134 protein-coding genes, 1 tRNA gene, 12 pseudogenes and 2 riboswitches (2 of these 149 running past the window's edge) are annotated in these 111,612 nt (G+C 41.9%); of the genes and pseudogenes, 100 read left to right on the forward strand and 47 right to left on the reverse strand.

Features of this window, described 5'->3' with window-relative positions; all coding sequences use genetic code 11:
• The 5 genes from oppD to spx all read left to right on the forward strand — a co-directional run.
• Positions 1–999, forward strand: the 3' portion of a protein-coding gene (gene oppD, locus Q3W56_RS04320) for an oligopeptide ABC transporter ATP-binding protein OppD (RefSeq protein WP_302894620.1). The gene continues 78 nt to the left of window position 1, outside the view; the window shows 999 of its 1,077 coding nt (coding positions 79–1,077); its start codon lies off the left edge, out of view; it ends in the stop codon at positions 997–999.
• A gap of 1 nt (position 1,000) precedes the next feature.
• A complete protein-coding gene (gene oppF / locus Q3W56_RS04325) occupies positions 1,001–1,918 on the forward strand; it encodes an oligopeptide ABC transporter ATP-binding protein OppF (protein ID WP_302894621.1) in 918 nt (305 codons plus the stop codon).
• Between the two features lie 1,084 nt (positions 1,919–3,002).
• Positions 3,003–4,214 carry an MFS transporter gene (locus Q3W56_RS04330; RefSeq protein ID WP_302894774.1) on the forward strand — a complete coding sequence of 404 codons (1,212 nt, stop codon included), beginning with the start codon at positions 3,003–3,005 and terminating at the stop codon, positions 4,212–4,214.
• A gap of 176 nt (positions 4,215–4,390) precedes the next feature.
• The gene (locus Q3W56_RS04335) at positions 4,391–4,969 is read left to right on the forward strand and encodes a GNAT family N-acetyltransferase (protein WP_302894622.1); all 579 of its coding nucleotides are present in this window, start codon (positions 4,391–4,393) and stop codon (positions 4,967–4,969) included.
• A gap of 180 nt (positions 4,970–5,149) precedes the next feature.
• Entirely contained in the window at positions 5,150–5,545 is a 396-nt protein-coding gene (gene spx, locus Q3W56_RS04340; RefSeq protein WP_003239281.1) for a transcriptional regulator Spx, read from the forward strand.
• A 42-nt stretch (positions 5,546–5,587) separates the two neighbouring features.
• On the opposite strand, the gene Q3W56_RS04345 is transcribed toward spx, so the two are convergent.
• Entirely contained in the window at positions 5,588–6,244 is a 657-nt protein-coding gene (locus tag Q3W56_RS04345; protein ID WP_019713973.1) for a TerC family protein, read from the reverse strand.
• 185 nt (positions 6,245–6,429) lie between these two features.
• On the opposite strand from Q3W56_RS04345, the pseudogene Q3W56_RS04350 reads away from it, so the two are divergent.
• Positions 6,430–6,556 (forward strand): annotated as a pseudogene (locus Q3W56_RS04350) (hypothetical protein).
• Complete coding sequence (mecA, locus tag Q3W56_RS04355; RefSeq protein WP_014113374.1) at positions 6,523–7,179, forward strand: adaptor protein MecA; 657 nt, start codon at positions 6,523–6,525, stop codon at positions 7,177–7,179. Before Q3W56_RS04350 ends, mecA begins: the two are co-directional and overlap by 34 nt.
• Here mecA and Q3W56_RS04360 read toward each other — a convergent pair.
• Positions 7,174–7,294, reverse strand: a pseudogene (locus tag Q3W56_RS04360) (hypothetical protein). The gene mecA and the pseudogene Q3W56_RS04360 overlap by 6 nt on opposite strands.
• A gap of 43 nt (positions 7,295–7,337) precedes the next feature.
• Between Q3W56_RS04360 and Q3W56_RS04365 the strand changes: the two are divergent.
• Together Q3W56_RS04365 and pepF are read left to right on the forward strand one after the other, a co-directional pair.
• Positions 7,338–8,483: a competence protein CoiA family protein gene (locus Q3W56_RS04365; protein ID WP_302894623.1), complete on the forward strand. Its 1,146-nt coding sequence runs from the start codon at positions 7,338–7,340 to the stop codon at positions 8,481–8,483.
• Between the two features lie 229 nt (positions 8,484–8,712).
• A complete protein-coding gene (gene pepF / locus Q3W56_RS04370; RefSeq protein ID WP_302894775.1) occupies positions 8,713–10,542 on the forward strand; it encodes an oligoendopeptidase F in 1,830 nt (609 codons plus the stop codon).
• 36 nt (positions 10,543–10,578) lie between these two features.
• Here pepF and Q3W56_RS04375 read toward each other — a convergent pair whose 3' ends face one another.
• The 5 genes from Q3W56_RS04375 to Q3W56_RS04395 all read right to left on the reverse strand — a co-directional run bounded on the left by Q3W56_RS04375 (position 10,579) and on the right by Q3W56_RS04395 (position 13,930).
• Positions 10,579–10,746 carry a hypothetical protein gene (locus Q3W56_RS04375; RefSeq protein ID WP_302894624.1) on the reverse strand — a complete coding sequence of 56 codons (168 nt, stop codon included), beginning with the start codon at positions 10,744–10,746 and terminating at the stop codon, positions 10,579–10,581.
• 313 nt (positions 10,747–11,059) lie between these two features.
• Positions 11,060–11,959 carry a protease adaptor protein SpxH gene (spxH, locus tag Q3W56_RS04380; RefSeq protein ID WP_019713978.1) on the reverse strand — a complete coding sequence of 300 codons (900 nt, stop codon included), beginning with the start codon at positions 11,957–11,959 and terminating at the stop codon, positions 11,060–11,062.
• Complete coding sequence (locus Q3W56_RS04385) at positions 11,956–12,351, reverse strand: globin domain-containing protein (protein WP_268398683.1); 396 nt, start codon at positions 12,349–12,351, stop codon at positions 11,956–11,958. Before Q3W56_RS04385 ends, spxH begins: the two co-directional genes overlap by 4 nt.
• 254 nt (positions 12,352–12,605) lie before the next feature.
• Positions 12,606–13,343 carry a bifunctional muramidase/murein lytic transglycosylase gene (locus Q3W56_RS04390; protein ID WP_302894625.1) on the reverse strand — a complete coding sequence of 246 codons (738 nt, stop codon included), beginning with the start codon at positions 13,341–13,343 and terminating at the stop codon, positions 12,606–12,608.
• Positions 13,344–13,357: 14 nt separating this feature from the next.
• Complete coding sequence (locus tag Q3W56_RS04395; RefSeq protein ID WP_019713981.1) at positions 13,358–13,930, reverse strand: CYTH domain-containing protein; 573 nt, start codon at positions 13,928–13,930, stop codon at positions 13,358–13,360.
• Between the two features lie 123 nt (positions 13,931–14,053).
• Between Q3W56_RS04395 and Q3W56_RS04400 the strand changes: the two genes are divergently transcribed.
• The 4 genes from Q3W56_RS04400 to Q3W56_RS04415 are packed head-to-tail and all read left to right on the forward strand — an operon-like array spanning position 14,054 to position 16,816.
• Entirely contained in the window at positions 14,054–14,416 is a 363-nt protein-coding gene (locus Q3W56_RS04400; RefSeq protein ID WP_302894626.1) for a UPF0738 family protein, read from the forward strand.
• Positions 14,417–14,447: 31 nt separating this feature from the next.
• A complete protein-coding gene (yjbM, locus tag Q3W56_RS04405; protein WP_064813377.1) occupies positions 14,448–15,083 on the forward strand; it encodes a GTP diphosphokinase in 636 nt (211 codons plus the stop codon).
• Positions 15,084–15,101: 18 nt separating this feature from the next.
• Complete coding sequence (locus Q3W56_RS04410) at positions 15,102–15,902, forward strand: NAD kinase (RefSeq protein ID WP_003224622.1); 801 nt, start codon at positions 15,102–15,104, stop codon at positions 15,900–15,902.
• 14 nt (positions 15,903–15,916) lie between these two features.
• A complete protein-coding gene (locus tag Q3W56_RS04415) occupies positions 15,917–16,816 on the forward strand; it encodes an RluA family pseudouridine synthase (protein ID WP_302894627.1) in 900 nt (299 codons plus the stop codon).
• 12 nt (positions 16,817–16,828) lie between these two features.
• Here the strand turns inward: Q3W56_RS04415 and prpE are convergent, their stop codons facing one another.
• Positions 16,829–17,563 (reverse strand): bis(5'-nucleosyl)-tetraphosphatase PrpE, encoded by a 735-nt coding sequence (gene prpE / locus Q3W56_RS04420; RefSeq protein WP_302894628.1) that lies wholly within the window; start codon positions 17,561–17,563, stop codon positions 16,829–16,831.
• 233 nt (positions 17,564–17,796) lie between these two features.
• Here prpE and Q3W56_RS04425 point away from each other — a divergent pair, with 233 nt between their 5' ends.
• The 10 genes from Q3W56_RS04425 to Q3W56_RS04475 all read left to right on the forward strand — a co-directional run bounded on the left by Q3W56_RS04425 (position 17,797) and on the right by Q3W56_RS04475 (position 26,958).
• Positions 17,797–19,641, forward strand: coding sequence for a monovalent cation:proton antiporter family protein (locus Q3W56_RS04425; protein ID WP_302894629.1), 1,845 nt, complete (start codon positions 17,797–17,799; stop codon positions 19,639–19,641).
• Positions 19,642–19,702: 61 nt separating this feature from the next.
• Positions 19,703–19,811, forward strand: a riboswitch (TPP riboswitch).
• A gap of 81 nt (positions 19,812–19,892) precedes the next feature.
• Entirely contained in the window at positions 19,893–20,600 is a 708-nt protein-coding gene (gene tenA / locus Q3W56_RS04430; protein WP_019713986.1) for a thiaminase II, read from the forward strand.
• Positions 20,578–21,195: a thiazole tautomerase TenI gene (gene tenI, locus Q3W56_RS04435; protein WP_019714538.1), complete on the forward strand. Its 618-nt coding sequence runs from the start codon at positions 20,578–20,580 to the stop codon at positions 21,193–21,195. The genes tenA and tenI overlap by 23 nt, the downstream gene beginning before the upstream one ends.
• Entirely contained in the window at positions 21,179–22,288 is a 1,110-nt protein-coding gene (thiO, locus tag Q3W56_RS04440) for a glycine oxidase ThiO (RefSeq protein WP_302894630.1), read from the forward strand. Before tenI ends, thiO begins: the two co-directional genes overlap by 17 nt.
• A complete protein-coding gene (thiS, locus tag Q3W56_RS04445) occupies positions 22,288–22,488 on the forward strand; it encodes a sulfur carrier protein ThiS (protein ID WP_080010299.1) in 201 nt (66 codons plus the stop codon). Before thiO ends, thiS begins: the two co-directional genes overlap by 1 nt.
• Positions 22,485–23,255, forward strand: coding sequence for a thiazole synthase (thiG, locus tag Q3W56_RS04450; protein WP_166853616.1), 771 nt, complete (start codon positions 22,485–22,487; stop codon positions 23,253–23,255). The genes thiS and thiG overlap by 4 nt, the downstream gene beginning before the upstream one ends.
• Positions 23,252–24,265 (forward strand): thiazole biosynthesis adenylyltransferase ThiF, encoded by a 1,014-nt coding sequence (gene thiF / locus Q3W56_RS04455; protein ID WP_302894631.1) that lies wholly within the window; start codon positions 23,252–23,254, stop codon positions 24,263–24,265. The genes thiG and thiF overlap by 4 nt, the downstream gene beginning before the upstream one ends.
• Positions 24,266–24,280: 15 nt before the next feature.
• Entirely contained in the window at positions 24,281–25,096 is an 816-nt protein-coding gene (gene thiD, locus Q3W56_RS04460) for a bifunctional hydroxymethylpyrimidine kinase/phosphomethylpyrimidine kinase (protein ID WP_302894632.1), read from the forward strand.
• Between the two features lie 135 nt (positions 25,097–25,231).
• Positions 25,232–26,008 (forward strand): enoyl-ACP reductase FabI, encoded by a 777-nt coding sequence (gene fabI, locus Q3W56_RS04465; protein ID WP_019713992.1) that lies wholly within the window; start codon positions 25,232–25,234, stop codon positions 26,006–26,008.
• Between the two features lie 104 nt (positions 26,009–26,112).
• The gene (locus tag Q3W56_RS04475; RefSeq protein WP_483298518.1) at positions 26,113–26,958 is read left to right on the forward strand and encodes a CotO family spore coat protein; all 846 of its coding nucleotides are present in this window, start codon (positions 26,113–26,115) and stop codon (positions 26,956–26,958) included.
• A gap of 293 nt (positions 26,959–27,251) precedes the next feature.
• Here Q3W56_RS04475 and Q3W56_RS04480 read toward each other — a convergent pair whose 3' ends face one another.
• The 5 genes from Q3W56_RS04480 to Q3W56_RS04500 all read right to left on the reverse strand — a co-directional run bounded on the left by Q3W56_RS04480 (position 27,252) and on the right by Q3W56_RS04500 (position 33,147).
• A complete protein-coding gene (locus tag Q3W56_RS04480; protein ID WP_302894633.1) occupies positions 27,252–28,052 on the reverse strand; it encodes a hypothetical protein in 801 nt (266 codons plus the stop codon).
• On the reverse strand, positions 28,045–31,722 hold the full coding sequence (locus Q3W56_RS04485) for a multicopper oxidase domain-containing protein (protein ID WP_302894634.1): 3,678 nt from the start codon (positions 31,720–31,722) through the stop codon (positions 28,045–28,047). Before Q3W56_RS04485 ends, Q3W56_RS04480 begins: the two co-directional genes overlap by 8 nt.
• Positions 31,723–31,754: 32 nt before the next feature.
• Positions 31,755–32,042: a hypothetical protein gene (locus Q3W56_RS04490; protein WP_302894635.1), complete on the reverse strand. Its 288-nt coding sequence runs from the start codon at positions 32,040–32,042 to the stop codon at positions 31,755–31,757.
• A 21-nt stretch (positions 32,043–32,063) separates the two neighbouring features.
• Complete coding sequence (locus tag Q3W56_RS04495; RefSeq protein WP_302894636.1) at positions 32,064–32,546, reverse strand: hypothetical protein; 483 nt, start codon at positions 32,544–32,546, stop codon at positions 32,064–32,066.
• Between the two features lie 265 nt (positions 32,547–32,811).
• Entirely contained in the window at positions 32,812–33,147 is a 336-nt protein-coding gene (locus Q3W56_RS04500) for a hypothetical protein (protein WP_302894637.1), read from the reverse strand.
• A 471-nt stretch (positions 33,148–33,618) separates the two neighbouring features.
• Here Q3W56_RS04500 and Q3W56_RS04505 point away from each other — a divergent pair, with 471 nt between their 5' ends.
• Both Q3W56_RS04505 and Q3W56_RS04510 read left to right on the forward strand, forming a co-directional pair.
• Positions 33,619–33,753 (forward strand): hypothetical protein, encoded by a 135-nt coding sequence (locus Q3W56_RS04505; RefSeq protein ID WP_302894638.1) that lies wholly within the window; start codon positions 33,619–33,621, stop codon positions 33,751–33,753.
• 115 nt (positions 33,754–33,868) lie between these two features.
• Positions 33,869–34,285, forward strand: coding sequence for a hypothetical protein (locus tag Q3W56_RS04510; protein ID WP_302894639.1), 417 nt, complete (start codon positions 33,869–33,871; stop codon positions 34,283–34,285).
• 355 nt (positions 34,286–34,640) lie between these two features.
• Here the strand turns inward: Q3W56_RS04510 and Q3W56_RS04515 are convergent, their stop codons facing one another.
• The 5 genes from Q3W56_RS04515 to Q3W56_RS04535 form a co-directional block, all read right to left on the reverse strand.
• Positions 34,641–35,084, reverse strand: a complete 444-nt coding sequence (locus Q3W56_RS04515) for a CotY/CotZ family spore coat protein (protein ID WP_302894640.1) — start codon at positions 35,082–35,084, stop codon at positions 34,641–34,643.
• Between the two features lie 163 nt (positions 35,085–35,247).
• A complete protein-coding gene (locus Q3W56_RS04520) occupies positions 35,248–35,709 on the reverse strand; it encodes a CotY/CotZ family spore coat protein (protein WP_302894641.1) in 462 nt (153 codons plus the stop codon).
• 148 nt (positions 35,710–35,857) lie between these two features.
• On the reverse strand, positions 35,858–36,349 hold the full coding sequence (locus tag Q3W56_RS04525) for a spore coat protein (RefSeq protein ID WP_302894642.1): 492 nt from the start codon (positions 36,347–36,349) through the stop codon (positions 35,858–35,860).
• Between the two features lie 87 nt (positions 36,350–36,436).
• Positions 36,437–36,760: a spore coat protein gene (locus Q3W56_RS04530; RefSeq protein WP_302894643.1), complete on the reverse strand. Its 324-nt coding sequence runs from the start codon at positions 36,758–36,760 to the stop codon at positions 36,437–36,439.
• 40 nt (positions 36,761–36,800) lie between these two features.
• Positions 36,801–37,196, reverse strand: coding sequence for a spore coat protein (locus Q3W56_RS04535; protein WP_302894644.1), 396 nt, complete (start codon positions 37,194–37,196; stop codon positions 36,801–36,803).
• Between the two features lie 146 nt (positions 37,197–37,342).
• Between Q3W56_RS04535 and Q3W56_RS04540 the strand changes: the two genes are divergently transcribed.
• The 4 genes from Q3W56_RS04540 to spoVIF all read left to right on the forward strand — a co-directional run bounded on the left by Q3W56_RS04540 (position 37,343) and on the right by spoVIF (position 38,798).
• On the forward strand, positions 37,343–37,699 hold the full coding sequence (locus Q3W56_RS04540; protein ID WP_302894645.1) for a DUF1360 domain-containing protein: 357 nt from the start codon (positions 37,343–37,345) through the stop codon (positions 37,697–37,699).
• Positions 37,700–37,979: 280 nt separating this feature from the next.
• A complete protein-coding gene (locus Q3W56_RS04545; protein ID WP_302894646.1) occupies positions 37,980–38,186 on the forward strand; it encodes a hypothetical protein in 207 nt (68 codons plus the stop codon).
• An 81-nt stretch (positions 38,187–38,267) separates the two neighbouring features.
• A complete protein-coding gene (locus Q3W56_RS04550; protein ID WP_019714008.1) occupies positions 38,268–38,420 on the forward strand; it encodes a YjcZ family sporulation protein in 153 nt (50 codons plus the stop codon).
• Between the two features lie 123 nt (positions 38,421–38,543).
• A complete protein-coding gene (spoVIF, locus tag Q3W56_RS04555) occupies positions 38,544–38,798 on the forward strand; it encodes a sporulation-specific transcription regulator SpoVIF (RefSeq protein ID WP_019714009.1) in 255 nt (84 codons plus the stop codon).
• Between the two features lie 74 nt (positions 38,799–38,872).
• On the opposite strand, the gene Q3W56_RS04560 is transcribed toward spoVIF, so the two are convergent.
• Positions 38,873–41,152 (reverse strand): ATP-dependent helicase, encoded by a 2,280-nt coding sequence (locus tag Q3W56_RS04560; RefSeq protein WP_302894647.1) that lies wholly within the window; start codon positions 41,150–41,152, stop codon positions 38,873–38,875.
• 119 nt (positions 41,153–41,271) lie between these two features.
• Here Q3W56_RS04560 and Q3W56_RS04565 point away from each other — a divergent pair, with 119 nt between their 5' ends.
• Entirely contained in the window at positions 41,272–41,526 is a 255-nt protein-coding gene (locus Q3W56_RS04565) for a hypothetical protein (RefSeq protein ID WP_029317022.1), read from the forward strand.
• A gap of 75 nt (positions 41,527–41,601) precedes the next feature.
• Here Q3W56_RS04565 and Q3W56_RS04570 read toward each other — a convergent pair whose 3' ends face one another.
• From Q3W56_RS04570 to Q3W56_RS04580, 3 genes are read right to left on the reverse strand one after another with little or no spacing between them, the layout of a single operon-like run.
• Positions 41,602–42,024 (reverse strand): GNAT family N-acetyltransferase, encoded by a 423-nt coding sequence (locus Q3W56_RS04570; RefSeq protein ID WP_302894648.1) that lies wholly within the window; start codon positions 42,022–42,024, stop codon positions 41,602–41,604.
• Between the two features lie 3 nt (positions 42,025–42,027).
• Entirely contained in the window at positions 42,028–42,543 is a 516-nt protein-coding gene (locus tag Q3W56_RS04575) for a YjcG family protein (RefSeq protein ID WP_302894649.1), read from the reverse strand.
• Positions 42,544–42,579: 36 nt separating this feature from the next.
• Positions 42,580–43,302 (reverse strand): esterase family protein, encoded by a 723-nt coding sequence (locus Q3W56_RS04580; protein WP_302894650.1) that lies wholly within the window; start codon positions 43,300–43,302, stop codon positions 42,580–42,582.
• Positions 43,303–43,469: 167 nt separating this feature from the next.
• Positions 43,470–43,592, forward strand: a riboswitch (SAM riboswitch).
• Between the two features lie 67 nt (positions 43,593–43,659).
• Between Q3W56_RS04580 and metI the strand changes: the two genes are divergently transcribed.
• On the forward strand, positions 43,660–44,781 hold the full coding sequence (gene metI, locus Q3W56_RS04585; protein ID WP_302894777.1) for a cystathionine gamma-synthase/O-acetylhomoserine thiolyase: 1,122 nt from the start codon (positions 43,660–43,662) through the stop codon (positions 44,779–44,781).
• Positions 44,774–45,946, forward strand: coding sequence for a cystathionine beta-lyase (gene metC / locus Q3W56_RS04590; protein ID WP_302894651.1), 1,173 nt, complete (start codon positions 44,774–44,776; stop codon positions 45,944–45,946). The genes metI and metC overlap by 8 nt, the downstream gene beginning before the upstream one ends.
• 27 nt (positions 45,947–45,973) lie before the next feature.
• Here the strand turns inward: metC and Q3W56_RS04595 are convergent, their stop codons facing one another.
• Complete coding sequence (locus Q3W56_RS04595) at positions 45,974–46,519, reverse strand: GNAT family N-acetyltransferase (protein WP_302894652.1); 546 nt, start codon at positions 46,517–46,519, stop codon at positions 45,974–45,976.
• Between the two features lie 70 nt (positions 46,520–46,589).
• Positions 46,590–47,780: a DUF819 family protein gene (locus Q3W56_RS04600; protein WP_302894653.1), complete on the reverse strand. Its 1,191-nt coding sequence runs from the start codon at positions 47,778–47,780 to the stop codon at positions 46,590–46,592.
• 172 nt (positions 47,781–47,952) lie between these two features.
• Here Q3W56_RS04600 and Q3W56_RS04605 point away from each other — a divergent pair.
• Positions 47,953–48,025: transfer RNA gene (locus tag Q3W56_RS04605), tRNA-Val, on the forward strand.
• A 127-nt stretch (positions 48,026–48,152) separates the two neighbouring features.
• On the opposite strand, the gene Q3W56_RS04610 is transcribed toward Q3W56_RS04605, so the two are convergent.
• The 4 genes from Q3W56_RS04610 to Q3W56_RS04625 form a co-directional block, all read right to left on the reverse strand.
• Positions 48,153–49,382, reverse strand: coding sequence for a tyrosine-type recombinase/integrase (locus Q3W56_RS04610; protein WP_302894654.1), 1,230 nt, complete (start codon positions 49,380–49,382; stop codon positions 48,153–48,155).
• A gap of 20 nt (positions 49,383–49,402) precedes the next feature.
• Positions 49,403–49,906, reverse strand: a complete 504-nt coding sequence (locus Q3W56_RS04615) for an ImmA/IrrE family metallo-endopeptidase (protein ID WP_302894655.1) — start codon at positions 49,904–49,906, stop codon at positions 49,403–49,405.
• Positions 49,907–49,975: 69 nt separating this feature from the next.
• The gene (locus Q3W56_RS04620) at positions 49,976–50,560 is read right to left on the reverse strand and encodes an SHOCT domain-containing protein (RefSeq protein ID WP_032725422.1); all 585 of its coding nucleotides are present in this window, start codon (positions 50,558–50,560) and stop codon (positions 49,976–49,978) included.
• 301 nt (positions 50,561–50,861) lie between these two features.
• Positions 50,862–51,239, reverse strand: coding sequence for a helix-turn-helix domain-containing protein (locus tag Q3W56_RS04625; RefSeq protein ID WP_032725423.1), 378 nt, complete (start codon positions 51,237–51,239; stop codon positions 50,862–50,864).
• A gap of 165 nt (positions 51,240–51,404) precedes the next feature.
• Between Q3W56_RS04625 and Q3W56_RS04630 the strand changes: the two genes are divergently transcribed.
• The 48 genes and pseudogenes from Q3W56_RS04630 to Q3W56_RS04865 all read left to right on the forward strand — a co-directional run bounded on the left by Q3W56_RS04630 (position 51,405) and on the right by Q3W56_RS04865 (position 84,633).
• Positions 51,405–51,632, forward strand: a complete 228-nt coding sequence (locus Q3W56_RS04630) for a helix-turn-helix transcriptional regulator (protein ID WP_032725424.1) — start codon at positions 51,405–51,407, stop codon at positions 51,630–51,632.
• Between the two features lie 11 nt (positions 51,633–51,643).
• Positions 51,644–51,835, forward strand: coding sequence for a helix-turn-helix domain-containing protein (locus Q3W56_RS04635; RefSeq protein WP_302894656.1), 192 nt, complete (start codon positions 51,644–51,646; stop codon positions 51,833–51,835).
• Between the two features lies 1 nt (position 51,836).
• Positions 51,837–52,565, forward strand: coding sequence for a Rha family transcriptional regulator (locus Q3W56_RS04640; protein ID WP_302894657.1), 729 nt, complete (start codon positions 51,837–51,839; stop codon positions 52,563–52,565).
• Between the two features lie 56 nt (positions 52,566–52,621).
• Positions 52,622–53,191 (forward strand): helix-turn-helix domain-containing protein, encoded by a 570-nt coding sequence (locus Q3W56_RS04645; RefSeq protein WP_302894658.1) that lies wholly within the window; start codon positions 52,622–52,624, stop codon positions 53,189–53,191.
• A complete protein-coding gene (locus Q3W56_RS04650) occupies positions 53,188–53,445 on the forward strand; it encodes a YqaH family protein (protein ID WP_302894659.1) in 258 nt (85 codons plus the stop codon). Before Q3W56_RS04645 ends, Q3W56_RS04650 begins: the two co-directional genes overlap by 4 nt.
• Positions 53,446–53,728: 283 nt before the next feature.
• Entirely contained in the window at positions 53,729–54,433 is a 705-nt protein-coding gene (locus tag Q3W56_RS04655) for a DnaD domain protein (protein ID WP_368045750.1), read from the forward strand.
• Positions 54,318–55,169, forward strand: coding sequence for an ATP-binding protein (locus tag Q3W56_RS04660; RefSeq protein ID WP_302894661.1), 852 nt, complete (start codon positions 54,318–54,320; stop codon positions 55,167–55,169). The genes Q3W56_RS04655 and Q3W56_RS04660 overlap by 116 nt, the downstream gene beginning before the upstream one ends.
• Positions 55,162–55,305, forward strand: a complete 144-nt coding sequence (locus Q3W56_RS04665) for a hypothetical protein (RefSeq protein ID WP_302894662.1) — start codon at positions 55,162–55,164, stop codon at positions 55,303–55,305. Before Q3W56_RS04660 ends, Q3W56_RS04665 begins: the two co-directional genes overlap by 8 nt.
• A 93-nt stretch (positions 55,306–55,398) precedes the next feature.
• Complete coding sequence (locus Q3W56_RS04670) at positions 55,399–55,797, forward strand: YopX family protein (protein ID WP_302894663.1); 399 nt, start codon at positions 55,399–55,401, stop codon at positions 55,795–55,797.
• Complete coding sequence (locus Q3W56_RS04675; RefSeq protein WP_302894664.1) at positions 55,784–56,242, forward strand: DUF1064 domain-containing protein; 459 nt, start codon at positions 55,784–55,786, stop codon at positions 56,240–56,242. Before Q3W56_RS04670 ends, Q3W56_RS04675 begins: the two co-directional genes overlap by 14 nt.
• A gap of 119 nt (positions 56,243–56,361) precedes the next feature.
• A complete protein-coding gene (locus Q3W56_RS04680) occupies positions 56,362–56,556 on the forward strand; it encodes a hypothetical protein (RefSeq protein WP_302894665.1) in 195 nt (64 codons plus the stop codon).
• 55 nt (positions 56,557–56,611) lie between these two features.
• Entirely contained in the window at positions 56,612–56,818 is a 207-nt protein-coding gene (locus tag Q3W56_RS04685; RefSeq protein WP_302894666.1) for an XtrA/YqaO family protein, read from the forward strand.
• Positions 56,819–56,850: 32 nt separating this feature from the next.
• On the forward strand, positions 56,851–57,135 hold the full coding sequence (locus tag Q3W56_RS04690) for a hypothetical protein (protein WP_302894667.1): 285 nt from the start codon (positions 56,851–56,853) through the stop codon (positions 57,133–57,135).
• The gene (locus Q3W56_RS04695) at positions 57,132–57,380 is read left to right on the forward strand and encodes a hypothetical protein (RefSeq protein WP_010330964.1); all 249 of its coding nucleotides are present in this window, start codon (positions 57,132–57,134) and stop codon (positions 57,378–57,380) included. Before Q3W56_RS04690 ends, Q3W56_RS04695 begins: the two co-directional genes overlap by 4 nt.
• Before the next feature lie 11 nt (positions 57,381–57,391).
• Positions 57,392–57,805, forward strand: a complete 414-nt coding sequence (locus tag Q3W56_RS04700; RefSeq protein WP_302894668.1) for a hypothetical protein — start codon at positions 57,392–57,394, stop codon at positions 57,803–57,805.
• Between the two features lie 244 nt (positions 57,806–58,049).
• The gene (locus Q3W56_RS04705) at positions 58,050–58,379 is read left to right on the forward strand and encodes a YopX family protein (RefSeq protein ID WP_302894669.1); all 330 of its coding nucleotides are present in this window, start codon (positions 58,050–58,052) and stop codon (positions 58,377–58,379) included.
• A 192-nt stretch (positions 58,380–58,571) separates the two neighbouring features.
• Positions 58,572–58,703 carry a hypothetical protein gene (locus Q3W56_RS04710; protein ID WP_302894778.1) on the forward strand — a complete coding sequence of 44 codons (132 nt, stop codon included), beginning with the start codon at positions 58,572–58,574 and terminating at the stop codon, positions 58,701–58,703.
• A 15-nt stretch (positions 58,704–58,718) separates the two neighbouring features.
• Positions 58,719–58,909 (forward strand): annotated as a pseudogene (locus Q3W56_RS04715) (hypothetical protein).
• Positions 58,910–58,924: 15 nt separating this feature from the next.
• Positions 58,925–59,440, forward strand: a complete 516-nt coding sequence (locus Q3W56_RS04720; RefSeq protein WP_302894670.1) for a sigma-70 family RNA polymerase sigma factor — start codon at positions 58,925–58,927, stop codon at positions 59,438–59,440.
• Between the two features lie 102 nt (positions 59,441–59,542).
• Entirely contained in the window at positions 59,543–59,680 is a 138-nt protein-coding gene (locus Q3W56_RS04725) for a hypothetical protein (protein WP_302894671.1), read from the forward strand.
• Positions 59,681–59,978: 298 nt separating this feature from the next.
• Positions 59,979–60,191: a helix-turn-helix domain-containing protein gene (locus Q3W56_RS04730; RefSeq protein ID WP_024713902.1), complete on the forward strand. Its 213-nt coding sequence runs from the start codon at positions 59,979–59,981 to the stop codon at positions 60,189–60,191.
• A gap of 243 nt (positions 60,192–60,434) precedes the next feature.
• Complete coding sequence (locus Q3W56_RS04735) at positions 60,435–61,295, forward strand: hypothetical protein (RefSeq protein ID WP_103803583.1); 861 nt, start codon at positions 60,435–60,437, stop codon at positions 61,293–61,295.
• Positions 61,296–61,377: 82 nt separating this feature from the next.
• Positions 61,378–61,560: a hypothetical protein gene (locus Q3W56_RS04740; RefSeq protein WP_302894672.1), complete on the forward strand. Its 183-nt coding sequence runs from the start codon at positions 61,378–61,380 to the stop codon at positions 61,558–61,560.
• Positions 61,561–61,857: 297 nt separating this feature from the next.
• Positions 61,858–62,223, forward strand: coding sequence for an HNH endonuclease (locus Q3W56_RS04745; protein ID WP_302894673.1), 366 nt, complete (start codon positions 61,858–61,860; stop codon positions 62,221–62,223).
• Positions 62,224–62,451: 228 nt separating this feature from the next.
• Positions 62,452–62,967, forward strand: coding sequence for a phage terminase small subunit P27 family (locus Q3W56_RS04750; RefSeq protein ID WP_032725452.1), 516 nt, complete (start codon positions 62,452–62,454; stop codon positions 62,965–62,967).
• Entirely contained in the window at positions 62,964–64,673 is a 1,710-nt protein-coding gene (locus Q3W56_RS04755) for a terminase large subunit (protein WP_302894674.1), read from the forward strand. The genes Q3W56_RS04750 and Q3W56_RS04755 overlap by 4 nt, the downstream gene beginning before the upstream one ends.
• A gap of 12 nt (positions 64,674–64,685) precedes the next feature.
• On the forward strand, positions 64,686–64,877 hold the full coding sequence (locus Q3W56_RS04760) for a DUF1056 family protein (protein ID WP_041337954.1): 192 nt from the start codon (positions 64,686–64,688) through the stop codon (positions 64,875–64,877).
• Complete coding sequence (locus tag Q3W56_RS04765) at positions 64,878–66,185, forward strand: phage portal protein (protein WP_268330517.1); 1,308 nt, start codon at positions 64,878–64,880, stop codon at positions 66,183–66,185.
• Positions 66,133–66,870, forward strand: a complete 738-nt coding sequence (locus Q3W56_RS04770) for a head maturation protease, ClpP-related (RefSeq protein ID WP_302894675.1) — start codon at positions 66,133–66,135, stop codon at positions 66,868–66,870. Before Q3W56_RS04765 ends, Q3W56_RS04770 begins: the two co-directional genes overlap by 53 nt.
• A 38-nt stretch (positions 66,871–66,908) precedes the next feature.
• Positions 66,909–68,195, forward strand: a complete 1,287-nt coding sequence (locus Q3W56_RS04775; protein WP_302894676.1) for a phage major capsid protein — start codon at positions 66,909–66,911, stop codon at positions 68,193–68,195.
• 26 nt (positions 68,196–68,221) lie between these two features.
• Positions 68,222–68,680, forward strand: coding sequence for a collagen-like protein (locus Q3W56_RS04780; protein ID WP_302894677.1), 459 nt, complete (start codon positions 68,222–68,224; stop codon positions 68,678–68,680).
• Positions 68,681–68,697: 17 nt separating this feature from the next.
• Positions 68,698–68,997 (forward strand): head-tail connector protein, encoded by a 300-nt coding sequence (locus Q3W56_RS04785; protein WP_302894678.1) that lies wholly within the window; start codon positions 68,698–68,700, stop codon positions 68,995–68,997.
• Positions 68,990–69,304, forward strand: a complete 315-nt coding sequence (locus tag Q3W56_RS04790; protein ID WP_302894679.1) for a phage head closure protein — start codon at positions 68,990–68,992, stop codon at positions 69,302–69,304. The genes Q3W56_RS04785 and Q3W56_RS04790 overlap by 8 nt, the downstream gene beginning before the upstream one ends.
• Positions 69,304–69,702: an HK97-gp10 family putative phage morphogenesis protein gene (locus Q3W56_RS04795; protein ID WP_302894680.1), complete on the forward strand. Its 399-nt coding sequence runs from the start codon at positions 69,304–69,306 to the stop codon at positions 69,700–69,702. The genes Q3W56_RS04790 and Q3W56_RS04795 overlap by 1 nt, the downstream gene beginning before the upstream one ends.
• Complete coding sequence (gp17, locus tag Q3W56_RS04800) at positions 69,699–70,091, forward strand: tail completion protein gp17 (protein ID WP_302894681.1); 393 nt, start codon at positions 69,699–69,701, stop codon at positions 70,089–70,091. Before Q3W56_RS04795 ends, gp17 begins: the two co-directional genes overlap by 4 nt.
• A gap of 14 nt (positions 70,092–70,105) precedes the next feature.
• Positions 70,106–70,717: a major tail protein gene (locus Q3W56_RS04805; protein WP_077670784.1), complete on the forward strand. Its 612-nt coding sequence runs from the start codon at positions 70,106–70,108 to the stop codon at positions 70,715–70,717.
• Between the two features lie 66 nt (positions 70,718–70,783).
• Positions 70,784–71,161, forward strand: coding sequence for a phage tail assembly chaperone G (gpG, locus tag Q3W56_RS04810; RefSeq protein ID WP_302894682.1), 378 nt, complete (start codon positions 70,784–70,786; stop codon positions 71,159–71,161).
• A gap of 201 nt (positions 71,162–71,362) precedes the next feature.
• The gene (locus Q3W56_RS04815; protein ID WP_302894683.1) at positions 71,363–75,850 is read left to right on the forward strand and encodes a phage tail tape measure protein; all 4,488 of its coding nucleotides are present in this window, start codon (positions 71,363–71,365) and stop codon (positions 75,848–75,850) included.
• The gene (locus Q3W56_RS04820; protein ID WP_302894684.1) at positions 75,844–76,683 is read left to right on the forward strand and encodes a phage tail family protein; all 840 of its coding nucleotides are present in this window, start codon (positions 75,844–75,846) and stop codon (positions 76,681–76,683) included. The genes Q3W56_RS04815 and Q3W56_RS04820 overlap by 7 nt, the downstream gene beginning before the upstream one ends.
• Positions 76,684–76,697: 14 nt before the next feature.
• The gene (locus Q3W56_RS04825; RefSeq protein ID WP_302894685.1) at positions 76,698–78,401 is read left to right on the forward strand and encodes a phage tail spike protein; all 1,704 of its coding nucleotides are present in this window, start codon (positions 76,698–76,700) and stop codon (positions 78,399–78,401) included.
• Positions 78,402–78,451: 50 nt separating this feature from the next.
• The gene (locus Q3W56_RS04830; RefSeq protein ID WP_302894686.1) at positions 78,452–80,350 is read left to right on the forward strand and encodes a phage baseplate protein; all 1,899 of its coding nucleotides are present in this window, start codon (positions 78,452–78,454) and stop codon (positions 80,348–80,350) included.
• A 13-nt stretch (positions 80,351–80,363) separates the two neighbouring features.
• Positions 80,364–80,672 carry a hypothetical protein gene (locus tag Q3W56_RS04835; protein WP_302894687.1) on the forward strand — a complete coding sequence of 103 codons (309 nt, stop codon included), beginning with the start codon at positions 80,364–80,366 and terminating at the stop codon, positions 80,670–80,672.
• Positions 80,669–80,842 (forward strand): hypothetical protein, encoded by a 174-nt coding sequence (locus Q3W56_RS04840; protein WP_164906782.1) that lies wholly within the window; start codon positions 80,669–80,671, stop codon positions 80,840–80,842. The genes Q3W56_RS04835 and Q3W56_RS04840 overlap by 4 nt, the downstream gene beginning before the upstream one ends.
• A gap of 12 nt (positions 80,843–80,854) precedes the next feature.
• Entirely contained in the window at positions 80,855–82,570 is a 1,716-nt protein-coding gene (locus Q3W56_RS04845) for a BppU family phage baseplate upper protein (RefSeq protein WP_302894688.1), read from the forward strand.
• A gap of 11 nt (positions 82,571–82,581) precedes the next feature.
• Positions 82,582–82,947 carry a hypothetical protein gene (locus tag Q3W56_RS04850; RefSeq protein WP_302894689.1) on the forward strand — a complete coding sequence of 122 codons (366 nt, stop codon included), beginning with the start codon at positions 82,582–82,584 and terminating at the stop codon, positions 82,945–82,947.
• Positions 82,948–83,148, forward strand: a complete 201-nt coding sequence (locus Q3W56_RS04855) for an XkdX family protein (RefSeq protein ID WP_042975107.1) — start codon at positions 82,948–82,950, stop codon at positions 83,146–83,148.
• Positions 83,149–83,197: 49 nt separating this feature from the next.
• Positions 83,198–83,620: a phage holin family protein gene (locus Q3W56_RS04860; RefSeq protein WP_302894690.1), complete on the forward strand. Its 423-nt coding sequence runs from the start codon at positions 83,198–83,200 to the stop codon at positions 83,618–83,620.
• A 44-nt stretch (positions 83,621–83,664) separates the two neighbouring features.
• Entirely contained in the window at positions 83,665–84,633 is a 969-nt protein-coding gene (locus Q3W56_RS04865; RefSeq protein WP_302894691.1) for an N-acetylmuramoyl-L-alanine amidase, read from the forward strand.
• Between the two features lie 274 nt (positions 84,634–84,907).
• On the opposite strand, the gene Q3W56_RS04870 is transcribed toward Q3W56_RS04865, so the two are convergent.
• Both Q3W56_RS04870 and Q3W56_RS04875 read right to left on the reverse strand, forming a co-directional pair.
• Positions 84,908–85,228 carry a tRNA-Val4 gene (locus Q3W56_RS04870; protein WP_174229684.1) on the reverse strand — a complete coding sequence of 107 codons (321 nt, stop codon included), beginning with the start codon at positions 85,226–85,228 and terminating at the stop codon, positions 84,908–84,910.
• A gap of 20 nt (positions 85,229–85,248) precedes the next feature.
• On the reverse strand, positions 85,249–87,084 hold the full coding sequence (locus Q3W56_RS04875) for a T7SS effector LXG polymorphic toxin (RefSeq protein ID WP_302894692.1): 1,836 nt from the start codon (positions 87,082–87,084) through the stop codon (positions 85,249–85,251).
• A gap of 136 nt (positions 87,085–87,220) precedes the next feature.
• On the opposite strand from Q3W56_RS04875, the pseudogene Q3W56_RS04880 reads away from it, so the two are divergent.
• Positions 87,221–87,325: pseudogene (locus Q3W56_RS04880) on the forward strand (peptidoglycan-binding domain-containing protein); the annotation flags it as partial.
• Between the two features lie 105 nt (positions 87,326–87,430).
• Here the strand turns inward: Q3W56_RS04880 and Q3W56_RS04885 are convergent.
• The 4 genes and pseudogenes from Q3W56_RS04885 to Q3W56_RS21155 all read right to left on the reverse strand — a co-directional run bounded on the left by Q3W56_RS04885 (position 87,431) and on the right by Q3W56_RS21155 (position 90,059).
• On the reverse strand, positions 87,431–87,829 hold the full coding sequence (locus Q3W56_RS04885) for a hypothetical protein (protein WP_302894693.1): 399 nt from the start codon (positions 87,827–87,829) through the stop codon (positions 87,431–87,433).
• Complete coding sequence (locus tag Q3W56_RS04890; RefSeq protein ID WP_302894694.1) at positions 87,810–89,129, reverse strand: hypothetical protein; 1,320 nt, start codon at positions 89,127–89,129, stop codon at positions 87,810–87,812. The genes Q3W56_RS04885 and Q3W56_RS04890 overlap by 20 nt, the downstream gene beginning before the upstream one ends.
• Positions 89,130–89,162: 33 nt before the next feature.
• Positions 89,163–89,615, reverse strand: a complete 453-nt coding sequence (locus Q3W56_RS04895) for a Panacea domain-containing protein (protein ID WP_302894695.1) — start codon at positions 89,613–89,615, stop codon at positions 89,163–89,165.
• 113 nt (positions 89,616–89,728) lie between these two features.
• A pseudogene (locus tag Q3W56_RS21155) lies at positions 89,729–90,059 on the reverse strand (YolD-like family protein).
• 485 nt (positions 90,060–90,544) lie between these two features.
• On the opposite strand from Q3W56_RS21155, the gene Q3W56_RS20980 reads away from it, so the two are divergent.
• Together Q3W56_RS20980 and Q3W56_RS20985 are read left to right on the forward strand one after the other, a co-directional pair.
• Positions 90,545–90,979 carry a phage integrase SAM-like domain-containing protein gene (locus tag Q3W56_RS20980; protein ID WP_368045751.1) on the forward strand — a complete coding sequence of 145 codons (435 nt, stop codon included), beginning with the start codon at positions 90,545–90,547 and terminating at the stop codon, positions 90,977–90,979.
• Position 90,980: 1 nt separating this feature from the next.
• Positions 90,981–91,235, forward strand: coding sequence for a tyrosine-type recombinase/integrase (locus Q3W56_RS20985; RefSeq protein ID WP_368045754.1), 255 nt, complete (start codon positions 90,981–90,983; stop codon positions 91,233–91,235).
• A gap of 107 nt (positions 91,236–91,342) precedes the next feature.
• Here Q3W56_RS20985 and Q3W56_RS04905 read toward each other — a convergent pair whose 3' ends face one another.
• The 3 genes and pseudogenes from Q3W56_RS04905 to Q3W56_RS04915 form a co-directional block, all read right to left on the reverse strand.
• Positions 91,343–91,531, reverse strand: coding sequence for an XRE family transcriptional regulator (locus Q3W56_RS04905; RefSeq protein WP_302894697.1), 189 nt, complete (start codon positions 91,529–91,531; stop codon positions 91,343–91,345).
• A gap of 105 nt (positions 91,532–91,636) precedes the next feature.
• Complete coding sequence (locus Q3W56_RS04910) at positions 91,637–91,948, reverse strand: hypothetical protein (RefSeq protein WP_019714019.1); 312 nt, start codon at positions 91,946–91,948, stop codon at positions 91,637–91,639.
• Positions 91,949–91,961: 13 nt separating this feature from the next.
• Positions 91,962–93,382, reverse strand: a pseudogene (locus Q3W56_RS04915) (lipase).
• 110 nt (positions 93,383–93,492) lie between these two features.
• Here Q3W56_RS04915 and Q3W56_RS04920 point away from each other — a divergent pair.
• Entirely contained in the window at positions 93,493–93,780 is a 288-nt protein-coding gene (locus Q3W56_RS04920) for a DUF1433 domain-containing protein (protein WP_302894698.1), read from the forward strand.
• A gap of 85 nt (positions 93,781–93,865) precedes the next feature.
• Here Q3W56_RS04920 and Q3W56_RS04925 read toward each other — a convergent pair whose 3' ends face one another.
• Both Q3W56_RS04925 and Q3W56_RS04930 read right to left on the reverse strand, forming a co-directional pair.
• On the reverse strand, positions 93,866–93,991 hold the full coding sequence (locus Q3W56_RS04925) for a hypothetical protein (protein ID WP_302894699.1): 126 nt from the start codon (positions 93,989–93,991) through the stop codon (positions 93,866–93,868).
• Positions 93,981–94,169, reverse strand: a complete 189-nt coding sequence (locus Q3W56_RS04930; protein WP_302894700.1) for a helix-turn-helix domain-containing protein — start codon at positions 94,167–94,169, stop codon at positions 93,981–93,983. The genes Q3W56_RS04925 and Q3W56_RS04930 overlap by 11 nt, the downstream gene beginning before the upstream one ends.
• A 64-nt stretch (positions 94,170–94,233) precedes the next feature.
• Here Q3W56_RS04930 and Q3W56_RS04935 point away from each other — a divergent pair, with 64 nt between their 5' ends.
• The 3 genes from Q3W56_RS04935 to Q3W56_RS04945 are packed head-to-tail and all read left to right on the forward strand — an operon-like array spanning position 94,234 to position 94,943.
• Entirely contained in the window at positions 94,234–94,458 is a 225-nt protein-coding gene (locus Q3W56_RS04935) for a hypothetical protein (RefSeq protein WP_302894701.1), read from the forward strand.
• The gene (locus Q3W56_RS04940; RefSeq protein ID WP_302894702.1) at positions 94,458–94,778 is read left to right on the forward strand and encodes a hypothetical protein; all 321 of its coding nucleotides are present in this window, start codon (positions 94,458–94,460) and stop codon (positions 94,776–94,778) included. The genes Q3W56_RS04935 and Q3W56_RS04940 overlap by 1 nt, the downstream gene beginning before the upstream one ends.
• Positions 94,779–94,943, forward strand: a complete 165-nt coding sequence (locus tag Q3W56_RS04945; protein WP_302894703.1) for a hypothetical protein — start codon at positions 94,779–94,781, stop codon at positions 94,941–94,943.
• A gap of 183 nt (positions 94,944–95,126) precedes the next feature.
• On the opposite strand, the pseudogene Q3W56_RS04950 reads toward Q3W56_RS04945, so the two are convergent.
• Positions 95,127–95,309 (reverse strand): annotated as a pseudogene (locus Q3W56_RS04950) (lipase); the annotation flags it as partial.
• 67 nt (positions 95,310–95,376) lie between these two features.
• Here Q3W56_RS04950 and Q3W56_RS04955 point away from each other — a divergent pair.
• The 3 genes and pseudogenes from Q3W56_RS04955 to manR all read left to right on the forward strand — a co-directional run.
• Positions 95,377–95,694, forward strand: a complete 318-nt coding sequence (locus Q3W56_RS04955) for a DUF1433 domain-containing protein (protein ID WP_302894704.1) — start codon at positions 95,377–95,379, stop codon at positions 95,692–95,694.
• 812 nt (positions 95,695–96,506) lie between these two features.
• A complete protein-coding gene (locus Q3W56_RS04960) occupies positions 96,507–96,827 on the forward strand; it encodes a hypothetical protein (protein WP_302894705.1) in 321 nt (106 codons plus the stop codon).
• Between the two features lie 291 nt (positions 96,828–97,118).
• Positions 97,119–98,591, forward strand: a pseudogene (gene manR, locus Q3W56_RS04965) (mannose transport/utilization transcriptional regulator ManR); the annotation flags it as partial.
• Here the strand turns inward: manR and Q3W56_RS04970 are convergent.
• Positions 98,584–98,811: pseudogene (locus Q3W56_RS04970) on the reverse strand (heme o synthase); the annotation flags it as partial. The pseudogenes manR and Q3W56_RS04970 overlap by 8 nt on opposite strands.
• 121 nt (positions 98,812–98,932) lie before the next feature.
• A complete protein-coding gene (locus tag Q3W56_RS04975) occupies positions 98,933–99,160 on the reverse strand; it encodes a hypothetical protein (RefSeq protein WP_019714037.1) in 228 nt (75 codons plus the stop codon).
• Between the two features lie 255 nt (positions 99,161–99,415).
• Between Q3W56_RS04975 and pdaC the strand changes: the two genes are divergently transcribed.
• Positions 99,416–100,816, forward strand: a complete 1,401-nt coding sequence (pdaC, locus tag Q3W56_RS04980; RefSeq protein WP_302894706.1) for a peptidoglycan-N-acetylmuramic acid deacetylase PdaC — start codon at positions 99,416–99,418, stop codon at positions 100,814–100,816.
• A gap of 46 nt (positions 100,817–100,862) precedes the next feature.
• Here pdaC and Q3W56_RS04985 read toward each other — a convergent pair.
• Positions 100,863–101,335, reverse strand: a pseudogene (locus tag Q3W56_RS04985) (YjfA family protein).
• A 130-nt stretch (positions 101,336–101,465) separates the two neighbouring features.
• Positions 101,466–101,633, reverse strand: a complete 168-nt coding sequence (locus tag Q3W56_RS04990) for a YjfB family protein (RefSeq protein WP_019714040.1) — start codon at positions 101,631–101,633, stop codon at positions 101,466–101,468.
• A 125-nt stretch (positions 101,634–101,758) separates the two neighbouring features.
• Between Q3W56_RS04990 and Q3W56_RS04995 the strand changes: the two are divergent.
• A pseudogene (locus Q3W56_RS04995) lies at positions 101,759–102,259 on the forward strand (DUF2268 domain-containing putative Zn-dependent protease); the annotation flags it as partial.
• Here the strand turns inward: Q3W56_RS04995 and Q3W56_RS20990 are convergent.
• Positions 102,258–102,383: pseudogene (locus tag Q3W56_RS20990) on the reverse strand (YjgB family protein); the annotation flags it as partial. The pseudogenes Q3W56_RS04995 and Q3W56_RS20990 sit on opposite strands and share 2 nt — an antisense overlap.
• Before the next feature lie 162 nt (positions 102,384–102,545).
• On the opposite strand from Q3W56_RS20990, the gene fdhF reads away from it, so the two are divergent.
• From fdhF to Q3W56_RS05015, 4 genes are all read left to right on the forward strand, one after another.
• Positions 102,546–105,503 (forward strand): formate dehydrogenase subunit alpha, encoded by a 2,958-nt coding sequence (gene fdhF, locus Q3W56_RS05000; RefSeq protein ID WP_302894707.1) that lies wholly within the window; start codon positions 102,546–102,548, stop codon positions 105,501–105,503.
• The gene (locus Q3W56_RS05005) at positions 105,496–106,056 is read left to right on the forward strand and encodes a helical membrane plugin domain-containing protein (RefSeq protein WP_302894708.1); all 561 of its coding nucleotides are present in this window, start codon (positions 105,496–105,498) and stop codon (positions 106,054–106,056) included. The genes fdhF and Q3W56_RS05005 overlap by 8 nt, the downstream gene beginning before the upstream one ends.
• Before the next feature lie 196 nt (positions 106,057–106,252).
• Entirely contained in the window at positions 106,253–106,891 is a 639-nt protein-coding gene (locus tag Q3W56_RS05010; RefSeq protein WP_302894709.1) for a DUF4352 domain-containing protein, read from the forward strand.
• Between the two features lie 78 nt (positions 106,892–106,969).
• Complete coding sequence (locus Q3W56_RS05015) at positions 106,970–107,596, forward strand: NUDIX hydrolase (RefSeq protein WP_302894710.1); 627 nt, start codon at positions 106,970–106,972, stop codon at positions 107,594–107,596.
• 32 nt (positions 107,597–107,628) lie between these two features.
• Here Q3W56_RS05015 and Q3W56_RS05020 read toward each other — a convergent pair whose 3' ends face one another.
• The gene (locus tag Q3W56_RS05020; protein WP_019714049.1) at positions 107,629–107,907 is read right to left on the reverse strand and encodes a hypothetical protein; all 279 of its coding nucleotides are present in this window, start codon (positions 107,905–107,907) and stop codon (positions 107,629–107,631) included.
• Positions 107,908–108,297: 390 nt separating this feature from the next.
• Between Q3W56_RS05020 and yjiB the strand changes: the two genes are divergently transcribed.
• A complete protein-coding gene (gene yjiB, locus Q3W56_RS05025) occupies positions 108,298–109,488 on the forward strand; it encodes a monooxygenase YjiB (RefSeq protein WP_302894711.1) in 1,191 nt (396 codons plus the stop codon).
• Between the two features lie 21 nt (positions 109,489–109,509).
• Positions 109,510–110,688, forward strand: coding sequence for a macrolide family glycosyltransferase (locus Q3W56_RS05030; RefSeq protein WP_302894712.1), 1,179 nt, complete (start codon positions 109,510–109,512; stop codon positions 110,686–110,688).
• Between the two features lie 41 nt (positions 110,689–110,729).
• Here Q3W56_RS05030 and Q3W56_RS05035 read toward each other — a convergent pair whose 3' ends face one another.
• Positions 110,730–110,918, reverse strand: coding sequence for a DUF8096 family protein (locus Q3W56_RS05035; protein ID WP_014113438.1), 189 nt, complete (start codon positions 110,916–110,918; stop codon positions 110,730–110,732).
• 174 nt (positions 110,919–111,092) lie between these two features.
• Here Q3W56_RS05035 and Q3W56_RS05040 point away from each other — a divergent pair, with 174 nt between their 5' ends.
• Positions 111,093–111,612, forward strand: the 5' portion of a protein-coding gene (locus tag Q3W56_RS05040; RefSeq protein ID WP_302894713.1) for a uroporphyrinogen-III synthase. The gene runs 293 nt beyond the window's last position; only the first 520 of its 813 coding nucleotides appear in the window; it begins with the start codon at positions 111,093–111,095; its stop codon lies off the right edge, out of view.

Below are 111,612 nucleotides of genomic sequence, written 5' to 3' on the forward strand. Positions count from 1 at the left end.
ATCCGCGGAGTGAATTTTCATCTCGATAAAGGAGAAACGCTGGCTATCGTTGGAGAATCAGGTTCCGGAAAAAGTGTGACCTCTCAAGCGATCATGAAGCTGATCCCAATGCCTCCGGGTTATTTCAAACGCGGTGAGATCTTGTTTGAAGGAAAGGATCTGGTGCCGCTGTCCGAAAAAGAAATGCAAAATGTCCGGGGAAAAGAGATCGGGATGATATTCCAGGATCCGATGACCTCTTTAAATCCGACGATGAAGGTCGGCAAACAAATTACGGAAGTGCTTTTTAAACACGAAAAAATCTCAAAGGAAGCGGCGAAAAAACGCGCGGTTGAACTGCTGGAGTTAGTCGGTATCCCGATGCCGGAAAAGCGGGTTAACCAATTTCCGCACGAATTTTCAGGCGGGATGAGGCAGCGGGTTGTCATTGCGATGGCACTTGCGGCGAATCCGAAGCTGTTGATCGCCGATGAGCCGACCACTGCTCTTGATGTAACGATACAAGCGCAAATTCTCGAATTGATGAAGGATTTGCAAAAGAAAATTGATACGTCCATCATCTTTATCACACACGACCTTGGTGTTGTGGCTAACGTTGCTGACCGGGTCGCTGTCATGTACGCAGGACAGATTGTAGAAACCGGTACGGTAGACGAGATTTTCTACGATCCGAGACATCCGTACACGTGGGGGCTTCTTGCATCCATGCCGACACTGGAAAGTTCAGGAGAGGAGCAGCTGACTGCAATTCCGGGCACGCCGCCTGATTTGACAAACCCGCCAAAAGGAGATGCTTTTGCGCTGCGGAGCTCTTACGCGATGAAAATCGATTTTGAACAGGAGCCGCCAATGTTTAAGGTATCCGATACTCATTATGTCAAATCGTGGCTGCTTCATCCTGACGCGCCAAAGGTAGAGCCGCCTGAAGCGGTAATAGCGAAAATGCGTAAACTGGCAAATACGTATGAAAAACCTGTCTTAGTGAGAGAAGGTGAATGAATTGACTGAGAAACTATTAGAAATCAAACATTTAAAACAGCACTTTGTCACGCCAAAAGGAACGGTTAAGGCTGTAGACGATTTATCATTTGATATCTATAAAGGCGAAACATTAGGGCTGGTTGGAGAATCTGGCTGCGGTAAATCAACAACAGGCCGAAGCATTATTCGGCTATACGAAGCGACCGATGGTGAGGTGCTGTTCAACGGCGAAAATGTGCACGGAAAGAAATCGCGGAAAAAACTGCTGGAATTCAACCGCAAAATGCAGATGATTTTCCAAGATCCATATGCATCCCTGAATCCGAGAATGACAGTTGCTGATATTATTGCCGAAGGCCTCGATATTCATAAGCTGGCGAAAACGAAAAAAGAGCGGATGCAACGGGTGCACGAGCTCTTGGAAACAGTCGGCTTAAACAAGGAACACGCGAACCGCTATCCGCATGAATTCTCCGGAGGCCAGCGCCAAAGAATCGGGATTGCCAGAGCTCTTGCTGTTGATCCGGAATTTATTATCGCGGATGAGCCGATTTCTGCTCTGGATGTATCCATTCAAGCGCAGGTCGTGAATTTAATGAAAGAACTGCAAAAAGAAAAAGGGCTCACATACCTGTTTATTGCCCACGATTTATCGATGGTCAAATACATCAGCGACCGCATTGGAGTCATGTATTTCGGGAAACTGGTTGAGCTTGCGCCGGCAGATGAGCTTTATGAAAATCCGCTTCACCCATATACAAAGTCATTGCTTTCAGCGATTCCGCTTCCTGATCCGGACTATGAGAGAAATCGCGTCCGCCAGAAATACGATCCATCTGTCCATCAATTAAAAGATGGGGAAACGATGGAATTCCGTGAAGTGAAACCGGGACATTTTGTAATGTGCACGGAAGCAGAATTTAAAGCTTACTCATGATTCTTCAATCCTTCAAGAGAAACGTCTTGAAGGATTTTTTTGCGCAATTATAGAAATTGAGAGTGATAACATTTACAATTAGAGGGTATGTTTTTTTATTATCATTAGCGCTTTTGGTTAGCATGTTGCCTTTCAGCGCATCAGCTAGCACAGAATCGCCTAACTTGATAACTATGGAGATAAATTATAAAAACTAACGTAAATAAAATCTTGCTATTGGCATGAATACTGGATTTTTGGGTACGGCTACAGCAATTGCTGAAATTTTTGCTAAATGCCCAACTGCACTTACATTAATATTACTAAAATGGGTTCAGGAGCGACAAATTCATACTCTTGTAGATCTCAATAAAAAACAGTATGGGCGTATGCTTATACTGTTTTTTTATTTTTTGTTTGATTTATTTTTTTTGATATTTCGATATGAATTCACTAACAAAGAAAATTATTAATCCTGTTATTAATAACAAAACTGAATTTATCTTTATTCCCTTGTTAAAAAAATCAAGAATACTATTTACTAATAAAAATCCAGACCAATAAATAAATGAACAATAAAAAGCTATATTAGTACTCGTTTTATCTTTATTTTCACTTGGCTTAAAAAACAATAAACTATCCTCCCTTTATTCAAAGAAAGTATCTCACGTTCTTTTTTTATCTTTATTTTGATTTTAGCATAACATTTTATAGAGTGTATAAGTACTGAAGTATACGTGAAGCTATGTGATGGAACAAGAGGTTATGGCATATTGGCATCTTAGAATTAAGAATTACATAATTACAAAATAACTGACCATCCTTATTGAAGTTCGGTTCATATGATATAAATACATTCAGTGTCGCTTATTGTTTGACAAATGCCAATAATGGTAAAATGACACTGAAAAGGGGTGGGATTCAATTGGGAGGATTTTATTTCTTTGGTGGCTTGATTTTGGTATTTTTACTAAGTCTCGGTTTATTGTCTTTCGGAGTTTTTACGCTTTGGAAACTTTTTGTTAAAGCTTAAAAGGTGAGGAAGCTTCTGCGTAAGAAGTTTCCTTTTTTGTATTATGGAACAAAAAAACGGAGGCGGCATAAGATACAATTTCTGCATAACAAACATGTTTTTGCACTGCTGCTGTCTCAATCTCTTCAATCTTTAGCAGGAGTCCTTGTCACTATTGTCTTAATGGTCCGGGTCTATCAAATGACCGATTCCGTCTTTTTGGCGGGTCTTGTTTTATCGTTCATGTCGTTTGCGAGTATAGCGGCAAGCTTTTGCATCTCTGCGGTGCTTCGCAATCTCGGTTTGAAGGTTCTTGCAGGCGCAAATCTGCTGAGAGCGGTCTTTACAATACTGATGGCTTTTAGCGTCAATCATCACGGACAGGTTTTCTTTTGGGTAACGCTGCTGTTTGTGTTCTGTTTTTCTTACGCGGGCGCCTTTTTTCAGCCGGCAAGATTCGCGCTGCTGCCGATGATTGTTCCAAAAGAGCAATATGTGAAAGCGAACGGTGTGATCTCCCTCTCAAATCAATTGTTTTTAACAGCAGGATGGGGGCTAGGAGGTCTTCTGACGTATGCCGTGCCTTTTGAACTCGTTGTCGGTGCAGCTATTTGCCTGTTTGTTCTTTCGGGTGCTTCTATCCGTGTGCCCCATGTAACTGAAGCAGGGAGTGATGGAACACCTGAAACAGCCTCTGCCGGAAGTATGTGGAGGGATGTAATGATTATCCTTATTGTAAGAGACATTACGATAATGGACTCGATAGAAGCTTTGGCGAATTCTGTTTGGTCGTCTGCTATTCTTCTCGCATTTACTGCGGCTGTTTTGCATGAAACAGAGGTGTGGTGGGGGGTGTTTAACGCTTCTTATTTTATAGGTGCAATTGCCGGCAGTGTGATTGCCATTCGTTTTTCTGCTTTCTTTAAGCGGAACATGGGCTGTGGAATGATTTTCTGCTCGCTTGTGATGTCGGCGCTGACCGTTTTGTTCTCATTTTCCCCAATCCCGTTTTTATGCGCTCTGGCTTGTGCTGCAATGGGGCCTTTTTATCAAGTGCGTGATATTTGCCAGGAAACCATGCTGCAAGAGGTCATTCCCAAGCAGAAGCGTATCGGGATCATGGCTGCCAAAAATGCGATTTTGACTCCTTGGTCAGGCGTCACCTACTCCATTATGGGGCTCGTGGCTGATGCTGCGGGTGCGAAAACAGCTTTTATCGCGGCAGCTGCATTATATATCATGACGTTTCTTATTGCACTGGTGCAGCCCCGCCTGCTTCATTACAAGCAGGAAAGCCAAGCTTAATGAAAGCTTTTTACATACACTTCAAAATGAACGGAGCATCTGGCTCCGTTTTTTGCTAAAAAAAATGAAACCATGGCGGAAGTTTGTACGTCTTTATAGATGTAAAGTTGTTTAAACAATATGAAATGGGGTATATCTAAAAGTATGAAGACAATGAACTCATAAGGAGCAAATCAATGAACTGGTATGAAAAGCTTAGCGAGTACTTTCCAATTGAAGAAATGAAATCAAAAGCGCATATGGAAGCTCTTATGAAAGAGCGGAGCGATATTTATCATAAAGATGAAGGCAAACATCATATTTTAATGTTTGCGGAATTCGATTCTTTTATATTCGTTGATTATCTGTATGTGTCTAAGGATGCAAGAGGGCAGGGGCTTGGCGGTAAATTGATCGCGAAGCTGAAAAAGAAAAATAAGCCGATCTTGCTCGAGGTGGAGCCTGTGGATGAAGATGACACTGATACAGAAAAACGCCTGAGGTTTTATCAAAGAGAGCATTTCAAACATGCTCAGTCAATTGGGTACCGGCGCCGGTCATTGGCTACGAATGAAGTAAACAAGATGGAGATTCTGTACTGGTCACCAAAAACAGAATCAGAAGAAGAAATTCTTGAAGCCATGAAACAGACATATGAAAACATTCATACTTATAAAGATGAGAAATGGTACGGCGAATCGTACGAAAAAACAGATGAGGTCCTGAAACTCATTGATGCAGAAAAACAAAAAAATATTTTCGATCAGTTAAGCTAATTGAGAATTAGAACATATCATTAAAATTAAAAATTTGCCGGATTGACACATTTTTTTCTTAGGATACTGTTCACACTTACTTTTTTATAGTATAATACCTATAAAGATTCCTTTTTTAGAGTAATTTCAATTTAAGAATAAAATAGATGTTCATCCTACTAATTAGAGGAGTGAAGATGAATGGTTACACTATACACATCACCAAGCTGTACTTCATGCAGAAAGGCGAGAGCGTGGCTTGAGGAGCACGATATTCCATTTGAAGAAAGAAACATTTTCTCTGAACCTTTATCAATTGATGAAATAAAACAAATTCTTCGAATGACTGAGGACGGAACAGATGAAATCATTTCAACTCGTTCAAAAGTATTCCAAAAACTGAATGTGAACGTTGAATCTATGCCGCTGCAAGATTTGTACCGCTTGATCAACGAGCATCCAGGTTTGCTTCGCCGTCCGATCATCATCGACGAAAAACGTTTGCAGGTCGGGTACAACGAAGACGAAATTAGACGTTTCCTGCCAAGAAAAGTCCGCTCTTTCCAATTAAGAGAAGCACAGCGTTTGGCAAACTAATAGATCGAATCATCAAAAGAAGGCTGAGTGATCAGCCTTCTTTTATTTTTCCACCTGCTGATAATAAATACTCGCAAGAATAACAAACGCGACCGTTAAAACGGGGAGGAGCGTTTCGACTACGCCGTGCTGTGCCATAAAAAAAGACAGCTTCTTGTCCCTGACAATCATTTCTCCCCCTGTATAAGCAAGCAGACCGCTTCCCGCGTAAATCAGAACCGGCATTTTCTCAAGTGCGATATGGATGAGTTTACTGCCCCAAATAATAACCGGCACCGATACACACAAACCTATGGCCACGAGAGAAAACTCACCGTGTGACGCTCCCGCAACTGCTATGACGTTGTCAAGAGACATAAAGAGATCTGCAAGCACAATCGTTCGTATCGCTCTCCACAGGGAGGTGCTGCTTTTGATGTGCTGCGTGTCTTTTTTTTCAATCAGCAGCTGATACCCTAAATACAGCAGGAAAATTCCGCCGGCGCACTGCAAGAACGGAATGTTCAAAAGGTAAACCGCTGCGCTTGTTAATCCGATTCTCATGGCAACAGCGATAAATGTTCCGAGAATAATAGCTTGCTGTCTTTGCTTGTCCGGCAAATTTCTGCTGGCCATGGCAATGACGACCGCATTATCTCCGCCGAGGATCAGGTCGATCCCAATAATAACAAGCAGAGAAATCAGATAGTCGTACTCCATAAATCGGCACCTCGCTTTCGTTCCATCGCTTGTACTACTACTATATGAGACAGGTTATATTTTATGATATGAGCCGCAGATCTGCCGTTTTTTAGGTGAAGGTGCATTTTTATTTCTTTTGTGACTGTTTTATCATAAAATAGAAAATACAAAGGAATTCACACTGGCCTTCCATTAAGGTTAAGATGTGGACGGAATGGGTAAAGTGTAGTAAAGTACTTATTAATCGGGAGCTTAGATGTCCCTTCAACATCTTATATAGAAGGGAAGGTTGGCAAATGGAAATTGAAAGAATTAACGAGCATACAGTAAAATTTTATATGTCTTACGGAGATATTGAAGATCGCGGTTTTGACAGAGAAGAAATTTGGTATAACCGTGAACGCAGTGAAGAACTTTTCTGGGAAGTCATGGATGAAGTTCATGAGGAAGAGGAATTTGCTGTGGAAGGCCCTCTTTGGATTCAAGTGCAGGCACTCGACAAAGGATTAGAAATCATCGTCACAAAAGCCCAGCTTTCCAAAGACGGACAAAAGCTCGAACTGCCGATTCCTGAGGATAAAAAGCAAGAACCAGCATCTGAGGATCTTGACGCCTTGCTGGATGATTTCCAGAAAGAAGAGCAAGCCGTCAATCAGGAAGAGAAGGAGCAAAAGCTTCAATTTGTCTTGCGGTTTGGCGATTTTGAGGATGTTATTTCTCTATCTAAATTGAACGTTAACGGAAGCAAAACGACTTTATACTCGTTTGAGAACCGATATTATTTATATGTAGATTTTGGCAATATGACTGATGAAGAGGTTGAAAATCAGCTAAGCATCCTGTTGGAGTACGCAAATGAATCCTCAATCAGCATACACCGTCTTGAAGAGTACGGCAAGCTGATTATTTCAGAGCATGCTCTGGAAACAATAAAAAAACACTTTGCATCATAGCAAACCGATTTCTTTCCGGAAATCGGTTTTTTTTATGCAATGAAAGGCCATTTTGAGACGTGAAAAATCATAAACATACATACATGAGAAATGACGGAGAACAGGAGTTATTCATCTTTTCCAGAAAATATACCTCATCTGGAAAGGAGAGATGACAATTGTTTAGTGCTGTGACTGAAGACGGCCAATTATTTCACCTTCTAGGCGCTCGGCAAACCCGGAAATTAAAGGGGAGACGATTCTTCTGTCCGGTTTGCGGGGGTGAGCTTGCTGTGAAGCTCGGCCTCCAAAAAGCACCGCATTTCGCCCATAAACAGAACAAATCCTGTTCGATAGACATAGAACCGGAAAGCGCCTATCACTTAGAAGGAAAAAGACAGCTGTATGTATGGCTGAAAACGCAACAGGCTTCCCCGATATTAGAACCGTATATGAAAAACATCAATCAAAGACCAGACATCATGACAAAGATCAAAGGACGCATGCTTGCTGTTGAGTATCAATGTGCCACTATTGCTCCAGATGTCTTTCAAAAGCGGACAGAGGGCTTCAAAAAAGCAGGAATCATCCCGCAGTGGATTGTGGTGCACAGCCGCTTAAAACGCTCTGCACCGTCCTTTTATCAGCTTTCTGCTTTCCATTGGCAATTTATCAATGCAAGCCCATATAGGGAACTGATATGTTATTGCCCGGAAACACGTTCTTTCCGCCGGCTCAGCCACATCATTCCGTTTTACACAAACCATTCTTATTCCTTTGTTCAAACGATTCCTATCCATCGGGCTGCTGCAAACGATCTTTTTTTTACTGAACCGACGCCTGCATTTCAATATTCCGGCTGGACGAAAGCGATTCACCGTTTTCGCCACCATCGGTTTATCTCCAAGGAAACAAATCGCCTCAGGCTGCTGTTTTATGAAAAGCGGCAGACGCCCCTTTCTTTTCTTCCGACGGAAGTGTTTGTCCCTGTTATAAAAGGGGCTGTTTTTAATAGCCCGGTCTTTGTGTGGCAGGGGTTTCTATATCTGTTTATTACGGATCTGGGATATAAACGCGCGCCAATCCGCTTTTCAGCTGTTTTACAGCAGTGCAAACTGCACATCCATAAAAAGAACATTTCGCTCAGGTACAAATGCAGCGAAGATTGTCTTTCTGAAGCGGTGAAGCAGTACATTGATTTTTTGTGCAAGAAGGGATTTTTAAGGGAGACTCAGAAAGAAGTATATGTGCTGAATCAGCCTGCAGAGGGCGTACGCTCATTACAGGATCTCATAGAAAGTGACCGCAGCTGTTTTATAGAATGAGTTTGTCTCATTTGGCTCACCCTAAGACAAAGGTGGTGGGCTGGCTGTGAAAGGCACAATAAAAAAGGTTTTTCGTGTTTTTACTGCTTTATTGGCATTCGTTCTCTTCATTACTGCATATGATTTGACAAAAGGCAGTGAAAAGCCGGAAGATATTCACAACACAAGTTTATTGAGAAACAGCGGTTTTTTCAATTGGCTTGAATCAAAGAAAACGAGGGGGATCACCATGGCTGAGGAAAAAAAAGCAAACCAACTGCCTGACAGAAGTGAGGTAAAGGCAGAAGACACATGGAGACTTGAGGATATTTTTCCTAGTGATGAGGCCTGGAATAAAGAATTTCAAGCTGTAAAAGAATTAATTCCAAATTTATCTAAGTATAAAGGAAAGCTGGCAGATTCAGCTGACCATTTATACGAAGCTCTTACGTTCCAAGATAAAGTGATGGAGCGGCTGGGCAGGCTTTACACATATGCGCATATGCGCTCTGACCAAGATACCGGGAACTCTTTTTATCAGGGGCTGAATGACAAAGCGGGAAACCTATATACACAGGCCGCAAGCGCGACAGCTTATTTGGTTCCGGAAATTTTATCCATAGAAGAAGACAAACTGCAGCAGTTTATTCTTGAAAAAGAAGAACTGAAGCTGTACTCTCATGCGATTGAGGAGATTACAAAGGAACGCCCGCACGTGCTGAGCGAGAAGGAAGAGGCGCTGCTTGCTGAAGCTTCTGATGTGCTGGGTTCATCTTCCAATACGTTCAGCGTGTTAAATAACGCCGAAATTACATTCCCGTCTATTAAGGATGAAGAGGGGAATGAAAAACAGATCACTCACGGGAATTTTATTAATTTCTTAGAAAGTGAAAACCGTGAAGTCCGAAAAAATGCCTTTGAAGCAGTATATAAAACATATGGACAATATAAAAACACAATGGCCACGACGCTAAGCGGCACTGTGAAAAAGGACAACTTCTACGCAAGAGTGAAAAAATACAAATCTGCACGTGAAGCTGCACTTTCTAACAACAGTATTCCTGAGGAAGTATACGACAACCTCGTTAAAACGATTCATAAGCATTTGCCGCTCCTGCACCGCTATATCGCGCTGAGAAAGAAAGTGCTTGAGCTTGATGAGGTGCATATCTATGATCTATATACACCGCTTGTGAAGGATGCGGGGATGAAGGTCACGTACGAGCAAGCCAAAGATTATATGCTGAAAGGTCTGGCACCTTTAGGGGAAGAATACGCCTCCATCTTAAAAGAAGGGCTGGAGAACCGCTGGGTTGACGTTTATGAAAATAAAGGAAAACGCAATGGCGCTTATTCATCAGGAGCTTACGGCACGAATCCGTATATCTTGATGAACTGGCATGATAACGTCAATAATCTCTTTACGCTTGTGCATGAGTTTGGACATTCCGTGCACAGCTACTATACGAGAAAGCACCAGCCATATCCATACGGCAATTACAGTATCTTTGTAGCGGAAGTTGCGTCTACGACAAACGAAGCGCTTCTTGGCGAATACCTGCTGAACAACTTAGATGATGAAAAACAGCGCTTATATATTCTCAACCATATGCTTGAGGGCTTCAGAGGAACGGTCTTTAGACAAACGATGTTTGCTGAATTTGAACATCTGATCCATACAAAGGCGCAAGAAGGGGAGCCGCTTACACCTGAGCTTCTGACGAATGTCTATTACGATCTGAATAAAAAGTATTTCGGAGACGGCATGGTCATTGATAAGGAAATCGGCCTTGAATGGTCACGGATTCCGCACTTCTATTACAATTACTATGTGTATCAGTATGCGACAGGGTACAGTGCTGCCCAAGCGTTGAGCAGCCAGATTTTAAAAGAAGGAAAGCCGGCGGTTGACCGTTATATTGACTTCCTGAAAGCGGGAAGCTCACAATACCCGATTGATGTCCTGAAAAAAGCGGGCGTTGATATGACGTCTCCAGAGCCGATTGAAGCTGCGTGCAAAATGTTTGAAGAAAAACTTGATGAAATGGAAGAGCTGCTGATGAAAGTCAAGCAGTCTTAAAAAAGAAAGCCTGTGCAGAAATGACGCACAGGCTTTTTAAAACCCTTTAAAGGTTTTCCGGTGGTTCAGGCGGTAGAGGGTAAACAAAATAGACAGAAACAGCAGAGGAGAGGTAATATAAAGCGGCAGTATATGCATCATGCCCAGTATATTCAAGCAGAAAAAAACGGCAATGCACACAATTGAGATCATAGTATACATCATGGCGGTCCCCCTCGTCCTTTTTCCTTATTAGGATATGAGCGAATGTACTTCGTTATGTTTTGTGACAAAAATATGAACATTAAGCATAGAGGTTGTCAACAGTCGACATCTTTTGTTATCATAAGGATGTGAAATTGATCACAAACAAACATTACCCCTTTGTTTGACCGTGAAAAATTTCTCCCATCCCCTTTGTTGTCGTTAAGACATATGAAACCGCGCTTATCCCGGCGCGGTTTCTTTAGTGTTATGAACAGAACGTATGTTTGATGCCGGTGCAAAAAAACAGCCTCAAGCATATACACGCCTGCGGCTATTTTTCACATGATTGATACTCATCAGAATAAGTGCTGAGAGACTTCCAAAACATTCCGTGTTTGGCTTCCACTTTGGCAACCTTTTTAGCAAACGCCAATTTTTTCATTTCTTTTTCTACCTCTTCAAGGCTCAGGTCATAAACTAGAGCAATTTCCTTGGAGGCAACGAAGCGGAAATATTCAATAAAACATTCCAGAGGCGGTGTTTCCGACGGCGTCGGCTCGTCGCCAAGCATCTCAAATAAGATTTCTTCATATACGTCATATGAATAGCTGCCGGGTACTTTAAGACCTTCGTCCTCATGCTGTGTATTGAAAAACGTCAGCGTCGGATTGACGGAAACATCCATCTCAGCGGCAATTCTCATGTCACATTGAAGCGCCTTGACCGCACTTTGAGAATGCAGATCATTTTTGAACTCTTCAAGATCGAGACTCGTTTTTTCTGCGATTTCCAATAGCACGTTTTCATCCGTAATATTTTTCTTTGATACAAACAGACTTTCCTGCATATTTCTGAGAAATTGCATGCCGGCTTTTCTTCCTTGCAGTTCGGCTGCTTTAAAAGCGAGAGCAGCCATATAAGGCGATGAAAGCGGCTGATCTTGCTCGAACCAGACATTGCCGTCACACGACATGCCAGAGCGGCTCGCGATCTTTTCCCATGCTTCTGCGAGAAGATGCTTTTTCCGTTTCTTATTTAACGCGGTAAGGCTTGCGGAAGCTATAATGCGTAATGTGAAAAAGCGTCCGTATCTAATTTTCAGCTTTTTAATAACGGGCTCTAAGGACCAGCATTCAGGACATAAAGGGTCTACAAACATGTAGATTTCAAGCGGTTTTTTTGGATGGCCGTGGCAATGGGCGAAGTATTGCTCATGCTGATAGTTTGTCAAGATGATCGATCCTCCGCTTCATGATTCACCATATGCCTTGCTGTCAATTCCAGCCGGCCAAACAAAAATTCACGAATATCGCCCTCCAGCCCTACATGGTCCATTGCGTCCTTCATACAGCTGAGCCACGCATCAGCTCTCTCATTTGTAATTGGAAAGGGAAGATGCCTTGCTCTGAGCATGGGGTGGCCGTGTTCCTCAGTATAAAGCGGAGGCCCGCCTAAATATTGAGTCAAAAATTGCTTCTGTTTCCTGGCGGTTTCTGTTAAATCGCTCGGAAAAATTGGCTTCAGCAAAGGATGAGACGCGACACGCTCATAAAAAGTATCAACAAGTTGCGATAGAAGTTCTTCTCCAATCGCTTCATAAGGTGCGTTAAACGATTGTCCCATGTTGACTACTCCTTTAAATATGGCTAATAGGAATCATAAATCCTATTGCAAAAAGTAATTTTCTGTATGTTAGCATTTCATCTAAATTTATTTTAGCAACAAGGCATCATTTCTACAAACAAACTGCCTTTTATGTGTTTGATGACAAGTTTCGGCTGTAAGCCAGGGGTTGTATTTCATATCATATCACATAAAAATCAGGAATGCGTAAGATTTCACTTCGCAAAAAAACCAGAGGGCAGAAGCCGCTCTGGTTACGCGTAATAAGCTGAAGTTATTTTTTTTACATAGTTTTGCGTTTCTTGGAAAGGAGGAATACCTCCGTATCGGTCAACATTTCCCGGCCCGGCGTTGTAAGCCGCTAATGCCATAGACACATTGCCGTCGTATTTATTCAGCATTTGTTTTAAATATTTCGTTCCGCCCTCCACATTTTGCTGCGGATCCAGCGGATTAGTAACGCCAAGTGAGCTTGCCGTTGACGGCATGAGCTGCATGAGGCCCATCGCACCTGCTCCGCTGACCGCTTTTGCATTAAAGCCTGATTCCTGCTTGATGACGGCACGGATTAGTTTTTCATCAACGCCATATTTATCAGCTGCTTTTTTTATAGCATTGTCAATGGAGAAGTCTCCCGAACTGATCTGTTTTGTTTCACGCTTGTTTGAAGAGGAATTTGCGGCAGCTGTTACGGTGCTGTCTGCCGTGTTTGTGATATAACCTGAATTGCTATTTGTATATGAGTTGAGCCCATAAGCTGAAAACAATGGCGGCGCTGTTGAAGAAGCGCTGTTCAGTAGACTGAGCGGACTTGACGTTGCAGAAGATGCTGTTGGTTGCTGAGTCGTCAGGCCGTTTGTATATTGGCTTAGCAAAGAGCTGAAGTTTGAGAGCGGGCTTTCCGCATCATTTTGAGTGCCTGTGCTGCGTGCATTAGATATGGACTGTAATGCCTGAAGCTGAAGTAATGCTCCCCAATTCGTTACATTCACGATGTCATTCCACCTTATATAGACTTTCGTTTTTCTTCATAAAATCGCAGAATTTTATTTTTGGTTTCTCGCCGAGGAATGCTGAATTGCTGAAGCAGCTCCTCAAAGGCCTGTCTGCCCTCATGCCAGTCTGCCGCCTCAAATTCGATTTCATAGTCCTCTTTATTTAAATATCGGCTGTGGTCTAAAACTATTAAGCCTTTTTCTGTAACTTTTTCCGCGCGATTTGTTGCTAGAGATCCAAAGTATTGAATGGCATCTGTATCAATCCGAAGCTTGTGCAGCTGGTCTTTCACAGGGCCTTCGGGAACTGAAAAGCCAGTAAGGTCTGAAACCGCTGAAAGCTGCTGGTGCGTTTCCAGAAGCCCTACATCTGCCGGTTCTTTTAATGTCAGAACATACTCTCCGTTTTTTCTGCGGATTCGCAGCGCAGCGTGTTTTTGTTTCAGCGCAAAGCTGCTTGTGTCAAAATAATGATTCTTTTGATCTGTAAAATCTTTTTCTGTCAGCTGGAGTGCGGCTGTTATCGTTTCAAATTCTTGTTTGGTCAGCATGTTTTTAAATTCTATTTCAATTTCTTGGCTCATGTTGCTCTTCCTTTCCGCCCTGAAAATCTTATTTTTCCTATTATCTCTTTAGATGTTAGGTTTATCAATATCCAGCTTGGTATGATAAAATGAATCTGTACTTTGTTTAAAAAGGAGAGCATTATGCAAAACAGAATCGAAATCTTGAACGCAACATTATCGGATGATCAGCTTCGCCTTACCTGTGAGACGGAAGGAAACGAAGCAGAACGCAAACCGTCAGGTCAAATGCTTGTTGATTCTGACCACTTTGCTTTTGTATACATACTTGAATTAGCTGATTCTTTTGAATATGTCATGATAAAGGAACATGTATGGCCCGAACTGAAGAAGGCCCATGCACAAAGAGTCCCGGTTGTTTTAGAGGCCGGAAACAAAACCATTGAACTGGCAGGCCTGCATGAGGAATTGGAGTATCTTTTAGAAAATATTAAAGATAATGCAAACTACGGAGAAATGGAAGAAAAAGTGAAGCGCGTGTTTTGATAGAAACTGGTTCGGAATTGGGGGATGTATGATGGATGACAAACAATGGGAGCGTTTTTTAGTGCCATACCGCCAGGCTGTGGAAGAGTTGAAAGTGAAACTCAAGGGGATCCGCACATTATATGAATACGAGGATGACCATTCTCCGATCGAATTTGTGACCGGGCGCGTCAAACCTGTGGCGAGCATACTTGAAAAAGCGAGACGGAAAAGCATACCGTTACATGAAATTGAAACCATGCAGGATATCGCAGGCCTTAGAATCATGTGCCAATTTGTAGATGACATCCAAATTGTTAAAGACATGCTGTTTGCCAGAAAAGATTTCACCGTTGTGGATCAGAGGGATTATATTGCAGAACATAAAGAGAGCGGGTACCGGTCATATCATCTTGTCGTGCTGTATCCTTTACAGACGGTATCCGGAGAAAAACATGTTCTCGTCGAAATACAGATCCGCACGCTGGCGATGAATTTTTGGGCGACCATTGAGCATTCACTGAATTATAAATACAGCGGAAACATTCCTGAAAAAGTAAAATTAAGGCTTCAGCGTGCTTCTGAAGCGGCTTCCCGGCTTGATGAAGAGATGTCGGAGATCAGGGGTGAAGTGCAAGAAGCTCAAGCTGCCTTTTCTAGAAAGAAAAAAGGAAGCGAGCAACAATAGGTAAAGGGGAAGAAAAGCATGAAATTTGCCGTATCATCAAAAGGAGATCAAGTTTCTGATACGCTGAAAAGCAAAATACAGGCGTATTTATTGGATTTTGATATGGAACTGGATGAAAATGAACCGGAAATCGTCATTTCAGTCGGAGGCGACGGAACGCTTTTGTACGCCTTTCACAGGTACAGCGACCGATTGGACAAAACAGCTTTTGTCGGCGTTCACACGGGTCATCTGGGGTTTTATGCCGACTGGGTTCCTCATGAAATTGAAAAACTTGTTCTAGCGATTGCGAAAACGCCGTATCATACAGTCGAATATCCGCTTCTCGAAGTGATTGTGACCTATCACGAAAACGAGCGGGAAGAAAGGTATTTAGCATTGAATGAATGCACGATTAAAAGCATAGAAGGAAGCCTTGTAGCTGATGTGGAAATTAAGGGACAGCTCTTTGAAACCTTCCGGGGCGACGGCCTCTGCCTGTCAACGCCATCTGGCAGCACAGCCTACAATAAGGCGCTGGGCGGAGCGATTATCCATCCGTCTATCAGAGCGATCCAGCTTGCGGAAATGGCTTCTATTAACAACCGCGTATTTCGGACGGTTGGATCGCCGCTGCTTCTCCCTTCCCATCATGATTGCATGATTAAGCCGAGAAACGAAGTTGACTTTCAGGTGACGATTGACCATTTAACCCTTCTTCATAAGGATGTAAAGTCAATCCGCTGCCAAGTTGCTTCCGAAAATGTGAGGTTTGCGAGATTCCGTCCGTTTCCATTTTGGAAAAGAGTCCAGGATTCGTTTATCGGTAAAGGCGAATAGAAAGAGGACGTAACGTGGATCATTTTTTTATCAGAAAGAACATTACTTCCGCCGAAGACGGGATGACGCTTAAAGAATATGCGGGTGAACTGGGAATTTCAAAACGTCTGCTGACCGATATCAAGTTTGGCGGTGGAGACCTGTTAATCAACGGTGAGCATGTGACGGTCAAATACGTTTTGAGAGAGGGAGATCTTCTTACTGTGAAGTTTCCTGAGGAACTGGTGAGCGAGACGCTATTGGCAGAGCCTGTTCCGCTCGATATCCTGTATGAGGATGAACATGTGCTTGTGATAAACAAGCAGCCGTATGTGTCATCTATCCCCTCGAGAGAGCACCCGACCGGCAGCATTGCTAATGGAATTATCCATCATTATCAAAAAAACGGAGTGAGGGCGACAGTTCACCTTGTCACACGGCTTGACCGGGATACATCAGGTGTCATGCTTGTTGCCAAGCATCGGTTTGCCCACTCCATTTTATCGTCAGCGCAAAAAAACGGGCTTGTGAAACGCCGGTATGTGGCAGTGGTCCACGGGCGGTTGACACAGGCGGAGGGAACAGTTGATGCTCCGATTGGCAGACATCCTGACAGTATTATTGAACGGACAGTGACACCGGATGGCCAGAAGGCTGTTACTCATTTTTATGTCACATGCCCAAATGACGATATGACCTTGGTGACATTGCAGCTTGAGACTGGACGGACCCACCAAATTCGTGTACATATGAGCTATCTCGGGCACCCGCTGTGCGGCGATACACTGTACGGCGGAACGAGACGGGAAATTGGCCGCCAGGCCCTGCACAGCGAGCAGCTTTCATTTATCCATCCGCTGACACAGGAGAACATGACGTTTCATGCGTCACTGCCTCAAGATATGAACGAACTGATAAAAGGAGAGAATCATTGATTCTCTCCTTTTTTATATGGAACGAAATCTTGATTCGTCATAAGGCAGGGAACTTGGAACTGAGACGGTTTCTATTTCTGGAAAGCGAAAGCCTGTCAGTTTATTTCCGAACACGCAGCCTGTATCAATGTTGATGGTGCGATTGGCTTTCCGAGGCTCTTTCACAGGTGTATGGCCGTATACGACCCAAGCCTTGCCGTTATAGGCTGCCGCCCAATCACGTCTGACGGGTCTGCCGTCCGGATACGTTTCGCCCGTCACATCACCGTAAAGCACAAAGTCTTTCACCCTGCGGGTATATTTGCCGATATCGTCAGCCTTTATGCCAGCATGGGCGACAACTAATTCTCCGTTATGTAAGATGTCGTAAAGCGGCGCTGTTTCGTATAGCTTCATAAACTGTTCGCTGACTGCTGTTCTTTCTTCTTTAGAAAGTTCCTCAAGCTCTGCCGCTGTTGTTTCGAGACCGTGCATCACTTTCACCGGATTTCCTTTTAAGTAGCGGTACAGCTTATTGCAATGATTTCCCGGGACATAACGTACAGCGCCTTTGTCGTAAGCGCCCGCTACAAAGCGGATGACCTCTATCGATTTGGGTCCTCTGTCGGTTAAATCACCGGCAAAAACAAGCATCCTCCCTTCCTCGTGTTCAGGTACTCCATTTTTGATCGTATAGCCAAGCTTTTGGATTAATGCAGTCATTTCGTCATAGCAGCCATGAATATCGCTGATTATGTCGTAAGCCATGCGGCATCCTCCTTACCAATGATTTTAATTATTATGATGCAAAGTACTGTGAGTCATCACAAGCTTTTATGTGCAAATTATAGAAGAATCATTTTCTAAACAGGATTTAGACCATATTACTTTATTTTTTATCATCACCCTTGTTAAAATCGCGTTATGTTTTTTTAAAATTTGAGGTTTTGTTCTTTGATTAAGAACTGGTATAACCCTGATCTAAAAAGGAGGTTCTAATTATGGCGCATACATCTGTCGCATCTTTAGTTGTTGTACTTATCGTTGCATTTTTGACACCCATCCTTTTGCATCGGTTTAAACTCAGCATCCCGGTTGTTGTTGCTGAAATCATTATGGGATTGATCATAGGAAAAAGCGGCCTTAATTTAGTTGTGGAGGGTGACACATGGCTCCAGACGCTTTCTATGCTCGGATTTATCTTTTTAATGTTTTTAAGCGGGCTTGAAATTGATTTTTCATCGTTTGAGAAAGGAAAGAAAAAGCAGCTTATGCCGAACGGCAAAGAAGCGCCTAATACGTTTGCTGCGGCATCCATTATATTTGGCGGTATTTTTATTTTATCATTACTGCTGTCCTATGGGTTCGTCTTGGCAGGATTTATCGAAAATGCATTTTTAATGACGCTTATTATTTCAACGATTTCATTAGGCGTTGTCGTACCAACATTAAAAGAAGAACGGATCATGAATTCAAATATCGGGCAGATTATTTTGCTCGTTGCTGTTATTGCTGATTTGGCTACGATGATTCTTCTTGCTGTTTTTTCTTCTTTATACGGAGAGGACAGCGGAAACATGTGGCTCCTGATGATCCTGTTTGCAGCCGGAGTGGTGCTTTACTTTTTCGGCCGTGTCTTCAAACATCGCTCTTTTGTTCAATCCATGTCAAAAGGGACGATCCAGATCGGAACGCGCGCGATTTTTACGTTAATTATCGTACTTGTTGCCCTGTCTGAATCACTTGGGGCAGAAAATATTCTCGGCGCTTTCTTAGCAGGGGTTCTCGTTTCCCTTCTTTCGCCAAACAAAGAACTTGTTCAGCAGCTGGATTCATTCGGCTACGGGTTCTTAATTCCGATTTTCTTTGTGATGGTCGGTGTGAAGCTGGATATATGGACCCTTTTCCAAGACCCGAAAATATTAATCATGATTCCACTTCTGCTTCTGGCGCTGTTAGTAAGCAAAATCCTTCCTGTTTTGTACTTGAGGAAGTGGTATGATAACCGAACCGTTTTGGCATCTGGTTTCCTGCTGACATCAACGCTTTCGCTCGTGATTGCCGCTGCGACAATCGGCGAGCAGCTTCACGTGATCAGCGCAAATATGTCAGGAGCACTGACGTTAGTAGCCGTCATTGCAAGTATTTTTTCGCCGGTCTTCTTTAAAAAGTTGTACAAACGGGAGGAGCAGCCGGAGGAGAAAAAGACGATTACGTTTATCGGTGCAAACCAAATGACATTACCTGTTACTCTTGAACTGCCGGAGGAAGAGTATGATGTGCGTGTTGTACACGTCTACCAAGAGAATGCGGAGGAAAAGCTTTCAGAGTCAGTATTTACTATCGAAACGATTTCTGACTATGAACACGAGACGCTTGAATCACTCGGCATTTTTGATACGGATATCCTCGTTGTGGCGACAGGGAATGAAGACATGAATGCGGACATTGCATTACTTGCAAAAGAAAAAGGCACAGAGAGAGTCATTGCCAGTGTAGGATCACCGGAAAATGAAGCAGCTCTGAAGGAGCAGGGAATCAGTATCTTTTCTATTCTGCTTTCAACAAAAACACTGCTTCGCGCACTGATAGAAGCGCCTGGAGTCATGAGGCTCCTCACGAACCAGGAGTCTTCGCTGTATCAAATTAATATGGATAATAGCACTTACGACGGTGTGATTTTGCGGGAATTCCCTTTAACAGGCGACGTCATCTTTGTCAGGATTTTCAGAGGTGTTGATAGCATCGTTCCTCATGGGGACACAAGGCTGAAACTGGGAGACCGCTTAATTGTTACCGGATCTCGCGGGTACGTAACGGAGCTTAAGAAAACATTAGAAGGATAAACCTTGACCAAATAGGGATTCGTGTTAATATAGAGGTGCAGAACAATTCAATATGTATTCGTATTACCACTAGGGGTGTCCTTTTTAAGGGCTGAGATAAAAGTGTGACTTTTAGACCCTCATAACTTGAACAGGTTCAGACCTGCGTAGGGAAGTGGAGCGGTATTTGTGTTATTTAACTATGCCAATTCCAAACCACTTTTCCTTGCGGGAAAGTGGTTTTTTTATTTATCAGACAGGGGGAATGACGTGTGAAGTTTTCAGAAGAATGCCGCAGTGCAGCCGCAGAATGGTGGGAGGGGAGCTTTGTCCATCCGTTCGTTCAGGGAATCGGTGACGGAACGCTTCCAATTGATCGTTTTAAATACTACGTGCTTCAGGATTCTTATTATTTAACGCATTTTGCGAAGGTGCAATCGTTTGGCGCCGCTTATGCGAAGGACCTTTATACAACGGGACGGATGGCAAGCCACGCTCAAGGTACATATGAGGCGGAAATGGCGCTTCATCGCGAGTTTGCGGAGCTGTTGGAAATCAGTGAGGAAGAGCGTAAGGCGTTTAAGCCGTCTCCTACGGCATACTCTTATACATCCCATATGTACCGTTCGGTTTTGAGCGGGAATTTTGCTGAGATCTTAGCGGCCCTGCTGCCATGCTACTGGCTTTATTACGAAGTTGGGGAGAAATTGCTGCATTGTGATCCGGGGCATCCGATTTATCAGAAGTGGATCGGCACATACGGCGGTGACTGGTTCAGACAGCAGGTCGAAGAGCAAATCAATCGGTTTGATGAGCTGGCGGAAAACAGCACAGATGAAGTGCGCGCCAAGATGAAAGAGAATTTTGTTATTTCCAGCTTCTATGAATATCAATTTTGGGGAATGGCCTACCGAAAAGAAGGCTGGTCCGACCGCGGCATAAAAGAGGTGGAGGAATTTGGAGCTTCACGCCATAACTGATGACTGCAAGCCGGTTGAAGAGTTAGCCAGAGCAATCATAGCTATTCGTAATGAAGTTGATTTTATACACATTCGGGAACGGTCAAAATCGGCAGCCGACATTTTGAAACTGCTCGGGCTTATTTCTGAAGGCGGTGTTGATAAACGAAAGCTGGTCATGAATGGGCGGGTGGATATTGCGCTTTTTTCTACGATTCATCGTGTGCAGCTGCCGAGCAGCAGCTTTTCGCCGAAGCAGGTCAGAGCCAGATTTCCTCACCTTCATATCGGCCGGTCGGTGCATTCACTTGAGGAAGCGGTTCAAGCAGAAAAGGAAGACGCTGACTACGTGTTGTTCGGCCATGTGTTTGAAACGGATTGTAAAAAGGGCCTTGAAGGCAGAGGTGTGTCATTGCTGTCAGATATCAAACAGCGGATTTCCATCCCGGTTATTGCGATCGGCGGAATGACGCCGGACAGATTAAGAGACGTAAAGCGTGCAGGAGCAGAAGGTATTGCAGTCATGTCGGGAATTTTTTCTTCCGCGGACCCTTTGGAAGCTGCCAGACGATATTCCCGCAAGCTAAAGGAGATGCGCTATGAAAAGGCATTATGAAGCAGTTGTCATTGGAGGCGGAATTATCGGTTCCGCGATTGCTTATCATGTAGCAAAGGTAAACAAAAACATCGCACTGTTTGAAAGTGGCATAATGGGCGGCAGAACAACAAGTGCCGCTGCCGGAATGCTGGGCGCCCATGCCGAGTGCGAGGAGCGAGACGCGTTTTTTGACTTTGCCATGCACAGCCAGCGTATGTACAAAGGTCTTGGAGAAGAGCTTTACGCATTATCCGGTATTGATATCAGACAGCATAACGGCGGTATGTTTAAGCTTGCGTTTTCTGAAGAAGATATGCTGCGGCTGAGGAAAATGGACGACTTGGATTCTGTCAGCTGGCTTACAAAAGAAGAGGTTTTAGAAAATGAGCCGTATGCGTCTGCTGACATTTTCGGGGCAGCCTTTATTCAGGATGATGTGCATGTTGAGCCTTATTTTGTTTGTAAGGCATATGCGAAAGCAGCAAAAGCGCTTGGGGCGGAGATTTTTGAGCATACTCCTGTCCTGCAAATCGAACGTGACGGTGAAGCGCTGTCCATTGAGACGCCGAATGGCAATGTATGGGCAGATCATGTCGTTGTCGCCAGCGGGGTGTGGAGCGGAAGGTTTTTTAAACAGCTCGGGCTGAACAATTCATTTTTCCCTGTAAAAGGGGAGTGCCTGTCTGTTTGGAATGATGAGATACCGCTGACAAAAACACTTTACCATGACCATTGCTATATCGTACCGAGAAAAAGCGGCAGACTGGTTGTCGGCGCGACGATGAAGCCGGGTGACTGGAGTGAAGCACCGGATCTTGGCGGACTGGAATCAGTTATGAAAAAAGCAAAAACGATGCTGCCTGCCATTCAGAATATGAAGGTGGATCGTTTTTGGGCGGGACTGCGGCCGGGAACAAAGGATGGGAAACCGTACATCGGCAGACACCCTGAGGACAGCCGTATTTTATTCGCGGCAGGCCATTTCAGAAATGGGATTCTGCTTGCTCCTGCAACGGGCGCTTTGATTGGTGATCTCATCATGAATAAAGAGGTCAATCAAGACTGGCTGCACGCATTCCGAATTGATCGCAAGGAGGCGGTTCAGATATGATGCTACAGCTGAACGGTAAAGAAGTGAAGTGGGAGAAAGACACAGGTACAATTCAAGACCTGCTGGCGTCTTATCAGCTTGAAAATAAAATCGTTATTGTTGAAAAAAATAAAGAAATTATCAATAAAGAACATTATCACGAGGTAGAGCTTTGTGATCGCGATGTCATCGAAATTGTCCATTTTGTAGGAGGCGGATGAGCATGTTAACAATAGGCGGGAAATCATTTCAATCAAGATTGCTGCTTGGCACGGGGAAATACCCATCGTTTGACATTCAAAAGGAAGCAGTGGCTGTTTCTGAGTCTGATATTTTAACATTTGCTGTGCGGAGAATGAACATCTTTGAAGCGTCTCAGCCTAATTTTCTGGAACAGCTTGATTTATCCAAATATACACTTCTGCCGAATACAGCGGGCGCCAGCACCGCTGAAGAAGCGGTCCGGATTGCAAGGCTGGCGAAAGCATCTGGCCTTTGTGACATGATTAAAGTTGAAGTCATCGGATGCAGCCGTTCCCTGTTGCCTGATCCTGTTGAGACATTAAAGGCGTCTGAACAGCTTCTTGAAGAAGGATTTATTGTGCTCCCGTACACATCGGATGATGTTGTGCTGGCAAGAAAGCTGGAAGAGCTTGGCGTTCATGCCATCATGCCGGGTGCATCTCCGATTGGATCGGGGCAAGGGATTTTAAATCCTTTAAATCTGTCATTTATTATTGAACAGGCGAAAGTGCCGGTCATTGTGGATGCTGGCATAGGATCGCCAAAAGATGCGGCATATGCAATGGAGCTTGGAGCGGACGGCGTACTTCTCAATACTGCTGTATCAGGCGCGAATGATCCTGTAAAAATGGCACATGCCATGAAGCTCGCGGTCGAAGCAGGGCGCCTTTCTTATGAGGCGGGGCGCATTCCGCTTAAGCAATACGGAACGGCAAGCAGTCCGGGAGAAGGTCTTCCTGTATGACGGACAGGTATTCCAGACAGGAGCTGTTTGCTCCGATCGGCCCAGCCGGCCAGAAGAAGTTGAAAGAAGCGCGCGCCGTGATCATCGGCGCCGGCGCGCTTGGAACAGCGAGTGCTGAAATGCTGGTCAGAGCGGGAGTCGGCTCTGTGAAAATTGCCGACAGAGATTACGTTGAATGGAGCAACCTGCAGCGCCAGCAGCTGTATACAGAAGATGATGTCAAAAAAGAAATGCCGAAAGCGGCCGCTGCTGAGCATCGTCTCCGTTCGGTTAACAGCGATGTCGATGTGACTGGCCTTGTTATGGATGTGACAGCGGAAAATATCTTCGAGCTGATTAAAGGCGCTTCGATCATTGTGGATGCGGCTGATAATTTTGAAACCCGCCTGATCGTTAATGATGCTGCGGTCAAAGAAGGGATTCCTTTTCTCTACGGTGCCTGTGTAGGGAGCTACGGCCTCACCTTTACCGTAGTGCCGGGATCAACCCCCTGTCTGCATTGTTTGCTCGATACACTTCCGATTGGCGGAGCGACATGTGACACAGCGGGTATCATCAGTCCGGCTGTTTTGCAGGTATCGGTCTTACAGGTGACAGACGCGCTGAAGCTGCTGACGGGAGAGGAATGTGAGCCAGTGCTGCGCTCCTTTGACTTGTGGAAAAACGAACGGTCAGAGGTGAGAGCGGCGGGTCTCAAACATGACGCATGCCCAAGCTGCGGCACAATGGATTTACCGTTTTTGTCATATGAAAACCAAACAAAAGCGGCTGTATTGTGCGGCAGGAACACGGTGCAAATCAGATCCTCCTTTACAAAGGAAGCGAATCTTGAAGGGCTTGCTGGTCAGTTGAAGCAAGCAGGGCTTGAAGTAGCCGCGAACCCGTACTTAATTTCCTGCCGCTCGGCTAATATGAAAATGGTGCTGTTCCGGGACGGCAGAGCTTTAATCCATGGAACGAATGATATTGCCCGGGCAAAATCTATTTATCATAAATGGATTGGGTCATAAAAGGAGTGTAATGTAATGAGTATATATAAAGCATTGACAATTGCCGGCTCTGATTCAGGCGGCGGCGCAGGGATACAGGCCGATATTAAAACCTTTCAAGAGCTTGATGTTTTCGGAATGTCTGCGATTACGGCGGTAACCGCCCAAAATACGCTTGGCGTCCATGGGGTGTATCCGCTGACTGTAGAAGCGCTTAGACAGCAAATTGACGCTGTTGCCGAGGATTTGAGACCGGATGCCGTAAAAACGGGAATGCTCTGGAATGCCGAAATGATTGAAGAAGTGGCCAGAAAAATTGACGAGTACGGGTTTAACCGCGTGATTGTTGATCCGGTTATGATCGCAAAGGGCGGTGCATCCTTGCTGCACGATGAATCAGTTGCGACCTTAAAGGAGCTGCTCATTCCGAGGAGCTACGTGATTACGCCGAATGTTCCGGAAGCAGAAACGCTGACAGGAATGACAATCCGCTCGCTGGATGACCGAAAAAAAGCAGCGGAGCAGCTCGTAAAGATGGGAGCGCAGCATGTGATTATCAAAGGCGGCCACCAGCCTGAGGATCATCACATTACTGACCTTCTTTTTGATGGAAACATGTTTATGCAAATCAGCCATCCTTATATCGATACGGAGCATACCCATGGCACAGGCTGTACTTTTGCTGCGGCTTTAACAGCTCAAACCGCTAAAGGAGACAGCATTCATCAGGCGTTCGAGGTTGCGGCCAACTTTGTCCGCGAAGCGGTGGAAAATACGCTCGGCATCGGATCGGGCCACGGGCCGACAAACCATTTCGCCTTTAAACGAAACAGCTTAAACACAAGCCGATGAGATCACCAGTTGATGGTGGTCTCTTTCACGTTTGTCTATGGTAGCGCTTTTCATCTGGACAAGGTTATGATATGATAAGAATTAAGATCAGGTACTAATACTATGTCTTTATTAAATATAGGAGGCTTTATACATATGAATTTTTCACTTGAAGGCCGCAACATTGTTGTGATGGGGGTAGCCAACAAACGCAGTATCGCGTGGGGAATTGCGCGCTCTTTACATGAAGCAGGCGCACGTTTGATTTTCACATACGCAGGTGAACGCCTTGAGAAATCTGTTCATGAGCTTGCCGGAACGTTAGAACGCGATGATTCCATTATCCTTCCTTGCGACGTAACAAACGATGCGGAAATCGAAACTTGCTTCGCAAGCATTAAAGAACAGGTCGGTGTGATCCACGGTATCGCGCACTGTATCGCATTTGCCAACAAAGAAGAGCTCGTCGGCGAATACTTAAACACAAATCGTGACGGTTTCCTTTTGGCTCATAACATCAGCTCATACTCTCTGACAGCAGTTGTGAAAGCGGCACGTCCAATGATGACTGAAGGAGGAAGCATTGTCACTTTGACTTACCTTGGCGGAGAGCTTGTGATGCCGAACTACAACGTCATGGGTGTAGCGAAAGCTTCTCTTGATGCAAGTGTGAAATACTTAGCTGCTGACTTAGGAAAAGAAAATATCCGCGTTAACAGCATTTCTGCAGGTCCAATCAGAACATTATCTGCTAAAGGCATCAGCGATTTCAACTCTATCCTAAAAGACATCGAAGAGCGTGCGCCGCTTCGCCGTACGACAACACCTGAAGAAGTGGGCGATACAGCTGCGTTCTTATTCAGCGATATGTCCCGAGGCATTACAGGTGAAAATCTTCACGTTGATTCAGGTTTCCATATCACTGCCCGCTAAGCAAGCAGGATCTATGTAAGGCAATCCCGAAAAGGGATTGCTTTTTTATTTCTTCTGATTTTCAGCTTTCTGTCATATAGATAGAATATGACACAATCGGAGGGATGAAGATGTCTAATAAGAAACGAAACGCGGATAAAAAACCGCTCATGTATATTGTTCAGCCGGATTATGCAGAAACACGCTCATCCATGCAGGAGATTGTTATTAAAAAGAAAAACAGGTTTGCACCAGCAAAACCAGAATCAGAATCAGAACCAGAACAATCATTAACAGATGCAGAAAATGACACAAAAGAGAAAGAAGCAGAAATCGTTCAAAAAGCACGTCAAGTGCCGGATAAAACGGTCAATCAACAAGAGCAGCTTTTGAACGCAATAGAAAAGCAAAAGGAACACCTAATGAAGATTTCGGAGGGAAAACAGCGTAGATCTGTCGGTAAGGAGGATAAACGAATACAAGAATTAACAAAAAAGCAAGAGGATAAACTGCAAACCTCGAATAATATGGATGATCATTCACATCACACAAAGAATTCGGAAACTAATAATCAAGAATCCTCACATAAAAGCGAACGATCTGAATCTAACGGAGCTGACCTAATTAAAGGTGATGAAAAAAATATCAAAGGACCTGAAACTAAAGCTGAGCATCCAGAAAAGCAACCGGAAGCTGTACACAATATAAAAGCCGATGAAAAAGCTGTTTCGCATAAACGGATAAAAAAGCCAATGAGTAAGATGTCCATCCATGAAAAAATCGATTTTTTAACAAAGCTTCCGCATAATATGCCAAGAGCTTTGTGCCTAATAGAGTCTAAGGGCAAAACTTATAGAGGGGTAATTGTTGGTCGTAGAAACAATTCTGTCCTAGTTCGGACTACAGGAAATGGCGCCCCAACTGAGTTGTTGATAGATGATATTACGTCCTTACATCCATTAGGGTTTTAATAAGTGAGTACACTGCAGAAGTCCGCTTTTATAGAAAGCCAGCAAACCTGGCAGACAGATTTAAAATTAACACTCATGTATCAGTGTGTTTCGGTAAGCTCTTCCGAAACACACTGATTTTTTTGACTTGCGTCATCAAACATCACATACAAGGTTCAATTTGATAAAAAGTGACTGTTTTCGATCGAGAACATTTAGGACAACCTTTATGGGAATATAAAAGAACAAACAGGAAAAGCGTATCTTTCTTGGAATCACTTTTCCTGTTTGAGGTAAAATATCTTTTCTAATCATTATACCTTTATGAAACAAATGTCGTTTAAATGAAGGTCAACGATATCTTTTTTGGTGTTGATTTGAATTGAATCATCCTCTACACATTGTAAAGTGCCATCCATAAGGATGATTTGGCCTGAATCACCTTCTGCTAATTTGACTACAATCTTACAGCCTATAAAACTCTCTAAAAACAGATTCAGCTTAAGTCCGAAAAATAAATTGATTAAATATGGGCTTTTTGAGACGATCTCCCCAAAATGTAAGATGATTTCACGTCTCAAGCAAGTGTCAATATCAATTAACTCCTGAACGTGCCCCATGTGGCTACCATGATCATTAGTGTGCTGAACAAACCGAATTCTATTAAAAGGGATAAGGATATTCTCCTCAAAATCATCTAAAATAATGAAATCTAGCCCTGAATCAACAAAACCAGCAGTCACTATGTCTATTTCATCTCCGCATATCATCTCTACTTTTACATATTGGTTTCGAAGTGTTTGCATTTTTTGCTGCAATGCTCTGGTTTGATCTGGTTCCGGCCTATTTCCTACTGTTCTCAGCAGTTCGTTAACCTCTTCAATACAGGCCTGAAGCTCTTCGAGTTCTTCATGTGGCAATATGCTAGTTGGAGATGGGAATCTGGGCTGCGGTATTTGTTCCTGACATTGTTGTTCCTGACATTGAAACGGGGAACAAAAAAAACCTTCCGCTTCATCTGCAGATACACATTCAGGACAACGGAACCGATACCGAAAAGGGTGAAGCAACGGATCCGGACAATCATGTTCGAAAGAATGGCTGCTCTTATTCATTGTCAATGCCTCCATCCGCTGTTTTTAACGGAGCAAGCAGATCTGGTTTTATCTCATCTAGTACACGAATAATCCCCCATAATCCCAGTTCAATGTCCCAACGAATATTTCCAGATCTGTACATATAGTCTCCTGGGGTCCCGTAGTGACCGCCTGCTCCATTAATCAGTTCGAATGTGTCTTGCGAACCGGCTATATTTTGCCCTTTCATCGATACAACCTCTGAATTCAAATCGTTTCTGCTTCTTTGCCATTTGTGGCCATGAATTAAGAAGGTATGAGCTCTTGCCCGGTCTGCCGGTAAAATAAAGCGTACTTTTATTGGATCATCGGGATAAGCATAAAATATAGGTGTTGATGGGTCGCCGTGAACTTTAGAACTAAACACTTTATGAACATCTGGATCTTGTGCCAGACGATGGCTGAATCGTTCATTCCGGTAATTAAATCCGCGAGAACCTTGATCTTCAAAATCCTCAATTTCGTCGCTCTCCGGATCTGCGAATACGACTTGCGGATCGAGTATAAGATTATTATTCGCATCAAGCAATCTTGCTCCATCATGCATAATGATGGCAAATTCACGATATTCACCGATAAATGGATGGGAAATAATAACCTCCTGCCCCCCTGGGTTTACTTCTTTTCGTGTGATTGGATCTAAATAGGCTGAGCCTTGAGGTTCTGTAATTAACATTCCAAAAGCTCCATGGTGACGATGATTTCGAAGATCAGCCATATCCCATAGGTTGCAGGCTCCCACATCTTGATCGATAAACCACCTATAAGTGATACACTCACCTGGCCCAACGGTCTGATCCGGATTAAAACCGACTGTCGCTCCGTCTGAGCCTAAAACATCATATTCAACCAATTGCGGATGCATCGAGATTCTGCAAGACGGTGCAAATGGAGCTTCAACAGGAACTTCAGGATATTCATGAATAAGTTTATTGTGAAATTGATCAGGGTCAAGCTTGTTGTGTAATGTGATCTCAACACAATCACCAACATTTGCCCTGAGGATCAGCGGCTCTGGGTTACATGTCCCAGAACGTATATCTTCCTCCTTTTCAGCTAAGGCAAAAACAATGCCATGAGGGTCATGATCACCAAATTTGTTATACACAATATCTGCTTGTAACGCCACCACTTCAAACTTTCTCACTGGCGCATTTGTGTCACACGGCTGCCCAGGGGAGTCAGCTGGTGGCGGCAATTCACCGGTAGGGCAGGGGAGTTCCTTCGTTCTTTCTTTTGGGAAAGGCTGGTCAGGCAGCGGCATTAATTCAGGAATATATTCTTGATAAGAGCGCAGCAACCCCCATAATCCAAGCCATAAATCATCAAGAGCCCCAAAATGATAAAGGGTATCAAAGTCTCCCTTACCATCCATAAAAAATTCAAAGGTAAAGGCTTCAGCTATTCCGATATGCTGTTGCTGAACAATATCTGAGTCTAGGTCAGCGCGTTCCCGATGCCATCTCATTCGGTGCAGATTAAAGCTATGCGATTCTTCATGAGCGCCTTGAATCAAACGAAAACGGACCGGGTCACCATTATAGGTAGACAAAATTGGCGTAACCGGATCACCGTGAACGTAAGAGCTAAAGACATACGCAGGGTCGCATCCCGGCTGTTTTAAGCGGAACTGAAGAGGCTCATTTCGATAATTAATTCCCATAACGCCGGGATCGTCATGCGAGCTTGGAAAAGGCGGCGGATTAAGCGGACAACCATCTTTATCGAACAATAAAGCAAAGTCATGAACTTGAAGCATGAGCTCACGAAAATCAGGAATAAACGGATGCACGATCATTGCTTGAGTGCCTGATTGGATTTCTTCGCCAGTTTTGTTATCTAAGAAGGTTGAACCTCTTGCTTCGACCAGAACGGAAGCAAATACCCCATGCTGCTGGTGTTCATTGGCAAATAAGTGATCATGGAAAAATGTCGCTTTTAATTCTACGTCTGCAAACCATTGATAATGGATTGTCTGGCCGGGCAATACACTTGTATCATAATTCCATCCCACATTTGAACCGTCAGCACTCAGCGCATCAAATTTAACGAAATGGACATGCAGACCAGCTTCATACGTCCGTATGACAAGCTGAAATGCGTCTCCGCCAATCGTTTCAGGCAGTTTATTGGTAAACCTTATTCTCACACACTCCCCGGCATTTGCACGTATTGTTAACGGTTCCGGCGGTTTGCGTCCTGATAAAACATCCTCCTCATCCTCAGCAAGAAGGTATAAGCGTCCTTGGGGGTCATGCCAGCCTTCTTTGTTATAGACAATTGGCATTTGAACGAGCACAATATCAAAGTCCCTGACAGGAGCGCCCGGAGGGCATGGATTCGTAAAGGCGGCACCCGGAACAGCACGCGGATCAAATTGCTTAACCTCCAACTCAGTAGAAGGGCGTCCCCCTTCAATTCCGAGTGGAGGCCTCGGTGCTTTGCACCCAAAAGAACCCGGAATAAAATTAGGAAAACCCGGACGCTCTGCATTTGGCCTTGGCGGGGGTTCCCGATCAGGCAAAGGCTGTAGGGATGCGATGGGAACCCCATTTGGGTAACACTGGCTGCCATCTTGAAGGGTGTTAAAGGTTCGGTGTAATCCCCACATTCCCTCAGTGAAGTGTGGATATAAATGACAGTGAATAATAGAATCGCCAAAAGAGCCATGCAAGCTTCCAGCTCCATACAAAACAGCAATGGTATAAGAATTTTGCGGCGACACTGCTTGAACATCCAAAATCTCGGAGTCTTTGTCATGTTCCTCAAATTGCCATTGGTGAACATGCCAATGGAACGTATGGGTTTCTTTTGTTCCTCCATGGATCAGCCTGATTTTTATCGGATCATCTCTATAGGCACGCAAGATGGGAGTATCGGGGTCACCGAAAGTCCATGAATCATGATGCACCTCTTCACCGTCACAATCAGGACAAACGACGCCATGATGAATTAAGTTCACTCGATTTCGGTGAGGCTCTGAACGATAATTAATTGGGAATGTGCTTTCTGGCTGGAGTGTGTGTGGCCCAATAGGTGTTTGGCCAGCAAGATTCTTCACCTCAGTTTCATCATGAAAAAACCAAGCTAATTCACGAAAAGAGGGCAAAAATGGGTGATGAATATCAGCAGATACACCGCTGTTTATTGGCTCTCCTGTAATTGGATCTGTCCACCATGACCCGGCCGCTTCCACGATAAGGCTTCCAAACAGGCCATGGATATTGCTCCCTAACTCACTGGATAATGGATTTCCCAAGTCTGTGAAAATATGGATTCCTTCCTCGAACACTTCCCAATGGTAAACCTGTATCCCGCCGGGTGGACAGGGAGGTGCAGTTGAATCTTTATTGCAGCCTACAAAGGCGCCGTCAGACGTTTGAACATTGTACTCAGCACTCTGAATATGCATTGAAGTGTTAAAGGGAAGCTGGTTTTCAAATAAAATTTCTACTTCATCGCCAACATTTGCTCTAATGGTTAAAGGCTCAACCAAATCAACGGGCATAAAGGGGTTTTCAGCCACACATCGTTTTACTTTTTCTTCATTCTCTTTTAAGACATACATCATCCCGTTTGGATCATGGTCGCCATATTTGTTCATAACAATTCGTATGGGAATCGCGACAACATGGTACTTTCTTAGCAAAGTCAGTACCCTCCTTCCATCGTTTTATGGCATTAGCAAATATCTGGAATGGTAAATTCTTTATTCTCAATAAAGAAAACAGCTATATCATCGATATGAATCCTGAATACATGACCATCCAATTGTGTGACATTTGTTGTTTCTGATTCCAGTATGATGAAATCCCCTTCGACTTCTATAATTTCTCCGATAAAGGTGAAGGGATATTGTGCAGTTAGAATAAACGCTCTTTCTCCGATTCCTTCTTCAAACGCTTCACAAACAATGACTCTGCGAATGGCATTTATGCTTAATAAACGATCGACTTTATTTAATGACATGGAAAAGCTGCCCCCTGTTCTTTACGTTAATGAAATCCGTGTGCTGCAATCAAAGCGTGTGAAATGTGAAATTCTTTCTAACGGAAACGTTAAAGGTATTGGAAAACGGTTATAAGGAGCATTTGGCATTTTGATTATAACAGGGTTCAACGTAATAAAACCGTTTGTTACCTCATCAATAGTCCCGCAGAAAATCGGCCGGAATGTCTGCCCAAATAAATTCAACTGATCTTCTTGCATCACGAGTAAAATATCTTCACCTAATAAATCTAAGAAAATTTCATTTTCAGATAAAATTTCATTTGAGTGAATGAGATCACTTATTTCACTTACCGTAGATGAAAGTCTAACCGATTCATGCCTTGAACGGGATGAACTCTTTGAACGCTTGGGATGTTCCCTCTGATATCCTTCCTCAATTGTTGTTTTCACACTTTCCTCTCCAACACTTACACCATCAGGGAAATCAGGAACAAAAATTTTTGAAGGTCTCGCTCTTTTCATTGCTTCTTTTGTCCTCCTTCCAATTACCATCTAAATTTGATATTCCGCACCTATTGGTTATATATGTTAAGAACCCAATAGGGGTTCGCCTATTCAATATGTAAAAGTGGTAATAAAAATGTTGGATTTCATTATTTTATGAAATAAAAAAAGTGCGAATTCGCACTTTTACAATGGATGGGGTGAAAAGGCCGTAAAAATTTGAGTAATCAGCACTCATACATCAAGTGAGAGCCAGTTGCGAATCCGCACACCACCTAGCTATTTAAATGTGTTTAGTGGAAAAATCCTCCGCAGCGATTGCAAAAACGCTTGTTACAACGATGACATGATACAACCCAGCAATGACGGAAATCATGATGATCTTTGCATCGGCAGTCATGATGACGGTCTTTGCAGCTGCAGTCATGATGATCTTTACGACGGTCGTGATGATCATCTCTGCATCGGTCATGATGATGGTCTTTACAACGGTCGTGGTGATCGTCTCTGCATCGGTCATGATGATGGTCTTTACAACGGTCGTGATGATCATCTTTGCAGCGGTCATAATGGTGGTCTTTACGATGGTCGTGGTGGTCTTCTCTGCAGCATCGGTCATGTTTATCTCTATCAAACCGGTCAAATTTTACTCTATACATCCTTTTCCCTCCTATTCTAAGGATCTCTATATCATATGAAGTTAAAAATTTCATGTATCAGCAGTTATCTATTAATTACCATTTTTATTAAAAGTTTTATAGAATTTAGGAAACATATTATATATGCCTTGGCGCTTATGGTTTTTACTCATACATTAGGAATAAATAGAAAGAAGGAGAATGATATATGAGTTATGTCAGGAAGAAGAGAAGAATGTCATCAAATGAAAAAGTGCTAAAAGGAGTCCTCTGCAACGTAGGAACAGATTTTGTAGATATCCTGTTAACGGATCATACCGTTATGACTATCCTTAGAAGCCAAATCAAAAAAATTAATTGGTGTGATTCAGAGTGCCGTCCTTGCCCAATTTGTCAACATAGTGATTGTAGTTGTGAATATCATCATAATTGCCAGGATGATGTTCACCACGATGAGGATTGCAGTTCACATCATGAACACGACTGCCCGCGAAACCCACATCATCACTGCACATGTATGGATTATTTGCATCATCAACCAATTAGAAACCATGGTATTCCTTTGTGTGACGATAGGGTTCAATTAAGGCTGGCAGGATTAACATCAAATTTTAACTTTCAGTTATTTCGATTTAAAGGCTGTTTAGTTGAAATTGAGCTTCTGGATAAGATGGGTAATGGACAATAGTTGGGGGGACAAACATGAGAAGAATCAACCGGCGTAAACAAGAGGCGGAAGATAACACCAGTACAGTGAAAGGAACTATATGTAATGCGGGCATTGATTTTGTAGATGTGTTATCTAAAGATGGTCGTGTGACAACAATATTGGTTGATCGAATTGATAAAATACATTGGGTTGATCCAGATTGCAACCCGTGTGACGGTGTTTGCTGCATTGAATGTGACATTTGCGAGCGCTCAAACTGTGATGGCCACAACTGTAGCTGTTATCAATACTTTCACGACCAGCCGGTGGAAACAATCTATTTAGACGGACACCGCATTCCTAATTGTGATCACATCCAGTTTAGAAGACACAGAGGAGTATTTCCGCATTTAAGTTTTGAACTGTTTCGTCATATTGGGTGCGAGGCAGAAATTCATGTTTCGGGATAATTAAAACGTATGTCTCATATGCATTCTTTCAGACTGTCGCTTTGGCAGTCCTTATTTTATTCAATTGAGTATACATAACTCCAAAGGAAACATCACCCTGGCTTTTTGTTTGTGAGCAGCTTTACATCGTGCTGTCTTTTGAATTTGTTTCTGCATGCAGATGACTTGCCTTTCAGTTTGTCGATATTCTCCTTGTCTTTCCCGTCATGAAAGGATCCTATTTACAGGCTGCATTTCTGTTTTTGTTTATTCTTCTATATTATTATTGAGTTTTTTTCACAATATAAAAACTTCCCTCTAAACCATCTGTCTGTTTAGAGGGAAGGATATCAAATTGCGGCTCTTCCCCTTTTCATTAACCAAGATTGCGGTTAATTAATCGTGGGTTTAGACACTTAATAGCACAAAAATGATTTAAATCCACTTCGATGCAGTAATGTGTTTTTTCCAGTCTGAATAATTCACAGACTGTTTCTTTTTCGGCGAAGTCCAGGATTTCTCTTTGTTCATTAAATGCAATCAGTAAGGAGAGCGTTGCACAGCAACCGTTGACCTTTTCTACCTTGAAGAAAATCGTATTAAAGCATGGTCCGTTATCCAGTCCGCCAATATTTCCGAAAGCGAGAAATGGTTTTGATTTTGATGTGAATAGAACAAAGGGCACAGTATCGCCTAAGTTATGGTTGGGAGAGAGGAGTTTTGTATCGCAGCCTGTCGGACAATCCTCTTTAACTGCATTTTGAAGCTCATCAATATTTTCTATTGCTTCACATACGCAGTTTACTGATTTTTGACTCATATTATCCCTCCTGTCTATAGAGTTTGATGATCTGTTATATAATATTGAGCTTCAGCTGCTCTTTCACAAGGCAGCTGAATCATTCGAGATTCGTATCAGTAGAAGAGGCTGGAAGGGGAATTCTTATAAAGATACAAATCATTGTCGCATAAGCCCTTTGCTATTATCTAGGAGGCGTACGGTCAACTAATTCTGGCGAGAGGCATTGAATAGCACAGAAGCATTCGAGATTAACTTCGATACAAAAGTCAGTCTTTTGAAGCCCGAAAAAGTCCTCATCGCAAGGGTGGCAGACACTCAACGTTTCTCCATCAGCATCGACAGGCCGTAAAATCGTCAATGTCGCACAGCAGTCGCATAGTTTTTCAACGCGGAAGAAAATAGACTCAAAGCATTGTAAATCATCCACAAAACCTCCAATGTTTCCGAATGTGGAGAACAATCCGCCTTTTTCATCGAACAAGAGAAACGGAATTGTGTCTTTACCGATAATCATCGGATTTAAAAGGTTAGTATAGCAGCCAGTCGGACACTGTTCTTCAACTGCCTCCTGCTCTGCTAAAATCTTCTCGACTGCATCGCATACGCAGTTTTCATTCCGGCCATGGTTTTTTCCGCAGCTCATTGATTTCAGCTCCTTCTTTATAGGGTATTTGACTTTAGTCCTTAACAACATATGTACCCGTGCCCCACTTGGTGTGGGTGAACGTCTATATATTCATCATATGCTTGGAAAATAAAAAAAGCAGAGCTTTTTTGCTCTGCTTTTAAGTTTAGAGGATTCCGATAGCGATGATAACTGCAACAAGAATTTGTACAAGTAGCTGAATTGATAATGCAACATCTGTATCCTCAGTAGTAACGTTTACATTCCGGGAGTTCTCGATAACAAGTTTTTGGCGGTTGGCCTGTTTGTTTACTGTTTTCTCCATTAAGTCTTGGATCACTTCATCTGCTAGCTCGCCGTCTGCGATAGAAATATTTACAATAACAGCTATAGCTACTTGAATCGCTAATTGAATAGAGACTGCAACTTGTGTATCACTTGTTCGTACATCAATATCACAAGAATCCCTAACAATAATCAATTCCTCTGAAATTTGCTTGTTGATATTTACCAAATCAGCATCTTGCAGAATATTGGGGTCATTATGGTGGCCGCTAGAACAATGATTTGATGCACAGACAGACTCCCTTTGATTATTTTCCCCAGGGTGTGGACATGTACGGTCTAGCGCCACCCATGAATATGGCTTAGATTCCATTTTTATTTCCTCCTTCCGTTTACTTTTAGTAAATGATGAATCGATTCATTTTGTGTAAGGCATATATCATGGTAAAAACAACCATTTTTATTCATTGCCTTTTTCACGTGCTTTCTTTTGTCTGATACGTTCGCGAAGTGCATTTTTTCTTGATGCTTTAACGGACTTTTCGTTATTTTGATCATTATCCTGCTGCCTATCCTGTGTCTTTTTAACAAATTCATCTGCTTTTCTTTGTAAGTCCTGAACCATTGCTAAAATGGTTTCTTTTTGGCTATTTGTCAATTCTCTCTTCGCTTCATCTGTAATATTGTGTTTTGCAAATACATCTGAAACTAATAATTTTGTGAGAGGGTCTATATCAACATTAATGCCACTGTTTGTTGTTTGGTTTTTTTCATTTTCGGCCACTTCAATTCACCTCATCTTTTAAAGATTTAGAAAGAAAGGGCTAAAGAATGTCGGCTTCTACCATAAGTGCATTTAATATTCCGATTAATAGGTTGACAGATGCCATGATATCAATTGCGGAGAGTGTGATTGTCACGTTATAACAATTTTCAATTTTAATTTTTACCCTTTTTTGAATACGTGATCCGGTCCGTGTCAATATATCGCTAGCTACAAGATCAGCCACATCTTCATCTGTAATCAAGAGCTGGACAATAGCTGAAATTAAGGCTGATATAGCCGATTGAATTGAAAGGGCAATCGCAGTGGCTGATTTATTAATTGTAATGTTTTCAGAATCAACGATTTCAATATAATTGTCTTCTTCATTGGATAATTCCTCAAACATTTGTAAGTAGAGTGAGTCGAATTTTTCTTCAACAGACAAAACCTTCACTCCTTTCTTATCTATACCATAGTAAATGCAACGACAACCTAAAGTGGAATAAGAAAATTAACTATTTTTTTAGAGGACAAGATACAAAATCATGAAAGCTAGGGATTCAGCATATATGTGAAAGGGATAATGAAAGGAGTGAACAAGTGGTTACTAATTGGCTGTCTCTTTTCCTTCTTTCGCTTGCGGTCTTTCGGCTGACTCGACTCTTGGTGTTTGACACGATAATGACGCCACTTCGCAACCTGTTTCATGAAGAGAAGGAGGAGAAGGATGCGGACGGGAATATGGAAACGTATATTGTCATTAAGGGAACAGGCATGAGGGCCTTTATCGGTGAATTGCTGAGCTGCTATTGGTGTACAGGTGTGTGGTGTGCCGGTTTTTTGATTTTGTCCCGGGCTTTGATCCCGCAAGTGGCGCAGTGGCTGATTTTACTGCTGGCGATCGCCGGTCTGGCCGGTATTATTGAAACCCTTATATCAAAATGGCTGCAGGAATGAGGCGTTCCCTCCAGCAACATTCCGTCAGTATCCACATAAAGTAGCATATATGACATAAGGAAAGGAAAGGATCAAAGTGAATCAATCCAATAAACCTTCCCAAAAAACTCCATATACAGATTCATCGTCTCAAACAAAAAAGATCAAAAAGAAAGGCTGCGGGTGCGGAAATAAAAAGAAAAAGCCTCAATAGCGTGGCAACGAAAACCGGAGATCTCCGGTTTTTTGTTTTTTTAACGGAGCGGTCTCGTTCAGCATATATCTAAGTGGGGGGATAGCAGTGAATGAGTTCGAAAATTGGATAGAAGGAAAATATGAACCTCACGAACAAAAGCAAAAAAAGCATGAAGACATCTTGAGCAACATCAGAAAAGAATTGGATGCATTCGACGAAGCAGGCCTGGCGTTTGAAGAGGAGATTGAAGAGCTGACAGAAAAAACCGAAGCTTTACTAAAAAAACAACAGGCTCAGCATGACCCATCGTAAATCCGCAAGCGCCCTATGCGAATATCCAAGCCGAATAAAATGACTCACATAGTGTATAAAGAGTAAAGGAGGTGCTTATCTATGGGCTATGGATTCGGAGGCGGCTACGGCTGTGGCGGCTACAGCGGTTATGCTGGCGGTTACAGTGGTGGCGGCTATGGTTCAACATTTGTTCTATTGGTCGTATTATTCATTCTGCTTATCATCGTGGGTGCATCTTTTTGTAACTTCTAAGGTGAATTGAGGAAGTGCGGGTAACACCCTGTGCTTCCTTGCCTTGTTTATTTTTTTATGGAAGCACATTGAATAGTGTACATTCATACAATACCATATCACTCCGCCAAAAGGAGGCGCATTATGGATAATCAATTTTTTAAGAACATCGAAAAGAAAACAGGCGTCAATATGCAGGATGTCATGAATCTTGCCGGCTCTCTTCAAAATGCCAATTTTAAAGACGAAAACACAGTGCGCAGCGTGATTAGCCGTGTAGCACAACTGGCAAACAGACGCGTGCCGAAAGAATTAGAAGATAAAATTGTGCAATCCATTACAAGCGGTAAAGAAAAGCTTGATTTTGGAACCATTTCTAAAATGCTGGATAATAAATAAGCGAATGGCCTGGCTGACTTTTTCAGCGGGCCTTTTTTACAGAAGAAAAAACCCAGCAGATCACTGCCGGGCTGTTAGTTGTGCAAGGGCTGTCTTACTTGCTGTAATAACGGATACAAAAATCTTGAACGGTGAGCCGTTTTACCGCGCCTGTTGGCGGGACAAGACAAATATAAATGTTGTTTTGCCCGGGTCATCGCTACATATAAAAGGCGCCTTTCTTCCTCAAGTGGAGCTTCATCTCCTTTTCTCGCTGTTTCTAATGAGAAATCGTGAGGAATTGAGCCATCTACCGCGCCTAACACGTAGACGGTTTTAAATTCAAGGCCTTTTGACCGGTGAATGGTCATTAGCTGAACGCCATTTTCAACTGTTTTGTTTTTCTCAGAAGCTCTCATATGGTCAACGTGGGCGAGAAAGTCAGGAATCGTTTTGAATTTCTTGGCGACGACCTTGATGTCACGCAGGTCGTCGGATCCTTTTTCCAGCTTATTGCCCTCATTACCCCGTTTTTTTAAATACTCCGAGAAGCCCATTTTTCCTTCTGCAAAGGTGATCGCTTCCACCGGCTTCATCGTGCGGAGGCTTGCGAAAAACGGTACAATCTTCTTGATTTTGTCCAGCTGGAACGGCTTTAGATCAGGCAGTTTGACCAGCGCTTTAATCATGGTGCAGTCCTCGGTAATCGAGAGCGCCTTCAGTGTGTTCAAAGCAGACTGTTTTAAGAACAAGGCTGGCAGCAAGTGCTTCATCGCCTCAGTGTCATCCTCATTTTGGCTGGCGTACAAGTATGCGAGAATCTGGCGGACAATCCGTCTGCTGTAAAACGACTGTACGCCGCGGTCTGCTGTATACGGAATTGACGAATGATGAAGCCTTTCGTATATGGCACGGCCTCCGCTGTTTGTGCGGTAGAGAACTGCAAAGTCTTCAGGGCTCGCCCCGTTTTGGATTTTTTCTTTGATATCGGAAACTACCATTGTGGCTTCTTCCTCTTCGTCATAAGGATAAAACAGCACAGGGGCCTGGACGTCATCACGCGCCGCTTCAAGCATTTTGGCATACCTGTTTTTGTTCTTTTTCACGACGGTATCAGCGCTGAATACGATCGGATGCGTAGACCTGTAGTTTGCAGTTAAATAGATCGTCTTCGCTTCAGGATAATCCTTTTGAAAATCAAGAATAAAGGACGGATTACTTCCCCGAAACGCGTAGATGGACTGGTCATCGTCCCCGACACAGCACAGATTTTGCTCCGGACTGGCGAGCATTTGCATGATTTTATATTGAACCGGGTTAATGTCCTGAAACTCATCAATTAAGATATAGGTAAACCGAGATTGATATTGTTCGAGAAGATCCGGCCGATCGATAAACAATTCATAGCAGGCGGATGCCATATCATCAAAATCAAACTGATTGTGTTCTTTTTTTTGGCGTTCATAATGTTCATATAAACGATAGACTTGTTTTTCCCACTCATCTTGCAAAGGAATGCGTTCATTCGGCACATAAGTGTTTTTCCAGAAACCGATCTGCTGCAAGGCCTGATCAACGGGGAACTCCTTCTCATCTATGCCTTCTTCATAGAGTGCTTTTTTGATATATTGTTCCCGCTGCCATTCCATTTTCAGCAGATGCTCGCCGTTCCATTTATTAGAATCATAGTGATACAAGATTTTATAAAACAAGCTATGGAATGTTCCGGTGACAAGCCGTCTCACTTTTGCCGGCTGTAATCCGTACTGCTTCGCCATACGATCTTTCATTTCAGCGACAGCTTTTGTTGTAAAGGTGACGAGCAGCATGTGTTCCGGCGGTATGCCCAAGTGTTCGATCATGTGGGCGGCGCGCGCCGTTAACACCCGTGTTTTCCCGCTTCCCGCACCTGCAAGCACTAGCAGCGGGCCTTCCGTTTCTGTGACAGCTTTCAGCTGATCCGAGTTCAAGCCGACAGACGGAAAAAGACTCGTATCAGGTTTTATTGTTTTTTGTACAAAGGGTGTTCCGGGTTTAATGCTTCTAGGCCGCTTCCATTCCGTGGCAGCTGAAGACGAGTCATCAGTGATCGCTTTTCCCTTGGGTAAACGAAAGACACCGAATTCCTGATCATCTTCTTTTTTCTCTTCTTTAATGGGTTTCGTTTCGCAGGCCTTTTCACATGCCGGAAAATCGCCTGGCTGGCGGTGGATAAACTCCGGCGGATCGGCGATGTTGAGCCTTAACAAGACGGGTTTTCCGCAATGAGAACAAAATAAACGTCCTTTTATTCCTTCTTCAAAGAGGAATTGGTAATGTTCTCTCGAATATGTATGTAAATGGATGGTTCGATCATTCAGTCGGGCGCATTTCAAACAGGGATCCTCCCAATCAAAAAAAGGTGTTCATTACAGACAAAGACTATCATATCAAAAGAAACGCGTTTCAAAAAGTCAGTTTAAGGGAAAAGGAACAGCAGAAGGGTGGGTATCGCATGATATATGCAGGTCAAATTCAGAACCAGCAATACGCTCAATATGCAAATAGGACGATTGGACACAAGCAGGATTACGCCGGAACCGAAAAAATCAATTATGTCTCGTTTCAGCGGGTATACAAGGAACTTGAAAAGCAGCAGGAGAATCAAACAGCCGCTGAAAGAAAAGTAAACGAGACAAAACGTAAGCGCTCTCTTTATAAGAGATTTCGAGAAAAAGGGATGGGCACTTATATTAATCGATATGTATAAAAAACCGTTCATATCCAGAGAGAACGGTTTTTAATGTGCGGAAAAAATCCGGATCTCAATAGACCCGGATGCTGTTTAGTCCTTAATCATTTGTAAGTGGGGAATGCCGGCATCGAAAAATTCTTTTTCAGAAAGAACGCGATACCCGTGTTTTTTGTAAAACGGCACGGCCTGCGTTTGCGCGTTTAAAATGAAACCGGAAGCGCCGCCGTCTGAAGCCGCTTTTTCGAGTGCCTTCATAATGATGCCGCCTACGCCGGAGGAGCGATGGCTTTTCAATACGCAAATCCGTTCTAGCTTGCCGTAGCCGTCCTTCATACGCCATCTTCCGGCACCGACAGGCGTTTCGCCGTCATACACAACGATATGCTCCGACTCATTTTCAAGTTCGTCAATTTCTTCTTCAGCAGGCACGTTTTGTTCTTTGACAAAGACTTCTTCTCTTACAAGAAATGCATCTTTCATTTGTTTTTCATTTTTTGCGATAACTGCTTCCAAATACTATTCTCCTTTGCCTAGCAAAAAGGTTTCATATACTGTCCACGATCCATTATCCAGCTGGTAAAGCAAGTGGAAACGATCAACGATTTCTTCATGCGACACTTCCTGCATTTTTAATTGACCGAGGACATCCGAATGCTCATCGTCGGAAAGGTTTTGGCCTACCGTCACATGCGGAACAAAAGCGTATTCCTGTTCACCAGCCAGCACACCGGTGTATAGCTTTTCATTGAGTGTTTTTAGTTCTTCCGTCGGCTCTGCTTTGATGTAAATGACATTATTAACAGGAGCAAATGAGCTGTATTTTGTCATTTTGAGAACGACCGGATGGGACTCCTTTGCGATGTTTCTCAGATGTGATACAAGCTGATCCGCTTTCTCCTCCGTCAATTCAAACGATGTTCTTAGCGTCAAATGGGGCGGGATCAGGGAATAGCTTGGATCATAGCGCTTTCTGTAAGAGTTCGCAAGGTCTTGGAGTTTTTTTGATGGAAATAAAACGATTCCGTATTTCATATTATGTCCCTCCTGGAAATAAAGTATGATTGAGTATTAAAGCATTTTTTTCAGGGCCGGCGTGATAAGCGGCTGCCAGTATGTCCACTTATGGTCTCCGTCAAATGGTTCAAAATCATAATCGGAAAGCTTCTTCTCCAGCAGCTGTTTCAGCTCACGGTTCGGTTCTGTAAAGTCCAGAATGTTCCCGTCAGTCGTGTGGACGTCAGTTTCTTTCGTGCCGATTTGGTGATAAATAGAGAGGTGTTCGATATTGTCCGACTGCTTCACGGCCTCCAATACATGCTTGTCAACATAGGGAGACTGCATAATGATGTTTCCGAACATATTCGGATAATCGAGTGCTGTCATGAGCGATATGGTCGCTCCGAGCGAATCGCCGATCAGCGTGCGTCCGTAGCCGACATGATAAGTAGGATACTCATCATCCGCAAACGGTACGAGCTCATGGGCGATGAACCGTTTATACGCTGAAAACTTGGAGCCCTCCGGATGATAGGTTTTTCTGCGTTCATCAACATCCTTATAAGGAACACCGATAATAATACTCCGGTCAATTTCACGTTTGGACAGCAATTCCTCGACCTGTCTGCCAATTCTCCCCAGCCTGAAATAATCGTGGCCGTCCTGCGCGATAATAACATGGTATTTATAAAGGGGGGAGTAGTTGGACGGCAGATAAACGAGCAATGTCATTTCCTCGTTAAGCTCTTTGGAAAAGAATTTCTTTTCTTGTACTGTGCCGTTTTTCGGTGCCATAATACATTCCTCCAGGACATCACTAGACTTTCTTGCTGTTTTCCATTATTGTACCATGAATTATTAGAAATTTCTCTCTTTAAACGGTTCGGAATTCGAAGAAAAAAGAGTTGAAATAAACTGCAAATTGCGCTAATATAAAACAATCAGAAAATTAAAACCGATATTTCTTATCGTGAGAGGTGGAGGGACTGGCCCTTAGAAACCTCAGCAACCGGCTTGTTTTGCATATGTGCAAAACGCCAAGGTGCTAAATCCAGCAAGCGTTTTTTATGCTTGGAAGATAAGAAGAAGCGTTAAACCCCTTCTTCTTATGAAGAAGGGGTTTTTATTATGAAAAGGGAAGGTGTCAGCTATATGTCACAGCACGTTGAAACGAAATTAGCCCAAATCGGGAACCGAAGCGACGAAGTCACGGGAACAGTGAGTCCTCCTATTTATTTATCAACAGCCTACCGCCACAGAGGGATCGGAGAATCAACCGGATTTGATTATGTCCGCACAAAAAATCCGACACGCCAGCTTGTTGAGGACGCGATCGCCAGCTTAGAAAACGGCGCGAGGGGGCTTGCCTTCAGTTCAGGAATGGCTGCCATCCAAACGATTATGGCGCTGTTTAAAAGCGGAGATGAACTGATCGTTTCATCGGACCTATATGGCGGCACGTACCGTCTGTTTGAAAACGAGTGGAAAAAATACGGATTGACCTTTCATTATGATGATTTCAGCGATGAGGACGGTTTACGCTCTAAGATTACGCCGAATACAAAAGCGGTGTTTGTAGAAACGCCGACAAATCCGCTCATGCAGGAGGCGGACATTGAAAAGATTGCCCGGATTACGAAAGAGTACGGTCTTCTGCTGATCGTTGATAATACATTTTATACACCGGTCTTGCAGCGGCCGCTTGAGCTGGGAGCCGATATTGTGATTCACAGTGCAACCAAGTATTTAGGCGGGCATAATGACCTGCTTGCGGGACTTGTCGTTGTAAAGGATGAGCAGCTTGGTGAGGAAATGTTTCAACACCAAAATGCGATCGGCGCCGTCCTGCCTCCGTTTGATTCGTGGCTTCTGATGAGAGGGATGAAAACGCTGAGCCTCAGAATGCGCCAGCATCAGGCAAACGCGCAGGAGCTTGCGGCATTTTTAGAAGAACAGGAGGAAATTGCCGATGTACTGTATCCCGGAAAGGGTGGCATGCTGTCCTTCCGTCTTCAAAAAGAAGAGTGGGTCAACCCGTTTTTAAAAGCGCTGAAGACCATTTGTTTCGCAGAAAGCCTCGGCGGGGTGGAGAGCTTTATTACATACCCTGCCACACAGACGCACATGGATATTCCTGAAGAAATCCGCATCGCAAATGGCGTCTGCAATCGTTTGCTGCGTTTTTCAGTTGGAATTGAACATGAGGAAGACTTAAAAGAAGACTTAAAACAGGCGTTATGTCAGGTTAAAGAGGGAGCTGTTTCATTTGAGTAATCACAATTGGACGCTGGAAACCCAGCTCGTGCACAATCCATTTAAAACAGACGGCTCAACAGGAGCGGTCAGTGTACCGATCCAGCACGCATCGACTTTTCACCAATCCTCATTTGAAGAGTTTGGCGCATACGATTACAGCCGCTCAGGTACGCCGACAAGAACAGCGCTCGAAGAAACAATTGCCGCACTGGAAGGCGGAACGAGAGGATTTGCTTTCAGTTCAGGCATGGCGGCCATCTCAACAGCATTTTTACTGCTGTCACAGGGCGATCACGTTCTTGTGACAGAAGATGTATACGGCGGAACCTTCCGCATGGTAACAGAGGTGCTGACCCGGTTTGGCATTGAGCACACGTTTGTTGATATGACGGATAGTAACGAAGTGGCGCGGAATATCAAGCCGAATACAAAGGTCATTTATATGGAGACACCCTCAAATCCGACACTTGGGATTACAGATATTCAAGCGGTGGTTCAGCTTGCAAAAGAAAACGGCTGTTTGACCTTTTTGGACAATACATTCATGACACCTGCACTGCAGCGGCCGCTTGATCTCGGTGTGGACATTGTGCTTCACAGCGCAACAAAGTTCCTGAGCGGACACAGCGATGTGCTGTCAGGCCTGGCTGCTGTCAAGGATGAAGAGCTTGGGAAGCAGCTGTATAAGCTGCAAAACGCGTTCGGCGCCGTCCTTGGCGTACAAGATTGCTGGCTCGTGCTGCGCGGCTTAAAAACATTGCAGGTTCGTTTAGAAAAAGCAAGCCAAACAGCGCAGCGGCTTGCGGAGTTTTTCCAGAAGCATCCGGCGGTGAGACGAGTGTATTACCCGGGCCTGGCCGATCATCCGGGCGCCGATACCCATAAAAGCCAGTCAACGGGAGCGGGCGCCGTGCTATCTTTTGAGCTTGAAAGCAAAGAGGCCGTTAAGAAATTAGTAGAGAATGTATCACTTCCGGTCTTTGCTGTGAGCCTTGGCGCTGTGGAATCGATTTTGTCCTATCCGGCAACGATGTCTCACGCGGCAATGCCTAGGGAAGAGCGTGAAAAACGCGGCATCACAGATGGCCTGCTTCGTCTTAGCGTGGGGGTCGAACATGCAGACGATTTAGAACGTGATTTCGAACAAGCGCTGAAAGAAATTGCGCCAGTGGCGATCCGTTAAAAGAAGCCGGGGATGGCCCGGCTTCTTTTATTGTTCATCATCATGATTCAGAATCGCGAGGACTTGATGATCCTCCCATTTTCCGTTGATTTTCACATTTTTTCGAGCGATGCCCTCTTTATGAAATCCCGCTTTTTCCAATACACGCATGGACCCGAGATTGCGGGGCATCACACCGGCTTCAATACGGTGCAGTTTCAATTCCTGAAACGCAAAATCAACAATCAATTTGACTGCCTCTGTCATAAGGCCCTTTCCATTATGGGCTTTGTCTAAAAAATACCCGATGAACGCAGTTTGCAGCGCCCCGCGGATGACTTGAAAGAGCGAAATCGTCCCGATTAATGTATCATCTGACACTGCAAAAATGCCAAAATGATACTCTTCATCTTTCTCCAGTCTTTGCTGATACTCTGCTATCCTTTTTCTTTGCCCCTCAACCGTATAGTAATCGTCTGCGCGTATCATGGAAAACTGTTCAAAAAAATTCCGGTTTTCGCTTTGCAGCCGCAGATTTTCTCCCGCATCCTTTACTTCTAAAGGTCTTATATAGATGTTTTTTCCTTTTAACATACCAGTAATCTCTCCGTTCCAATGTCAGCATTCCTCTTACATGATTCTGAGGAAAGTGCAAAAATCCTTTTTATAAGAAAGAAGAAAACCAGTTTCCCAAAAAGGTACCGACATAGTTCCCAATTAAGTAGCCGAGCGTACCGACAAGCATGATCGGGGCGACAAGCTCCCGCCAACCCTTGGCAATTGCCATCGCAGCCGCTGTTGTAGGCCCCCCGACAGCAGCGTTGACAGCGAGCAGAATTTCCTCAAGCCGCACGCGGAACAATTTTCCGACGGCTAAGGAAACAGTTAAATTGCTAATCGCAATGATAAACACAAATAATAGAATAAGAGGCGCATTGGTAACGATTAAGCGCAGATCTGCAGGAATGCCAATCACTACAAAAAACAAATAAATCAAAAAGGTACCAAGCTCCTGAGATCCATTAAGCCTTTCAAAAAAACGCGGGAAAAGAAAAATGATGAGAACAGTTAAAGACGTAAGCATCAGATACTGATCGCCAAGCGTTCCGGTCAAAAGGGGATGAGAAAAAAGGCTTTTAAATAAGCCGGAAATCTTCACACTAACCGCAACAAGCGCAAAAGCAGCACCGGCATTAAAAGCGATATCCTTTAAGGAAATGTCCTTCCGTTTCCAATAGCTTTCTGCACTGTTTCCGCTCTTTCCATCGGCTTTTACTTTTTCTTCAAACGGCATAGCATAATGCCGCTGAAACCATTGAACTGCAGGAATACTGATTACTATAAAAAACAAAATCGCCATCATCACATTGTCAGCCACAACGGTAGCCGACACATATTCCCCCGGCGTCTCAAATTTTGCCGCCATCGCCGCAAAGTTGATCCCGCCGCCGATATAAGAGGCGCTGATCATTCCGCCGATTTTATCGAGATAAGGAATATGCTGTTTGAATAGAAAATAAGAGAGAATGCTCCCAAGCACAGTGCCAGCGGAGCTAATCAGAAAAATAAAGAGCAAACGCCTGCTTTCCTTAAAAATCTGGCGCACATTGATCTGAAACAGCAAAAGAGGAATCGCCAGCGGCACCACATAAGACCAAACAGTATCATACACAGGCGATTCAACAGGAAGAACTCCTATATTTGTAAACACCATAGCACCTAAAAGCGCAATGATCGCTCCGGACACAGCGGACGCCCACTTAAAGCGCTGCTCCAGCCCGATGCTCACTGCCGCCCACACCGCAATAAATCCCCACAATACCCAAACATCATCAGAAGAAATCAAAGAACCCAAACCCCACCACCCCTATTGTTAGAAAATTAGACATATTATAATAGCCGAGGAACGAAACAGCAAGTCCGAAAAAAAGGTTTTTTAAAAAAAGCAGTTGACGGATTGAGGAGGAGGTTATATAATAGAACTTGTCAGAAAGACAACCACATACCCAGCAACATATACATATCATGATTCCGTAGCTCAGCTGGGAGAGCGCTACCTTGACAGGGTAGAGGTCGCTGGTTCGAGCCCAGTCGGAATCATAGCTTAAACCCTTGCATAGCAAGGGTTTTTTATTTTTCTTATTTATTGATTTTGTCATCATTCATCGAGTTGGGGACGAATTGGGGACGGAATTTATTTGAGCTGATTTTGAAGGGAAATTCAAAATCAACTCTGTTTTTGTGCTAGGTTTCTAGGATCGAATTGGTTAAAGTGTTTTACTGTGCTATTTTCGAGTTTCTCGGTAACATGGCCATAAATATCACTAGTTGTTCGAGCACTAGCATGTCCTGCTCTTCTTTGAATAGCACTGAGACTTTCACCAGCTTCCATAAGGAGAGCCACCATAGTATGCCGCAAGTCATGAAGACGAACATCTTTTAGGCCGTACTTCTTTTTTATTTTAGTCCATTTTGCGGTAGGGGTTGTATAGTAGTAAGGTTTTCCTTTACCACTGTGAAATACATATTGATGTTCTCCGCCTTCCCAGGCATCACCGAGCATAAGTTTTTCTTTCTTCCATATGCGATAATATTTAGCTAACTCATCCATATAAAAATCAGGCATTTTAACGAATCGTTGAGAACTTTTTGACTTTGGGCTTTTGACGTGAGGCTCTCCGTTAATTGTTTTAGAAATTGATCTATTTACGTATATTCCACCTTTGTCCCAATCTACATCCAAGTGCCATTCACAAGCAAGAGCTTCTCCTCTACGAAGCCCCCCGATCAGAGCTGCAAGATAATATAAGCGCCATTTAATGTCTATTTCATACAACACTTTAATACATTCAGCTGCTTCTTCCGATTCAAGAAAGTTCATTTCCTTATTCTCAGCTTCAGGTGAACTCAAACCCTCCATAGGATCATCTTTTATCAATTTCCATTCCTCTGTTGCGGTTTTAAACAATGCTTGCAGAATTTTAAATATATCTTTGATTGTTTGATCTCCTAATCCGCCAGGCTTTCCATCTTTTCTAGCTCCTTCTTTAGATAAATCATCAATAAAATCAACAATATGAAGGCTCTTTATTTTGTCTATTTTTTTATGACCTAATGCTGGGAGGATGTGATTGTTTAAGTGATTTGAATACTTAACAGATGTTGTATAAGAGTAAGGTTTGCCATTTTTATTAAAGAGCTTTTTTTCAATCCATTTCTCTGCAAATGATTCGAATGTTGATTTTTCAGGCGCAATATACTCGCCGGCCTCTACTTCAATTCTGAAACGGTGCAACTGGTCTTCTAGATACTCCTGTAATTTCCGTTTAGACTTTAATATTTTTGGATCTTCGATACGAATCGATTTCTTTTTTCTATCTCTTTTACCGTTTGCGTCATAACCATTTTCGACTATTAATCTAAAAGATTTTTCACTGCGTCTTTCAATACTAGCCATGTGGCTACCTCCTTGTTCTATTAATTTAGTTGATAGAGCTTTTGATGCCAGAGAATAGAAAACTGTTTTCTTTTGTACATTTCAAGCCGTTTAGCTGCGAAAGGGTATGTGACGTTAAAAGTATCCCCAATTAACTTTATAGCCTCGGATTGCATGCGAGGCAACGACATCTTTTCGAGCATAAATGTCGGTACACAAAAGTGATACATGAAACTATTGGCCTGATATTCTTGAAGCTCTCTAAACATTCTATTCATATTAAATTGGTTTCCGGCATGCTTCAGCACATGGGCGAGTTCATGAACGAAGTCTTGCCATTGCTCTTGTGGTGAAGCTCGAATATCCAAAACCATGCTGTAAAGACCATTGATACAAAACATGCTGCTATTAGCTTTCTCATAATGAAACCATATCTTAAAAGCAGCGGCAATGCGTTCAAGATCTATATCGTCAGGAGCGAGCATATTTAATTTTGTATAAATCTTTTTTACTTCTTCTTCTAGATGTGATAACTGGATTGCCATAATAAACACCGCCAAATGGGAATGTATGTTCTATTTTTAGTGTGAAAGAAAAGCCCAAAAAATCGGGCCTTATATGTTTAAAAGCTTTTTCTTTTTCGCTGTAAATTCTTCCTCTGTAATAAGTCCTTCATCTTTTAAAGTTGCATATTTTCTTATTTCGGAAGCAACGAAATCAAAATCAGAATTTATTGGCTTTTCGTCAGCCTTACGTTTAGAAATGTTCTCAGTAGCTGTTTTCTTGCTTGCTGCGATGATCGACTTCCTAACATAATTTATAAATTTTTCGTGATCGCCTTCCATGACGCTTTTAATTAGGTAATCACCATTAACTGTTTTAAATTCAAGTGTAAAACCAGTGAAAGCTTGTTTTAAAACTGAAATACTTTTAATCTCATCATAATTCCAACTAATTATTTTATGACCACCGGCTTTATCAGTTACAAGGTGTAAATTTTCTTTTGTTGCAATAAACAGACCTTGACTGCTGACTTGCGAACCAGTTAAGTATCCAAAAATAACTTCCATCATAACTTGATTTTTTTGTCCTAACAACGGTTGGGCTGCATAGTATGTTTTTCTAAATCCCCCAGATGCCTTTCGTTTCTTTTTAGCTACACTGTTATAAACTTCTTCATTTTTAAATAAAAATGCCAACTGTAATTTCCCCTTTTTATAAAAAAATGTCATCATAAAATTAAAAGAAGATACCCGTTTTTTTGGTACATCAATGGGATACGGATAGGAAACCAGTGGTACACCATTGGGAGACGGGCATTTCTTCAACCCCTTGCTACATAAGGGATTAAACTCTTGTAATTTTTAACTTTGGTACACGAATGGAATTACATTAGTTACCATTAGACTTTTTTGGGAAACTTCTATTAATAACTAAATAACTAAAGAATAACTAAATCAAAATAGATTAATCATTGCAATACTTTTGTTTGAAGCAATATCAATCGCTCTCCACATTCGGAGATTTACGACCTTTTGCTTTTTCTTTCTCTTTCAAATAATTAATGAAATCGATAGCTTGCTTTCGACTTTCTTCTGAAAAGTCCGAAGCTTCTTTAAAGGCGATTTGCAAATCAGGATCGTCAAAAAGGTCATGATTAAATTCATTTGGTTTTTTGCCAGTTAGAATATAGTCAGTTGTTACTCCATACAATTCAGCAATTTTAACCAGCATTTCTCCATCAGGTTTTCTTAAACCATATTCCCAATTTGCATAGGTGGACATAGTTTTAATGCCGAGTTTTTTAGCCACTAATGATTTACTCCAACCTTTTTTCTCTCTTAATTCAGTTAAGATTTTTCCTGTTATATTTTCCATTTTCAAACACCTTTTTCATTTGGTGTGTAAATTTTATCACGTTTTACACAATGAAGATAAATAGTTACACAAAAAGAATAAAATATTATTGACTTACCCCATATGTGTATATTAATATGGGTTTAACAACGAGTTACACAAAAAGAGTAAGGTGGTGTTGCAGTAATGCTTGAAAAATTACGAGCAGCTAGAATTTCTCAGGGAAAAACACAAACATATATGGCTAAACAATTGGGATACAGATATGCCAGCGGTTATGCGAATATCGAAATGGGTCGTACTAAGCCGAGCTTAGAGAAAGCACAACAAATTTCTGAGCTGCTTAACGGAGATGTGAAAGAGCTTTTTTTTGATGAAAAGTTACACAATATGAGTAATAAAACTACAGCATAGGAGGCATAGAAATGGCTCGCAATACAATGACTGTTCAAGAAGCAGCTGAATACCTTGGTGTTCACCACGACACGATTTACACAATGGTTCGCGAAAAAGAAATTCCACACTTTCGAATACGCACACGCATTTTCTTCACTAAGCACAACATAGATGCGTGGATCGAAGCGCAGGAACAAGCAAATATGAAGGAGGCTCTATAGAGTGAATCAGATTGTTTTTATTGAAGGCAACCAAGCCGTAACAGACAGCCTGACGGTGGCTGAGGTATTCGGAAAACGACACGCCGATGTAATAAAAAGTATTGAAACACTCAATTGCTCCAAGGAATTTACTGAACGAAATTTTTCGTTGAGTGATTATCAAGATGCAACTGGTCGAACGTTAAAAAAATATCTAATCAAACGTGATGGACTCACATTTTTAGTTTTTGGTTATACAGGCACAAAGGCAGCGATATTCAAAGAAAAATACATTGCGGAGTTTAACCGCATGGAAGCAGAGTTGCAAAAAATGACTCAGCCGTCCTACATGATCGAAGATCCAGTCAGCCGGGCAAAGCGATGGATCAGTGAGCAGGAAGAACGGCAGCAACTTGAACAAACATTGAAGATTCAAGAATCATTAGTCAACTTTGCACAGAGTTGTATGGCATCAGAAAGATCAATGCTTGTTCGTGAACTGGCAAAGCTTGCTTGTAAAAACGGCATTGTCATTGGTGAGAAACGGCTCTTTCAGAAGCTGCGCGAATGGAAGATGATCATGGCGAACAAAAATGAGCCGTACCAGGAATACATCGAGCGCGGTTACTTTGAAATCGCACAGGGGGTGCGAGATGTAAAAGGAACGCCGAAATCCTGGCTGACAATGCGCATCACTCCAAAGGGACAAGCTTTTATTATCAATAAGCTCAAAAAACAGCAAGTAAGCTAGTTCATTCATTACTTAAATTTTACCAAATAATTCCCCGTGAAACAGGAGGCGAACATATGTCGAACAACCCGTATAAACTCGATAATTTACCAAAAATTATGCGAGAGGTCAGAAAGGCAATCGGGCTTACTCAATTTCAATTAGGGCGGCTACTCGGCGGTAAAGATCAGCGATATGTGTCAGATGTTGAAAACGGCTTGACAGCATTGACACCTGAATTGTGTATCAAGTGGTTTGAGGCTTGCGGAGCTTATGAACACATTGATCTCGTTCATTACTTGTTTAAGCTGCATCCAACAGCAGCGGCACCTATTGATCCGGCATTAAATAGGAGTGCAAGTAATGCGGTTATCAATATGATTCATCAGCTTGAGGAAGCAATCCAAGCAACAAAACATCTATCCCGTTGGCTAGCAAATGATCGACCAGGAAGGTCAGAGGATTTACCTTTGGGGGATATCAAGCAGATATTTGATCTAATCCCAGCAAACAAAACTCTGATTTATTCGTTAGTGCGGAGTCATGGCCTAAATATGCAAGAACTAGCCGACAAGTGGACACGCAAAGCGTTAATGGATCAAGTCGCAATGTCAAAACAAGAGGAAAGGCAGGCAATGCTCGTATGAAACTCAATCAATTCCTGAAATCGGATGTAGAATCTGTAAAACGAAAATCAGATTCAGTTGAAAGTATGGCTGACCTTTTACTGGCCTCTTTAAAAGATGGGGATTACGAAGAAGCTTTAGATATTCTTGGCAGTATAAAAGCGAATATTGAGGATTTGAAACGCATTTCGAATAAAGGGCTATTATATGATACTGCATTAAAAATGCAACAGCGAGGCATTGATTTATCAGTGGTACGCAGGAGCTTAGGATAATGTTCACTTTGTCCATAAACCAGTAACAGCGATGGAAGTCAGAGCATGGTGTGAAATAATCCGAAATCATAGCGAACTGCAACTGATTTGGGATGATCGCAAAGCAAATTACAGAAAGAATGAGTCGATACGAAAGGCTTCTTGGGCGACGGAAGGGGCACCAAATCGAGCGAAGCTGTTCCGTGCTTATGTCGAAGGCTATCACAGAACAAATGAACCTGGGTTACGTTTAGTGCGCATCAGCGGAATGACAACACTGTGTGAAAGGAAGTAGGTGAGCGGCATGGATATGGAAGGTTGGGGTTACGTTATTGTACCTTCTCGCCAATTTACAAACAGGCGCGAAAAGATGATTTATATGTGCTTACTCGAAGAGGCTGCTTTCGCCCCATTTGGATCTCTAAAGATTGGAGAAACGATGATCAACGTTGCTGAATTGGCGAGAGAAGCTTCCATTGACGTAAAGAAGGTGCGTTATTCGCTCAGTAAGTTAGAAGAATCAGGCTTTATCAAAACGAGGCGCTTGAAGCAGAACAAAGGAATCATTGTCACCATTGTTGATTATGTAAAGCTTCAAAATACCAAGAATTACGGAAAGAAATCGGAGTCGGTACAGGACGAAACGCCAGCACAAGAAGAGCAGCAGGAGGTTGAGAAGAAAGTGAAAGGTAACGTATTTGCATTTTTTGAAGACGAGGGGTTCGGCCTTCTATCATCGTTCATGGCTGAGAAGCTTAATAGTTTGATAGACGATTACGGCGAAGACAAGGTGTTGGATGCAATGAAAGAGGCAGTAACGAGGAACGCTCGCAATCTTGCCTACGTACAGCGCATTCTCCAGTCAAACAAGAACAAAAGTAAGGAGTGGCAACATGGAAACACACAAAACGCAAAGTACAGACGCGGCAATGGCAGCAATACTGAAGAAGCTTCAGGAAAGGTCAGCCCGATTTTCGGCGGGGTCGGAAGGGTCAGAAGAAAAGGCTGATTATGAATGCACGAAATGCAAAGATACGCTTGGCTATATCGAAAACAAGGACGGACACGAGGTTTGGGTCCGGTGCAAATGCATAGAGCGCCGGCGCATCCGAAAACTGATGAATTCTAGTGACATAACTGCTGAATTTGAGAAGTTGAAGTTCAAGAATTTTATAACTGAAGGAAAGCCAGCTGTCGTGAAAGACACTTACGAAACTGCGGTGGAATACTACAAGGATTTTGACAGCATCCGTGGCACCCGAAACAACAGCATTGCTTTACTGGGGCAGCCTGGCTCAGGGAAAACGCATTTGCTGACAGCTATTTCAAACAAGCTGATTAAAGCGAAAAATATTGCTGTTCAGTATTTTCCATACGTGGAAGGATTCAACGATCTGAAGGACGATTTTGACAAGCTGGAAGAGAAACTCAACCGCATGAAAGAGGTTGATGTGCTGTTCATAGATGATCTGTTCAAGCCTGTGTACACAAACAGCAAAGAAGGCAGGGTTAAGAAACCGCGGGCAACCGATTGGCAGGTGGAGCAGACATACTCTGTCATCAATTATCGGTATCTGAACCATAAACCGGTTCTTATCTCGAGTGAATTGGACATCGAAGAGCTGGTGGATATTGACGAAGCGCTTGGCACTCGGATTTATGAAATGTGCGCGGACTATTGCGTGATCATAAAGGGCGACAGAATGCTATTAAATCATAGATTGGCAGGGTTGCGGAATGGATGAAAAAACGAACTTTAATGGATTCGGAGGAATGTATTTGTTCGGACCTGCTGAACAAAAGGGCGGCAAGGATCTCACACCGACTATCCGGGTGCTTGAGGAAAAGATCAGACAAATGGAGCTGATGCGCAGTGCTTAAAGCGATGATCCTGCTGCCGGCCATCATACTGACGGCGCCAGAAAAAGAAAAGCAGATTCAGCAATGGGAAGAGAATGACGGGAGGTAAGGAGAATGGACATTATCAAGATTCGTTACACATTCAGGCATAAAGGCAGCGGCAACCTTGAAATGAAATGGTACAGCATCGGGCAATTGGAAGAAAGGGCGGCCGCCAAGTTGTCTCCGGTATTCTCAGATGAATATGAATTAATCAGCCGGGATTTATACACCGGATTGAAGGATAAGAACGGCCAGGAGATTTATGAAGGAGATATTGTCCAAGGTTCGCATCATTACCAGAGGGACGATGAAATTATTCTAATTGAGCAACAGGTTAATTATCTTAATGGCTGCTACATGTTTGGAAATTGGAACGCACACGAGTATTTCAACAAACATCGAAATATCGAAGTCATCGGCGACGTTTCTCAAAATCCCGAGCTTTTGGAGGCATCGCATGCCAGCAAATAAGTACGGCGCCAGAAAAACACAGGTGGACGGCATCACGTTCGATAGCCGGGCCGAAGCCAAATACTATGAGCAGCTGAAATGGCTCAAGGTGAGTAAGCAGATCAAAGGTTTTAAGCTGCAGCCACGGTTCCTGCTGCAAGAAGCATTTAAAAAGAACGGAAAAACTTTTCGGAAGATTGAATATATTGCAGACTTTGAGGTTCATAACTTGGACGGCAGCATCGAGATCATTGACATCAAGGGCGCGGAAACAAAGGAATTTGCTATAAAACGCAAGCTGTATGAGCGGCTTTATGATACGCCACTCAAGGTGCTGGCTCTTGATAAGTCACTTGGCTTCATCGAGCTGGACGAGCTGAAAAAACTCAAAAGAAAGGCAGGAAAGTCCACTGTTAAACATGGTAATCGCAGACGATCGGCCGTTGTGGGTGCAGGAAGAAGATAAGCTCATGGCCTTTATAACACGTTGCTCTCAGTTTAAGGCATGCGCCAGCCGAATGGGTTCTGATTGCAAGAAGCTCGGCGGCACGGAAATTCCTAAAATCAATACAGGTGGCAAATACCATGCAACTGCAAAGCATCAATCCTTATAAGCCAGGACCGGTTGAAGAATGGGAGATGACGCCGGAACAGCTGGCGGAATACGTGAAAAAGCATCCGATCGTTTACCGGGAGGAATTGAAACCGTCTCCGGCGTTCACGATAGAGACAGATGGAGAATGGACCACTATTAAACACAAAAAAGCATCGAAGCGTTAGCCCCGATGCATTGATATGAACTGGTACTTCTATCATAGCACAGGGGGCGCTAAGAATGTACAATCCAAGAGAAATTAATTTAAGCAAAGATACAACAATTCAACATGCAATTGAGCCGGGCAAAATACAGATCATCGTTTTAGACGGGAGCCAGGGCACGGCACATGTTTTGGAAGCCCCGGAGCATGGCAAAACAATCATTCAAACGGCAAAGGGCAGCTTTGCTCGAGTCGATCACGAAATAGGTTTCAAAATCAAATAGCAGGGGCTTTCCCCTGCGGGGGAGGAACGGACATGAAAGATAGAATTGAACATTTGAAAAAACTGACATATATTCCTCAGAAGGAAATTGCTTGGCTTATTGAGCAAGCTGAACTTTCTGTTAAGCAGCAGGCAATCATTGAGGAAAACAAGCGTCAGCAGGAAGTAACGGTTCATCAATTCCGGCTGGCGCATAAGGATATTCAGCAACTAAGCGGGGATAGGAAACGATACAAACAGGCATTAGAGAAGATCATTACTAATCTCAACCTTGCGATAACAGTTGCCCAAAATGAATTGGAGGGTGATGTGAAATGATCCCTTTACAAGTTGAGCTTCAGCGGGCAGTCAAAGCCACGAAAGACGAAGCGATGACAGTTGAGCAGGCTGCGGAATATTTGAAAGTGCATCCAGATTACATACCGGTGCTCGTGGCAAAGTCAGACGATCTAAAAATGATCGGTGATGAAACTATCATTGCAAAGCGTGATAAGACAAACGGCTGGCTCATTGGGGCGATGGTTTTGGTTTTATTCTTTGCAATCGCAGTCGGCTGGGAATAGGGGGTGAAGGCATGGCAACAACTGTGCAAATAAAACGTATGAACGATATTAATGATCTGATAAAGCTTATCGCAAGCACAGACAGACGTACTTTCTACTGTAAGTCAAAGAATCGGATTGCGTATTTCAGATTTAAGAAAAAACTGTTCTTTGTTGATGATTACACGGGGGATGATGTTTACCCGTATGAATTGGGATATGGCAGTTCAAACGGCTTTTCGCATGGAGGCAACATGTGGCAACTGGTCAACAGCTTTCGAAAGTTCATCATAACAGGGAAATACGGCGAGCTGAGGGATTATAAAGAAATATGGGCTTACAGCTATGAAGGATGTATGAAGATCCGTCAGAAGGCGAAGGAGATCGGTTTCATTGAAAGCGTTGATTACGCCTACAGTTTTGATGAATGGGCTGATAGTAAATGATCGAATACAGCTGCCCTGAATGTGGCCACAACGAATTAGATATAAAAATCCGCCCAGATGCACGCTGCCCGAAATGCGGCTGCAGCATGGACGTTGAGGAGGAAATTTGTGAAGTGTAAGGCAAACCGAATAGGAATAGGAAGGTTGTGTCTCCTACGGAAGGGATAAAAGGGAATTCATGTATAATGGAATTGTAAGGTGAAAAGTAAAGAAAAAAATCAATTAAGAAAGGATGTGATAAGAAATGGAGAGAAGATTAATTAAATTCAGAGCTTGGGATCATGAGAATAACAAAATGCTTTCCTGGGAGGATATAAAACACAGTTTTTATGATTATTTGGATAACAACTTGTTCTCTGTTATGCAATGTATTGGATTAACCGATAAAAATGGAACTGAAATCTATGAAGGCGATATTTTAATAAGTGATTATATTTCAGGAGAAACTCTAAACGTTGGGTATATTTTTTCTCGTTTTGTGTTAGTTAGAAAAAATGACCAAGTATTTAAACCATACATTGACGAACTTACAAGCCTAACTAGTGAAATCGTAGGACATGTATATCAAGAATAAGAGGTCAACAAATAATTGAAGAAATCTAAAATGAGTAACGGTATTACATAAGAACAACGATATAAGTCCAAGACGGAAAGCCTGCGGACACTGAACTTACAGCATTAGCGCTGTTTGTTTGGTGTCCGTTTTTTATTTCGCAACTATCTGGATGTCTATTGCGATTACTAGCGGTGAAAGGAGTGATCAGACATTAAACAGTCCAAAAAGAAACCATCACAGAAGCAACAGGAGCGCTCAGATCGTTTCTGGCATTCAATGATGCACACGAACATGCAAACACTCAGACGCAGCAAAGGCGGCGCTTTTAAACGCAGAAAGTAAAAGGGGAGTTTCAGGATGAAATACGGATTCGCTTATAAAAACGGAAAGCTTGTAAATATCTTTTGCGGCAAAGAAGAGCTCTATAACGAGTTTAAAGCCTTCTTGGTCAAAACCTTCAGTATCAGTGTAAAAGAGGTATCAAGACCTCAATATATCGCAGAGCAAAAAGCAAACAACTGGAACGATACGTATTCAATTTGAAGTAGAGGGATGATGAAAAAATGCAGGATTTAATCATTGAATACAAAAGAGCGTTAAAAGAAACGAGAAAGATGTACCGGGCATTCTCAGAAACGCCTGAAATTGAAATGACTGCCGAACAAAAGAACGATAAGAAGATCATTGGCAGTATGATTAGTGATATTAAATTCACTCTTGAATGGCTGCAGAACGGAAGACAACCAGGAGCACGCCGGGGAGCTGATAGAAGGGACGTTTATCAAAGAACGATTCTTGCTGATCCTCATATCATTGATGCAATGCCAGAAGAATATGCGATCAATCTAGAGCCAGAAGGGGAGGCAAGCGATTGGGACAAAGAAAGAATTGCTGATGCCCTTTCTGTCCTTACTGAGAGAGAGAAAGACATTTTCATCATGCATACTGTGCAAAACATGTCTTTCGAGGAGATCGCCCAGCTGCTGAACATTAAAAAGGGAACAGTACAGAAAAACATTGAGCGTTCCCGTTTGAAAATGAAAAATAGAGCAGAACACAGCCTATTCTGTTTAGCATGAATAGGTTGTTTTTTAATAAGAATACAGGAAAAAATTCTCTAGTGTAGTTGACGTGAGTAAAGTATTCGTATATAATTAAAGTATAGAAAGGAGGGAACGAAAGTGGCTGAAATAGCAGTGATACTGGGCATCATACTTACAGCACTAACTATCTTTGAAAAAGCTCTTATCATAAGAGAAAAACTCAAAATAAAAAAGCCCAAAATCAAAAGACGCCGTCGACCAAGAAAGCGTAGATGATTTTGAGCCGAGGGAGAAGCTCCACCTTCTCCCTTGCTCTCAAGTATAACATAAGTGATACAAATTATTATATAACCATGAAAGCAGCCACTTTCAGACAATGGAAAAACTCAGAACGTCAACTGATATTTTTGTCCTTCTTGCTTTGGGATACATGTTATTTATTCGGCAGCATGTCGCAGCCAGTCCATTAAAGACAACTTTAGATATATGCATAATTGTTTTGTTTGCTGTTTCAATTGTGGAAAAGTCAATTTCCCTTTATCAAAAATATCGAGAAAAAAGAGGGTGATGTTTGGTGTACAGTCTTAAAGAGCGTGATGCAATTAAAAAGTTTTTGAATGAGGAAATCGTTAATACTAGTGAAGCGATTGAAATATTGGGCTTTACTCGTCAATATCTTAATCAGCTAATTAAAACGGGTCAACTTGAACCGGTTAAAGAAATGCCGAGGGACAGGCTTTTTATAAAAGAGGATATATTGGAATTCCAAAAGCATAGGAAGAAATGAGCACCCGAGCTAAAGGGTGCTTTTTGTCTTACGATTGCCACCTATTTATGAGAAGACAATTTTTTCTCTAAATTCAGGTGATAAAACAGCGCAGGAATACGTACCATGGAAATCCATCCCCTGACAAATTATTGGTTTATTCAACATTTTCGTTCGACAAATTTTGCAAATTATTTACTTTATTCTTACAATTACCGATAATATAGTCATAGGAGTAAATAACTAATCGGAGGGATTGAAAGAATGGACTTTAAAATTTACAGAGTCTTCGAAAAAGTGAATTATGAGGGCAAAGAACATGAGGTTCAGGATTATTTAAATAATTTAGACTTTTTTGATGCAGGACAAAACTTAAAATACGTAATAAATAGTGGCGTAGAGTATGAAAGAGGCGTTTTGGTTGGAAGTATAAGTGAAGAATTCATACCAAACTCATACAAAGTAAATGAAGACAGGACGCTAGGAAACTTAGAAGGTTTCGAACCTTATGAACGCACTATTTTTGCATATGATTTCAATACGAACATTTTCTTAGTTCAGAATAGAAAATATCCACCAAAAAATTTAGATCCAGGAAGAACATTAAACAGACTAACAGACATTATGAATGATGCATTCAGAAGCGTGTTTAATGATAGTTTTACTGTAATACAAACGACTTTACCTGAAGGAAATGAAATGTTCTTAAACTGGTTTAAAGTGAATCGCGTTACTGAAGTAGAGGTAAGTAATATTAATCAAAGAGGAACGCTTAGGGAAGATGTTTATGCAAAACCAAGTCTGAACAGTTCTCTAAAAGAATTTTGGAATGTTGAAGACGATTCCAAAATGGACGTTTTAAAAGTGAGATCTACAATGGATGGAGAATTGAATAACAATCCAATAGTTCTTGCTGCTATTCATTCTCCTGATGTAATTATTGATAAGATCAGATATTATGACGCAGAAGAAGATAAACAGGTCACTGTTCAAAGAAGTAAACTTGATAAGTTTGTTGTGAAAGATGTAGCAAGAGATGAAGAGTCAGTTACTGCTTTTCAACAAGTGATTAATCAGGTAAACGAAAACCGACGTATACTTAGAAACATAAGATCTGAGGAGTAATTTATAATTTAAATTTGTTATTAAGGGCATCCTAATACAAGGATGTCTTTTTTATATTTTTAAAAGGAAAGGGAAGATGAAAATGAATGACATGAAAAATGAAATTAAAAGAACCGATCTTATTGGGAAAAGTGGAGAAATAACAAAAAATATTGAAATTACAGATGCTATTCAACGTGGTGAAATTGTGAGTGTGAGAGTCAAAGAAGATGATGGAGATTCATACTGGGTTATTTTAGATGGAGATATTAGCTTATATGAATAGCACCCTTCGGGGTGCCTTTTTATATTCTCTGTAAACTGCTTCCGGTAAGTCTCAGGATAGACAATTGGCGGTTAACGGCTTGAGTACGGTGGCAGTTTAGAAAGAATATGAGGAGGGAACATCATCAAACCATTAGGTGAGCTGGTAATCAACACTTTCATTGAATTTAAAGCAGTAAGAAACGTACTATGTCAACACGTGTGAGCGATCTGGATGTAGTGAGAATCAGTGTCGAAGAACTAGAAGGAGAAATTTACAATTATTCAGTAACGAAAGAATTAATAAAGGATGAGGTTTATGCCCCTTAAGCCCCTAAGAATATGCGCCGCCCCTGGGTGCCCTAGCCTTACCCGTGACCGGTACTGTGATACACACAAGACACAGCAACAAGAAGAAACAAAACATTACAATAAATATTCAAGAAACAAAACAATAACAAGTTTTTATAAATCAACAGATTGGAAACGAACAAGACAACTTGCATTGATACGAGACAATTATCTCTGTCAGCATTGTTTGAAAGATCATTGCTTCACTCCGGCTGACATGGTGCATCACATTTTAGAAGTAAAGGAAGATTGGGCGAAAAGATTAGACTTGGACAACCTTGTAAGCCTGTGTAATGCCTGTCATAACAAGGTTCATGGCGGTAAGGGCAAGTGATCCCTCCCCCCTATCCAAATCTCTGGAAAGGAAACGTTTGGAGAACGGCGCCCCCTCTTCTGCAAACAAACACCGCTTTTCAAAGTTCCGGAAAAACAAAATACCCTCCCGGCGAAATTGCCGAGAGGGCTTGGTACGACTGGTTTTGTTGTTAATTCCATCGTATCACGATTGGTGAAAAAAACAAGCAAAAAATGCAATTTTTTTGATGTGAAATGAGGTGAGAACATGCCGAGGCCTGCAAAATCCGCGACGCTTCAATTGATACAGGGCAACCCAAATAAAAAGAATACGGAAGAGCTGGCCGCCCGGGCTGAGCACGAGAAGAAAATGAAAATGCGATCCGATAATATAAAACCGCCAACGTGGTTGGATAAGGTCGGGAAAAAAGAATTCAAACGGGTTGCTGCTCTATTAACAGAAGTTGAAATCATCACGGAAGCGGACATCAGCATGTTGGCTGCCTATTGTAATGCCTATTCGCAGTATGTATCAATTTCTAAAATTATTGAAGAAGACGGGATCATGGTCCATACGGAAGGACAAGACGAAGACGGCAACCCAATAAAGCTTGTTGGTGAAGAGCATCCGTTATTAAAGCGGCAAAAGAATTATTTTGATCAAATGAAATCAGCAGCGAATGACTTTGGCCTTACACCGTCTGCCCGGGCAAAACTTGCTATCACCCGTACCCAGGAAGAACGGGAAAAGACGGCTGCGGAGAAGGAGTTTAAAAACGTATGAAGACAATCAAACAATTTCTCATTGATTACTCGCGCGATGTGATATCGGGTGAGATTGTGGCGTGTGAAAAACACATTTGGGCCTGTGAGCGTTTTTTAAACGATGTGAGTCGGGAAGGAACAAGGGAGTTTCCTTATGTGTTTGATGATGAAAAAGCCCGCCGGTTCCTATACTGGATGACCCAATTTAAACATACGAAAGGCCCATTGCAGGGTGAAAACATTGTGCCTGAGCCTATTCAAATATTCATCTTTGGCAATGTGTACGGATGGGTGCATAAGGATACCGGCTATCGCCGATTTAAAAAAGTCTATTGGCAGGTCGGCCGTAAAAACACCAAAACGCAGAGCCTGGCTTGTGTTGGTTCCTATGAGGCAATGGCTAACGATGAATATATGTCCGAGGTGTACATTGGCGCCACAAAAACAGAACAAGCAAAAATATGTTGGAACGAAATTAAGGCACAGATTATGCAAGCTGACCTTTTGAACAAGCCGGAGAAAAAATATCGGATTGCATATGGAAAAATTGAACACCCTAAAACACAGTCTAAAATTGAGGCGCTTTCTAAAGATGCCGGAAAAACTGGCGATGGGTTTAACCCGCAATGTGGCATTATCGACGAATACCACGCTCATAAAACCTCAGAGATTTATGATGTCCTGGCTTCCGGTATGGCTGCCCGTGCTCAGCCGTTAATGCTGATTATTACTACAGCCGGATTTGAATTGAATAATCCTGCTTATCGTGTTGAATATGATTACGTGTCTCGCATATTGGACCCGAATAAGGTGGAACAAAATGAACAGTATTTTGTGATGATCAATGAGCTTGATAAAGGTGATGACGTCAAAGACGAAAAGAACTGGATTAAAGCTAACCCGATTGTCGCTGCCAATGAGCATGGATTGAATTATTTGCGCGGAGAGTTGGAGGTCGCGCTTGCCGTTCCGGAGAAAATGCGGAATTTCATGACAAAGAACATGAATATCTGGGTTAACATGCGGGAGAACGGCTATATGGATATGCAAGCCTGGACAGATTGCGGTTCTGATAAAATTCCGGATTTGAAAAACCGAGAGTGCTATGTCGGCATTGACTTATCAAAAACAATTGATTTAACGGCAGCATCTTTTATCTTTCCATTAGATGACGGCAGTTTTGCTGTAGAAAGTCACGGATTTATGCCGGAGGATACATTCCATGAAAGAATGAAGACAGATAACGTCCCATATGACTTGTGGAAGAAAAAGGGATGGTTAACGACAACAGATGGTGCCGTTGTTGATTATGACTATATCAGGGCTTACATTAAGAAAATGGAGAAAGAAAACGGCTGGCGTATCAAGGAAATAGGCTATGATCCATATAACGCCACACAGTTTGCTCAGCAAATGGAAGCGGATGGATACACAATGATTGAGATACGGCAGGGAGTAGCCACGTTGTCTGAACCAACAAAGGATTTTAGAGCAAAAGTCAAATCGAAAAAAATCATACATTCGAAAAATGACTTACTGACCTGGGCGATGGGTAATGCGGTAACAAAAGTGGACGCTCAGGAGAATATCATGCTTGATAAATCCAAATCCACTCAGCGGATTGACCCGGCAGCAGCATTGATTAATGCGTATGTACGTGCTTCTCAAGTTGAGAGAGCAGTTGACTTAAACGCTTATATTCAGTCTGGTGCTTTTAGTCTGTAGGGGGAATACAGTATGAAATTAGTGAAAATGATAAAACCAATTGTAGAGGATCTCTTACTCATTGCTGGCATGGTCTTCATTGCAGTTGCTTTGTATAGGATAAATATTAACGCAGGTTTAATTACGACCGGTGTTTTTTTATTTTCTCTTGCGGGGCTGTCAGGTCTAATTCAGCAAAAAAATAGTGATGAGGGAGGGGAGTAAATGTTATTAAGCCGTCTGAAAAGCGGAATAAAAAATGAAATTGCCGAAGAGGATAGCGGTTCTCTTCTCCATCCAGCTACTTGGTTTAGAAATATCTTTGCTGGTACTGAAAGCTCATCTGGTGAAAGGGTTTCAAGTAAGACGGCAGTTCTACATCCAGATGTTTATGCCTGTGTGATTGTTTTGGCCGACGATATTGCAAAATTGCCGATTAAGCTTTTTCAGAATCAAAACGGCAATATACAACAGGTTCAAAGCAATGTAAGTGAAATGATTCTGAACAAAGTCAATAACTATATGACAAGCTTTGTATGGAAGCGGCTTTTGGTTACGCGGCTTTGTACCTGGGGGAACAGCTACAACCTTTTACTTTTTGATAAAGACGGAAATGTGACGGGAATCAGACCCTTAGATCCAGAAGCGACAAATACAAATATCGATCCTAACAACGGACGCGTCTGGTATTCCACAACTCTTGATGGCAGATACCGTGAGTTTTTTTATGAAGAAGTGCTTCATTTCAAAAACCTGTCTCTTGATGGAGTTGTTGGACAAACTCCTATTTCAGTTATTCGTGACAATATTGGATCAAATAGAGCCGCCACAAAATTTAACGCGAAATTTTATAAAAACGGAGGAGCGCCGTTCGGTGTTGTCAAAGCTCCAACCCTTTTGGACCGACAAAGTAAACAAATACTTAGGGAAGACTGGGAACGGGTGAATGCGGGACAGTCTATTGCAGTTTTAGACGCTGGGCTGGATTATTCACAAGTGACTATGCCCATGAGGGATGCTCAATTTATTGAATCGATGAAATGGAATCGCCAGCAGATTGCATCTATTTACAAGGTGCCGCCGCATAAAATTGGTGAACTTGATCGTGCTACTTTTTCAAATATTGAACAGCAATCACTAGACTATGTGAAAACTACATTGCAGCCATTTGTTACAAATATTGAGCAAGAGTTAAATGATAAGATTTTAACAGAAAAACAGCGGAATGATGGATATTACTTTAAATTCAACTTGGAATCAGAGCTCCGCGGAGATAGTAAATCTCGTGCTGAATTTTATAAAACAATGCAAAGTGTCGGCGCCTTTAGCGTGAATACAATTCTTCAAAAAGAAGACATGACGGGTATCGGTGAGATAGGTGATGAGCATTACGGGAACTTAAATCTTGTGCCTCTTTCAATTATGAAAGAATACCAACTCAGCAAGACGAAACAATCCTCAGATCGACTGAAAGGGGGTGATGGCAACGGAACAGAAGAAAAACAAGTATTGGAACATGAAGATTCTGAATGAGTCAGCTGCTGAAATTACGCTTTATGGTTCAATTACCGGTGAAGGATGGTTCAGTGAAAGTTCATCTAAAGCTTTTCAGTCTGAATTAAAGAGTCTAGGTGAAGTGAATTCTATTGATTTGTATATCAATTCCCCCGGTGGGGATGTCTTCGAGGGACAGGCTATTCATTCTATGCTCCAGCGTCATAAAGCAAAAATCAATGTCTATGTGGATGCGTTGGCCGGGAGTATCGCTTCCGTCATTGCAATGGCCGGCGATAAAATTACGATGCCAAGTAACGCCATGATGATGATTCACAACCCATACATGGGGATGGTCGGGAATGCAGCGGAATTCCGGAAGGCAGCCGATGACCTGGACAAGATTACTGAAAGTATCGTTTCCACATATCTTGCGAAAGCAGGTAACAAATTGGACGACGGTACTTTACGCCAGCTACTGGATGATGAATCGTGGCTCACTGCCGACGAAGCATTAAATTATGGATTGATCGATGTGGTTTCAGAATCGAAGGATGTAGCAGCCTGCATTGATCATCGGGTTATGGCACATTTCAAACATGTACCAGGAAAAATTGTTGCTCAATCTGCGGCTGAAGCTACTGAAAGTCCAGCTAAAGATACAGGCCAAGATGAATTATTAAAACAAAAGATCAATATGAAACTTGAACTCTTAAATCTCTAAGGGTTCTTTTTTATGCCAATTTTAAGGAGGACAAGCAATTGAAACAGAAAAAATTATTGAACCTTGATATTCAATTTTTTGCTGGAGGTGGAATGTCTAAAAAGGAACGCGAATTACGCCAGGCTTTGGCGGAAAAACGCACGGACATTGAAGCGCTGACCGATGAAGGAAAAATGGAGGATGCTAAAAAACTACTTGCTGAAGCCCAATTAATCAAAGAGCAAATTCAAACATATGAAGATGTCCGAAATATGCAGGTTTCGTATGAACAGGAAGAGCAGCAAGAACAGAAAGGTCCAGAGGCAAAGATACAGCAACCAACAGATGATATTGCAGGTAAAGAAGTAAAAAATCATGTTCAGCTTTTCGCATCTGCTCTCAAAACGGGTAAAGTCCCGCAACCACTTGCAGCTATGAAGGAAGGCGTAGATGAGAATGGCGGACTTATTGTTCCACAAGATATTTCCACAAAAATCAATGAAAAGCGCCGGCAATTTGATACTCTGGCTAATCTTGTTGATGTCATTCCAGTATCTACAAACAAAGGATCAAGGGTACTTGAAAAATTAGCAGACATCACACCTTTAGTAAATCTTGAGGAATTAGCGGATATTGAAGATTTAGAGAACCCTAAATTTGAAAACATTAAATACAACATTAAAGACTATGCAGGGATTTTGGTCCTTTCAAATGATTTGCTTGCGGATACTCAAGAGGCGCTTTTGCAGTATCTCTCCAATTGGCTCGCTAAAAAATCGGCTGTAACCCGCAATACATTGATTCTTGAACAATTGGGTTCACTTGCGAAAACGACAATATCGAAACAGGACGACATTAAAGACATTCTCAATGTCAAGCTTGATCCGGCAATTAATGCTACAACCAAAGCTGTAACGAATCAATCTGGTTTTAATGTGTTGGATAAACTGAAAGATGCTTTCGGTCGTTACCTGTTGCAACCGAATCCTACAGATCCAACTAAAAAATTACTGTTCGGTAAGCCGGTATCCGTTATTTCTGATAAGTATTTGCCAAACGGTGGTACAAAAACTAATCCCAAATATCCGTTAATTATCGGAGACCTGAAAGAAGCTGTTAAACTCTTTGACCGTCAACAATATTCTATTTTAGCCACCAGCGTTGGGGGAAAAGCATTCTACCGTAATTCTACAGATTTGAGAATTATAGAACGCGAGGATGTGGTTCTTTGGGATACAGATGCAGTTGTTTACGCAGAATTTTCATCTATTAAAGATGCGGTTCCTGACAACGGGACACAGATTAACGATAGCACAGAAGATCAATCAGTAGATGTAGGGAAATAAAAACAATAGTGAAAGGATGATTTAATATGGCAGATTTTCTAAATGAAAGTAACGGAGCAAAAACATCAGCAAGAGACAACGGATCAGGGGAGCCAATTACAGATGTCTCTATCGCGGACAACAGCGAACAAAATCCTCTCTATGTAAAAGGTCTTCAAGGCGAACCAGGCCCACAAGGTCCTAAAGGGGATACCGGGCCGCAGGGACCAAAGGGAGACAAAGGAGACACTGGTCCTCAAGGTCCAAAAGGAGATGCTGGCCCACAAGGTGAGCCAGGTCCCCAAGGTCCAAAGGGTGACAAGGGTGATCCAGCTGTTATCGGCGAAAAATCTATTGTACATGAAATGTTGGGAGAAAAATCAGTCCGTAGCATTAACGTTGGAACGGGCAGCATTATGCTCGATCATTTGAACAGTGAAATAAAATCCGTATTAGATGGACTTCAAAAACAAATTGATGAGCTGAAACCGAATACTTCTGAATGAAAGACAGGTGATGTCGAGTGACAGAAGAAGAGAAAGTTGAATTAGAAAAGGCAAAAAAGTTCCTCCGGGTTGATGGTGATCTGGAGGATGATTTGATTTTAGACTTTATTGCATCTGCGAAAGAATACATTGCTTCTGCTACGGGCCTTACATTTCCGAATAAATCAGCCAGGGCAGCAATGTGTGTAAATGCATTCGTTGCTCACTGGTATGAAAACAGAGAAATTGCTGGTACAACTTCTAACTTAGACGGCGTGCTCACTACCATGATCAATCAGCTTAAATATACATTGCCGGAGGCTAAGTCCAATGCTTAATGATATGAGATATCGGATTCAATTTCAGAAAAAGAAGCCTGCTGGGCGCCTGCCTGTGGATGGAAAAAACAGCTGGGAAACGGTTATAGAATGCTGGGCTAAAGCTGAAGGTTTAAAAGGCCGAGAATATTATGCTGCGGCGGCCATTCAAAAGGAAAAGACAGTTGAATTTACAATTCGTCACCGCGAAGACATAGACGAGCATATGCGAATCATCTTTCGTGAAAAAGCTTATGAAATAGAGTCAATCTTGCCTAACTATTCGCGTCGGCACTTCATTACTATTAAAGCAAATGTGGTGAGCTGATGAATTTTGAGCTGGAATTGAAGGGTTTTAAAGAACTGGAATCTACGTTCGCAGACTTAGCTCGCAAGGACGAAAAAATCCATAAAGCAACCGTAAAAGCAGGCGGTGCTGTATTGGCGGAAGTAATCAATGATAATGCTCCGCGGTCAACTATTGGGGGTAGGCACCCTCACATAGACGAGGACATTATTGTAGGAAATAGGATAAAGCGAGATGAAGACGGAGAAATATATGCGGTTGTCGGCCCAACAAAGGACACTAAATTTCGTGTTCACTTGCCGGAGTTTGGGACCATTCATCAGGCAGCAAATCCTTTTATTCGAAACAGTATGTACCAGGCGAATGATAAGATGCTTGATGCTATGGAAAAGGTCATAAAGGCGGGGTATAAGCTATGAGTCTTTTAAACCTCATCGAAAGATCAATGCAATTAAAGGACAAGATATTTGAAGCGCTGGAAACCCATCCGGCGCTTTTATTATTGATTGATCCTGCAAATATTTATGAATTGGCCGTGCCAGAAGGGATTGAAAGTTCTCCTCCTTACATTGTGGTTCAGGAGATAGACTACAGAACAACTAAATGGGCTGATGGGAAGCCGATACAAGACAGCGCTGTATATCAGATTGATGTGTACCACAATAGTTCATGCGATCCTATTTTGGCCCCCATTGTGGACATAATGAGCGGCCTGGATTTTCAGACAACGGTCCCTATCAATGAATTTTTACAAAAAGAACGTCTTATTCGAAAAGGATATCGGTTCGAAGCAAACATTTTATTATAATTGGAGGTTTTAAGATGCCTGAATACAGTTCAGTGACAGGTTTAAAGAATGTGAAATTCGCGCCATTAAAAAAGGCGGGTAAATTTTATGTTCCCACAGAAATTCTTGACTATGAATTCGCAATCAATATGAAAGTTGAAACAGAAACATCCACAGAAAAACAATATGCGGATGACAAACTTGTCGATCTTGCAGTTTCAACTGGTTCAACTAAATTAGACATTGAAATGCGGGATCTGCCAATGGAGATTCTCTCTAAATTACTTGGAATTGAACAAGATGAAAACGGATTGTACTTGTTTAAGAAAAATATCATTCCTCCTTGGGTTGCGATGACGTTTCAAGGACCTAAAGCAAACGGCAAGTCTCGTCATGTGGGCTTGGTAAAAGGGAGATTCTCTTTGCCGGGCGATGAATGGAAAACAAAACAAGATAAAACGGATTTCCAAACGATCAAACTTTCAGCCGAATTCGTAGATAGAGAGCAGGACGATGTGTTCAAAATCGTTGCGGATGAAGATGGAGAAAAATTCGATATAGATTACTTTTATAAGGCAGTTTTTGGGGACGCCTATCAAAATAAACAAGACACAGAAGAAAATGTAAGTGCTGATCTTGGGAAATAAAAGGGGGAAGCTGAAAAGCTTCTCTTTATTTAGTTAAAATCTATTTAACCAAAAGGAGGAGTCATTATGGCTCAGAAACATATTTCTATCAAATTGTGGTTTGAAGACGAAAAAAAGTTTAAAACTTTTATTGCACCGCGAACAAATACAAAGACACTTCTCGAAGCGCTGAGATTAAATGCTGAAGCGGAAAAAACATCAGATAATCTTGAAAAGAGCATCAAAACATTGGAGAAACAAATCCAGTTTATTGTGAAAATATTCCGTGACCAGTTCACTTATGACGAGTTCACCGAAGGGCTACAATCATTTGAAGTGACAAAAGAAGTCAGCCGAATTCTCTCAGAGGTAGCTGGATACAAAGAAATTGAGGAAATGGATCAAGATTTTTTGCAGGAGAAGACGGAGAAGAGTACACCTACGAAAGAGGAATCCAGCAAATAAATGAAATTTATTCTACTCTGCTTGAACAAGGGTGGAAAATGACTGAAATAGATAACATGGACATTTACCATTACTTAGAGGTTTTGGCTGAAAAGAATAAGCCGAAAATTAAGACGGTAACAATTGACCAAATCTTTTAGACAGGAGCACACCTGTCTTTTTTTTTGTTGAGTTTATGCCAGGAAAGCGGGGTGTTTACATATGGCTCAACCAATAGGAAACATGGTTGTCAAAGTAGGTCTTGATGATACAGGTTTTAATCGAGGTATTGAAGGCCTAAAAAGGCAAATGCGCCTGGCAAACTCAGAAATGAAGGCGGCCGGCAGTATTTATAAGAATACCGGTGATCAAACGAAGCTCCTTCAGTCGCAAATGGAAGGGCTAAATAATAAATATAAAATCCAAGGCCGTTTAGTCCAAGAACACCGGCAGAGATATGATGAATTAGTCCGCCAAAAAGGGAAAGACAACCGCGAAACACAAATCCAAGCTCGGCGCTTAAATGATGCAGTAGCTGTTCATCAGAATTTAGGAAGAGAGCTGCAACAGGTCACTAAAGAATTTGAAAACACTTCTGCTAGTGGTAAGCGAGCAGCCGGCGTTTTTTCTGTCTTCAAGAAAGATTCACAGGGAGTATCGGAAGAGTTAAACGCTGTTTACACATCTGCAACGAAAGCTGGAAAAGCATTAACTGCTATTGGAGCAGTTGGAGTGGTAGGAATTGGTGCCACGGTAAAAGCAGCCGCAAGTTTTGAAAAAGCCATGAGTCGAGTGAGCGCTCTTGCAGGGGCTACGAATGATCAAATGGCTCAATTAACAGAAACAGCCCGGCATTTGGGAGCGACAACTCAATTTACAAATGGACAAGTGGCCGAGGGAATGCAGTATTTAGCGATGGCTGGATACAAAACAAATCAAATTATTGGTGCGATGCCAGGACTCCTTGCCACAGCTGCGGCAGGTCAAACAGATCTTGGGGTTACAGCTGATATTGTATCTGATATTTTAACAGAGTTTCATATCAAGGCCGAAGATACTAACCGAGTTGCGGATGTCATGACCTATACGTTCACCAATTCAAACGCCACACTCGAACAAATTGGTCAAACGATGAAATACGCTGCACCTGCTGCCAAAACGGCAGGAGTTAGCATGGAAGAGTTGGCAGCGGCAACCGGTATTATGGCGAACAGTGGTATTAAGGCAGATATGGCTGGTACGGCTCTCAGGTCTACATTAACCCGTATGGCTGCTCCACCGAAACCTGCGGCAGCCGCAATTGAAGAGTTGGGGCTAAAAGTGACCGATTCAACCGGGAAAATGCGCCCGTTAGCTGACATCATTGGCCAAATCAATGAGAAAACAAAAGACTATACAGAAACGGAAAAAGTCAGGATTGCCAAGCAGCTTGCAGGACAGCATGCTCTATCTGGATTCATTACCTTGATGCACGCTGGAAAGGACAAACTTCAGGACTTTACAAAAGAATTGGAGAACAGTGGTGGAACAGCTGACAAGATCGCTGATAAGCAAATGAATAATCTGGCCGGATCTTTTGAATATCTTAAATCGGCCACAAATAATGCTGTGATTACACTGGGAAATCAATTTATTCCGGTGATACGGGCCACAACAGACGTCATTACAAGTGCTGTCACATGGTTTGATTCCTTGCCTTCTTCAGTCGCTAGCACAATTGCCATTACAGGCGCAGCGGTCACTGTGTTCTCGCTCTTGGGCGGTGCTTTCCTGCTCACTTTAGGTGCAATTCCGAAAATGGCTGCGGGCTGGAATATGCTGCGCACAGCTGGGGCGTATTTAACCGGGAATGTGAATCGTGCTTCTACAAGTCTAACCGTTTACTCTGCTGAGGCGATTGCAGCCGGCACAGCTTCAAGAACAGCGGCAGCGGGGATGGCTACCACTTCAACAGCGGCGGCAGTAGCATCCACCAGAATGGATCGTTTTCATCAAACTTCTGCACTTGCAACAACAAGAGTAGGACGTCTTGAACAAAATACAAACAGAAGCGCAAGAGCGATGAGAGGTCTTAGCGGAGCTTCTCGTGTAGCTGGGGTTGGCCTTGGTCTATTTGGTGGACCTGTCGGAACAATCGCTGGACTGATTCTATCTTTTGCGCCTGAACTAATCAAATTCGGTTCTAGCATCGTAAAAACGGGCATTAGTGCTGTAAAAGGCGCTGGCGGCTTTATGAAACTTGCGAAAAGTGGGTTCGGTCTTTTTAACATTCTAAAAAAAGGTGCCGGGATTGTCGGTCTTTTGCGCGGTGGGCTCAGTTTGCTTGGTGGTCCAATCGGAATAGCTGTTACTGGTGTCACCCTTTTAGCTGATGCAGGATTTAAGTATTACGACAACTTGAAGAAAAGGGTACTGCCGGCGACTATCGACTTTGGCGATAAGGTTTCTGAATCCACTTCGAAAGCGATTAATGCCTATGAAGATATGAACACCAAAGTCGGTGCCAAGCTAAATTATTACTATTTAACAAACAAAAAGATCACGAAAAAAATAGCTGATAACATGTCCAGTGAGTATGAAAAGATGGGCCAAACTATTCTTGATGGCTATCAAAAGAGCACTGATAAATCTTTAAAAGTTTTAAGTGATTTTTATGCTTCCAATAAAGAAATGTCAGAAAAAGAGAAGACAGAAACATTACAGAATATCAAAGACAACAATAAGGACAAGCATAAAGAAATATCCGGGTATACCAAGCGCATCAAAAAGATTTGGGAAAATGCTGCTAAAGATCACCGAGATATTACAGATGACGAACGCAAGGAAATAGAACAGATTATTAAGAAAATGAATAGCCATGTTGAATCTGCTCTTACTAAAAGTAAAGAGGAGCAGACAATTATCGCTGGAAAACTAAAAGACAACAAAACTGAACTTTCTGCAAAAGAAGCAGCTGCCACAGTTAAAAACAGCAAAAAAGCAAAAGACAATGTGGTCAAGAATGCTGAAAAGCAATATAAAGAAGTAGTGAAAAACGCTGATCTAGAGTATTACGTCAAGGGTTCTATCACTAAAAAACAACATGATGATACTGTTAGCTCTGCGAAGAGTCAGAAAGACAAGGTAGTCAAGGAGGCTGAAAAAACTCATAAAGGTGTAGTCAGTGAAGCGAAAATGCAGGCTGCCGGGCACATAGAAGCAGTAGATTGGGAGACAGGTGAAGTCCTTGGTGAATTTGATACTTTTCTCGTTGATCTAGCAGGTGTTGTCAATAAAATTACCGGCGGGATCAATACTGTTCTTGAGTTCATGCACATTCCTACCATTCCTGAATGGAAGCCTAAAGGATACAGCGGAAACTCTGAAATGCAAGTAGCGCCTGGCAGGGCCTATGCCAAAGGAACAGACTTTCACCCTGGCGGAAGGGCGTTAGTCGGTGAAGAAGGTTTTGAACTTGCTCATACACCTGGCATCGGAACTTATGTGGTTGGAATGGGCGGCCCGCAGGTTTGGGATTTACCGCGTGGTACATCGGTTCTCCCACATAGTCAGTCAAAAGAAGTCATGGCAACCGGTCTACCTGGTTATGCTGGCGGTGTCGGAAGCTTTTTTAAAGACGCCATTAATGGATCCAAGAAACTTGTAAAAGGGGCGATATCAGCAGGGGAAGGCGTTGTCAATAAAGCGAAAGATGTTGCATCGGGTGCTATGGAAATGATTTTGAACGGTCCCGAGAAAATGATTAAGAATTTGTTTAAAGGCTTTATCCCTTTTAAGTCCGGAAAAGGTGTGGACTCACTAGGGACTGGTATCCTCCAAACATTAAAAAATGGGGCTAGTCAGTTTTTGAAAAACATTCTTCCTGATGCCGGGCTTTTCACAGCAGATGCCTATAAGGGAGCGACAGGATCTGCCCAGGTTCAAAAATGGGTAGCGGAAGCTGTCGGCATTGCGGGCGTACCATTCTCGTGGGTTCCTGGCTTGATCACCATTGCAATGAAGGAGTCTGGAGGAAATCCCAATGCCATTAACCTTACTGACTCAAATGCAAGAGCCGGTCATCCATCTCGTGGGCTGATGCAGACGATTCCAAGTACGTTTTCATCCAATGCGTTTCCAGGGCACAATAACATTCTTAATCCGGTTGATAATATACTGGCTGCAATCAATTACATCAAAGGTCGCTATGGGGATATTTCTAATCACCCAGGATTGAAATCAATGGCTCGCGGCGGCCCGTATGTGGGATACGCAAAAGGAGGGACTTCACCGGGGCGCGGCGGCTCTAAATGGGCGATTCTAAACGAACGGGGCTTTGATGAGACCACGATTACAACAGACCCGACGTATCGGGAACGTAACATCGGTTTATGGGCGCGTGTAGGACGCGAGCTTGGCGTTCTTCCATCACTTCAACAAGGGATGATTTCAAAAGCCCTTGTGTTGCTTCAAAAAGCTTCAATGGCTACAGCTGACAAAGCGCCACAGACCAATGTAAATGTTGACATGAGCCGTGTGGTTGAGAATCAAGAGAAGCAAATCAGCATGATGAGCCAGCAAATAGATGCTCTTCAGCAAAACATTCAGCTTTTGCAGCAGCTTGTTTTGAAAGACAATCACACGTATATAGACGGGACAAGACTGGATCAAACCAGCGCGGACCGTTATAACAAAAAACGTTATAGAAACGGGGGTAAGCCTGCATGGTAAAACTGTTTATTGATTTTAATAATGGACTAGGGGAGCAGAGCCTTGACAGCTTACTCCCTCAATTTGAAGTATTGAGCTTTTTGCCGGAAGCTCCAAATATTAATCGGGAAACAATTACGATCCCTCGGCGGCACGGTCTGATTTTGCCGCAGCACCCACGCGATGTGACTTACGGAGAAAGAAAAATAAATGTTGAGATTTATTTGAATGCGCTCAAGCATGAGAATTTTTATATGTACAGGCATCAGCTATATGCCCTATTGGTTAAGCCGTTTCCTTATTACATTTCTTCTGATCTTTGGCCGAATCGCCGTTTTCTTGTAACATGTGACGGGAATTTCAGCATCCAAAAAGAGAAGGAGAAAACCTACAATGATTTTTCTGTGGAGTTCACTAACATTACAGGGATGGCAGAATCAACTTTTACAACAAAAGATAAGCAGTATTTCACTAGAGCAAAGCGAACTTTTGGTATGAACATCCCGCCTAATGATCAATTGAACTATTCTTTTAAGAATCAGAAACGTTATTCTGTGTTTAATCCCGGCGATGTGCAGATAAATCCACTGGATCATGATTACAATGTCCTGTTAAATGCTGCAGGTAAAAATGTAACGTTGATCAATCATACGAATGACGAAAAGCTTACGATTGAACAGGAACTAAAGAAAAGTCAGCAGGTATCTTTTCTTAAACAATATACAATCATTAATAACACGCCGATTAAAACATCTGGCCGGCTGCCGAGTCTTGAAATAGGATGGAATGAGTTTGAAGTTCAGAACACAAGTGATTTCACCATCCAATTCGATACTCGGCTCTATTATTTGTAAGAGGTGGTGGTTTTTTGGCTAAAGAAGATTTCATTAAACAAATAGCCGCCGACGCTCAAAGAGTTTATAAAAACCATCAAATTCTTGCTTCGTTAATCATTGCCCAGGGCTGTCTTGAGAGTGCATGGGGAACAAGTGAACTTGCAACAAAAGGACACAACCTATTCGGCATGAAGGGCGAGTATAAGGGACAATATGTCACAATGATGACATGGGAAGTCATTAACGGTGAAAATGTTCAGGTTCCGGCAAAGTTTCGAAAATATCCCTCTTGGAAAGAGTCGATTGACGACTTAGCTAACCTGTATCTCAATGGTGTAAGCTGGGATAAAAATCATTACAGGGCGGTTGTTGGAGAGACAGATTATCAAAAAGCTACAGCTGCGCTCGTAAAAGCTGGATATGCAACTGATCCAAATTATGCAACAAAGCTCAATAGCATTATTTTCACGTATAAATTAACCAAATACGATACAACTGAGGGGCTGCCCGACAATCTGGATGAACCAAGTAATCCTGATCCGATCGTAGACCTGCCCAGCAAAGAGTATGACGGAAAAGATATTACGCTAAATCAGAGCCTTCCTAAAGATGTATATTTTCCAAAGCTGCATGTGGCGAGTCAGGACGATTCACAAGCTATTGAAGTCATCGGAGCAGACCCGGACTTATTAGACGATACGACAGGGAAAAAGGACATTGAATTTACGATCACAAGGACAGCAGATAATGGCACAGAATACGACTTGCTTGTGAATGACAATATTGTTTATCTTGATGAGAAAAAATTCAATCATCAAAAGTATTTCATCACAGATATTGCAATTAACCAGGAAGGAACACTTTCTAAAAAAGTAACAGCAAGCCACGTCTACGTTGTGACACTAAACAATCACTATGTGGAAGATACGATCAGTGGGACGTTTACCGTCAGGAAAATGCTTGATTTTATTTTTAAAGGCACAAAATTAAGGTACATCTTTATGGACAAAGAAAGTGAGTTCTCTAGCGTTGAACAAGAGAATTTTGGTGACAGATTCGGAAATGATCTGATGGATGAAATTGTGGAAGACTATGGCTTAGAATTAGATGTCGATAATTATAAAGTCTACGTGTATAAGAAAATGGGCAAACGAATAAATCATACACTTGATACTCGATATAATATGCCTGGTATCACAATCAAAACCTCTACTCAAGGGTGTTCCACAAGAGCGAGGGGTTTTGGTGCAATTAAAGAAAACAGCAGCACAGACAGCAAAAAAACGGAGTATGTTTTTGAGCCAGTGTTGTACAAGCATCCTGATGAAGATAAATTCCTCATTGATGGCATGCCGAGATGGGCAGAACCATTGAGGGATGAAAAATATAAAAAAGCATCCAGTATGTTGGCGGCTTTGAAAAAGTACGTAAACCCATATCCACAGACTGAAATAGAAGTGGATTATGAATACATCTACGAGCCGAAGCTTTTAAAGATACAAGAGGATTTCTGGAAAGGTGACACGCTGCATATTTTGGCTGACACATCATATGGCGTGACGTACGAAGATGATGTCCGCCTTTTGGCCATTCAATATAAACCATTGAATCCTTACGCAAAGCCGACACTGACATTTGCTAATTTCCGAAAAGATATTCAAGACATTCGGATGGAGCAAGAGAAGAGATTGAAAGATCAAAAGCGATATATGCAAAAACTTAGAATGATGATATGAGCATCCTTACCAGGGTGCTTTTTGTTTTGTCTTGAAAGGAGAGTGATCTCATGGTGATCAGATTAATAAAAGATTATGATTCTACAAAAGACTCACTGTATCTTGCGCAGCAGCGGGATGATCTGGAAAGCATTGAAAATGGCTTAAATGGTCTATCCGCCACTATTGCTAATCATAAATCAGCTGTGACTGCTCATACGTCTTCTCAAGTTGCTCATGGTGGTGGGCTGACAGTTTACGAGGAAATTGAAATAGCGAAAGCGCGGCTCCGAAACATTGTGTTAGAAGCGGATGGGACCAATATAAAAGAAACAATTGATGCTCGAGTAGATAAAAGAGGGAAAGTCTATCCGTCTTTACGTGATCACCTTGTCGCAAACGAAACTGATCTCGAAAACTTGGATTCAATGATTCAGAAGGAATTGTCTTTTGACTTTACAACCGTTCCGCCGGTTTATCACACAAACTTGAATTTAGCAGATAAAACGGTGCTTCAGTGTTTTGTTATTGATGAATTGACAGGTGACATCTACGCCACACAGGTTGCCAGCGGTAATCAAGATAAAAGTGAGAGTTTCACCATTACCCGGATGAATCAAAACGGGGTGATGCTGGACAGCATGACACTCATTCACGGCGGCCACGGTACCACAATTGGACTGGAACGGGAAAACGGAAAAATGTACATCTGGTCAAACTATGATGTAGTCGATTCAAACGGAAATGCTATAGGAAACGATCTGGTTCGTTTCCCTTATACGGCAGGTGCCACTTTAAATGGTGGCAGCGGTGGGATTAAACGCTATAACAAATTCAACGATTACTATACGATTCCAGTGATTGATAGAGAGAACGGTTTTATTGCCTTCCGGGTAAAATTAAATGATGGTAATAGTCTTGTGGAGCTCCGGAAATTAAGTGATGTAAAAAGTGGAGTGAATAAAGTGCTGGGAAAAGTGACAATCCCAAGTGATCTGCATTATCTACAGGGATTTACAATAGATGGGTATGATTTGTATTGGTATACCGGTGATACAAACAATAAAACGTATCCATGCGAGTTGGCCTTATTTAGCTTTAAAGATGGCGGTTTAAAAAAACGTATCTCTTGTGATTTTGGTTATGGGCCAGACGGCAAATATGAAGATGGTTTCCGCGAACCTGAATCAGTCTTTTTATATAAAGACCCAAAGACAGGAAAGAAATCACTTTTTGCTGGCGTGGCGACGGGAGCCGTCGGGAAAAGGCTTGCCAAGGTATACGCCTTTCATTCAAAAGAGAATGCAGCCAAATTTGGTATTGATTTAGCTCAAGGTTATCAAGGGTATAAACTCACCCAAAATAGCGGCTATGCAAAGCGGTTGCCAGAAGGACTTAAATCATTAAAAGAATTTCGGCAAGTGGGTTATTACTATATGACGACCCCAGAGACCAAAACACTATCTGATCACCCGGACAGTGGAGATGCTGGTTGGTGGTTAAATGTTGCACCAGCTGACCGTGTGGGCTCAGTTATTCAAACGTTAACACGAAACTCAACAGCAAGGCCACTCAAGATTTTGACACGAGTAGTCACAAGTGAAGGCAAAGAAGGAGAATGGTCAGAGATTTCAGCAAGTGGAAAGCTGCCCTGGGCAAACCTGCCCTTAAAGAATGGCGCAAAGAATCCTGACAGCAACAACCGTCTCCAATTTGCAGTACAGGGAGGTTTTCTTTATGTAAGGGGCCGTGTGACAATTCCTAAAAAAGACGGTGTGGACTTTGCGACATTACCTGTCAGTGCGCGGCCGAAGAAGAATGCCTTTAAAGGGTGCCCGGTAGGAGGGACTACGGGTGACAGGAAAATTGTATTTCGTTCGAATGGTAATATCTCGGCCCTCGGACTTATTGCGAATAACGCTGGAAACGTAACTTACACATACATTGATGAAATCATCAAATTAAATTAAGGGAGCGAAGCGTATGACTTTTCAGCAAGAATGGGCTTACCAATATGATGAAAACTTTATTTACGATTGCCCGGTTGAGATTCAATACATCGAAGATGATGACGGGAACGTAAAACGCATTGTTCCGGAAAAAGCAACTGAAATCAGTCCGGGTGACTTGGTGCAAGCCAAATGGACGGGAACAGAGTGGGTAGAAAGCGCATCGGTTGAATACATTGAGTCGCTTGAGAAAGCTGACTCAGGGGAAGAAAGCGACGGGGCAAAGGCGCTGAAAGCTGTTGCCGATATACTTGAAACAATGGTAAGGGGTGATGCGGGATGAGCAGCCCTTTTTATAATGCCATCAAGACGTGTTATCTATCAGGGTATTGGGACGGCAAGGAGGAGCTTCTTTCTATGGCCGTCGATCAAGGCAAGATAACTGAAGAGGAAATGAATGAGATCAAAAGGCTGCGGCAGGCTGACAAAGGATCTCCTTCTATAGAAGAGTAAAGGAGGGACACTATGCCGCACAAAGATGAATCACTTACTTTTACAATCAATGGCCGGCGCAAAAGCCCAGTACAAACGAATATACAATATACAACTCAAGACAAAGGCACAGCAAAACTGTCATTTCAGCTTATGAAAGACGGGGTTCCCCTTCCGTTATCGGCGGCAGTGGTGAAGCTCGTTCTTTTCATGTCTGACGGCAGCCGATTTGTCCGAGACATTGAAATCATTGATAAATTGAACGGCCGGCTGACCTATATTCTCTCTGATGAAGAAATTAAGCACGTTGGGACTGTTCAGGCGGAATTGGATGTTTCTTACACCAATCAACAGGCAATGTCGATCCATGAATTTTCTTTTGAGATTAAGAAAGCATTGATTGACACTGATATTCTACCAAGTGTGGAATACTATATTGACGATTTTGAATCCTTGAAAAATAAGATCAACGAGCTTTATAACGAGACCATTCAGACCGTCGAAGAGCTGCGGAAAAAATTTGAGGACTTACAGAACGTTGAGACAAAAGATGGAGCACAGAAAAAGGCTGATGCTGTTCAGGCTAATTTAGACACCCATATAAATGACCAGTCCAACCCTCATGGCGTTACAAAAAGTCAGGTAGGATTGGGGAACGTCGAAAACGTAAAACAAGCTGATTTTTATGAATTTCGAGCTCATAACTTAAACAGTGAACGCCATGTCACAAAAAACGATAAGAATAAATGGAATGCCGGACAGCTCTATAAACTAACCCAAGATAATGGGAGGGTATTTTATAAAGCCAGCAGTGAAACAACGGATTATAATGAATTAACTGATACCGGGATGTATCTGATATACAATGCTGGTTTACACGGGCCAGGCTTGACCCAATGTTTTCTTCTGGTTATGAGTTATGGAAATACGCTCGTTCAAACTGCGTATGATGCTACCAATGGTTTGAAATGCTTCAATCGAATCCGTAAAAATGACTGGGAAACGTGGACACCTTGGGTTGAAATAGAAACTGTAGGTGGATCCCAAAAGAAAATTGATGCACATGCCAATAAAACTGATATCCATGTCACGAAGTCTGATAAGGATAAGTGGAATGGAGCACAGTTAATGAAAATCACGTCCGATGTAGGAGCCCCTTTAATAAGTATCAGTGATTCAGATGATTTCTACGAAAAAATCATAGCAAACGGAAAAACGTTTGGAACATTTTATTCGACTGGGAATGCCAAGAATGCACCTTCTTCAGTATCAACTAGAGGTATTTTTCACTTTACCTCATTGGATGACAATGGGAAAGCTACTTACGGATATATAATTGCTACTGACTGGAATAATAACGTTTTTAGTAACTATCTGGACAAAAAAAGAGGCTGGCAGGGGTGGAAACGTCTTGTAACAAACGTAGATTTGGAATCAGTGGTCTGGCATGACGTCACGCTTAAAAATGGGGCAGCTACTGGGGACAGAACGTTTCAATATGCGAAATGGGGCAAACTCCTTCTGTTGCGTGGCCATATAACGGCAACTCGTGAAGTTGTATGCGGGACAATTCCATCTGACAGACTGCCGGCAAACGGCGTGGCCGTGATGGTTCCGGTTTCTGGTACTACAGGGTATAGTAAGTTATTTATTAATGCCAGTGGAGATATGAAGCTAACCGGTATTCACTCAAATAATGACAGCAATGTGACGGGTTACTACATGGATGCCGTTGTCGCTTTAAACTAAGGAGGTTAAGAATGTTACAGGTCTATAAATATGATGAAAATTATATGTTTATTGAACCCATATTAGTCACTGAAATAGACGAAAAAGGTGATTATATCATTCCTGCAGATTGCACGACCGTAGAGCTGCCGGATTCTCCTTCATTATTCAAACCAAAGTTCGATACAGAGAATCAAGAATGGACGGAGACAGCTACTCAGGAAGAGATTGACGAGATTCTAAGCGCTGGGGTATCCGAAGTGTCGCCGGTAAGTCAATTAAAAGAACAAAATGCATTGCTGCTCATGCAACTGGCAGAAACGCAAAAACAATCGCAAGAGCAAGCCGAAACGATAGCGAGCCTATTAATGTCTTTGACTGAAAAAGGAGTGTTGTAAATGGAATGGTTTAAATGTATTCAATACTGCTACAGCTGGAAGGCTTACAATGATGAAGATGTTGCTAAATATGTGGAACTAGGCAAGATAACAGATATTCAATATAAAGAAATTACCGGAAAGGAATACCCTTCTCCCAGCGACGTCCCTTCTGGGGAGACTGACGAGCCTGCTGGGGTTGAATTGAACAAAGAAGGATAAACGCTTAATAGGCGTTTTTATTTTTGCCTCTAGGAGGTGATAACAAGAAATGGAGGAGACAACGGTGTTTATTAATTTTGAAACATTGGATTTAGCGAGAGTTTACCTGTTTGGGGGTGTGAAGTACCTTGATTTACTGCTAGTTCTCAGTATTCTCGACGTAATAACGGGCGTGATCAAGGCTTGGAAATTCAAAAAGCTCCGGAGCCGGAGCGCTTGGTTCGGTTATGTGCGTAAGATGCTCAGTTTTCTGGTGGTCATCGTGGCAAACATCATAGATACAATTCTTAATCTGAACGGGGTCCTGACATTTGGAACCGTTCTTTTTTATATCGCCAATGAAGGGCTTTCTATTACTGAGAACCTTGCACAGATCGGCGTTAAGATTCCGGTTGCCATTACTGATCGGCTTCACGTAATCGAAAATGATAATGATCAAACAAATGAAAAGGATGAACAGGCTGCTGGGTAACCCGGCGGCTTTTTTCTATATCAAAAATAAAGGAGAGAACACTTATGACAATCAAAGTGAAAAAGAATCTTGTATCAGAAGCTAAATATGGTTTGAAATGCCCTAATCACATGGACGCTGAATACATCACCATCCACAATACAGCGAATGACGCGTCAGCTGCCAATGAGATCAGCTATATGATCGGAAATACTAGCTCGACAAGCTTTCATTTTGCCGTTGATGACAAAGAGGTTATTCAAGGGCTACCGTTAAATCGTAACGCATGGCACACAGGAGACGGCACAAACGGCACAGGGAACCGTAAGTCTATTGGTGTTGAAATCTGCTACAGCAAGTCAGGAGGCGCTAAATATAAGGCAGCAGAAAAGCTGGCGATTAAGTTTGTGGCGCAGCTGCTCAAAGAGCGAGGCTGGGGTATTGATCGTGTGCGCAAGCATCAAGACTGGAACGGCAAGTATTGTCCGCACCGTATTTTGTCAGAGGGCAGATGGGATGAGGTTAAGGCTGCCATTGAAAAAGAATTGAAGGCTCTGGGCGGGAAAACAACTTCAACATCTGCGCCTAAAGCTTCTGGGGGCACTTACACAGTCAAAAAAGGCGATACTCTTTCCGCAATTGCAAAAGAGCACGGGGTGAGTGTGGCAACCCTGCAAAGCTTGAACGGTATCAAAAACCCGAACTTGATCAAGGTCGGCCAAGTATTAAAGCTCACAGGCTCAAGCACTTCGAGCCCTAAACCAAGCAGCAAAAAAACGTCATATGCGCTGCCCTCTGGTGTCATTAGAGTAACAAGCCCTATGCGAAAAGGGGATGACGTAAGGCGTATTCAAAATGCTCTGGCGTCTCTTTATTTCTACCCGGACAAAGGGGCGAAGAATAACGGCATTGATGGCGTTTATGGTCCAAAAACAGCAAATGCAGTCAAACGTTTTCAGTCAGTAAGCGGTTTGACGCCTGACGGTATCTACGGTCCGAAAACTAAGGCGAAAATTGAAGCAAAATTGAAGTGATATAAAAAGGCCCTCTCTAAAATGGGGCCTTTATCTTTTATATGTTGACTAGCAAATAGCGATAATTAAATCGCAACATCTTGATAACCTACCTCTTCTACTTCTTCATTTATGAGACGAACTCCTAAACCATTTGATGGTACTACCATCATGAGGTATGAATTTCATTTAGAAATTTTATGTTGTTCAACGCATAATACAAAAAACAAAAAGCACTTGTTGCCTAAAAAGACAATCAAGCGCTTAAGTAATTATATCTTCAATATCCAATTATCTATTCTATCGCCTCTTTCCATATTAAAATCAACTCTAAAAACTCATCAGTTTCTATTATACTTTCAAAAGGCTCATCAACCCGGTAATGATGCTCAGCTATTGTCATGTTTTTCTTAATTATTATACTTGTAGCATTCAACGTAATTTCAAAGTCTTCATAATCTCCTGTTAAAACCTTCTTAACGTATCCAATATACTCGTCTGCTTCCTCTTTTGTTGAAATATCCTCAAAAACGTCCGAGAAAACAGTTAATTTTTCCGGTAGTATTATTCTTGTGATACCAAATGGATCTTTTTTAAATTCATATGAATATCTCATCTTGTTTTTCACCTTCTATGCTATTTATTATACAAAGGATAAGCAGTGGCTATTGAACCATCCTTATTTAAGAACATTTCTATTTTAATTCCTGTTGAATTTTCACCTATAAACTTATTAGCACCTATCTTTTTTTTATTTTGATACGCTTCATCAATAGCCTTTAACACATCTACACGATTCCATTCCTTCGGAAAAAAACTAGATTTGGCTATTTTCCTTTTTCCACTTATTTCAACATTGGCTTCATAGACACCATTTTTATCAGGTGTTTTCTCGGATCCAGGTATAATTTTTCCACCCATCATACTTTCATGATGATATCCAACCGCTTTACCGCGTCTATTAATTTCACCATGGTAAATGTGTTTCATCGTTCCCGTATTATATTTACCCGTATCCTTATTGTTAGAACGTTCAGATCTTCTGAGAACACTCTCTTTATTATCTTCAATCATACTTTTTAGGAGAGGAGTATTTTTTGCGTTATACGTATTCTCGATGTCTTGTGCAATCCCAACCAGTGCAAGATCATTCTTATTTCTAAGAATAGAATTGATGTAAGCTTTGCCTTTGTTTATTCCTTTATTGACATGAGCAGCAGCTGTTCCGCCTTCAACCACTTTACCTACTTTAGAAAGCTTGGTAGTGGTTTGCACTGCGGCACCCGCACCTTTTGGCCCAACGATATTTCCTATTGCATAACTGATATAATGTGCTCTTGTGTATGCATCACCATTTATCATTTTATCATTCCATGAATCGGCGATGTTTGTCCAGATTATTTTTGGATAAGAGGGAACGCTTAAGACTGTTGTAATTGTTTTTGTAAGTTTTAATTCCATAGGAAGCTGTGAATATTCCCAGGCTCCTACAACCAAGTCTTTGATGCCATATATCGTATCGTCAATCGTATCGTTAATCCCATCTTTAACACCATCGATGATATCAAATGCTGTCTTACCAGCATTGATGACACTTTCACCGACGGCCTCCAGCTGTTTTGCTTGTTCAAGCTGGACCACATACTGGAGCTGTTCAGGGGTGAGATTCTCATATCCGACCTTCTTAGCGATTTCTAAGTATTCATCCGGATCCGTGACTCCGTCAGCTAGCTTCTTTTTCAATTCTTTGATTTCTCGTTCTTTCGCTTCATCTTTCTTGATCTTCAGATAGGCTTCAGTCTGTTTCTCGATATCGCCTTTTTTCTTATGTATGTCACTTTCACGGTACGCCTTGGCATTGTAATGGATGGGTGTAGCATTCTTGCCTTTGCCTGTGGATTCCTCAAGCTTTTGGAAGTCTTTCTTGATGAATTGCTCGTTTGGCTCTGACTGAGCGTATTCAGTAACAAGTGCTTCGTCCACGCTTCCTAATTTATCGACTGTTTTTTTGCGTTTGTCCTCTGCATCTGCAAGTTCGTCTTTAAAGTATTCTGTCGAGAACAAATCAAGCGGAAGAATATCGTCGATATCATTTAAGATATCTTTCATCGCTTTCTTCTGTTCAGACATAATGGATTTTGATTTTGTGTAGGCGTTAGCTAGCTCGTGTTCTAAGAATGATTCTTCTATGTATGCATCAGATAAGCTGGCGTCCTCTAAAGCGCCCGAAATGCTTGTCAAAAAAGCAATTTTCATATCAATTAGATCAATCCAATTGTCAGCCACACCTGCATGATCTTGATAAAATGCTTTGATGTTGTTAGCGCCTTTTCCGGAAAACTCACTGTCATCTAAATCAGCTACAGCTTTAAAGGCCTTCTTGAGATTGACCATCTGACTTCTTAATTCCTTGTATTCTTTTGCACGTCTATCTGCTTCTGAAAGCAGTGATTTGGCTTCAAATACTTTCATGATCATATCCTTTCGTTTGAAAAGCTCCAACTAGATTTTACCATAGGGGAATGAAAAAAAAGACAGCGATGTAATTCAAATGTGGGAAATGAATCATTTGATCTGTGTAAATTTACCTATTCAGATTATTTGTTTGGAAACTGATGACGCAGTTAGACGGTTCTAGTTAATGAATGGCTTAAGAGCTGACGGCATTTATGGCCCGAAAACGAAAGCGAAACTCAAAACGTTATTGGAGTAATAAAAGAAGCCCTTTTCTAAAAGGAAATGTTTAATTGATAACAAATTTAGGATAATAAAAAAATGTCCTCTAGAATTTCAAGAGGACATTTTTAAATAATATAACCTATACCATTTGAACTTCTTGTTCTTGTGTCATTATATCTTCTCGTAAAATTATCAGTCCATACTCCTTATGAAGACCATTTACTTTATTTTTAATATAATCCTTTGGCGTAGCAAATTTAAAAGAATCAAATAAATCATTATTCTCAACTTTTTTTATAAAATTATATTGCTGTTCCAATAAGAAAATAAATTTTGAAAAACAATAATCAAATGAAATTTTACTAAATGGCAATGATAACATGAAATCGTCTGCAAGCTTAGAATCGATATCCTTTCGAAAGAGGTTCAAAAATTCATCTTCACTGTGAAATTCAACACCATTAAAGTGTCTGATTATTTCTGACGTTGAAGTTTTAATGTCTTCAATATCGGCATTTTTAACAATCATTTTTACCAAAGTGCCCAGCACATTTATAATGGCCCTGTTCTATTGCTTTAATTGCACAAAGTACAAATATATTTAATACAGAACTTTCGATTTTTTTATTATGATTATTCTCAAGGGTTATATTAACAATATCAGTCAATAACTTAATGTTATTTTTCATAATAGACTCAATAATAATTGACACTTGCAGTGTAAAAATAGCCTCCGAAGAAGGCAAACCGGTAGTGTTTTCATTACCTTCATTAGGGAGATTTATAATATTTCGAACTAACGTTAAATCACCCATATACTGATTTGTATGTAATATTGAAGTAAGTGACTTAATAGATTTAATATAAACTCTTCTCAAATTAAGAAGATCCTCATTAATTTTCGTAATTAAGCCTTTATTTAAAGATAATTGATATACTGTTTCATTTACGATTAAAGGTGGAAGTTCTATGTTTTTTGGAACTTTTAGTAATTGATGTAAATCTTCTGTTCTGGAATTTTTCAAAGAACTTTCAACTAACATCTCAATGTTTTTAAGTATTGTTGAATATACGGATTCAACGTCCATAATTATGTCTAAAGATACTAAATTTTCGTTAAACATAGAATCTTTACTATAACTTGTAAAGATAACTAATTCATCAGTTACATCTTTTAAAGCTTTAGAAACATCTTTCGAGAGGTTATACTTAGTTTTTGATAATAATATTTGGGTTAATATTTGTATTGCTAAATCTAAACTTTCAAGTTCCTTTAAGTACTTTTTTCTGATTTCATCTTTTGAAATAATGAATAATATAGAAAGAAAATACTTACATGTATTTTTAATAAAATTAATTTTAATATTATTCTCAATGCTCTTATATAACTTTTCAGCTATATAGATTATAGAACTATATATATAGCTGTACATTTTTATTTTTCCATTTACTTTTTTAATGACTTTTAAGTGACGATCTTTAACAGCAAAGATATTAACAGAGTTAAACAACTCTTTATATGTATAAAAAATAAAGAAAGCCCATAGTGCACAGAATACTACGAAAAGATTATTGAACCAAGTATTTCTGATTTCAGAATAGTAATGTAATCCAAGAAAAACAAGAACAATGACAGTAAAAACAATTGAAATAAGTGCATTCTTAGAAACCTTTTTTTGTTTCAAATAAGAATAAGTAACTTCTTTCCTTTCTTTATAACTAAATAAATAAATTGTTAAAGTAAACGGGATTAATAATCTAAAAATAGGAGGGAGTTGATCATATAATATTCTAGATGAGTGGTCAAAAGAATTAGCTAAAAAATTAAAAAAATTCATTAAATTTATCTCTCCTAAAAAATTACGGCTTTTTTAATTAGCCGTAATAAAGAAATCCTTTAATTTTCTTTTTGGTATTTTTGCATTAGAAGATATAAAATCAGGTAACCCGTTTCTTGCATCTTTCCAAGGATCTTCGTTATGGGTAGCCTCTTCTAATTCTTTCCCTGTTTTGTTCTTATATTCCTTCCATATTTTTTCAAGGAAGGCTTTTAACTCTGGATCTATATTTTTAATAATCTCGTCATTTTCAGGCGGTTTAATATCACTATATCCGAATTTTTTATACTCATGATAAACCTCCGGAACAACTGGGCCGTGTACCCATGCTTCAATTTCCTCTTCAAATAAGGGTTTACCTTTTAGTGCTAAGAATTTTCCCTGAGCGTAGTATAAAATTTTTTGGAGTTTTAAGTTTGTAATATTGTTTGATGTACCAGGTTTACTTAGTGATATAAAGAATTTGGCGATATCTGAGGCAGTCATCTAAACCCCTCCTTATTACGTTTGTTTATATATAATGTACTCTATTTTTTAGAGAACGTCATTACTTTTCAAACATTTATTTGATTAATAAGCAATGTTGTTCATGAATTTTATTACTCATCTACAGACAAGAGCGTTTCAACTGCAATAAACCATGTATTCCCTTTTAAATCCTTCATATGTAGCCTCTGTTTAACTCCATCTATATAATGAATATGCCCTGTACTTCTTCAATAAAACCGTCTTTGTATATGAGGATGACCTGAACCCGAGTTGTATTCCATCGCTTCGCAAAGAGTGCGTGCCATCTCCTCCAGCTGGTTATTCATCGAGAATGGGTTTTTCGATCTTCTGGACTTCTCTCTTTCTGTTTAAAAGAGCAGCCCTTTGCTCAGGCAATATAAATTTTTGTTCCCATCTCTTGTCGTAAATTCCTTCACTCATTCCGAGCATCTCCTTGGTTAAATTATTGTGAACAAATGTTCTTTTATCAACGGAGAAAATATTGGAATATAAAGAACTGTAGTTTAATCCTAAATGAAAAGAATCGGTTAGTTATTATACAACTTGGGGACAGATGGGGACGAATTGGGGACCAACTTGTTCATTTTTAGCCAAAACAGAAGATTTTTTATCAGAAAAACTGGTCAGCAAACCTTATAAAATAAGGTTTTAAAATAAAACGTCTGTTCGCATCAGAACATAATCGCTACCTTGACAGGGTAGAGGTCGCTGGTTCGAGCCCAGTCGGAATCATACACGATTCGAAACGGTAGGAAAACGTTGATATAACGGCATTCCTACCGTTTTTTGTTTGCGTTGACTTAGTCGATGACTTAGGCGTATTAATGCGTAGGATAGCGGTGGACCGTTACCGTGTTTGAACGTTTCTTATTCTATTAAACCGGAATAGGAGGCGTTCTTTTTTTATGGATGATATTCGGAAGGGTAAACCGATTAAACGAATACGCAGGCGTAAACTTCGTGATCTCGGTGACTTAGACAGATTATTTCAGACGTTCATCACGATAAAGACAGCCGAAGGGAAAGCGAAAGGAACGTTACAACAGTATCGCGATAATTATAAATCTTTTACTACGTTTCTTGACGAATTCGATATACCTCGTTCTCCTACGGTTATTGACAGAGATACAATACGACACTACATAAACTATATGCGCGATGATTGGGTGCAATTTAAGGGGAACGTTTATATATCAGATGAGGAAAAGAAGCGAGGTCTATCAGATAGCACGATAAATACGCGCTTAAAAACACTTCGAGTGATGTATAACACCCTGGAGAACGAAGGACTTATTGACAATAATATAATGGACGGAGTTAAGAACGTAACAACCAGATGAGCTGCAACGCCTTTTAAAAGCACCTGATAAGAAAAACTTTGCAGATTTTCGTGATTATGTATTGATGAACGTACTGTTAGACGGAATGATGCGAATTGGTGAAATAACACATGTTGAAAAGCGAGATTTTGATTTTAAAACTCATATATTAACGATTCGATCATCTATTGCGAAAAAATCGAAAGACAAGATATATACCTTGGCTACCTACTACAAGTCGGCTAGTTCAAGAGTTAATCGCAGAAATGAATTTTAAAAGTATTATGTTTTTCTGACTAAGAGGGCGTTCTGATTGGTCTATGGATTTTTGTAAACGATTTGGAAAGCTGATCTAGAAATCAGGAGGGCAAAAAAGACGCCGATTTACTCAGCGTCCTCTTCCGTGGCTTCTTTTATTTCGTATAGCTCCTCGACTTCTACTTCGAGCGCCTTATCAATTGAAAATACGTGCCAATCTTCATGGCGGCTGCTCTTATCGAATCGCGATATAGAGCCCTGCGGTACACCCGATGCTTCGTATAGCCTTACTTGCGTCCATCCTTTCGCCTTCAAAACCGGGTGTAAGCGTGGCTTAGCGTTTCATTTCATTTTGCTCACCTCTGCGACTGAACTTGTCTATAATTTTTATAGAATATATTGATATTAAAAAGTGGCTTTTTATCTCGCTTTAAAGCTAGTAACAAAAGTTTCTCCATCGTTCTCCGCGTTCACGATCAGCTGGGCACTTTCACTGATACGCTGAGCAAGTGCTTTTTGCGCTTTTCCCTCGAAGCTGTATAAAAGGGCTGAATATACGTCGTTTAATTCTTCTTGCAGCGAATTCATCTCGAACTTTGGCTTTAGGTTTTTACGAACCGTAGCTAGCTTAGTATTTGCCACTTGCGTCATCCCTGCTTTCAGCATTTGACGTTGCAGCTGTTTTCGCATTGGATCATCTTTATGTTCTAAAAGGTTGTCTAACGTTGGCATTGCGGTGTCACTCCTATAATCTTAGCCAATTGGCAAGCATTTGATCTTTTTCCTCAAAATCGTCGGCGATTTTATTTAAGAAACCGCCTATTTCCTCAAGGTCTGTAATTGCTGCCTGTAGCGAATCTATGTATGATTGTTCAGCCTGTGTGTCGTAAAATATCGGTCCTTTATCGTAAGACTGGGCTATATCCTCTAACGTATTGGTTACATCATGCGCATTTAGCTGATCATAAAAGCCATGGCCAACTTGACCGTAAAATTCCGTCTTTAGTTCAGCAACTTTCTCATCGTGCTCTTGATAAGCATTTTGCCTTCTTTTTTCATCATTCTCAGATCCTCGACCATCGCGTCAACTTTTTCGGCAAGTTTTTTCGCACTTTTGGGAGTGACTTTAATGGCATCCCCGCCGCCGATCGCGCCAGCCGGTAGCATTGCGTTTAGGTTTTTATCGTAGACAAGCTCATCGCCGTTTACGTTCGTGATATTTCCGTTCTCATCAAATATAAAGTTTGCCTCATTTAGACCGTGTGTATCTGGATTGCGAACAATAACTGTGCCTATAAAGTAGGCGAGGTTCTTAGCGATTTGATCACCCCATCGCCCGCTAAGTCTCTGTTCGCGACTGAATTGCGATAGTGCTGGATTCTTTGTGTAAATTGTGGTCCCGTTGTGGCGATCATACTCGTTCCAGTAACCGGCTCCGACCATATCATCTGGGTTGATGATAGACCTCACGTAAGGGTCGTACAAGCCATCGTTTATTTCTTTTTGCATGTTATCAGTATGTAGTTTGACGACAGAAGGGCTGTTAAACGCGACCGCATAGATATCATTATTTACCGCACTATACTCTGCTTCTGCACCTCCAAGCGAATGACCAGTTGTTGAAACAATCGTCGATGTTCCGTTATACTTTCTTTTCACTTCTTTAACGAGCTGGTCTGCTTGGTCGATTTGCGATGTTTTCGTAATGAGTTTATAGTCTCCGGTTGTAAGCATCGCGTCTTGAGAAGGTGTTCCGTTGTATTTTCCAAGTGTTTTAGACGTGTCTTTTGCGTCCTTTTTAACGATATAATGAGCTTCTTTTTTGGGGTCGCTTCCAAAAACTATGTTGCCGCCGTCGGCTTTTACGCCATCATTGATCGGGTTTTTTGCGAGATCAGTGCCTGCGAAGGCTACGACAACATTTTGAGGATTAGCTGATTTTACCCACTTGCCGTTTTTCTTTTCAGCTTGAGCTAATACAACCGCGTCAAGTCCTGTATCACTGTCTGATTTTATTTGGTCAACGTACCACCTAGTAGGAGATTTTATTTTTAAGGGTTTTTGGGTTTTCAAATGATTTTTAAGGGTTTCATAATCATAAGATATTTGGCTTATATAAAAGTATTCTCGATCACTGATTTTCGGCACAACGACGTTTTTAGACATGTACAACACCTCAAAGTTGATGTAAAATTAATATAAGAAAGGATGAGTTTGTGAAAAAAAACATAATTATCCTAATCTCTGTTGTAATTATAGCATTAGGAGGTATTTACATGAAGTACCAACAGGATAAAGATGAAACAGAACAAGAACTCTTTAACCAAGCGAAAGAAAAAATGGATAGTTACATAAAAGCTAATTACAGCGATATAAATCAAATTACATACTATAACGAGTACAAAATAAATCCTATGGGCGGTATTTCTGTAAAAGGGTATTTGAATAGTAATAAGGAAAAAGAATTCTTTGGACTTTATGATGAAACTAATGACGAAATAGGGGTTTCATCAGTCGATGCAGAAGAGAAGCCGGAGTGTCAGGAGAAAGAGTGTGATTATTAATAAAGACGCCATTCGTGGCGTCTTTATTTTTGAATTATACCTTCAATTGCCTCGGATATCGTGGATCATTTTTCTAAACCGCGAGCTACATGTGTACTTTGCCTGCTATTGCTGCGTAAGCTTCGTATATATTATTGGCTTCAAAAACTCTAACCGATAGATCCCTCTCCTTAAAGAGTAGCCATTCTTGTTTTTCTCCTTCAAATAACATGATTATCTCCTTCTACTTCGTTTAAACTTATAATCTCGTTTATATCTTCAATGTCTAAGGCATTTGCTATACGTTCAATATGACCAAAATTAATATTTTGCCTCTTACCATTTATCAGTTCACTTAACGCGGCATGTCTTATTCCACATTTATCAGCAAACGAATGGCGGCATATCACTGTCGATTATGTAAACTATCCGAACGCCTGGGACTCGGAAGGCTATCGCGAGCCAATCGAGGTTTTGTATGTCGGAAATAACGTCACGCTAGATGTTAGCTCAGGTTATCTATCTTTATCGAGATTGCATTACAACGAAGAAGGCAAACCGGAACTTGGTGAAAAGGCTCAGGAACTTATCGAGTTTGAGACCGGAATTGATATCAGTCTTAGTGCAGAAGAAGTCGCAAGTATGACCGTTCTAGAGTTTATGACTAAATTAGCGAAAGCAAAAGGGGGAGCGAAATAATGAAAAAAATCAGCATTAACCACCTGTATTTTATCGAAGATGGCAAACGGATTGAGGAAATGGTAGAAGCAGTTGACCTCGGAAATGGCTACGCACTTACAATGACTGACGCGAATGAATCAGAGCAATTGGTGATGATTCATACGATATATGATGGGACATACGAACCTGAGATCGGGCAACACTCTGCAGTAAGTGAAGATGTAATGTATACGTTGCCAAAAAGCGGTGCTATTCCGAGTTTAGAAGAAATTGCAGCCATGTCAGCGGTCGAGCTTATGTTATTCTTAGCCGGTAAGTTTGGAAAGGAGGCGGCATAAATGCAAGTTCGTTATGTACGGACAATTGTCGGATGGTTTAACGTGTATGCGGCAGGAACTGACCGTTACGTCAATTTGGAGCCGGAGGACTTTTTCACACTTTTACCGCAAGTATCTCGGCGGGCACGCTCTGGTTGCGGTGTTCGAGCCCAGTCGGAATCATAGCTTAAACCCTTGCGCAGCAGGGGTTTTTTACTTTTCTTATTTAGTTATTTTGTCATCATTCAGCTCTGTTTCTGTGCCAGAGTTTTAGGTTCGGATATTCATTTTACTTGTTGACGTTGTATTTCTACATGGATAAGAATGTTATTAACTTTGAAAATGATAGTTAATAGGGTTTATTCATGGTCTATTGCAGCTGGCATTTTCGTTCCAAAATGTGGTCCCGTTGCGGCGGTCATACCCGTTCCGGTAACCGGCTCCGACCATATCATCCGGGTTGATAAAAGACCTCACGTAAGGGTCATACAAGCCTTCGTTTATTTCTTTTTGCTTGTTTTCAGTAAGTAGTTTGAGAACAGAAAGGCTTGAAGTCCTAATTTTCTTACCAACACCTTTCATGTCATGTAAAATAATGAAGGGAAAGGGATGATCTTTTTTGAAAAAATACCTTATTATTCTACTATTGTTAATTATAACTGTTGGGGGACTGATTATGAAGCATCAATATGATGTGAAAAAGGAAGAAAGTGCTCTTTTTGAAAAAGCTAAAAGTAAAATGACTGAATACCTTCATAGTGAATACAAGGGTATAGAGAAAATTTCTTATTACGAGGATTATTTCATTGATCCAACTGGTGGAATTACCGTTGAGGGATATCTTAATAGCGATAAAACTAAAGAGTTTGATGGCCTGTATGATCCTGTTAGTGACAAAATAGGAAGCTCCTCTGTGGACGCAGAAGAAAAATCTTAAGACGCTTAGATGGCGTCTGTTTTTGTATTATACCTTCAATTGTCTCGGGTATCGTAGACCATTTTTTCAAGTCCGAGAGCTACATGTATGCCTTTGCCTGCTATTGTGCGTATGCTCCGTAAGTATTATTGGTTTCCAAAAACTTAAACGATAGATTCCTCTCTCTAAAGAGTGCCCATTCTTAAAACGTAAATTGCTAGAGAGAAATCAAACACAGGTGAGGGAACTTCACAGAGAAAAATTGAAGTAGAGTTGAAGATGATTGACGCCTATTCGGAGAGTTGGATTGAGGCTTTAAAAAGTACCTGCCTACCCTTTCGGGAAAAAATCGCTCCGCAGGAATAACTGGAGGGGGTCCGTTCACACCAACCATCCCAAAACGCCCAAATTGTGGTGAACTTAGAAATTTTACAGATGCAATTAAAGATAAAGACTCAAATAAAGTTCTATGTTGAGTTGGAGTATTATTGAAACAATAAAAGGTTTGAATCATTACAAGGGAAATTAGGTGGCAGCACCATACTTGCAGAGACTTTTCAATCTATGAATACTAACGAATTTATTAATTCAGTGCATGATTTAAATAAAAACCCAGGTATAAATATTAAGTCGATAAAATAAAAACCCCATTTGTAAGTCCGAAATGGGGTTATTTCTTATTGTAATTAAGGGTAGATTGTTGGCGTATTGTTGTCCAACTCTGCCAACAAATATTTGGAATTGTATATCTGAAAAAAATACTAATGTAAGTTATATGGGAATATAAAAACCTTCGTTGGAGAATAAAATACATGTGATTATAGGAGGGAAAAATGAAAAGAGAAACTAAAATTATACTCTCAATCTTAGAGGCACTTCTAGTTTTTTTGATAGCACTACCTGTTCTACCTCCTGTTCTTTATTCAACTGCTTCTGAGAAAGGAGCAATGAGATACGAACTGTATAAAAGGGGATATCCATACCAAAGCTACTTTTCAGTTCTCCAAAAAAGAGAAGGTGACAATGAATCTGGGAATCTTTATTATGTAAATTGGCTGGATTGGAAAGATGAAACAGGGCAAACTCCTCACTTATGTTATGCAAAAAAAGCATCGGATGGTGAATACAAAGTTAGCTGGGGAACAGGGGCATAAAAACACTTTTAATAGGTCGAAGACGGAAAGCCTGCGGACTACTGGTCATTGGACAGAGAACTCTGTGCTTTGGTTGGTGTCTGTTTTTTATTTCGTAAATTTCAGAATGTCTCCCACGATTACCTAGACAGTTAACTCCAAAACATAAAAATCGCTTTTTCCGGAACCTTCGGTAAAAAACGAAACTTTTGAATCTATGATTTTACGTTATAATGTAAGCGATTGCATTTATAGTATACTTTTACTATCTATTTGTTCAAGTGGATATTGACAGGAAGGATAGAAAAACAGATGAAATACATGAATTCAAGACAAAAAGAGATTTTGTATCTGTTGTTATCTGAACCTGATGACTATTTAGTTGTGCAAGATTTCGCAGACAGGGTACAGTGTTCTGAAAAAACAATCCGGAATGATTTGAAAGTGATAGGGGATTATCTCAATGAGCATTCTCACGCGGAGCTCATTCGGAAACCAGGGTTAGGCGTATTTTTACATATAGAAGAACAGGAAAGAACCTGGTTAAGCCAACAATTACATACAGAACATACTCATTCTAGGCAGCGGACTGATGAAGAAAGAATGCTTCATATTGCTTATGACTTATTAATGAATGTAAAGCCTGTTTCCGCAAAAGAGATAGCCGCTCAGCATTTCGTGAATCGATCATCCATTAAAAAGGATTTATGTGCGGTAGAAGAGTGGCTGAAGCGATTTGACCTTACATTGGTTTCTAGGCAGCGGCTTGGTTTGAAGGTTGAAGGGAACGAAAAAAATAAAAGAAAAGCATTGGCTAGAATATCTGATTTGATTGATAACACAGAGTTTACTAGCCAATTTATTAAAAGGAAGTTCTTACCTCACGAAGTCAATTTTGTGGCGAAAGAAATCAAATCGATACAAAAAAAGCATTCGCTCTATTTCACAGACGAGACGTTTGAGCGTTTGCTGCTGCATACATTGTTCATAATCCGCCGGATCAAAATGAAGCAGCCGATCTCGATATCTCCAAGAGAACTGGCGGCAGTTAAGAAGAAGAAGGAATATCAATGGACTTTTGCTTGTTTGCAACGGCTTGAGCCGGTTTTTGCAATTCGTTTTCCTGAAGAAGAAGCCGTGTATTTAACATTACATATATTGGGTGGGAAAGTTCGTTATCCATTAGAGAAAGAAGAGACAAAGGACCTTGAAAATGAGGTTCTTCCAAAGGTTGTAAAATATTTAATCAACTGTGTTTCAGATCTGAAAATGCTGGATTTTCATAAAGATCAGGATTTGATCAACGGATTGAATATTCATCTCAATACAGTGTTACAGCGGCTGAGCTACGATCTTTCTGTATCAAATCCTATGCTTAATGACATCAAAATGATGTACCCTTATTTGTTTCATCTGATCATTGACGTCCTGGAAGACATCAATCAAACGTTTGAGCTTTATATCCCTGAGGAAGAGGCAGCATATTTGACGCTGCATTTTCAGGCAGCGATTGAAAGGATGCATTGCAGCAGCGAGATACATAAAAAGGCGATCATCGTCTGCCACATGGGGATTGGAATGTCACAATTGCTGCGGACAAAAATTGAACGGAAATGTCATCATATCGCTGTAATGGCCTGTATCGCTAAAGCCGATCTAAAGGAATTCATCAAACAGCATGAGGATATCGATCTTGTCATTTCCACCATTGCGCTGGAGCATGTAACGATTCCCCATATTGTTGTATCACCGCTTTTGGAGCCTGGTGATGAGAAAAAATTGTCACCAAAAAAGCCATTCCGGTTAATGGTTTTTCTGCGCTTGCAAACGCGATCCAAAATCCACCGAAGGCTCCTATCGAGTTTGATATGATAATGCCGGGTTTTGCAAGTTTGATAAAGTCGTAAACTGTTACCCGGTTCGAAGCTTTTATGTATGGCGTTTCAGATATAGCTGCAGACTCTCTTGTATTCCCCAAAAATAGACGCCTCCCCCAAAACTGCATGCTTTTGTTATCGTAACAAGGGGGATATGAAATCGGCAATCATTTCCTATAATTGTCATCATATTGTCATTTTTAAAACAAAAATGGGGAGCTGGACTGCCCCCATTTTTGTAAACGACGACTAGGATCCGTATCCTCCGCCATAAGGATAGTAAGGCGGGCGTGGGCGCGGGTAATAGTAAGGCGGACGCGGATAATACGGGTAAGGATAGGGATAGAACGGATAGTATGGTCTTGGGTAATAATAAGGCGGATAATATGGCGGTCTTGGGCGCGGATAATGATAAGGCTGTCTTTCATCATAAGGTGTACTTTGTTCAAATGTCTGGTCATTTAAAGGATAATCCAAGAGGAAAACCTCCCTAGTTTTTTTAATTCTGTATACCATATTCTTGATGTTTGAGTTGGGTGTCTGTCCATATGTGAAATCTTGTTTTTTTTTTGGTGAATTCTCTGAGAAAAAGGATTGACAAGAACTTCTAAATCTCATAATATTACAAATGTAAAATAAATGTTACTATAATGTTACAAAAACATTTCTAAATAGATACAGTTCTAATTGAAGAAAAATAAGTCGAACCGGTTATGAAAGAAGGAATTTGGGTTGTTTGCAAAAAGAATTAAATGGTTTCATGTATTAATAGCAGTTGTATGCGTGGCGGGCCTTATCGGCTTTTTTCATCATTCATTAAAAAAAGAAATGGTTATGAATAAAGTAAAAACTGATTCTCAGTATGGGAATGTGGAGATTGCAACGCTCGTGAATGATGGGAAAACCTTCAATTACGCGGTCAACTATCCCGTTTTCAAAAATAAAAAAATGGATTCGGTATTAAAGAGTTTCGCAGAGAAAGAGGTTCGCCAATTTCAGAAAGAAACAAAAGACGTTGATCAGGAACATACGACAAAGCGCAACGAATTAAATGTTGATTATAAAATTGTCCATTATGCCAAGCAGACTGTAGCGATTGTATTTAATGAATATAAATTGATCGGCGGTGCACACGGCCAAACCGTGAAAAAAACGTTTAACTATGATTTTAGTAAGCAAGCTTTTCTTTCAATTGATGATCTTTTCAAAGAGGACGCTGACTATTTACATAAGCTTTCATTAATCGCTTATCATGAGCTGAAAAAGGATAAGGACATTGCTGCAGACGATGCACTATTAAGAGAAGGCACGGCACCGAAAAAAGATCATTTCAGCCGCTTTGCCATCAAAGAAGATTATATCGAATTTTATTTTGATACATATCAGGTCGCAGCAGGCAATCTTGGAGAGCAATCGATTGCTATTAAGAAAAGCCTTTTGAAAGACATCGTGAAAGAACAATATATTGATAAAGCAAAAAACAAAAATAAAATCAAAGAACAAAAACCGAAGCATGAAGTGATTTCTTTACCCAAAGAGGAAACGGTTGATCCTAATCAAAAAGTCATTGCACTTACTTTCGACGACGGCCCGAATCCTGCGACAACAAATCAGATTCTGGACTCCTTGAAGAAATATAAGGGGCATGCCACGTTTTTTGTTCTCGGGAGCAGGGTGCAATATTACCCGGAAACGCTTCAAAGAATGCTGAAGGAAGGAAATGAAGTGGGGAACCATTCGTGGAGCCATCCGCTTCTCACAAGGCTTTCAGTGAAAGAGGCATTAAAGCAAATCAATGACACGCAAGATATCATTGAAAAAATAAGCGGATACCGCCCAACGCTCGTAAGACCTCCATACGGCGGCATTAATGATGAGCTGCGGAGTCAATTGAAAATGGAAGTAGCATTATGGGATGTTGATCCGGAAGATTGGAAAGACCGAAACAAAAAAACAATCGTTGATCGTGTCATGAGTCAGGCGGGAGATGGAAGAACCATCCTGATTCACGACATTTACCGCACCTCTGCTGATGCTGCCGATGAAATAATCAAAAAACTCACTGATCAAGGCTATCAATTAGTGACGGTCTCTCAGCTTGAAGAGGTGAAAAAACAAAGAGAAGCGAGTTAATACGAAAAGGCTGCCGCGGATATTGGCCGGACAGCCTTTTTTCTTTTTAATAAGAGCCTGTGGTGGCCCAAACATTCAGGCTAGGTCCTGAATACTTGCCGAAAGCGTAAGAAGTCCTTGGGTCTAAATCATATACCATCGGCGTATAACAAGATTTTTGGCCGGCAACCGCTTTTCCGTTGCCGCCTGCAGAATCACAATTATATCTCTTTCCGTCCGTGTTCCGGGTAATCTCCGCATTTGCTTCAAAGCCTGACGTCAATGTATGATTCATCGTAATTTTTGCCCAAGCCGTTTTACACGTACTGCTGAATTTAAGCTCGACTACCCCGATGACTTGATTGTTGGCATTCACTAAGTTTGAGGATTTTTTTGTAGAGCGCTGGATGCACAATCATTGTAATAAGGGCTTTTTCCATCATAGGCATGGGTTTCCGCATTGGCAGGCGCTCCTTTGACGGCAAAAATCAATACAAATGCGAATAACACCAATGAAACCTTTGTAAACAGTCTTTTCATGTCCTTTATGACCTCCTTAATATGGCAAACAATAAATCATACGGAGGAACAATCAAAACATGAATGCTTTTTTGTGGACAATAAAGGCGGCCGGGAGGATGGAGTTCTTGGCCGCCTTTGGTGTTGGGGTTTAAGCTTTTACATCAATGGTCTGTCCAAGCGTCGGATGCTGAATCATCTTCAAGGTTTGATCGGCATTTTGCTGGGCGGTGTCCAGCATTTTTTTCGTTAAGGCGATACTAATATTTTGGGCAAGGGATGCTTGATGCATGGCAGCTGATAAAGCAGGAATATCCATCGTTTCACCTCCTATGCCTACCCTATCGGCAGCTTTGGAGGATTTTACAGTGAAAAATGGCTTAATTTTCCTTGTTGACCCTTGCGCTGCGTCATACCGTATGTTTTTGACAAGGGGGAATCAGGATGAATCTTGTTATGGAAAAAACCTTTGAGCAATATGAAAAGCTGTTTTCAATGGCAGAAGAGAAAAGAGAGGATGAGTTTCGGTATACGATGATGAGGCCGTTTGAAAAGATGTGGAGCGCTATCCAAGTTCCGCTGAGAGCAAAAGAACCGAACGGCTATGATGTCATCATGGCTGTGAAAATGCTTGGTTATTTGGAGGTCCGTGATGCTGAAGCCGGGCAGAAAGCATTAAAAATATTGAAAGAATCACATGCTGCAGTGACAGCTGAATCTACGCTCCGGCAATGTATCTATTTTGCAGAGCGCGAACAGCTGCGGGTGAATGCAGATGAGATCAAATTCGGCCTTTACATCGCTGACCCAAATAAGCTTCAGCTGCAAAAAGGCTACTGCGGATTTGGCGGGATACCGGGCTTTATACATGTATGGATGAATCCGGACAGCTATAACCTGCCAAGGATACCTTCAATTATTGCTCATGAATTTCATCATAATTTGCTTGATTTGTGTTTTCAGAGAGCGAGGTTGTTTGAGTGACGGCTGTTGCCGGTGTTGAAAAAGACGCCGCCCCGAAGCTGGCAAGAGAGCCTGTCAGTGCTGCTGCCGCGGTTAGAACAGACATTGTTTTTTTTCATGCTGATCCCTCCTTTTTCATTCTACCCTCTCGTTTCCCGGTGTTTATGCAACAAAACTTGTGAGTGCGCTTTGTATGTTTTATTAATCCCCTGTAAGGGAACAGAAATGGGTAATTCGGTATATACACAAGCAAGAAAGGGGAATGGAGATGGCTGAACAGAAAAACATCACTATAAACGGCGTTGAAATGGAAGCGTCCGAAGAACAGACGGTGCTTCAGCTTTTGAATAACAGTTCGATTGAAGTGCCGCAAGTCTGCTATCATCCAAGCTTAGGGCCGATTGAAACATGTGATACCTGCATCGTCAGTATCAATGGTGAGCTGAAGAGGTCGTGCTCCACTGAATTACAGGATGGAGACGTCATTGATACGCTTTCACCTGATGTGAAAAAAGCTCAGGTCATCGGGATGGACAAGATTTTATATAATCATGAGCTTTATTGTACAGTTTGCGATTACAACAACGGGGGATGCGAAATACATAATACGGTGAAGGAAATGAAAATCAATCACCAAAGCATCCCGTTTGACCAGAAGCCTTACCATAAGGATGAATCACATCCGTTTTACCGATATGATCCAGATCAATGTATTTTGTGCGGACGCTGTGTCGAAGCGTGTCAGGACGTTCAGGTGACTGAAACACTGACCATTGACTGGGAGCGGAAACGCCCGCGGGTCATTTGGGATAACGATGTGCCGATCAATGAGTCGTCTTGTGTATCGTGCGGCCACTGTTCCACCGTCTGTCCATGTAACGCGATGATGGAAAAAGGAATGGAGGGGGAAGCTGGATATTTAACAGGCATTGATAACGAATCGCTCCGTCCGATGATCGAGATCACAAAAGGCGTAGAGACAGGCTACGGCTCGATTCTCGCTATTTCCGATATGGAATCCGCCATGCGTGATGAGCGAATCAAAAAAACGAAAACCGTCTGCACCTATTGCGGCGTCGGCTGCAGTTTTGATATCTGGACAAAGGGCAGAGACATTCTGAAAGTCGAGCCGCAGGAGGAAGCGCCTGCCAACGGTATTTCTACTTGTGTAAAAGGAAAGTTCGGCTGGGACTTCGTGAACAGTGAGGAACGTTTGACAAAGCCGCTGATCCGCGAAGGCGACCATTTCCGCGAAGCGGAATGGGAGGAGGCGTTATCGCTGATTGCCAGCAAGTTCACGGATTTAAAAGAAGAGTTTGGCCCGGATTCACTTGCCTTTATTACATCATCTAAATGTACAAACGAAGAATCCTACCTCATGCAAAAGCTGGCAAGAGGGATCATTGGCACAAATAATGTGGACAACTGCTCGCGCTATTGCCAATCTCCTGCGACTGCCGGCCTGTTCCGGACAGTCGGCTATGGCGGTGATTCAGGGTCGATTACAGATATCGCGCAAGCGGACCTTGTCTTGATCATCGGTTCGAACACGTCTGAGTCGCATCCGGTCTTGTCCACTCGCATTAAACGGGCTCATAAGCTGAGAGGGCAGAAAGTGATCGTAGCAGATATCAGAAAACACGAAATGGCAGAGCGTTCTGATTTATTTGTCCAGCCGCGTGCCGGATCAGATATCGTCTGGCTGAATGCCATCGCCAAATATTTAATTGAAAACGGCAAGGCCGATGAACGATTTATGCAGGAAAAAGTGAACGGACGGGATGAATATGTGAAAAGCCTGGCGCCATATACCCTTGAATATGCCGAGGAGAAAACCGGAATTGATCAAGAGACCCTCATCCAAATGGCAGAGATGATAGGTCAGGCTGACAGTGTGTGCGCATTGTGGGCAATGGGCGTGACACAGCATATTGGCGGAAGTGACACAAGCACGGCTATTTCTAATCTGTTGCTAGTGACAGGAAACTACGGAAAACCGGGAGCAGGATCTTACCCATTGCGTGGCCATAACAATGTGCAGGGAGCAAGTGACTTCGGAAGCATGCCTGACAGACTGCCGGGCTATGAAAAAGTGACGGACGAACAAGTTCGCCAAAAGTACGAACGGGTGTGGGGTGTACCGCTGCCGAAGGAGACGGGCATGACCAACCACGAAATGATCGAAAAAATCCATTCCGGCCAGCTGAAAGCGATGTATGTAAAAGGGGAAGAAATGGGTCTGGTCGATTCCAATATCAATCATGTACACGCTGCCTATGAAAAGCTTGATTTCTTTGTGGTACAGGATATTTTCCTTTCACGTACAGCCGAGTTTGCTGATGTTGTTCTTCCTGCGAGCCCGAGCCTTGAAAAAGAGGGAACCTTTACAAACACAGAACGCCGTATTCAGCGGCTGTATCAGGTGTTTGAACCGCTGGGCGATTCAAAGCCGGACTGGCAGATTATTATGGAGGTTGCCAATAAGCTCGGTGCTGACTGGCACTATGAGCACCCTGGAGACATTATGGAGGAAGCAGCCAAGCTGTCTCCGATTTATGCAGGCGTCACCTATGAACGCCTTGAAGGCTACAATTCCTTGCAATGGCCTGTAAGCGCTGATGGAAAGGATTCGCCTTTACTCTTTACCGAGCGCTTTCCTTTCCCGGACGGAAAAGCCATTCTTTATCCTGTTCAGTGGACGGAGCCCAAAGAGTTCGGTGAGGAATATGATATACACGTCAACAATGGGCGGCTCTTAGAGCATTTCCATGAAGGGAACCTGACCTACAAATCAAAAGGCATTTCGAAAAAAACACCGGAAGTGTTCTTAGAAATTTCTCCAGAGCTTGCGGCAGAACGGGGAATTCAGGACGGAACCCTTGTCAGACTCACATCGCCTTTCGGAAATGTCAAAGTGAAGTGTTTGATCACTGATCGTGTCAAAGGGAAGGAAGTATATCTGCCAATGAACGACTCAGGGGAAGCGGCGATCAACCTGTTAACAGGCAGCCATGCAGATAAGGATACCGATACGCCGGCATACAAGGAAACATCAGCTAAGATGGAAATTTTGAAGCGCGACGGAACCAACCCGCTCCCTAAAATCAATCACCGCAACGGCAACCCGCAGCCGCAAATCGGTGTGCAAGTGCAAAAGAAATGGGCGCGGAAGGATTATATTTTCCCTGGAGACGCAGTAAAAAGGGGGATTGGGCGTAATGGCTAAAGCAATTAAACAAATCCAGAAAATCCAAGTAACCGAAGAGGATCAGCGTAAGCGTGATATGAAAGAAATTGAAGGTGCATTAATTGAAAATAAGGAAGCCATTCTAGAAACGCTGCAAATGCTCGGCCACATGAACGAGCGCGGTGTCCTGCCATTGCTCCGCGGCCTTTTTGGCCAAGGGGATAAAGTTCTTGATATCTTAGTGAAAAAGGCAGATACAGAGGAAACAGCCAATACGCTGAAAAATCTGCTTCTTCTGTTTGGAACGCTAGGCATGCTGGATGTGAAACAGCTGGAGCCTCTCATTTTGAAAGTGAATGCGGGTGTGGCAAATGCGGTGGAACAGAAGGACAGCGAAGAGAAAACAGGTTATTTTGATATCATCCGTTCACTCAAAGACCCGGAAATCAACAAAGCAGTTACACTGCTTTTCTCCTTTTTAAAAGGAATGGGACAAGATACAAAGGAGCTGGAACGCACGACTCAGCCTCCAGAGCATCAAAAACATCATCAGGAACCCCGAGAGAAAAGGGATATGAATAAGCGAGATTGATCACCTGCCCGAGCCGGCTGCTGCCTGCTCGGGTTTTTTGATGAGAAGGTCTAATGGACTAGTAAAAAATGTTCAAAGACTAGAAAGAAGTAAGTTTGTAATGAATGAGACAGAAAAAATCATTACTTTACTATCTGTTAAGAAAAGGAAACATATAATTATAATAGAAACGATTACTTTAGATGGGGGAACAGTGATGAAAAAAGTCTTATTGCTATTATTTGTCCTGACGATCGGGTTTGCGCTTTCCGCATGCAGCCAATCGAGCGATGCGTCAGAGAAGGAAAAACCGAAAGAAAAAACGCAAGAAGAGCTTGAAAAGGAACTTGATAAAGAACTGAAGGAAGGCAATGTATCGGAGTCTAAAAAAGATGATCAAATACATAAAATAGGAGAAACATTTAAAGCAGGACATACGAATCTTACAGTGAATAAAGTTGATAAAGTGCAAAAAGGTGAATATATGGATGTTGGAGGAGCTGTAGACGCGAAGCCAAAAACAATAAAAGAAAAAGAGGAACGGCTAATTATAGAAGTTACAATAGAAAACATAGGAAAAGATTCAATAAGCTACAATTTTATCGGGTTTGATTTAAAAGACAAGAACGATCAATCAGTCCGGCCTGTTTTTTCTATAGAAGAGAAGGGCAGGACCCTTATGGGAGGAACACTAGTGCCAGGAAAAAAGGTTACAGGTGTAGTCAGTTATGTCATCCCTAAAGGTGAACAGAAACAATACACACTGGTATATAATCCGTTTTTAGCTGATACCACAAGAAGTAATATTGAAGAGAGAGTAAAGGACGATATTGATTATTTGGTGAAGTTAGATTAGAACTTGATTTGCCGTTAGCACGTTTTCATCAATGAGAAACGTGCATTTTTTATAGTGAAAAATAACTTAAAAGGATGAGTGATAATAGTGCAAACCAAATGGCTGGGACGGGCGCAGCGGATTCAGGCGATCGCACAGGCGGGGCTCGCTTTTTCCAAGGATGTGTATGACCGGGAAAGGTACGAAGAGCTGATGAAGCTCAGCGTAGAGATGATGGCGGATTACTCGCAAACGGAAATGGAAGTCATCACTGATTTATGGAAGGGGGAGAAAGGCTATCCGACACCGAAAGCGGATGTTCGCGGCGCAGTATTTCGAGAGAATCAGGTTTTGCTTGTTCGGGAGAAGCATGATGAGCTGTGGTCGCTGCCGGGCGGGTTTTGCGAGATTGGTTTATCACCGGCTGAAAACGTGATCAAGGAAATCAAAGAAGAGTCGGGTTACGATACTGAACCGTCCCGATTGCTGGCCGTGCTAGACAGCCATAAGCACCCTCATCCCCCTCAGCCATATCATTTCTATAAGATATTCATTGAATGCAGCATATTAGGCGGACAGGGAGAAATAGGAATTGAGACGAACCATGCCGCTTTTTTTCCGGAAGACAGACTCCCGCCGCTTTCCCTAAAACGAAACACACCTTCACAGCTAGGCATGGTGTTTGATTTTATGCGCCATCCTGAAAAGGCCACAATATTTGACTAAACAAAGAAAGAGCCCGGAAGGCTCTTTCTTTGTTATAGCGCAATATGTTTTTCATTGGCTAGTTTTAGAAGGGTCAATATAGAATCGGCTTGTTTAAGGCCGAGTTTTTGCTTTAATTTGTTTTCTTCAACTAATCGGCTGCCGTAAATCTCTACAGAAGCTTTGTCAACGACAGCATGCCAGTTTTCCTGATTCTTTCCTTCAACAAGCGGTTTCTCATGTCTCTCAGAAAAAGAGAACACAAACAATACAAATGCCAGTGAAAGTAGGATGCCGACAACTTGTTTTTTGAAATGGGTCTGTGCTGCCATGTTGTTCTCTCCTTCACCTTTTATCCTTTATTTAATCACAGAATCAGCTTGCTTGATATACTGGAAAAGTCATTTTTTTAGGTTAGGGCTATTGGTTGGAATGAGGGGTGTTTTCTGATCGGAGCGGTGCAATTGAATGCATATTGAATTTGCATGCTTATGCCTAAGGTCACGTTGTGAGCCAAAACGGTAGTGCAGAATAGAAAAAAATTGAAAGATTATGGTAAGATGAACGAAATTCGAGGGGGAATATATGATGCCTGCATCGGACATCTTGATCGCCTGCCTGCTGTTATGAATTTGTCTATATTTGTTGTCCCTCTCTTTTTTGAAAGCGGGAGGTGAAGAAGAACGTCAATTGCTGAATTCTTTCAAGGGGAGTGACAATGCATGAATGTGTTAAACCGCCGGCAAGCCTTGCAGCGAGCGCTGCTCAATGGAAAAAACCAACAGGATGCTTATCATCCGTTTCCTTGGTACGAATCGATGAGAAAGGATGCGCCTGTTTCCTTTGATGAAGAAAACCAAGTGTGGAGCGTTTTTCTTTATGATGATGTCAAAAAAGTCATTGGGGATAAAGAGCTGTTTTCCAGTTATATGCCGCAGCAGTCAAGCACTATTGGAAATTCCATCATTAACATGGATCCGCCGAGGCATACGCAAATCCGTTCTGTAGTGAATAAAGCCTTCACGCCGCGTGTGATGAAGCAATGGGAACCGAGAATTCAGGAAATCACCGATGAACTAATTCAAACATTTCAGGGGCGAAGCGGGTTTGACCTTGTTCACGATTTTTCATATCCGCTACCGGTTGTCGTGATATCTGAGTTGCTCGGAGTGCCTTCGGAGCATATGGATCAGTTTAAAACATGGTCTGATCTTCTGGTCAGCACGCCGAAGGATAAAAGTGAAGAAGCTGAAAAAGCTTTTTTGGAAGAACGACACAAGTGCGAAGAAGAACTGGCCGCTTTTTTTGCCAACATCATTGAAGAAAAGCGGAACAAACCGGCACAGGACATCATTTCAATTTTAGTGGAAGCGGAAGAAACAGGCGAGAAGCTGTCCGGAGAAGAGCTGGTTCCGTTTTGCACGCTGCTGCTGGTGGCTGGGAATGAAACCACGACAAACCTGATTTCAAATGCGATGTACAGCATATTGGAAACACCGGATGTGTATGATGAACTGCGCAGCCATCCTGAAATGATGCCTCAGGCTGTCGAGGAGGCTTTGCGTTTTAGGGCGCCTGCACCGGTTTTGAGGCGAATTGCCAAACGGGATACGGAGATCGGTGGACACCTCATTAAAGAAGGTGATATGATTCTGGCTTTTGTGGCATCTGCAAATCGTGATGAAACGAAGTTTGACAGGGCACACCTGTTTGATATTCACCGCCATCCTAATCCGCATATCGCGTTTGGACACGGCATCCATTTTTGTCTTGGGGCACCGCTTGCCCGTCTTGAAGCAACGATCGCGTTAACGTCTTTGATTTCTGCTTTTCCTCATATGGAGTGCGCCAGTATCACTCCGATTGAAAACAGCGTGATATACGGATTAAAGAGCTTCCGTCTGAACATTTAATAGATAAGGAGACTGAGAATGATGAAAAAGCACCATATTTCGATAATCAATATACCGGCGTACGGGCACGTCAATCCTACGCTTGCTTTAGTAGAGAAGCTTTGTGAGAAGGGGCATCGTGTCACATATGCGACGACTGAGGAGTTCGCACCTGCTGTTCAGCAAGCCGGTGCAGAAGCATTGATCTATCATACATCCTTGAATATTGATCCTAAGCAAATCAGGGAGCTGATGGAAAAAAATGAAACACCGATCAGTCTCTTAAAAGAATCACTTAGCATCCTGCCGCAGCTTGAGGATTTATATCAGAATGATCATCCTGATCTGATTATCTATGATTTTATTGCGCTAGCGGGAAAATTGTTTGCTGACAAGCTTCATGTACCTGTCATCAAGCTCTGTTCTTCATATGCCCAAAATGAATCCTTTCAGCTAGGAAATGAAGACATGATGTTAAAAATGAAAGAAGCAGAGGCAGAATTTAAAACCTACTTGGAGCAAGAGCAATTGCCGCATGTTTCATTTGAACAGTTAGCTGTGCCGGAAGCATTAAATATTGTCTTTATGCCAAAGTCTTTTCAGATTCAGTATGAGACCTTCGATGACCGTTTTTGTTTTGTCGGTCCATCCCTTGGAAAACGCTCGGAACAGGAAAGCCTGTTAATTGAAAAGGACGATCGCCCGGTTATGCTCATTTCATTGGGAACGGCGTTTAACGCATGGCCGGAGTTTTATAAGATGTGCATTGAGGCATTTCGGAATTCTTCATGGCAAGTGATTATGTCCGTCGGGAAAACGATTGATCCTGAAAGCCTGGATGAAATCCCTGCTAACTTTACCATTCGCCAAAGTGTGCCGCAGCTTGAGGTGTTGGCAAAAGCCGATTTGTTTATTTCTCATGGCGGGATGAATAGTACGATGGAAGCGATGAATGCCGGTGTGCCGCTGGTCGTCATTCCGCAAATGTATGAGCAGGAGCTCACTGCTAAGCGTGTCGATGAATTAGGCCTTGGGGTTTATTTGCCGAAAGAGGAAGTGACGGTTTCCAGGCTGCAGCAAGCGGTTCAGGCTGTATCCGGTGATCAAGAGGTGCTCAGCCGCGTCAAGAATATGCAAAAGGATGTAAAAGAAGCAGGCGGAGCGGAGCGTGCGGCAGCTGAGATTGAAGCGTTTATGAAAAAATCCGCTGTCATACAGTAAATCACAAAAACCGAAATCAATATACGATTTCGGTTTTTTGTTTAAATATTTTTTTTCATCCCGCATCTCCGGCATTCTCTAAGAAATTTACCGCCTTTTACAGAGCTTTTGAACAGTGTGTAATCACAATTATCACAGCGCCCGCTGCGGACGTCCGGATATTCGTTAAATTCGTAAACGATCGATGTATCGTAGCCTTTTGTTTCATATTCTTCTTTTTTTGTTTCCATAATCGATCCTCCGTTCGTAAACGTGTCTGCTGTTTATCTTACAGCAAGCTTCAGGTGTATTCAAATGGATTTTAAAGGCTTGGGTTTATCTTGATTTCTCCCTTGGTTTGCGCCACAATAGCTTTATTAAACTTGTATACATAAAAAGCCTATGCAAAGAGGAGAGAAACGGTTATGGGAAAAGGGTTACATGGAAAGCGAGTGGCGATCGGGGGCTCTCGAAAAACGGAAGAAATCAGTACGATCATTGAAAAACAGGGCGGAACTCCTGTCATCCGGCCTCTCCAAGGCACGGTTTACTTAGCAGAGAAGCAGGTGGAGCCGGATTTGCGGACGTTTGCGGAGGAAAAAGCTGACTGGGTCATTTTCACGACAGGCATCGGCACGGAGACTCTTGTCGATATGGCAGAGAAAATCGGTCTGAAAGACGAGTTTCTGCAGGCCATTCGCCAAGCGAAAGCGGCATGCCGAGGCTACAAAACGCTGTCTGCGTTGAAAAAGCTTGGGATCACACCGGAAGCTTCGGACGAAGACGGGACAACAAGAGGCTTAATCCGTTCCTTGGAACCTTACGACTTTTCAGGAAAAACAGTCATGGTGCAGCTACATGGAGAAAAAGCACCAGCCCTCATAACATTTCTTGAAGAAAAGGGCGCGTCTGTCCTGCCGATTCTGCCTTATCAGCACATCCCGC

Origin of the sequence: Bacillus sp. C28GYM-DRY-1, assembly GCF_030519405.1 — a bacterium.
Classification (GTDB): domain Bacteria; phylum Bacillota; class Bacilli; order Bacillales; family Bacillaceae; genus Bacillus; species Bacillus spizizenii_A.

Coding starts and splice junctions, on each gene's coding strand:
- Q3W56_RS04335 (WP_302894622.1), top strand. CDS start 4,391: ATGAACTGGTATGAAAAGCTTAGCGAGTACTTTCCAATTGAAGAAATG.
- spx (WP_003239281.1), top strand. CDS start 5,150: ATGGTTACACTATACACATCACCAAGCTGTACTTCATGCAGAAAGGCG.
- Q3W56_RS04345 (WP_019713973.1), bottom strand. CDS start 6,244: ATGGAGTACGACTATCTGATTTCTCTGCTTGTTATTATTGGGATCGAC.
- mecA (WP_014113374.1), top strand. CDS start 6,523: ATGGAAATTGAAAGAATTAACGAGCATACAGTAAAATTTTATATGTCT.
- pepF (WP_302894775.1), top strand. CDS start 8,713: ATGGCTGAGGAAAAAAAAGCAAACCAACTGCCTGACAGAAGTGAGGTA.
- Q3W56_RS04375 (WP_302894624.1), bottom strand. CDS start 10,746: ATGATGTATACTATGATCTCAATTGTGTGCATTGCCGTTTTTTTCTGC.
- Q3W56_RS04385 (WP_268398683.1), bottom strand. CDS start 12,351: ATGGGACAATCGTTTAACGCACCTTATGAAGCGATTGGAGAAGAACTT.
- Q3W56_RS04395 (WP_019713981.1), bottom strand. CDS start 13,930: ATGAGCCAAGAAATTGAAATAGAATTTAAAAACATGCTGACCAAACAA.
- Q3W56_RS04400 (WP_302894626.1), top strand. CDS start 14,054: ATGCAAAACAGAATCGAAATCTTGAACGCAACATTATCGGATGATCAG.
- yjbM (WP_064813377.1), top strand. CDS start 14,448: ATGGATGACAAACAATGGGAGCGTTTTTTAGTGCCATACCGCCAGGCT.
- Q3W56_RS04410 (WP_003224622.1), top strand. CDS start 15,102: ATGAAATTTGCCGTATCATCAAAAGGAGATCAAGTTTCTGATACGCTG.
- prpE (WP_302894628.1), bottom strand. CDS start 17,563: ATGGCTTACGACATAATCAGCGATATTCATGGCTGCTATGACGAAATG.
- Q3W56_RS04425 (WP_302894629.1), top strand. CDS start 17,797: ATGGCGCATACATCTGTCGCATCTTTAGTTGTTGTACTTATCGTTGCA.
- thiO (WP_302894630.1), top strand. CDS start 21,179: ATGAAAAGGCATTATGAAGCAGTTGTCATTGGAGGCGGAATTATCGGT.
- thiS (WP_080010299.1), top strand. CDS start 22,288: ATGCTACAGCTGAACGGTAAAGAAGTGAAGTGGGAGAAAGACACAGGT.
- thiG (WP_166853616.1), top strand. CDS start 22,485: ATGAGCATGTTAACAATAGGCGGGAAATCATTTCAATCAAGATTGCTG.
- thiF (WP_302894631.1), top strand. CDS start 23,252: ATGACGGACAGGTATTCCAGACAGGAGCTGTTTGCTCCGATCGGCCCA.
- thiD (WP_302894632.1), top strand. CDS start 24,281: ATGAGTATATATAAAGCATTGACAATTGCCGGCTCTGATTCAGGCGGC.
- fabI (WP_019713992.1), top strand. CDS start 25,232: ATGAATTTTTCACTTGAAGGCCGCAACATTGTTGTGATGGGGGTAGCC.
- Q3W56_RS04475 (WP_483298518.1), top strand. CDS start 26,113: ATGAAGATGTCTAATAAGAAACGAAACGCGGATAAAAAACCGCTCATG.
- Q3W56_RS04480 (WP_302894633.1), bottom strand. CDS start 28,052: ATGAATAAGAGCAGCCATTCTTTCGAACATGATTGTCCGGATCCGTTG.
- Q3W56_RS04490 (WP_302894635.1), bottom strand. CDS start 32,042: ATGTCATTAAATAAAGTCGATCGTTTATTAAGCATAAATGCCATTCGC.
- Q3W56_RS04495 (WP_302894636.1), bottom strand. CDS start 32,546: ATGAAAAGAGCGAGACCTTCAAAAATTTTTGTTCCTGATTTCCCTGAT.
- Q3W56_RS04500 (WP_302894637.1), bottom strand. CDS start 33,147: ATGACCGATGCTGCAGAGAAGACCACCACGACCATCGTAAAGACCACC.
- Q3W56_RS04505 (WP_302894638.1), top strand. CDS start 33,619: ATGAGGATTGCAGTTCACATCATGAACACGACTGCCCGCGAAACCCAC.
- Q3W56_RS04510 (WP_302894639.1), top strand. CDS start 33,869: ATGAGAAGAATCAACCGGCGTAAACAAGAGGCGGAAGATAACACCAGT.
- Q3W56_RS04515 (WP_302894640.1), bottom strand. CDS start 35,084: ATGAGTCAAAAATCAGTAAACTGCGTATGTGAAGCAATAGAAAATATT.
- Q3W56_RS04520 (WP_302894641.1), bottom strand. CDS start 35,709: ATGAGCTGCGGAAAAAACCATGGCCGGAATGAAAACTGCGTATGCGAT.
- Q3W56_RS04525 (WP_302894642.1), bottom strand. CDS start 36,349: ATGGAATCTAAGCCATATTCATGGGTGGCGCTAGACCGTACATGTCCA.
- Q3W56_RS04550 (WP_019714008.1), top strand. CDS start 38,268: ATGGGCTATGGATTCGGAGGCGGCTACGGCTGTGGCGGCTACAGCGGT.
- spoVIF (WP_019714009.1), top strand. CDS start 38,544: ATGGATAATCAATTTTTTAAGAACATCGAAAAGAAAACAGGCGTCAAT.
- Q3W56_RS04565 (WP_029317022.1), top strand. CDS start 41,272: ATGATATATGCAGGTCAAATTCAGAACCAGCAATACGCTCAATATGCA.
- Q3W56_RS04575 (WP_302894649.1), bottom strand. CDS start 42,543: ATGAAATACGGAATCGTTTTATTTCCATCAAAAAAACTCCAAGACCTT.
- Q3W56_RS04580 (WP_302894650.1), bottom strand. CDS start 43,302: ATGGCACCGAAAAACGGCACAGTACAAGAAAAGAAATTCTTTTCCAAA.
- metI (WP_302894777.1), top strand. CDS start 43,660: ATGTCACAGCACGTTGAAACGAAATTAGCCCAAATCGGGAACCGAAGC.
- Q3W56_RS04595 (WP_302894652.1), bottom strand. CDS start 46,519: ATGTTAAAAGGAAAAAACATCTATATAAGACCTTTAGAAGTAAAGGAT.
- Q3W56_RS04610 (WP_302894654.1), bottom strand. CDS start 49,382: ATGGCTAGTATTGAAAGACGCAGTGAAAAATCTTTTAGATTAATAGTC.
- Q3W56_RS04615 (WP_302894655.1), bottom strand. CDS start 49,906: ATGGCAATCCAGTTATCACATCTAGAAGAAGAAGTAAAAAAGATTTAT.
- Q3W56_RS04625 (WP_032725423.1), bottom strand. CDS start 51,239: ATGGAAAATATAACAGGAAAAATCTTAACTGAATTAAGAGAGAAAAAA.
- Q3W56_RS04630 (WP_032725424.1), top strand. CDS start 51,405: ATGCTTGAAAAATTACGAGCAGCTAGAATTTCTCAGGGAAAAACACAA.
- Q3W56_RS04635 (WP_302894656.1), top strand. CDS start 51,644: ATGGCTCGCAATACAATGACTGTTCAAGAAGCAGCTGAATACCTTGGT.
- Q3W56_RS04645 (WP_302894658.1), top strand. CDS start 52,622: ATGTCGAACAACCCGTATAAACTCGATAATTTACCAAAAATTATGCGA.
- Q3W56_RS04650 (WP_302894659.1), top strand. CDS start 53,188: ATGAAACTCAATCAATTCCTGAAATCGGATGTAGAATCTGTAAAACGA.
- Q3W56_RS04655 (WP_368045750.1), top strand. CDS start 53,729: ATGGATATGGAAGGTTGGGGTTACGTTATTGTACCTTCTCGCCAATTT.
- Q3W56_RS04660 (WP_302894661.1), top strand. CDS start 54,318: ATGGAAACACACAAAACGCAAAGTACAGACGCGGCAATGGCAGCAATA.
- Q3W56_RS04665 (WP_302894662.1), top strand. CDS start 55,162: ATGGATGAAAAAACGAACTTTAATGGATTCGGAGGAATGTATTTGTTC.
- Q3W56_RS04670 (WP_302894663.1), top strand. CDS start 55,399: ATGGACATTATCAAGATTCGTTACACATTCAGGCATAAAGGCAGCGGC.
- Q3W56_RS04675 (WP_302894664.1), top strand. CDS start 55,784: ATGCCAGCAAATAAGTACGGCGCCAGAAAAACACAGGTGGACGGCATC.
- Q3W56_RS04680 (WP_302894665.1), top strand. CDS start 56,362: ATGCAACTGCAAAGCATCAATCCTTATAAGCCAGGACCGGTTGAAGAA.
- Q3W56_RS04685 (WP_302894666.1), top strand. CDS start 56,612: ATGTACAATCCAAGAGAAATTAATTTAAGCAAAGATACAACAATTCAA.
- Q3W56_RS04690 (WP_302894667.1), top strand. CDS start 56,851: ATGAAAGATAGAATTGAACATTTGAAAAAACTGACATATATTCCTCAG.
- Q3W56_RS04695 (WP_010330964.1), top strand. CDS start 57,132: ATGATCCCTTTACAAGTTGAGCTTCAGCGGGCAGTCAAAGCCACGAAA.
- Q3W56_RS04700 (WP_302894668.1), top strand. CDS start 57,392: ATGGCAACAACTGTGCAAATAAAACGTATGAACGATATTAATGATCTG.
- Q3W56_RS04705 (WP_302894669.1), top strand. CDS start 58,050: ATGGAGAGAAGATTAATTAAATTCAGAGCTTGGGATCATGAGAATAAC.
- Q3W56_RS04720 (WP_302894670.1), top strand. CDS start 58,925: ATGCAGGATTTAATCATTGAATACAAAAGAGCGTTAAAAGAAACGAGA.
- Q3W56_RS04735 (WP_103803583.1), top strand. CDS start 60,435: ATGGACTTTAAAATTTACAGAGTCTTCGAAAAAGTGAATTATGAGGGC.
- Q3W56_RS04740 (WP_302894672.1), top strand. CDS start 61,378: ATGAATGACATGAAAAATGAAATTAAAAGAACCGATCTTATTGGGAAA.
- Q3W56_RS04745 (WP_302894673.1), top strand. CDS start 61,858: ATGCCCCTTAAGCCCCTAAGAATATGCGCCGCCCCTGGGTGCCCTAGC.
- Q3W56_RS04750 (WP_032725452.1), top strand. CDS start 62,452: ATGCCGAGGCCTGCAAAATCCGCGACGCTTCAATTGATACAGGGCAAC.
- Q3W56_RS04755 (WP_302894674.1), top strand. CDS start 62,964: ATGAAGACAATCAAACAATTTCTCATTGATTACTCGCGCGATGTGATA.
- Q3W56_RS04760 (WP_041337954.1), top strand. CDS start 64,686: ATGAAATTAGTGAAAATGATAAAACCAATTGTAGAGGATCTCTTACTC.
- Q3W56_RS04765 (WP_268330517.1), top strand. CDS start 64,878: ATGTTATTAAGCCGTCTGAAAAGCGGAATAAAAAATGAAATTGCCGAA.
- Q3W56_RS04770 (WP_302894675.1), top strand. CDS start 66,133: ATGGCAACGGAACAGAAGAAAAACAAGTATTGGAACATGAAGATTCTG.
- Q3W56_RS04780 (WP_302894677.1), top strand. CDS start 68,222: ATGGCAGATTTTCTAAATGAAAGTAACGGAGCAAAAACATCAGCAAGA.
- Q3W56_RS04790 (WP_302894679.1), top strand. CDS start 68,990: ATGCTTAATGATATGAGATATCGGATTCAATTTCAGAAAAAGAAGCCT.
- Q3W56_RS04795 (WP_302894680.1), top strand. CDS start 69,304: ATGAATTTTGAGCTGGAATTGAAGGGTTTTAAAGAACTGGAATCTACG.
- gp17 (WP_302894681.1), top strand. CDS start 69,699: ATGAGTCTTTTAAACCTCATCGAAAGATCAATGCAATTAAAGGACAAG.
- Q3W56_RS04805 (WP_077670784.1), top strand. CDS start 70,106: ATGCCTGAATACAGTTCAGTGACAGGTTTAAAGAATGTGAAATTCGCG.
- gpG (WP_302894682.1), top strand. CDS start 70,784: ATGGCTCAGAAACATATTTCTATCAAATTGTGGTTTGAAGACGAAAAA.
- Q3W56_RS04815 (WP_302894683.1), top strand. CDS start 71,363: ATGGCTCAACCAATAGGAAACATGGTTGTCAAAGTAGGTCTTGATGAT.
- Q3W56_RS04820 (WP_302894684.1), top strand. CDS start 75,844: ATGGTAAAACTGTTTATTGATTTTAATAATGGACTAGGGGAGCAGAGC.
- Q3W56_RS04830 (WP_302894686.1), top strand. CDS start 78,452: ATGGTGATCAGATTAATAAAAGATTATGATTCTACAAAAGACTCACTG.
- Q3W56_RS04835 (WP_302894687.1), top strand. CDS start 80,364: ATGACTTTTCAGCAAGAATGGGCTTACCAATATGATGAAAACTTTATT.
- Q3W56_RS04840 (WP_164906782.1), top strand. CDS start 80,669: ATGAGCAGCCCTTTTTATAATGCCATCAAGACGTGTTATCTATCAGGG.
- Q3W56_RS04845 (WP_302894688.1), top strand. CDS start 80,855: ATGCCGCACAAAGATGAATCACTTACTTTTACAATCAATGGCCGGCGC.
- Q3W56_RS04850 (WP_302894689.1), top strand. CDS start 82,582: ATGTTACAGGTCTATAAATATGATGAAAATTATATGTTTATTGAACCC.
- Q3W56_RS04855 (WP_042975107.1), top strand. CDS start 82,948: ATGGAATGGTTTAAATGTATTCAATACTGCTACAGCTGGAAGGCTTAC.
- Q3W56_RS04860 (WP_302894690.1), top strand. CDS start 83,198: ATGGAGGAGACAACGGTGTTTATTAATTTTGAAACATTGGATTTAGCG.
- Q3W56_RS04865 (WP_302894691.1), top strand. CDS start 83,665: ATGACAATCAAAGTGAAAAAGAATCTTGTATCAGAAGCTAAATATGGT.
- Q3W56_RS04870 (WP_174229684.1), bottom strand. CDS start 85,228: ATGAGATATTCATATGAATTTAAAAAAGATCCATTTGGTATCACAAGA.
- Q3W56_RS04875 (WP_302894692.1), bottom strand. CDS start 87,084: ATGAAAGTATTTGAAGCCAAATCACTGCTTTCAGAAGCAGATAGACGT.
- Q3W56_RS04890 (WP_302894694.1), bottom strand. CDS start 89,129: ATGAATTTTTTTAATTTTTTAGCTAATTCTTTTGACCACTCATCTAGA.
- Q3W56_RS04895 (WP_302894695.1), bottom strand. CDS start 89,615: ATGACTGCCTCAGATATCGCCAAATTCTTTATATCACTAAGTAAACCT.
- Q3W56_RS20980 (WP_368045751.1), top strand. CDS start 90,545: ATGGATGATATTCGGAAGGGTAAACCGATTAAACGAATACGCAGGCGT.
- Q3W56_RS04910 (WP_019714019.1), bottom strand. CDS start 91,948: ATGCCAACGTTAGACAACCTTTTAGAACATAAAGATGATCCAATGCGA.
- Q3W56_RS04920 (WP_302894698.1), top strand. CDS start 93,493: ATGAAGTACCAACAGGATAAAGATGAAACAGAACAAGAACTCTTTAAC.
- Q3W56_RS04925 (WP_302894699.1), bottom strand. CDS start 93,991: ATGTTATTTGAAGGAGAAAAACAAGAATGGCTACTCTTTAAGGAGAGG.
- Q3W56_RS04940 (WP_302894702.1), top strand. CDS start 94,458: ATGAAAAAAATCAGCATTAACCACCTGTATTTTATCGAAGATGGCAAA.
- Q3W56_RS04945 (WP_302894703.1), top strand. CDS start 94,779: ATGCAAGTTCGTTATGTACGGACAATTGTCGGATGGTTTAACGTGTAT.
- Q3W56_RS04960 (WP_302894705.1), top strand. CDS start 96,507: ATGAAAAGAGAAACTAAAATTATACTCTCAATCTTAGAGGCACTTCTA.
- Q3W56_RS04990 (WP_019714040.1), bottom strand. CDS start 101,633: ATGGATATTCCTGCTTTATCAGCTGCCATGCATCAAGCATCCCTTGCC.
- fdhF (WP_302894707.1), top strand. CDS start 102,546: ATGGCTGAACAGAAAAACATCACTATAAACGGCGTTGAAATGGAAGCG.
- Q3W56_RS05005 (WP_302894708.1), top strand. CDS start 105,496: ATGGCTAAAGCAATTAAACAAATCCAGAAAATCCAAGTAACCGAAGAG.
- Q3W56_RS05010 (WP_302894709.1), top strand. CDS start 106,253: ATGAAAAAAGTCTTATTGCTATTATTTGTCCTGACGATCGGGTTTGCG.
- Q3W56_RS05020 (WP_019714049.1), bottom strand. CDS start 107,907: ATGGCAGCACAGACCCATTTCAAAAAACAAGTTGTCGGCATCCTACTT.
- yjiB (WP_302894711.1), top strand. CDS start 108,298: ATGAATGTGTTAAACCGCCGGCAAGCCTTGCAGCGAGCGCTGCTCAAT.
- Q3W56_RS05030 (WP_302894712.1), top strand. CDS start 109,510: ATGAAAAAGCACCATATTTCGATAATCAATATACCGGCGTACGGGCAC.
- Q3W56_RS05035 (WP_014113438.1), bottom strand. CDS start 110,918: ATGGAAACAAAAAAAGAAGAATATGAAACAAAAGGCTACGATACATCG.